General features: G+C 68.4%; 88 protein-coding genes, 1 tRNA gene and 3 pseudogenes. 33 read left to right on the top strand and 59 right to left on the bottom strand.

Features of this window, described 5'->3' with window-relative positions:
• Positions 1 to 231 precede the first annotated feature (231 nt).
• Positions 232 to 1107: a mycofactocin oligosaccharide methyltransferase MftM gene (mftM, locus tag GOAMI_RS14590; RefSeq protein ID WP_006437309.1), complete on the top strand. Its 876-nt coding sequence runs from the start codon at positions 232 to 234 to the stop codon at positions 1105 to 1107.
• Here the strand turns inward: mftM and GOAMI_RS14585 are convergent.
• The 8 genes and pseudogenes from GOAMI_RS14585 to murA all read right to left on the bottom strand — a co-directional run bounded on the left by GOAMI_RS14585 (position 1100) and on the right by murA (position 9808).
• On the bottom strand, positions 1100 to 1771 hold the full coding sequence (locus GOAMI_RS14585) for a MadR family response regulator transcription factor (RefSeq protein ID WP_006437308.1): 672 nt from the start codon (positions 1769 to 1771) through the stop codon (positions 1100 to 1102). The genes mftM and GOAMI_RS14585 overlap by 8 nt on opposite strands.
• On the bottom strand, positions 1768 to 3153 hold the full coding sequence (locus tag GOAMI_RS14580) for a MadS family sensor histidine kinase (protein WP_006437307.1): 1386 nt from the start codon (positions 3151 to 3153) through the stop codon (positions 1768 to 1770). The genes GOAMI_RS14585 and GOAMI_RS14580 overlap by 4 nt, the downstream gene beginning before the upstream one ends.
• A pseudogene (locus GOAMI_RS23925) lies at positions 3153 to 3728 on the bottom strand (dehydroquinate synthase/iron-containing alcohol dehydrogenase family protein); the annotation flags it as partial. The pseudogene GOAMI_RS23925 and the gene GOAMI_RS14580, both read right to left, overlap by 1 nt.
• 102 nt (positions 3729 to 3830) lie before the next feature.
• Positions 3831 to 4232: pseudogene (locus tag GOAMI_RS23920) on the bottom strand (iron-containing alcohol dehydrogenase); the annotation flags it as partial.
• 166 nt (positions 4233 to 4398) lie between these two features.
• Positions 4399 to 5939 (bottom strand): annotated as a pseudogene (gene madC / locus GOAMI_RS14570) (MadC family VWA domain-containing protein).
• On the bottom strand, positions 5936 to 7027 hold the full coding sequence (locus tag GOAMI_RS14565) for a MadB family AAA-type ATPase (RefSeq protein WP_006437304.1): 1092 nt from the start codon (positions 7025 to 7027) through the stop codon (positions 5936 to 5938). Before GOAMI_RS14565 ends, madC begins: the two are co-directional and overlap by 4 nt.
• Positions 7028 to 7127: 100 nt before the next feature.
• Complete coding sequence (mdo, locus tag GOAMI_RS14560) at positions 7128 to 8399, bottom strand: NDMA-dependent methanol dehydrogenase (RefSeq protein ID WP_006437303.1); 1272 nt, start codon at positions 8397 to 8399, stop codon at positions 7128 to 7130.
• A 152-nt stretch (positions 8400 to 8551) separates the two neighbouring features.
• Positions 8552 to 9808: a UDP-N-acetylglucosamine 1-carboxyvinyltransferase gene (murA, locus tag GOAMI_RS14555; protein WP_006437302.1), complete on the bottom strand. Its 1257-nt coding sequence runs from the start codon at positions 9806 to 9808 to the stop codon at positions 8552 to 8554.
• Positions 9809 to 9864: 56 nt separating this feature from the next.
• Between murA and GOAMI_RS14550 the strand changes: the two genes are divergently transcribed.
• Positions 9865 to 10479 (top strand): cob(I)yrinic acid a,c-diamide adenosyltransferase, encoded by a 615-nt coding sequence (locus GOAMI_RS14550; RefSeq protein WP_006437301.1) that lies wholly within the window; start codon positions 9865 to 9867, stop codon positions 10477 to 10479.
• Positions 10480 to 10516: 37 nt separating this feature from the next.
• On the opposite strand, the gene GOAMI_RS14545 is transcribed toward GOAMI_RS14550, so the two are convergent.
• The 16 genes from GOAMI_RS14545 to rpmE all read right to left on the bottom strand — a co-directional run bounded on the left by GOAMI_RS14545 (position 10517) and on the right by rpmE (position 24983).
• Positions 10517 to 10975 (bottom strand): DUF2550 domain-containing protein, encoded by a 459-nt coding sequence (locus GOAMI_RS14545; RefSeq protein ID WP_006437300.1) that lies wholly within the window; start codon positions 10973 to 10975, stop codon positions 10517 to 10519.
• Positions 10976 to 11182: 207 nt separating this feature from the next.
• Positions 11183 to 11563, bottom strand: coding sequence for a F0F1 ATP synthase subunit epsilon (locus GOAMI_RS14540; protein WP_006437299.1), 381 nt, complete (start codon positions 11561 to 11563; stop codon positions 11183 to 11185).
• Positions 11564 to 11572: 9 nt separating this feature from the next.
• Positions 11573 to 13021, bottom strand: coding sequence for a F0F1 ATP synthase subunit beta (gene atpD / locus GOAMI_RS14535; RefSeq protein ID WP_006437298.1), 1449 nt, complete (start codon positions 13019 to 13021; stop codon positions 11573 to 11575).
• A 68-nt stretch (positions 13022 to 13089) separates the two neighbouring features.
• Positions 13090 to 14013, bottom strand: coding sequence for a F0F1 ATP synthase subunit gamma (locus tag GOAMI_RS14530; RefSeq protein WP_006437297.1), 924 nt, complete (start codon positions 14011 to 14013; stop codon positions 13090 to 13092).
• A 45-nt stretch (positions 14014 to 14058) separates the two neighbouring features.
• Positions 14059 to 15687: a F0F1 ATP synthase subunit alpha gene (atpA, locus tag GOAMI_RS14525; RefSeq protein ID WP_006437296.1), complete on the bottom strand. Its 1629-nt coding sequence runs from the start codon at positions 15685 to 15687 to the stop codon at positions 14059 to 14061.
• A 70-nt stretch (positions 15688 to 15757) separates the two neighbouring features.
• Positions 15758 to 17107 (bottom strand): F0F1 ATP synthase subunit B/delta, encoded by a 1350-nt coding sequence (locus tag GOAMI_RS14520; protein ID WP_006437295.1) that lies wholly within the window; start codon positions 17105 to 17107, stop codon positions 15758 to 15760.
• Entirely contained in the window at positions 17108 to 17602 is a 495-nt protein-coding gene (locus tag GOAMI_RS14515; RefSeq protein ID WP_006437294.1) for a F0F1 ATP synthase subunit B, read from the bottom strand. It lies immediately after the preceding gene.
• Between the two features lie 46 nt (positions 17603 to 17648).
• Entirely contained in the window at positions 17649 to 17906 is a 258-nt protein-coding gene (locus GOAMI_RS14510) for a F0F1 ATP synthase subunit C (protein ID WP_006437293.1), read from the bottom strand.
• An 83-nt stretch (positions 17907 to 17989) separates the two neighbouring features.
• Complete coding sequence (gene atpB / locus GOAMI_RS14505) at positions 17990 to 18763, bottom strand: F0F1 ATP synthase subunit A (RefSeq protein WP_006437292.1); 774 nt, start codon at positions 18761 to 18763, stop codon at positions 17990 to 17992.
• Positions 18760 to 19173: a hypothetical protein gene (locus GOAMI_RS14500; RefSeq protein ID WP_006437291.1), complete on the bottom strand. Its 414-nt coding sequence runs from the start codon at positions 19171 to 19173 to the stop codon at positions 18760 to 18762. Before GOAMI_RS14500 ends, atpB begins: the two co-directional genes overlap by 4 nt.
• Before the next feature lie 318 nt (positions 19174 to 19491).
• Positions 19492 to 20691, bottom strand: coding sequence for an MraY family glycosyltransferase (locus tag GOAMI_RS14495; protein ID WP_006437290.1), 1200 nt, complete (start codon positions 20689 to 20691; stop codon positions 19492 to 19494).
• A gap of 57 nt (positions 20692 to 20748) precedes the next feature.
• Positions 20749 to 21972, bottom strand: coding sequence for a serine hydroxymethyltransferase (glyA, locus tag GOAMI_RS14490; RefSeq protein ID WP_006437289.1), 1224 nt, complete (start codon positions 21970 to 21972; stop codon positions 20749 to 20751).
• Between the two features lies 1 nt (position 21973).
• Positions 21974 to 22627 carry an L-threonylcarbamoyladenylate synthase gene (locus tag GOAMI_RS14485; RefSeq protein WP_006437288.1) on the bottom strand — a complete coding sequence of 218 codons (654 nt, stop codon included), beginning with the start codon at positions 22625 to 22627 and terminating at the stop codon, positions 21974 to 21976.
• 48 nt (positions 22628 to 22675) lie between these two features.
• Positions 22676 to 23554: a peptide chain release factor N(5)-glutamine methyltransferase gene (gene prmC / locus GOAMI_RS14480; protein ID WP_006437287.1), complete on the bottom strand. Its 879-nt coding sequence runs from the start codon at positions 23552 to 23554 to the stop codon at positions 22676 to 22678.
• Between the two features lie 5 nt (positions 23555 to 23559).
• Positions 23560 to 24636, bottom strand: a complete 1077-nt coding sequence (prfA, locus tag GOAMI_RS14475) for a peptide chain release factor 1 (protein WP_006437286.1) — start codon at positions 24634 to 24636, stop codon at positions 23560 to 23562.
• 134 nt (positions 24637 to 24770) lie between these two features.
• Positions 24771 to 24983 carry a 50S ribosomal protein L31 gene (gene rpmE, locus GOAMI_RS14470; RefSeq protein ID WP_006360515.1) on the bottom strand — a complete coding sequence of 71 codons (213 nt, stop codon included), beginning with the start codon at positions 24981 to 24983 and terminating at the stop codon, positions 24771 to 24773.
• A 272-nt stretch (positions 24984 to 25255) separates the two neighbouring features.
• Between rpmE and GOAMI_RS14465 the strand changes: the two genes are divergently transcribed.
• Both GOAMI_RS14465 and GOAMI_RS14460 read left to right on the top strand, forming a co-directional pair.
• The gene (locus GOAMI_RS14465) at positions 25256 to 26479 is read left to right on the top strand and encodes a sulfite reductase subunit alpha (protein WP_006437285.1); all 1224 of its coding nucleotides are present in this window, start codon (positions 25256 to 25258) and stop codon (positions 26477 to 26479) included.
• Positions 26480 to 26501: 22 nt separating this feature from the next.
• A complete protein-coding gene (locus GOAMI_RS14460) occupies positions 26502 to 27443 on the top strand; it encodes a ChuX/HutX family heme-like substrate-binding protein (RefSeq protein WP_006437284.1) in 942 nt (313 codons plus the stop codon).
• Positions 27444 to 27565: 122 nt separating this feature from the next.
• Here GOAMI_RS14460 and rho read toward each other — a convergent pair whose 3' ends face one another.
• The 6 genes from rho to argS all read right to left on the bottom strand — a co-directional run bounded on the left by rho (position 27566) and on the right by argS (position 36485).
• The gene (gene rho / locus GOAMI_RS14455) at positions 27566 to 29566 is read right to left on the bottom strand and encodes a transcription termination factor Rho (protein ID WP_006437283.1); all 2001 of its coding nucleotides are present in this window, start codon (positions 29564 to 29566) and stop codon (positions 27566 to 27568) included.
• A gap of 445 nt (positions 29567 to 30011) precedes the next feature.
• Positions 30012 to 31016, bottom strand: coding sequence for a homoserine kinase (gene thrB / locus GOAMI_RS14450; protein ID WP_006437282.1), 1005 nt, complete (start codon positions 31014 to 31016; stop codon positions 30012 to 30014).
• Complete coding sequence (gene thrC / locus GOAMI_RS14445; RefSeq protein WP_006437281.1) at positions 30997 to 32082, bottom strand: threonine synthase; 1086 nt, start codon at positions 32080 to 32082, stop codon at positions 30997 to 30999. Before thrC ends, thrB begins: the two co-directional genes overlap by 20 nt.
• Positions 32075 to 33418, bottom strand: coding sequence for a homoserine dehydrogenase (locus tag GOAMI_RS14440; protein ID WP_006437280.1), 1344 nt, complete (start codon positions 33416 to 33418; stop codon positions 32075 to 32077). Before GOAMI_RS14440 ends, thrC begins: the two co-directional genes overlap by 8 nt.
• A complete protein-coding gene (gene lysA, locus GOAMI_RS14435; RefSeq protein WP_006437279.1) occupies positions 33415 to 34836 on the bottom strand; it encodes a diaminopimelate decarboxylase in 1422 nt (473 codons plus the stop codon). Before lysA ends, GOAMI_RS14440 begins: the two co-directional genes overlap by 4 nt.
• Positions 34833 to 36485, bottom strand: a complete 1653-nt coding sequence (argS, locus tag GOAMI_RS14430) for an arginine--tRNA ligase (protein WP_006437278.1) — start codon at positions 36483 to 36485, stop codon at positions 34833 to 34835. The genes lysA and argS overlap by 4 nt, the downstream gene beginning before the upstream one ends.
• A 155-nt stretch (positions 36486 to 36640) precedes the next feature.
• Between argS and GOAMI_RS14425 the strand changes: the two genes are divergently transcribed.
• The 3 genes from GOAMI_RS14425 to GOAMI_RS14415 all read left to right on the top strand — a co-directional run bounded on the left by GOAMI_RS14425 (position 36641) and on the right by GOAMI_RS14415 (position 38829).
• Positions 36641 to 37465, top strand: coding sequence for a thioredoxin-like domain-containing protein (locus tag GOAMI_RS14425; protein ID WP_006437277.1), 825 nt, complete (start codon positions 36641 to 36643; stop codon positions 37463 to 37465).
• A 17-nt stretch (positions 37466 to 37482) separates the two neighbouring features.
• Positions 37483 to 38253: a DUF305 domain-containing protein gene (locus GOAMI_RS14420; protein ID WP_006437276.1), complete on the top strand. Its 771-nt coding sequence runs from the start codon at positions 37483 to 37485 to the stop codon at positions 38251 to 38253.
• A gap of 162 nt (positions 38254 to 38415) precedes the next feature.
• Positions 38416 to 38829: a methyltransferase domain-containing protein gene (locus tag GOAMI_RS14415; RefSeq protein ID WP_006437275.1), complete on the top strand. Its 414-nt coding sequence runs from the start codon at positions 38416 to 38418 to the stop codon at positions 38827 to 38829.
• A gap of 10 nt (positions 38830 to 38839) precedes the next feature.
• Here GOAMI_RS14415 and GOAMI_RS14410 read toward each other — a convergent pair.
• The 5 genes from GOAMI_RS14410 to GOAMI_RS14390 form a co-directional block, all read right to left on the bottom strand.
• Positions 38840 to 38912, bottom strand: a tRNA-Arg gene (locus tag GOAMI_RS14410).
• Positions 38913 to 38968: 56 nt separating this feature from the next.
• On the bottom strand, positions 38969 to 41944 hold the full coding sequence (locus GOAMI_RS14405) for an AAA family ATPase (protein ID WP_006437274.1): 2976 nt from the start codon (positions 41942 to 41944) through the stop codon (positions 38969 to 38971).
• A 13-nt stretch (positions 41945 to 41957) separates the two neighbouring features.
• The gene (locus tag GOAMI_RS14400) at positions 41958 to 43157 is read right to left on the bottom strand and encodes an exonuclease SbcCD subunit D (RefSeq protein WP_006437273.1); all 1200 of its coding nucleotides are present in this window, start codon (positions 43155 to 43157) and stop codon (positions 41958 to 41960) included.
• A gap of 47 nt (positions 43158 to 43204) precedes the next feature.
• Positions 43205 to 44752: a DHA2 family efflux MFS transporter permease subunit gene (locus tag GOAMI_RS14395; RefSeq protein ID WP_006437272.1), complete on the bottom strand. Its 1548-nt coding sequence runs from the start codon at positions 44750 to 44752 to the stop codon at positions 43205 to 43207.
• 2 nt (positions 44753 to 44754) lie between these two features.
• A complete protein-coding gene (locus tag GOAMI_RS14390; protein ID WP_006437271.1) occupies positions 44755 to 45438 on the bottom strand; it encodes a PadR family transcriptional regulator in 684 nt (227 codons plus the stop codon).
• A 118-nt stretch (positions 45439 to 45556) separates the two neighbouring features.
• Here GOAMI_RS14390 and GOAMI_RS14385 point away from each other — a divergent pair, with 118 nt between their 5' ends.
• The 4 genes from GOAMI_RS14385 (at position 45557) to GOAMI_RS14370 (ending at position 55262) form a co-directional block, all read left to right on the top strand.
• Positions 45557 to 46633, top strand: coding sequence for a glutathione S-transferase family protein (locus tag GOAMI_RS14385; protein ID WP_006437270.1), 1077 nt, complete (start codon positions 45557 to 45559; stop codon positions 46631 to 46633).
• Positions 46630 to 47355, top strand: coding sequence for a hypothetical protein (locus GOAMI_RS14380; protein ID WP_006437269.1), 726 nt, complete (start codon positions 46630 to 46632; stop codon positions 47353 to 47355). The genes GOAMI_RS14385 and GOAMI_RS14380 overlap by 4 nt, the downstream gene beginning before the upstream one ends.
• The gene (locus GOAMI_RS14375; RefSeq protein WP_006437268.1) at positions 47352 to 51305 is read left to right on the top strand and encodes an ABC transporter ATP-binding protein; all 3954 of its coding nucleotides are present in this window, start codon (positions 47352 to 47354) and stop codon (positions 51303 to 51305) included. The genes GOAMI_RS14380 and GOAMI_RS14375 overlap by 4 nt, the downstream gene beginning before the upstream one ends.
• Positions 51306 to 51443: 138 nt before the next feature.
• Positions 51444 to 55262 (top strand): multifunctional oxoglutarate decarboxylase/oxoglutarate dehydrogenase thiamine pyrophosphate-binding subunit/dihydrolipoyllysine-residue succinyltransferase subunit, encoded by a 3819-nt coding sequence (locus tag GOAMI_RS14370; RefSeq protein WP_006437267.1) that lies wholly within the window; start codon positions 51444 to 51446, stop codon positions 55260 to 55262.
• A gap of 80 nt (positions 55263 to 55342) precedes the next feature.
• Here the strand turns inward: GOAMI_RS14370 and GOAMI_RS23040 are convergent, their stop codons facing one another.
• A complete protein-coding gene (locus tag GOAMI_RS23040) occupies positions 55343 to 58078 on the bottom strand; it encodes a glycosyltransferase (RefSeq protein WP_006437266.1) in 2736 nt (911 codons plus the stop codon).
• A 308-nt stretch (positions 58079 to 58386) separates the two neighbouring features.
• On the opposite strand from GOAMI_RS23040, the gene GOAMI_RS14355 reads away from it, so the two are divergent.
• Entirely contained in the window at positions 58387 to 58866 is a 480-nt protein-coding gene (locus GOAMI_RS14355) for a DUF4383 domain-containing protein (RefSeq protein WP_006437265.1), read from the top strand.
• Between the two features lie 7 nt (positions 58867 to 58873).
• Here the strand turns inward: GOAMI_RS14355 and GOAMI_RS14350 are convergent, their stop codons facing one another.
• Complete coding sequence (locus tag GOAMI_RS14350; RefSeq protein WP_040004858.1) at positions 58874 to 59530, bottom strand: TetR/AcrR family transcriptional regulator; 657 nt, start codon at positions 59528 to 59530, stop codon at positions 58874 to 58876.
• Positions 59531 to 59605: 75 nt separating this feature from the next.
• On the opposite strand from GOAMI_RS14350, the gene GOAMI_RS14345 reads away from it, so the two are divergent.
• Together GOAMI_RS14345 and GOAMI_RS14340 are read left to right on the top strand one after the other, a co-directional pair.
• Entirely contained in the window at positions 59606 to 61162 is a 1557-nt protein-coding gene (locus GOAMI_RS14345) for a flavin-containing monooxygenase (RefSeq protein ID WP_006437263.1), read from the top strand.
• 46 nt (positions 61163 to 61208) lie between these two features.
• Complete coding sequence (locus tag GOAMI_RS14340) at positions 61209 to 62039, top strand: SDR family NAD(P)-dependent oxidoreductase (protein ID WP_006437262.1); 831 nt, start codon at positions 61209 to 61211, stop codon at positions 62037 to 62039.
• Between the two features lie 4 nt (positions 62040 to 62043).
• On the opposite strand, the gene GOAMI_RS14335 is transcribed toward GOAMI_RS14340, so the two are convergent.
• Positions 62044 to 63018 (bottom strand): type 2 periplasmic-binding domain-containing protein, encoded by a 975-nt coding sequence (locus GOAMI_RS14335; protein ID WP_006437261.1) that lies wholly within the window; start codon positions 63016 to 63018, stop codon positions 62044 to 62046.
• Between the two features lie 107 nt (positions 63019 to 63125).
• Between GOAMI_RS14335 and GOAMI_RS14330 the strand changes: the two genes are divergently transcribed.
• The 3 genes from GOAMI_RS14330 (at position 63126) to GOAMI_RS14320 (ending at position 66062) form a co-directional block, all read left to right on the top strand.
• Positions 63126 to 64214, top strand: a complete 1089-nt coding sequence (locus tag GOAMI_RS14330) for a magnesium and cobalt transport protein CorA (RefSeq protein WP_006437260.1) — start codon at positions 63126 to 63128, stop codon at positions 64212 to 64214.
• 39 nt (positions 64215 to 64253) lie between these two features.
• On the top strand, positions 64254 to 64898 hold the full coding sequence (locus GOAMI_RS14325; protein ID WP_006437259.1) for an HhH-GDP family DNA glycosylase: 645 nt from the start codon (positions 64254 to 64256) through the stop codon (positions 64896 to 64898).
• 117 nt (positions 64899 to 65015) lie between these two features.
• Positions 65016 to 66062, top strand: a complete 1047-nt coding sequence (locus GOAMI_RS14320; RefSeq protein WP_006437258.1) for an iron-containing redox enzyme family protein — start codon at positions 65016 to 65018, stop codon at positions 66060 to 66062.
• A 17-nt stretch (positions 66063 to 66079) separates the two neighbouring features.
• On the opposite strand, the gene GOAMI_RS14315 is transcribed toward GOAMI_RS14320, so the two are convergent.
• The 3 genes from GOAMI_RS14315 to GOAMI_RS14305 are packed head-to-tail and all read right to left on the bottom strand — an operon-like array spanning position 66080 to position 67650.
• A complete protein-coding gene (locus tag GOAMI_RS14315; RefSeq protein ID WP_210738349.1) occupies positions 66080 to 66328 on the bottom strand; it encodes a CDGSH iron-sulfur domain-containing protein in 249 nt (82 codons plus the stop codon).
• The gene (locus GOAMI_RS14310; protein WP_040004864.1) at positions 66325 to 67023 is read right to left on the bottom strand and encodes a HemK2/MTQ2 family protein methyltransferase; all 699 of its coding nucleotides are present in this window, start codon (positions 67021 to 67023) and stop codon (positions 66325 to 66327) included. The genes GOAMI_RS14315 and GOAMI_RS14310 overlap by 4 nt, the downstream gene beginning before the upstream one ends.
• Before the next feature lie 36 nt (positions 67024 to 67059).
• Entirely contained in the window at positions 67060 to 67650 is a 591-nt protein-coding gene (locus GOAMI_RS14305) for a suppressor of fused domain protein (RefSeq protein ID WP_006437255.1), read from the bottom strand.
• A 58-nt stretch (positions 67651 to 67708) separates the two neighbouring features.
• Between GOAMI_RS14305 and GOAMI_RS14300 the strand changes: the two genes are divergently transcribed.
• Positions 67709 to 68413, top strand: coding sequence for a metallophosphoesterase family protein (locus GOAMI_RS14300; RefSeq protein ID WP_006437254.1), 705 nt, complete (start codon positions 67709 to 67711; stop codon positions 68411 to 68413).
• Positions 68403 to 69260, top strand: coding sequence for a hypothetical protein (locus tag GOAMI_RS14295; RefSeq protein ID WP_006437253.1), 858 nt, complete (start codon positions 68403 to 68405; stop codon positions 69258 to 69260). The genes GOAMI_RS14300 and GOAMI_RS14295 overlap by 11 nt, the downstream gene beginning before the upstream one ends.
• Before the next feature lie 28 nt (positions 69261 to 69288).
• Here GOAMI_RS14295 and GOAMI_RS14290 read toward each other — a convergent pair whose 3' ends face one another.
• The 5 genes from GOAMI_RS14290 to GOAMI_RS14270 form a co-directional block, all read right to left on the bottom strand.
• Positions 69289 to 70470, bottom strand: a complete 1182-nt coding sequence (locus GOAMI_RS14290) for an ABC transporter ATP-binding protein (protein WP_006437252.1) — start codon at positions 70468 to 70470, stop codon at positions 69289 to 69291.
• A gap of 3 nt (positions 70471 to 70473) precedes the next feature.
• A complete protein-coding gene (locus GOAMI_RS14285) occupies positions 70474 to 71304 on the bottom strand; it encodes a carbohydrate ABC transporter permease (protein WP_006437251.1) in 831 nt (276 codons plus the stop codon).
• A 4-nt stretch (positions 71305 to 71308) separates the two neighbouring features.
• Positions 71309 to 72547, bottom strand: coding sequence for a sugar ABC transporter permease (locus GOAMI_RS14280; RefSeq protein WP_081598251.1), 1239 nt, complete (start codon positions 72545 to 72547; stop codon positions 71309 to 71311).
• The gene (locus GOAMI_RS14275; protein ID WP_006437249.1) at positions 72544 to 73995 is read right to left on the bottom strand and encodes an extracellular solute-binding protein; all 1452 of its coding nucleotides are present in this window, start codon (positions 73993 to 73995) and stop codon (positions 72544 to 72546) included. The genes GOAMI_RS14280 and GOAMI_RS14275 overlap by 4 nt, the downstream gene beginning before the upstream one ends.
• A 165-nt stretch (positions 73996 to 74160) precedes the next feature.
• Positions 74161 to 74649 (bottom strand): YflT domain-containing protein, encoded by a 489-nt coding sequence (locus tag GOAMI_RS14270; protein WP_006437248.1) that lies wholly within the window; start codon positions 74647 to 74649, stop codon positions 74161 to 74163.
• Between the two features lie 84 nt (positions 74650 to 74733).
• Between GOAMI_RS14270 and GOAMI_RS14265 the strand changes: the two genes are divergently transcribed.
• From GOAMI_RS14265 to GOAMI_RS14250, 4 genes are all read left to right on the top strand, one after another.
• Positions 74734 to 76047, top strand: coding sequence for a magnesium transporter MgtE N-terminal domain-containing protein (locus GOAMI_RS14265; protein WP_006437247.1), 1314 nt, complete (start codon positions 74734 to 74736; stop codon positions 76045 to 76047).
• Entirely contained in the window at positions 76044 to 76565 is a 522-nt protein-coding gene (locus tag GOAMI_RS14260; protein ID WP_006437246.1) for a DUF1003 domain-containing protein, read from the top strand. Before GOAMI_RS14265 ends, GOAMI_RS14260 begins: the two co-directional genes overlap by 4 nt.
• Before the next feature lie 367 nt (positions 76566 to 76932).
• Positions 76933 to 78042 (top strand): lytic transglycosylase domain-containing protein, encoded by a 1110-nt coding sequence (locus GOAMI_RS14255; protein ID WP_006437245.1) that lies wholly within the window; start codon positions 76933 to 76935, stop codon positions 78040 to 78042.
• 70 nt (positions 78043 to 78112) lie between these two features.
• Entirely contained in the window at positions 78113 to 79258 is a 1146-nt protein-coding gene (locus GOAMI_RS14250) for an Mrp/NBP35 family ATP-binding protein (protein ID WP_006437244.1), read from the top strand.
• A 10-nt stretch (positions 79259 to 79268) separates the two neighbouring features.
• Here GOAMI_RS14250 and tatB read toward each other — a convergent pair whose 3' ends face one another.
• The 4 genes from tatB to sigE form a co-directional block, all read right to left on the bottom strand.
• Positions 79269 to 79733 carry a Sec-independent protein translocase protein TatB gene (tatB, locus tag GOAMI_RS14245; protein ID WP_006437243.1) on the bottom strand — a complete coding sequence of 155 codons (465 nt, stop codon included), beginning with the start codon at positions 79731 to 79733 and terminating at the stop codon, positions 79269 to 79271.
• 16 nt (positions 79734 to 79749) lie between these two features.
• Positions 79750 to 81288 (bottom strand): S1C family serine protease, encoded by a 1539-nt coding sequence (locus GOAMI_RS14240; protein ID WP_040004856.1) that lies wholly within the window; start codon positions 81286 to 81288, stop codon positions 79750 to 79752.
• Positions 81285 to 81806, bottom strand: a complete 522-nt coding sequence (locus GOAMI_RS14235) for a hypothetical protein (RefSeq protein ID WP_006437241.1) — start codon at positions 81804 to 81806, stop codon at positions 81285 to 81287. Before GOAMI_RS14235 ends, GOAMI_RS14240 begins: the two co-directional genes overlap by 4 nt.
• 203 nt (positions 81807 to 82009) lie before the next feature.
• A complete protein-coding gene (gene sigE, locus GOAMI_RS14230; protein WP_006437240.1) occupies positions 82010 to 82630 on the bottom strand; it encodes an RNA polymerase sigma factor SigE in 621 nt (206 codons plus the stop codon).
• A 289-nt stretch (positions 82631 to 82919) separates the two neighbouring features.
• Here sigE and GOAMI_RS14225 point away from each other — a divergent pair, with 289 nt between their 5' ends.
• Positions 82920 to 83567 (top strand): O-methyltransferase, encoded by a 648-nt coding sequence (locus GOAMI_RS14225; RefSeq protein ID WP_006437239.1) that lies wholly within the window; start codon positions 82920 to 82922, stop codon positions 83565 to 83567.
• A 114-nt stretch (positions 83568 to 83681) separates the two neighbouring features.
• Here GOAMI_RS14225 and manB read toward each other — a convergent pair whose 3' ends face one another.
• From manB to rfbD, 3 genes are read right to left on the bottom strand one after another with little or no spacing between them, the layout of a single operon-like run.
• Entirely contained in the window at positions 83682 to 84815 is a 1134-nt protein-coding gene (gene manB, locus GOAMI_RS14220; RefSeq protein WP_006437238.1) for a mannose-1-phosphate guanylyltransferase, read from the bottom strand.
• Positions 84816 to 84859: 44 nt separating this feature from the next.
• Complete coding sequence (locus tag GOAMI_RS14215; protein ID WP_006437237.1) at positions 84860 to 85756, bottom strand: glycosyltransferase family 2 protein; 897 nt, start codon at positions 85754 to 85756, stop codon at positions 84860 to 84862.
• 4 nt (positions 85757 to 85760) lie between these two features.
• Positions 85761 to 86711: a dTDP-4-dehydrorhamnose reductase gene (gene rfbD, locus GOAMI_RS14210; protein ID WP_040004855.1), complete on the bottom strand. Its 951-nt coding sequence runs from the start codon at positions 86709 to 86711 to the stop codon at positions 85761 to 85763.
• 565 nt (positions 86712 to 87276) lie between these two features.
• Here rfbD and GOAMI_RS14205 point away from each other — a divergent pair.
• The 4 genes from GOAMI_RS14205 (at position 87277) to GOAMI_RS14190 (ending at position 91129) form a co-directional block, all read left to right on the top strand.
• On the top strand, positions 87277 to 89079 hold the full coding sequence (locus tag GOAMI_RS14205) for an LCP family protein (protein WP_255219196.1): 1803 nt from the start codon (positions 87277 to 87279) through the stop codon (positions 89077 to 89079).
• Positions 89067 to 89816, top strand: a complete 750-nt coding sequence (locus GOAMI_RS14200; RefSeq protein WP_006437234.1) for a TIGR03089 family protein — start codon at positions 89067 to 89069, stop codon at positions 89814 to 89816. The genes GOAMI_RS14205 and GOAMI_RS14200 overlap by 13 nt, the downstream gene beginning before the upstream one ends.
• 77 nt (positions 89817 to 89893) lie before the next feature.
• Positions 89894 to 90268 (top strand): nitroreductase family deazaflavin-dependent oxidoreductase, encoded by a 375-nt coding sequence (locus GOAMI_RS14195; RefSeq protein WP_040004854.1) that lies wholly within the window; start codon positions 89894 to 89896, stop codon positions 90266 to 90268.
• Positions 90269 to 90274: 6 nt separating this feature from the next.
• The gene (locus GOAMI_RS14190; protein WP_006437232.1) at positions 90275 to 91129 is read left to right on the top strand and encodes a dienelactone hydrolase family protein; all 855 of its coding nucleotides are present in this window, start codon (positions 90275 to 90277) and stop codon (positions 91127 to 91129) included.
• Here the strand turns inward: GOAMI_RS14190 and purE are convergent.
• Both purE and GOAMI_RS14180 read right to left on the bottom strand, forming a co-directional pair.
• On the bottom strand, positions 91126 to 91638 hold the full coding sequence (purE, locus tag GOAMI_RS14185; protein WP_006437231.1) for a 5-(carboxyamino)imidazole ribonucleotide mutase: 513 nt from the start codon (positions 91636 to 91638) through the stop codon (positions 91126 to 91128). The two genes, GOAMI_RS14190 and purE, sit on opposite strands and share 4 nt — an antisense overlap.
• Positions 91635 to 92894 carry a 5-(carboxyamino)imidazole ribonucleotide synthase gene (locus tag GOAMI_RS14180; protein ID WP_174324738.1) on the bottom strand — a complete coding sequence of 420 codons (1260 nt, stop codon included), beginning with the start codon at positions 92892 to 92894 and terminating at the stop codon, positions 91635 to 91637. The genes purE and GOAMI_RS14180 overlap by 4 nt, the downstream gene beginning before the upstream one ends.
• Positions 92895 to 93023: 129 nt before the next feature.
• Between GOAMI_RS14180 and GOAMI_RS14175 the strand changes: the two genes are divergently transcribed.
• Entirely contained in the window at positions 93024 to 93584 is a 561-nt protein-coding gene (locus tag GOAMI_RS14175; RefSeq protein ID WP_006437229.1) for a GtrA family protein, read from the top strand.
• Here GOAMI_RS14175 and GOAMI_RS14170 read toward each other — a convergent pair.
• The 3 genes from GOAMI_RS14170 to GOAMI_RS14160 are packed head-to-tail and all read right to left on the bottom strand — an operon-like array spanning position 93556 to position 96230.
• Positions 93556 to 94926 carry a sensor histidine kinase gene (locus tag GOAMI_RS14170; protein ID WP_006437228.1) on the bottom strand — a complete coding sequence of 457 codons (1371 nt, stop codon included), beginning with the start codon at positions 94924 to 94926 and terminating at the stop codon, positions 93556 to 93558. The genes GOAMI_RS14175 and GOAMI_RS14170 overlap by 29 nt on opposite strands.
• 39 nt (positions 94927 to 94965) lie before the next feature.
• Positions 94966 to 95646: a response regulator transcription factor gene (locus GOAMI_RS14165; protein WP_006437227.1), complete on the bottom strand. Its 681-nt coding sequence runs from the start codon at positions 95644 to 95646 to the stop codon at positions 94966 to 94968.
• Positions 95643 to 96230 carry a PH domain-containing protein gene (locus GOAMI_RS14160; protein ID WP_040004852.1) on the bottom strand — a complete coding sequence of 196 codons (588 nt, stop codon included), beginning with the start codon at positions 96228 to 96230 and terminating at the stop codon, positions 95643 to 95645. The genes GOAMI_RS14165 and GOAMI_RS14160 overlap by 4 nt, the downstream gene beginning before the upstream one ends.
• A gap of 100 nt (positions 96231 to 96330) precedes the next feature.
• Here GOAMI_RS14160 and GOAMI_RS14155 point away from each other — a divergent pair, with 100 nt between their 5' ends.
• Positions 96331 to 96954 (top strand): hypothetical protein, encoded by a 624-nt coding sequence (locus tag GOAMI_RS14155; RefSeq protein WP_006437225.1) that lies wholly within the window; start codon positions 96331 to 96333, stop codon positions 96952 to 96954.
• Between the two features lie 12 nt (positions 96955 to 96966).
• Here the strand turns inward: GOAMI_RS14155 and GOAMI_RS14150 are convergent, their stop codons facing one another.
• The gene (locus GOAMI_RS14150; RefSeq protein WP_040004861.1) at positions 96967 to 97758 is read right to left on the bottom strand and encodes a biotin--[acetyl-CoA-carboxylase] ligase; all 792 of its coding nucleotides are present in this window, start codon (positions 97756 to 97758) and stop codon (positions 96967 to 96969) included.
• A 120-nt stretch (positions 97759 to 97878) separates the two neighbouring features.
• Between GOAMI_RS14150 and GOAMI_RS14145 the strand changes: the two genes are divergently transcribed.
• From GOAMI_RS14145 to GOAMI_RS14135, 3 genes are read left to right on the top strand one after another with little or no spacing between them, the layout of a single operon-like run.
• On the top strand, positions 97879 to 99507 hold the full coding sequence (locus tag GOAMI_RS14145) for an acyl-CoA carboxylase subunit beta (protein WP_006437223.1): 1629 nt from the start codon (positions 97879 to 97881) through the stop codon (positions 99505 to 99507).
• A complete protein-coding gene (locus GOAMI_RS14140) occupies positions 99504 to 99755 on the top strand; it encodes an acyl-CoA carboxylase subunit epsilon (protein WP_006437222.1) in 252 nt (83 codons plus the stop codon). The genes GOAMI_RS14145 and GOAMI_RS14140 overlap by 4 nt, the downstream gene beginning before the upstream one ends.
• Positions 99756 to 99758: 3 nt before the next feature.
• A complete protein-coding gene (locus GOAMI_RS14135; protein WP_006437221.1) occupies positions 99759 to 100454 on the top strand; it encodes a Maf family protein in 696 nt (231 codons plus the stop codon).
• Positions 100455 to 100470 lie beyond the last annotated feature (16 nt).

Genomic DNA, 100470 nt, shown 5'->3' with positions numbered 1-100470 from the left:
TTGAAGAAAGTTACGCAACCGGATCGTCAGGGTCAAATCGCCTGGTCACGCTCCCCCGAGTCGGACATCGCCGCAGGTCACGGGTCGCCGGGAGACACCGAAACGCTCTGTCGCGCGCAGATTTTCGCCGGGCCGGCCACTGTGACGTGCGCCGCAAACCGTCCGTTCGGACAGGTGCTCACCCCCGCTCGGACAGTTATGCGCAGGTCAGGATGTTTCTACGGTCGATCCATGACGACCATCGATCAGTCGACGACCTTCCCGGCTGCGCTTCTCGACCCATCACCCGTACGCGGGCGTGTGCCTCGGGTACTCCGATCCGGGCTCGTCCCCAGGGGATTCGCCCGCTGCGGGCTCCTGTCGTGGCGCCGAGCGGCCGGCGTCCTCCAGATCGCTCATCCCTTCGACGAAGAGACGATCTCCGACTCGGTGGTCGTCGACGGGCTGGTCTCACTGGTGGAGACCGGCGTGTTGTCGGGTCAGGAGGACTTCGAATCCGCGGCGGTGGGCATCATCCGGACCTCCGCAGCCACCTCGGCGGACGCGTGGTCGGCGTTCTACGACAACTCGATCCGCGAACTTCGTTGCGGGGCTTCGGCCTTCGCTCCCGTGCACCGGCGCGCACGCTCACTCGCGACCGGTTCGTCGATCCTCGAGGTGGGCTCCTGCTTCGGATTCTTCGCGCTGGCCTGCGCGATGGACGGGTACGACGTGTCGGCCTGCGACATCTCACCGGGCGCGGTGTCGCTGCTCGCGTGCGCGTCGCGGCGACTCGGTGTACCGGTCGACGTCGTGGTCGGCGACGCGACCGCGCTCCCCTATGACGACGATTCCGTGGACACGGTCTCGCTCATCCACCTGCTCGAGCATCTCGACGCCCACGGTGTGGAGGCAGCGCTGTCCGAGGCGCTGCGGGTGGCGAGGCGCCGGGTGGTCGTCGCGGTGCCCTTCGAAGAGGAGCCCAGCCCCCACTTCGGTCACCGTCTCCGGCTGACCGAGAAGGAGCTGCACAGCTTGGCGAACAGCGTCGCCCACTCCGGGGCCGAGGTGTTCGTCGACCACGGCGGCTGGCTGGTACTCACCCCCTCGGACCCGCCGGTCAGATGAGCCCCCGCTTGCTCGCCGTGTAGACCGCATCGGTCCGCTTGGTGACCCCGAGCTTGCGGATGATGTTGCGGATGTGGAACTTAACGGTCGACTCGGAGATGTACAGCGTCTCCCCGATCCGCTTGTTGGACATGCCATCGGCGAGCAGTCGCAAGACCTCGCGTTCCCGGTCGCTGAGGGTTTCGGTGGTCTCGGCCTCCCCGGAGACGGTCCGCAACACCACCGCCGCGCTGCGCGGATCGAAGGCACTGCCGCCCGTCGAGACGGCCTGGATCGCGCGCACCAGTTCGGTGGTGTCGACATCCTTGACGACGTATCCCCGCGCGCCGGCGCGAACAGCCCGCACCACCAGGTCGTCGTCGAGGAATGTGGTGAGCACCAGCGCCGCGACCTCGGGGTGACGGTGTGCGATGTCCTTGATCAGGCGCAGTCCCTCGTATTCGGTACCCGCGGACAGTTTGAGATCCACGACCACCACATCCGGTCGGCACGCGTTGACCTCCGCGAGCGCGGCGTCGTGCGAGCCGGCTTCGCCGACCACCTCGACGACGTCCTCGCGTTCGAGGAGCGAGCGCATCCCCTCGCGGAGCAGGGCGTGGTCGTCGACCAGCAGTGTGCGGATGGGCCTGGCCTGCTTACCGGTGCTCGTCTTGTCGGTGCTCACGGCAACTCCCTGGTCGTGGTTCCGGGATCGGACGCGGACGGCGATCCCGCACCCGTCGGCAGGGTCGCGGTCACTCGGATGCCACCCGCCCGTGACCGGCGGATTCGGATCTCGCCGTCGAGCTCGGCGGCCCGCGAGGCCATGTTCGCCAGGCCGCGGTGGCGTCCGGCGGCGAGGTCGCCGAGCGAGGCGGTCCGCAGGACGCGCCGCAGATGTTCGGGGTCGCCGACCCCGTCGTCGTCGACCGACAGCGACACCTGCTCCGGCGCATAGGTGAGGGTCACCGTGACCTCGTCGGCCCGCGCATGGATCGCGGCGTTGAACAGTGCTTCCCCCGCGATCCGGAGCAGCGCGTGCTGGACGTCGCCGGTCAGGTCGCGGGCGCGTCCCCGGATGCGGACCGCGGTCGTCAGGTCGGGCGGCATGTGCAGGGAGCACAGTTCGGTCAAGACCTCCCGGACGCTCGGCGACGGGACGCTCGCGGCGTTGTTGAGCGTGTAGATGAACGTCCGCAGCTGCTCGACCGCTTCTTTCGTGAGACGGCCGGCCATCTGCAGCCGTTCGAGTGCCGCACCGTCGACGAGGTCGCGACACAGCTCGATCTGCACGCCCGCCGAGAGCACCGACTGGGTGACCGAATCGTGCAACTCGCGCGCGATCCGCGACCGTTCCTCGTTGAGGACGGTGGTGCGCATCGCGGCGGACAACTCACGCTGGGCGCGCTCGAGCTCATCGTTTCGTTCGGCCAATTCCGCTGCGTGCCGGTGCGTTTCGGAGAACAGCTCGGCGTTGAGCAGGGCGACGATCGCCTGGCTGGCCAGGATCCGCAGGACCACGACATCCGTCGGGTCGACGACGCGCTCGGATGGGGTCCACGCCGACAGGCCGCCGACGACGCTGCCGTCGAGTTCGACCGGGACATGGACGTGATCGGTGGACAGGATCGGGCGGTGCAACAGCGGCTCGTGGCCGCGCAGGATGTCGTTGAGCCGGTTCAGCACCTGGTCGGGCAGCCCGTCGGGCGGAGAGGCGGTCGACGACCCCTCGAAGGCGTACAACCTGCCACTGCCGGAGCTGATCAGGTGACGCGGGGCGGATCGTTCCAGGCGTCCGTCGGCGAGCCCGAACACCACCCACTCCGCACCCAGATGGTCACGCGCGGCCTCGACCACCGAGATGACCAGCGCCTCGGGCCCCTCGGCGGTGCGGACCAGCGCCCGCGAGATCCGTTCGAGAGCGCCGACCACCCGGCTCAGCCGGGCCTCGACCCCGCGGTACTGCGCGTAATGACTGCCCTTGACGCTGCGCAGACCGACGAGGCTGTCGAGATCGGACCGGTCGGGCTCCCGTTCGGGGTCGGGCCCCCGCGCGGCGCCGACCATCACAGTGCCGCCGCGTACAGGTCACGAATCCCCGCCGCCTGAGGACGGCGCGGATTCGTGGTCATGCACGAGTCCGCGAGAGCGTGCGTGGTGAGACGATCGAGATCGCCGACGCGAACGCCCAACGGCTCCAGGGACTCCGGCATCCCGACCCGTGCACCCAGGCCCGCCACGGCATCGGCCAGTCGGTCGGCGACCATGCGCGCATTCCCGTCGGTGGACAGGCCGATCGCCCCGGCGAGGTCGACGAATCCGTCGGCGCACACCTCCGCGTTGTAGCGGATGACATGCGGTAGCAGCACCGCGTTGATCGCACCGTGGGGGGCGTCGCAATGCCCGCCGACCGGGTGGCTCATCGCGTGGGTCGCGCCGAGGATCGCGTTGGTGAACGCCATCCCGGCCCGCAGCGACGCCAGCGACATCTCCTCCGCCGCGATCTTGTCGAGCGGGTCGTCGACCAGTCGCTCGAGATGCGTCCAGACACCGCTGATCGATTCCAGTGCAAGCGAATCCGTCATCCGGCCGTGCGCGAGCGAGACGTAGGCCTCGACGCAGTGCGTTAGCACGTCCATCCCGACCTGTGCGGTGACCTCGGCCGGCACCGTGGTGAGCAGTTCCGGATCGCTCACCGACAGGTCCGGCACCAGCGACCGGCCGATGATGGTGACCTTGGTGCGGCGCTGGCCGTCGTTGATGATGCAGAACTGCGAGACGTCGGCACCGCTCCCGGCGGTGGTCGGCACGGCGACGAGCGGCGGCAACGGCCGGCGGGCACGATCGATTCCCTCGTATTCCAGGATGTGACCGCCGTTGGCGGCGAGCACCGCGACCCCCTTGGCCGCGTCGATGACCGATCCCCCGCCGAGCGCCACGAGCCCGTCCGCATCGTGCGCCTTGTAGGCCAGGAACGCCGCGGTGACCTCGCCGGCACGAGGGTTGGGTGACACGTCCACGAACGAGGTGGCGTCCAGCCCCGCCGCGGCCAGCCCCGACATCAGCTGCGAGTACCAGCGGGTGCCCTCGAGACCGCGATCGCTCACCACCAGCGGGCGGCGCATCCCGAGGCCCGACGTGGCGAGCGGCACCTCGCCGAATGCGCCCGGGCCGAGCACGATCTCGGGGGCGTGGAACTTGGCGACATGACCGGGGCTGCGTCGGCGCGTGCCACCTTGCATCCGTTGTCCTCCGATCACCGCGGGCCGCTGATGTCGTCGTGCGCCACCGGCATTTTCGACGCTACCCACCTCACCTGAGCGCTGCACCCAGTTCATCACAGCGGGCAAGCATCTCGGCCCCGTCCCGGACGCTGACGACACCGCTGCAGTGTTCGGCGTAGTCGGCCATCGCACAGCTCGTCTGCGACCAGTAGCGCGACGGTTCGGGGGTCACCCAGGCGAGGCGGTGTGCGCGCCGGCCGATCTCGGCGACCAGGTCGGTGCGGGCGTCGAATCCGTTGCTGCGCGCGTCGCCGACGACGAGCACCGAGGTACGCGGAGTGACGAGGTCGCCGAAATCGCCGAGCAGTCCGGCGAACATCCGTCCGTAGTCGCTCGTCGCGGCCAGGTCGAGGCCGTCGGCGGCGAGCACAGCGGCCAGCGCGGCGTCGGCGGACGCCGCCCGGAGCGCGGCGGTGACGCGCACCGGCCGGTCGACGAAGGCGACGACCTCGCACCGTCGCCGAAACGGTGCAGCGTCTGCGCGAGCCGCAGGATGAACCCGGTGACCGGCCGGACCGACAACGAGACGTCGACCAGGACCAGCAACCGGACGGGGCCGGGCCGCGGACGTCGACGCCACAGTTCGGCCGGCACCCCGTCGGTGGCCACCGCTGCGCGCATCGTGGCGCGGATGTCGAGGGTCCCGCGATCTCCGCGGCCGATCACCCGTCGCGGTGCTCCGCGCATGCGCTGGACGAGCCGGTGGCAGGCACGGTCGATGTCGGCCTGTTCGGTCCGCACCGGGGCCGATCGACCGGGTGCGTCGTCCTCGGTGAGCCCGGCCGCCTCGAGGCGCGCGGTGAACGCGTCGACGAACGCGGCCAGGGCATGTTCGAGCTCGATGCGACGCGCGTCGTCGAGGTCGGCGTTCCCCTCCGATCCGTACGCTCCCCAGGGGTCGTAGGCGTCGAGAGCCGCCAGGATCGCGGCGGCGCCGGTCACCCCCAGGGGTGTGCTCGCCACCCGGGCGGCGGCGCCGGTCAGCTCGCCGACCGACGCCGAATCGGCGGAGTCGATCTCGACCGTGTACGTCACTCCCCCGCTGACCGATCCGCTGTCCGGGTCGACGCCGAGCTGTTCGGCGCCGGCCGACACGGTGAAGTCGTTCTCCTCGCGATGGGCGCTCTCCCCGTGGCGCTCGCCGGCATCGGGGTCGGGTGCCATCAGATCGCCGATCTCGTCGGTGTGCTCGTCGGCGCCGATTCGGCGGGCCGCCCCGTCGAACTCGTCGTCCCAGACGACGTCGTCGGGCAGGTCCGCGGCGGCACCCCGCGGGCGGGGCAGGTCCTCCTCGCGATCGGGCCCCGTGTCGGCACCCAGGAAGAAGACGTCGAAGGCGTGCTCGAAACCTGCTGTCTCGTAACCGTATTTGACGGAGACACTGCGCAGCGCGGGCCGCAGCACCGCGAGGTCGGCGGTCCCGACGATCGCCAGCGTCCGCCGGATCTCGATCACCTCCGCGGGTGACGCGGCGATCCCGGCACGGCGCAGGACCTGCCCGAACAGAACCGCGACCAGGTCGAGGATCTCGTCGCGGGCGGCCCCCGTCGGCGGCGTGCGCACGGTCATCGGCCCGCGCGTACCCCGGCACTGCGGGCCCGCCCGGCCCCGAACGCCCGGGCCGTGACCGACCCTGACGGCGTCGACCCGTCGACACCGACCTCCGCGGCGGTGGTGTCTGCGGTGGGGCTCGACAGCGCACGACGGGCGAGGTCGAGGTCGGTGCCGAACTTGACCAGCAGGGAGAGCAACGCGGCGTCGGCCGTACCGGATCCGGTAGGGGCGGTCTGTGCCGGTTCGGTGGTCCTGAGATACGACGCCGCGCGGGCAGCGTCGATGACCTCCGCGATCGAGGGACTCTTGCGCAGCGGCAGATCGCGGAGTCGCCGGGCGAGGTCGACGACCTCGCCGATGACCTCGTCCTCGATGTCGGGAGCCCGCACCGCGACGATGGCGCGCTCGGTGTCCGGGTCGGGGTAGTCGACCTGGAAGTGCAGGCACCTGCGCTTGAGGGCCGGCGAGAGCTCACGGGTGTCGTTGGAGGTCAGGATCACCCACGGCGACGACCGTGCGGTGAACGTCCCGAGTTCGGGTACCGACACCTGGCGTTCGGCGAGCACCTCGAGCATGACCGCCTCCATCGCCTCGTCCGTACGGTCGATCTCGTCGACGAGGAGCACGGTGGGGGTGGTCGAGGTGATCGCGGCCAGCAGCGGCCGGGCCACCAGGAAGTCCTCGGTGTACACGCCCACCTCGGTACGCGCCAGGGCCGCCGATGCCGCCGAAAGACTTGTCTCCGATGCCAATTCGACACTGATGCGGTCTCGCAGCATCTGCACGTGGAGCAGTTGGCGGGCGTAGTCCCACTCGTAGAGGGCTCGCGAGTCGTCGAGCCCCTCGTAACACTGCAGGCGGATGAGCTCACGCCCCGACGCCGCGGCCAGCGCCTTGGCCAGTTCGGTCTTGCCGACACCGGCCGGCCCCTCGAGAAGCAGCGGCCGGTCCAGGAGCGTGGCGAGGTGCACGACGACCGCCAGTTCCGGTCCGATGAGATATCCCTGCTCCCCGAGCGCAGCGGTCAGTTCCTCTGCGGAGGCGAAGCGGGCGGTCTCGTCGGCATCCGTGAGACGGGCGAGGGCGGTGGAGGTGTGCGTCATCGGATCGTCAGACCTTCCGTCGACGGGGCGGTGGGCTGGGACGGAACCCGCGCGCCCGGGAGGGGGTTCCCTTCCCGGGCACGGGGTTCCGGCCGGGTGATCAGTAGCTGCCGGTGAAGGCGTGCGTCACCATGGGGATCAGCGATTCCACGGTGCTCTCCCGGGGGTTGCCCGGGGTGCACCAGTCGCCCATCATGTGCTCGGCGATGGCGCGGATCTGCTTCTCGGACGTGTCGATGCTCTCGCCGCGCCCCTCGTACTTACCGGTGTTCATCCGGTTCTTCTCGTAGCTGTTGGTCGACAGCTGTCCGAAGTTGTCCGGGATGCCGAGGTCCTTCGAGAGGCGGATGGCCTCCTCGACCGCGGCGTCGGCGGCCTGGACGGTGGTCATCTTGGAGGTGTCGACGCCGAGCAGGGCGGCGATCTCCGCGTAGCGCTCGAAGCGGGACGGCAGGTTGTACTCCCACACGCGCGGCAGCGCGATGGCGTTGTTGAGTCCGTGATGGCTGTCGTAGAAGGCGCTCACCGCATGGGACAGGCTGTGCACCAGCCCGAGACCACCCGAGTTGAATGCCTGCGCGGAGATGTACTGGGCATGCATCATGCCGGTACGGGCCGCGAGGTTACGCGGATCGTAGACCGCGGTCCGGAGATGATCGCGGATGAGCTCGATCGAGTACTTGGCGTTGCCGAGCGACGGGGCGAAGTCCAGGCGCGAGACGTACGGCTCGCTGGCGTGGGCGAGCACGTCGAAGCCGCAGAAGGCGGTGAAGTGCTCGGGGCACGAGTAGTAGAGCAGCGGATCGTCCATCGCGAGGTCCACGAGACAGGTGTCGTCGAACGCCACCCACTTGTGCGGGTTGTTCATGTCCGAGGTGTCGGTGATGACGTAGGCCCAGGAGGTCTCCGAGCCGGTGCCCGCGGTGGTGGAGACCGCGATGTGCTTCGGGTTCTCCTTGTTGGTGGCCTTGGAGAAGCCCTCGAACTCGTTGATGTTGCGGCCGTCGTGGGCGATCACCATCCGGGCGCCCTTGGCGGCGTCGTGGCTCGACCCGCCGCCCACCGAGATGATGCCGTCGCACTTCTCCGACTGGTACAGCGCCGCGGCGTCCATGACGTTGTAGTCCTTGGGATTGGACTCCACCTGGTCGTAGAGCACCACGTCGACGCCCTGGTACTCGATCTTGCCGATCAGTTCCTCGATGATGCCCGAACCGCGGAGGCCGGTGGTCATCAGCAGGGCACGCGTGATGCCCAGTTCCTTGGCCTCGACACCGAGCATGTCGTGCGCACCGACGCCCAGCTTCGCCTTCGGGAACGGGTGGAACTCCTTGATCGGGAAATCCCAGATCTGGTTCAGCTCAATGGCCATGGGGGTGAACTCCTTGTGACGGTTGGGTCTGTCACAACGAGAATGTCGCTCAGATCACAACGCCCACAAGGGGTCCTGACCCTCGGCGGGCAGGTTCGGTCCATCGGGACGGGGGTACCACCTGTCCGATCGGACAGGTGGGGGCCGACACATCAGTCGGTGACGCGCTCGATCTCGCCGCCGAGGCTGCGAAGGATCTCGACGAAATGTGGGTAGCCGCGGTCGATGTGTTCGACGTCGTGCACCTCGGTGACGCCGTCGGCGACGAGGCCCGCGAGCACGAGGCCGGCGCCGGCACGGATGTCCGAACACCAGACGGGTGCACTCGAGAGTCGCTCGATACCGCGGATGACGGCGTGGTGGCCGTCGGTGCGGGCGTCCGCGCCCAGGCGCACCATCTCCTCGACGAAGCGGAACCGGGCCTCGAAGACGTTCTCGGTGATGACGGACATGCCCTCGGAGATGGCGGCGAGTCCGATCGCCATCGGCTGCAGATCAGTCGGGAAACCGGGGAACGGCAGCGTCGAGACGTTCACCGCGACCGGCCGGCTGTCGTGGCGCACCCGGAAGCCGTCGCTGAAGGTGTCCACGCGGGCACCGGTGTCGACCAGCTTGTTGAGGACCAGCTGCAGGTGTTCGGGCTGCACACCGCGAACCGTGACGTCACCGCGCGTCATCGCGGCAGCGATACCCCAGGTCGCACCGACGATGCGGTCCCCCACCACCCGATGGGTCGTCGGATGCAGCCGGTCGACGCCGTTCACCGTCAGCGTCGACGTGCCGGCGCCCTCGATCTGGGCACCCATCTGCTGCAGCATCACGCAGAGGTCGACGATCTCCGGTTCGCGCGCCGCGTTGTCGATCGTCGTCTGGCCCTCGGCCAGGACGGCAGCCATCAGGATGTTCTCGGTGGCCCCGACGGAGGGGAACTCGAGCGCGATGGGAGCACCGACGAGGGCGTCGGCTTCGGCCACCACGCAGCCGTGCTCGATCGAGCTCGTCGCTCCGAGAGCACGCAGGCCCGCCTGATGCATGTCCAGGGGTCGCGAACCGATCGCGTCACCACCCGGCAACGCCACCACCGCTCGATGACACCGGGCCATCAGCGGTCCGAGAACACACACCGAGGCGCGGAACTGACGGACGGCGGCGAAGTCCGCATGGAACTTCGGTTCGGCGGGGGCCGTGATCGTCACGGTGTCGCCGTCCATCTCCACGACGGCACCCAGACCACGTACGACATCGGCCATCAGCGGGACGTCTGCGATCTCCGGCGCGTTGGTCAGCACCGTCGTGCCCTCGGCCAGCAACGCTGCCGCCATCAGCTTCAGCACGCTGTTCTTGGCGCCACCGACAGACACCTCACCGGACAAACGTGCCCCGCCCGACACCAGAAACCGATCGCTCACGCCTGCCACCTTATCCGCCGCCGCCCGGCGCTCATCGCAGGCAGTACATTCAACGCATGGCCGTTCATCTGACGAGGATCTACACCCGTACCGGCGACGACGGTTCGACCGGTCTGAGTGACTTCTCGCGCGTCCCCAAGACCGATCCGCGCGTGGTCGCCTACGCCGACTGCGACGAGGCCAACGCCGCGATCGGCATGGCACTGGCCCTCGGCGGCGACGTACCCGAGGACATCGCCGCCGTGCTGGCCACGGTGCAGAACGACCTGTTCGACGCCGGTGCCGACCTGTCCACCCCGATCGTCGACGACCCCGAATACCCGCCGCTGCGCATCGCCCAGGAGTACATCGACGCCCTCGAGGGCTGGTGTGACGGCTTCGGCGCCGACCTACCGCCCCTGGACTCGTTCATCCTGCCCGGCGGCACACCGCTGGCCGCCCTGCTTCACCAGGCGCGCACGGTGACCCGTCGCGCGGAGCGTTCGGCGTGGGCCGCGGTGACCGCCCACCCCGACGACACGAGCGTCCTGCCGGCGAGATACCTCAACCGGCTGTCCGACCTGCTGTTCATCCTGTCGCGGGTGGCCAATCGGGCACCCGACGGCACACTCGGCGACGTGAAGTGGGTTCCGGGCGGCAACCGAGCACGACCAGCCACTCCGGAGAACTGAGAGCCCGGAACGGGAAATCCCGCTCCGAACGGCGGGATCAGGCGCTCTTGCGCCGTTCTGAACGCGCGGACTGCCGAGACTCCAGCCACGACTGGAACGCGGTGACCGCTCCCGGGCCCATCGCGAGCTCGTAGCCGTCCTTGCCCTTACCGCTGATCGGGTTCTTGCCGGAGGGCTTCACCTGCAGAATCAGCATGCCCTCGAGGATCTCGGTCTCCGTCCCCTCCGGGCGGCGTCGGCCGGTGATCTCGATGCCCTGCCGGACAAGGGTGACGTTCGGTCCGGGACGCAGGGACGCCAGGCGGTAGTAGCGCAGCGAGTCGTCGCTGTAATGCGCTGTGCCGTGACGCCAGCCGTGGTCGACCTCCGCCGGAATGGTGCGCAGCAGGATGGGGGTGCCCGCGCGCCGGAGTTGTGCCAGGCGGACCGCGAGCAACACGCACACGATGACCGCGACAGCCAGCAGCACACTGAGCAAGACTACCGGCAGCGACATCACCTACTCCTTCGTGCAGTCTCCGCGTATGTCCGGACGACCGTCGGACTTCCAACGAGGAGAACCGACGGCGTGGCACGACTTTGCGGGACAGGGGCTGTGGAACACAGCATGCCAGATCGCCCACACCGGACGCGAAACGACCTCGGCCGGCCACCGGATGGAACTCCGATGACCGGCCGAGGTGACCGCCGCGAATGCGGGGTGTTACTTCGAAAGCTGCTGTGCCGCAGTCAGACGCGCGTGAGCATGGTGGTACTCCGGCGAATCCGGTTCAGCCCGCTCGAGCGCGGTCTTCTCCGCATTGATGTCGACGTCGTCGGCCCAGTCGGCCGACTCCGCCAGCACCGTGACGGCCTCGCCGGTGACGGACAGGAATCCGCCCTCGACTGCGGCCGCGCGGCGATTGCCGTTCTCTTCGACGATCACCACGTAACCACCCGGGACCAGCTGGCCCAGCAGCGGCTCGTGGTTGGCCAGGACTCCCAGCTCGCCGACGGTCGTCTGCGCGATCAGGAACGTGGCCTCGCCCGAGTACAGGCTCGAATCCGCGGAGACAACCTCCACGTGGAAGGACTTCTCAGCCATGGATTACCGCTACTTTCCGGCGATCTTGGCGGCGGCGGCCTCCACGTCGTCGAGTCCACCGCAGCTGTTGAACGCCTGCTCGGGCAGGTGGTCGAACTCGCCCTTGGCGACACGGTCGAATGCCTCGATGGTGTCCGCGAGCGGGACGACCGAGCCCTTCTGACCGGTGAACTTCTCGGCGACGAGGAAGTTCTGGCCGAGGAACTTCTGGATACGGCGAGCACGCTGCACCGTGACCTTGTCCTCTTCGGAGAGCTCGTCCATACCGAGGATGGCGATGATGTCCTGCAGCTCCTTGTACTTCTGCAGGATTCGCTTGACCTCGTTGGCGACACGGAAGTGCTCGTCGCCCACGATCGAGGCCTCGAGGATGCGCGAGGTCGACGTCAGCGGGTCCACGGCAGGGTAGATACCCAGCTGCGAGATCGGACGCGAGAGCTCGGTGGTCGCATCGAGGTGCGCGAAGGTGGTCGCCGGCGCCGGGTCGGTGTAGTCGTCGGCGGGGACGTAGATCGCCTGCAGCGAGGTGATCGAGCGGCCCTTGGTCGAGGTGATGCGCTCCTGGAGCTCGCCCATCTCGTCGGCCAGGGTCGGCTGGTAACCCACCGCGGACGGCATACGGCCGAGGAGGGTCGAGACCTCCGAGCCCGCCTGCGTGAAGCGGAAGATGTTGTCGATGAACAGCAGCACGTCCTGGTGCTTCACATCGCGGAAGTACTCCGCCATGGTCAGCGCCGACAGAGCCACGCGCATACGCGTGCCCGGCGGCTCGTCCATCTGGCCGAACACCAAGGCGGTGTCCTGGAGAACGCCCATCTCCTCCATCTCGAGGTGGAGGTCGGTGCCCTCACGGGTGCGCTCACCGACGCCGGCGAACACCGAGGTGCCGGAGAACTCACGCGCGATACGCGTGATCATCTCCTGGATGAGGACGGTCTTGCCGACGCCCGCACCACCGAACAGACCGATCTTGCCGCCCTTCACGTACGGGGTCAGCAGGTCGATGACCTTGATGCCGGTCTCGAGGATCTCGGTCTTGCCCTCGAGCTCGTCGAAGGCCGGCGGCTTGCGGTGGATGCTCCACTGCTCGCCGTCGCGACCCAGGCCGGGGCTGTCGAGGCAGTCGCCGAGGGCGTTGAAGACGTGGCCCTTCACGACGTCGCCGACCGGCACGACGATCGACTTGCCGGTGTCGGAGACGGACGCGCCGCGGACCAGACCGTCGGTGGGCTGCATCGAGATGGTGCGCACCAGGTTGTCACCGAGGTGCTGAGCGACCTCGAGGGTCAGGGTCTTGGCGACCGAGGAGAGAGTGACCTCGGCGTGCAGGGCGTTGAACAGTTCGGGGATCGAGCCCCGCGGGAACTCCACGTCGACCACGGGGCCGATGATGCGGACAACCCGCCCATCGGCGGAACCCGCCGACTGCGCGGAGGGGGTTTCTACTGCTGCGGTCATGGTGCTTGGGTCACTTCCTCTTGATCGAAGTATTGGGTCTCGTCGTCGTGCTTGGTCGGCGCATCCGGCTAGTTCGCCAGGGCGCTCGAACCGCCGACGATCTCGCTGATTTCCTGGGTGATCTGAGCCTGGCGGAGCTGGTTGGCCTCACGCGACAGCGTCTTGGCCAATTCCTCGGCGTTGTCGGTGGCCGCCTTCATGGCGGTACGGCGAGCCGCAGACTCCGACGCGGCCGAATCCAGCAGCGCCGCGTAGACCCGCGTGGTCACATACTTCGGCAGCAGAGCGTCGAGAAGGGTCTCGGCGCCCGGCTCGAAGGTGTAGTTGCGCGACGGCTTGTCGTCGGAGGAATCGGTGTCCTCCGAGACGACCAGAGGCGCCACGCGACGAACCTCCGGCACCTGCGACAGCATCGACTGGAACCGGGTGTACACCAGGTGCAGTTCGTCGACACCCTCGAGGCTGCCGTCCCCACCGGGACGCTCGACCTCGACACCCGAACCCGCCACGAACAGGTCCACGAGGAACCCGGTCGCGGTGGAGGCGTCGGAGTACTTCGGCGACTCGGAGAAGCCGGTCCAGGAATCCTCGACGGTGAGGCCGCGGAAGTTGAAGAATCCGACGCCCTTTCGGCCCATCACGAACAGGACGGCTTCTTTGCCCTCGTCGCGCAGCAGCGAGATGAGTTCCCGCGTCGCCTTGAGGACGTTCGCGTTGTAACCACCGCACATGCCGCGGTCGCTGGTGACCACCAGGATCGCCGCACGCTTGGGGTTCTCACGCTCGGTCAGCAGCGGGTTGTCCAGTGTCCCCGCGTGACTCGCCAACTCGGAGAGGACCGTGGTCATCTCTTCCGAGTACGGCTTGGCCGCGGCGACACGACCCTGGGCCTTGGTGATGCGCGAGGTCGCGATCAGTTCCTGAGCCTTGGTGATCTTCTTGGTCGACTGGACCGACCGGATGCGTGAGCGCAGCTCACGAATGCTGGCCACTAGCCCTCACCCCTTCCTTAGCGCAATGTCCGTTGACGTCTGAGATCACTTGCGGATCTTGATCTCTTCGTTCTCGACGTCCTCGGCATCCATTGCCTCGGCCTCGGCCTCGTTGACCACGCGCTTGCCGTCGTGGGTGAGGTAGCTGTTCTTGAACTTGTTGGTCTCGGCGACGAGGGACTCCGCCTGGTCGTCGGACAGCACCTTGCCGCCGGCGATCGAGTCGTAGACACCCTTGGCTGCGTGATGCAGGTGGCTGAGCAGCTGCGTCTCGAAGTTGCGGACGTCGTCGACCGGGACCGAGTCGTAGTGACCCTCACCGCAGAGGTAGATCGAGACGATCTCGTCCTCGACGGAGAAGGGGCTGTACTGGTCCTGCTTGAGCATCTCGACCCAGCGGGCGCCGCGCTCGAGCTGAGCCTTGGACGCATCGTCGAGGTCGGACGCGAAGGCCGAGAAGGCTTCCAGCTCACGGAACTGTGCGAGCTCCAGACGCAGCGAACCCGAGACCTTCTTCAGGCCCTTGGTCTGAGCGGCACCACCGACGCGCGACACCGAGGTACCGACGTTGATGGCGGGACGGACACCCTTGTTGAAGAGGTCCGACTCGAGGAAGACCTGACCGTCGGTGATCGAGATGACGTTGGTCGGGATGAACGCCGAGACGTCGTTGGCCTTGGTCTCGATGATCGGCAGACCGGTCATCGAACCGCCGCCCATCTCCTCGGAGAGCTTGGCGCAACGCTCCAGCAGGCGCGAGTGCAAGTAGAAGACGTCACCGGGGTATGCCTCACGACCCGGCGGACGACGCAGCAGCAGCGAGATGGCGCGGTAGGCCTCGGCCTGCTTGGTCAGGTCGTCGAACACGATGAGGACGTGCTTGCCCTGGTACATCCAGTGCTGGCCGATGGCCGAACCGGTGTACGGAGCCAGCCACTTGAAGCCGGCCGAGTCAGAGGCAGGAGCCGCGACGATGGTGGTGTACTCCATCGCGCCGGCCTCTTCGAGAGCGGTCTTGACGCCGGCGATGGTCGAGCCCTTCTGACCGATCGCGACGTAGATGCAGCGAACCTGCTTGCTCGGGTCGCCGGTCTCCCAGTTGGCCTTCTGGTTCAGGATGGCGTCGATGCAGACCGCGGTCTTACCGGTCTTGCGGTCGCCGATGACCAGCTGGCGCTGTCCGCGGCCGATGGCGGTCATCGCGTCGATGGCCTTGATACCGGTGGCGAGGGACTCCTCGACCGGCTGGCGCTCGAGCACCGAGGCGGCCTGGAGCTCGAGGACGCGCTGCTCCTCGGCCTCGATGTCACCGAGACCGTCGATCGGCGCACCCAGCGGGTCGACGACGCGGCCCAGGAACTTGTCGCCGACGGGGACCGAGAGCACGTCGCCGGTACGACTGACCTGCTGGCCCTCTTCCAGCGACTCGTAGTCACCGAGGATGACGGCGCCGATCTCGTCCTCGTCGAGGTTCAGGGCCACGCCGAGCACGCCGCCCTCGAACTGCAGCAGCTCGTTGGCCATCGCGCCGGGCAGTCCGCTGACGTGCGCGATACCGTCCGATGTGTCGGTGACGATGCCCACCTCCTCGCGGGAGGCATCGGCATCGAACGATGAGACATACTGCTCGATCGCTCCCTTAATCTCGTCTGGTGAGATCGTCAACTCCGCCATTGGTACTCGTCTTTCTTGCTCAGTCCGGCTGGTGTTTGGGGGGTATTCGCTGGATGTGGTCGGTCAGGGTCTAGCTGGGCAGGCTCTCGGCCGCCTTCGCCAGGCGTGTGGCCACATCGGCCTCGATCACCTCGTCGCCGACGGAGATCCGGAGGCCGCCGAGGATGTCGGGATCGATCTCGGTCTGCACCGAGATGGTGCGTCCGTAGATGGTGCCGAGCACGGAGGCCAGACGCGTGGTCTGGGACTCCGACACCGGGGCTGCCGAGACCACGTGGGCCACGGACTCGCCACGGCGTGCCGCCGCCAGCTCGGCGAGCTGATCGAAAGCCACATCGGCCGGCTGGCCCTGTAGCAGTTCGACGGAGTGGGCCAGCAGGATCCAGGACAGTTTCCCGACCTTCTCCCCCACCAGCGAGCGCAGCAGCTCCGCGCGCTTTCCACCATCATGGCTGTGGTCGGAGAGCAGCGAGGCCAACTGCGGGTTCTGGTCGATCAGTCGGGCAACGGAGAACAGTTCGTTCTCGGTCTGCTCGATGACGCCATCACGCTCGGAGGCGGCCAGCACGATCAGTGCGTTCTGACGACGCAGAGCGGCGGAGAAGTCGGCCGACGATGACCAGCGCTGCTTCACCGCGGCGCTCAGGACCTCGACCACGATCGGCGAGACCTTGCCGCCGAAGAGGTTCTCGACGAGCTTGACCTGGCCGGTGGTGTTGTCCTCGTCCTCGGTGAGTCGCTTGCGCAGCACCGGGTTGGTGTCGAGCAGGCGGATGACCTCGGTCAGCTCGTCGCTGGCCTTCACCAGGGCGTCGCTGTCGAGCGACGACGCCGAGGAGTCGAACGCCGACGAGACGGCGAGAGCGGCCTCGCGGCTCGTGGCGCGCATCGAGTGCAGGCCGATCAGGTCCACGCTGCGGGTGACCAGGTCCGAGGGCCCGCCGGCCGACATGGACTCCAGTTCCTCGATGACCCGGTCGATGCTTTCCGACTGTGCCTTCGAGTCCGCGAGGTGGGACCGGACGAGCTTGGACGCCCCGTCGATCGCGGTCAGACCGAGATCGTTGCGCAGCGACCGAACAAGCGAAGCCCGGTTGAGCTCGGTCTGCGAACGACCGTGCTCGGTGATCCGCTTCACCTCGGATTCGATCTGGGCGACGAGATCCTGCTTGATGTTCTCGGCGTCCCGGACCGCGCCCTTGTGCAGCTCCTCGGCCTCGGCCTTGGCCTCTGCCAGGGCTCGCTCATGAGCGGCCTGTGCATCGGCGACCCGGGCCTTGGCTGCCTCGCTCTCGGTGACCTGCTCAGCGATGGCTTCCTTCTGCGCGGTCACCGCCTTCGAGAGCACGGGTCGCACGAACTTCCAGAAGAGGAAGACGATGATCGCGAGCCCGATCAGGTTTCCAATGACGATGTCCACTTACTTCACCGTTCCTGTCGACTCGTACGCCGCCGACTCCGAGGACGGCGACACATTGGTACCGAGCACACGGCTCGCGAGCACGGCCGACAACGAGTCGACGTCGCGACGAGCGGTCTCCGCGGCCCGCTCGCCTTCCGCCTTCAACTGCTCGGCGGTCTTGGCGATCGCAGCGTCGGCTTCTGCCGTGGCACGCTTCTTTGCCTCGGACAACTGCTCGTTGCCCTCGGCGCGTGCCTGATCCCGGATACCGGTGGCGTCCGCCCGGGCCTCCTTGAGAGCGGCCCGGTATCCGGTGTCGGCATCCTCGTAGCTCGCCGCAGCGGCCCGGTTGTCCTCGGCGGTCTTCGCGACCAGGGCCTCACGGTCCTCGAGCACCTTGAGGATCGGCGGCACGACCATCGTCCGGATCACGAGGAAGACGATGACGAAGATGGCCAGGCACACGAAGAACGTGCCATTGGGGATGAGGAAGTTTCCTGCGGCGAGATTCATTGTGCGGATGTTCCCTTGATCCTTGGGACCCGGTCAGCGACCGGGATTAAGACTGGCCGGTGATCGGGGTGGCGAAGACGAAGAGCGCCATGAACGCCAGGTTGATGAAGTACGCAGCCTCGACCAGACCCACAGTGATGAAGAACGGGGTGAACAGGCGGCCCTGTGCCTCGGGCTGACGTGCGATGCCCGCGATCAACTGAGCGCCGGCGAGGCCGTCACCGATACCGGCACCGATCGCGCCGCCACCCATGATGAGGCCGCCACCGATCAACGCACCCAGACCAATCAGATTGGGATCCATTGAGAACTTTCCTTTCGGGTGAAACTGACACTGCACGTGTCAGGTCTTTGCTCCCGGCGCGGCAGACACCGGCCGGGTTCGTACTAGTGGTGGTCTTCGTCCAGCTCCATGGCCTGACTGAAGTACAGGACCGTCAGCAGCGAGAAGATGAACGCCTGGATCAGACCGACGAACAGGTCGAAGGACTTCCAGAGTGCATTCGGCGCCCACATGATGTAGGCGGGCATCAGCGCGATGAGCGCAACCATGATGCCGCCGGCGAACATGTTGCCGAAAAGACGGAGGGAGAGCGAGACGGGCTTGGCGATCTCCTCGATGATGTTCACCGGGGCGATGGCGACCGAGTGTCCCTTCACCAGCTTCACCGGGTGACCGATGAGACCGCGTCGCTTGACGCCTGCCGCGTGGTACCAGACGAAGACGAAGAGTGCGAGCGCGTAGACGAAGTTCGCATCGCTGGCCGGCGGCTTGAGCCATTCACTGGTGCCGTGCTCGGTCCCGTACTGCGACGGGATGATCGACAGCCAGTTGGCGACCAGGATGTAGGTGAACAGCGTGACGGCCAGCGGCAGAACGAAGCCCGCGATCTTCATGCCGATCGCGCTCTCGATCTGGTTGCGCATCTGGACGGTGATGACCTCGAAGTACAGCTGAACAGAGTTCGGCTTGCTCGAGGTCATCTTGAAGCGCACGAAGAAGGCGAGGGCGATGACGATGACCGCCGCAACGGCACTGCCGATGACCGTGTCGAGGTTGACGGTCATCCCGAGCCACTCGACCTCGATGTGGTGGCCGACCTCGATCGCCGACTCTGACGACTCCTCTGCCGACTCGGCCAGGTAAGACAAGACGGTCATAGCTGCTTACGAAGTCCTTTCATCACCGGAATCACCGTGTTCAGCACCAGGATGACCTGGCCGATGGCGAGTCCGAACATCGCGCCCAGCCCGTCGGGCCGGACCAGGAAGGCCGCCACCAATGCGAGGAGCGTGATAGCCCCGAGGCGGTATGCCGAATTGAGAGCGAGCAGTTTCTTACGGGGGTTCTCTGCGGTCGCCACGTTGTCGACCGCGCGGATGACCAGCTTGGTGTTGACGAACATCAGCACGACACCGGCGAGGAAGAACACGGCGAACCAGGGGTGGCCCAGAACGACGGCGAGCACACCCACCACGACGGTCGCAACCGCCGCGATGATCCCGGGCCGGACGAGACCGGTCGGGGCAGCGGGATAGTACGACGTCGAGTCGGGGACGGTGGTGCTCATTCGCCTCTCCTCAACTAGGGGATCCTGTAACCCGCAGGCACAGGGCAACGCGCGTGCGATCAGCTGGTATGGCCGAACGTAAGCTCGCGGTTTTCTGTGACACTACCAACACCGGATGACGCGCAGCCCAGGGGGTGTGCACCTCGCCGGGGAGGTGGAGCGCCGACGGCGTCACGGCGTTCGCCCTCCGGAGTTCCGAAGTGCCACCGCCAGACCGACGTCGACCTACTACACGAGATAGTACACGAGTTTTACTGTCCCCTTACCAAGGGGCGGTCAGTGCTGGATGCGCCTCGCGCACAGCAGCATACGCACACGTCAGCGGAAGGCCTTCGTCGCGGTGCGCAGCTCCGCGAACCGGCGATGCAGACGAGGCGCCATGGTGACCAGCAGCGCCACCACCAGACCCGCCCCGAACATCGGCGCGACCACCGAGAGCGGGAACAGCGTGCTCGCCGCGGCGGAGAACGCCAGGACGCCCACCCAGAGATAGATGATCAGCGCGACGCGCCGCTGGGAGTGTCCGAGCTCGAGCAGCCGGTGGTGCAGGTGCATCTTGTCGGGGGTGTAGAAACCGACGCCCGCCCGCGTCCGGCGGATCACCGCGAGGAGCATGTCGAGCATCGGGATGAAGACCACGGCGGCCACCAGGATCAGCGGTGACAGCAGGGTGAAGATGTCCGCCGGTCCGTAGGCGTTCACCGCGATGCGACCCGACGCGCTCGTCGACGCGGCGGCCAGCATCAGCCCGATCAGCATCGCGCCCGAGTCGCCCATGAAGATGCGGGCGGGCGAGAAGTTGTGCGGCAGGAATCCGAGGCAGGCGCCGGCGAGGGCGACGGCGATGAGCGCCGGCGGATAGTAGCTGACGTCACCGCCCTGGTCGCGGAGCAGACCGAGGGAGAACATGCAGATCGCTGACGCGGCGATGAGTCCCAGCCCGGCAGCCAGACCATCCAGGCCGTCGACGAAGTTGATCGCGTTGATCGTCGCCACCGTGACGGCCACCGTGAGCAGGCCTGCCTGCAGTGGATCCAGCACGAGGGTCCCGATGTCGGCGAACGGCACGGGCACCTGGATCCAGGAGATGCCGAGGAGCACCAGGACCCCGGCGGCGGTCAGCTGTCCGACGAACTTCGTCAGGGCATCCAGACCCCACCGGTCGTCGACGACACCGACGAGGACGATCACGGTCCCCGCGGTGATGACCGCGGTCAGGTCCGTGGTGTAGGCGAAGCCCCGATTGAGTGCGGGCAGGTTGGCGGCGAGCGCGATACCGGCCACCACCCCGCCGAACATGCCGAGGCCTCCGAGCCGCGGGGTCGGGATGACATGGACGTCGCGCACACGCGGCACGGCGACCGCACCGGCCTTGATCGCGAACACGCGCACTGCCGAGGTCAGCAGATACGTCATCGCGGCGGCGGTGAGACCGACGAGCAGCAACTCGCGCAGCGGGACACCGGCCCCTCCCCCGTCGGTCGCGGCCGCGAGCACCACCGGGGCGGCCTCGATCATCGGCTCACCACCCGGTCTGTGGAGGTCGCTCGGGACGTCTCGGACACCCGGACAACGCTACCCGCATGCCAGGTCGCTGATCTCACGGTGGATCCGATCGTGCGTCGAGAGGTCCTCGGTCGACAGCGCTGCCAGCATCGCGTCGGCGACGGCCGGGATCATGTCCGCCGTCAGGCCCCGGGAGGTGGCCGCGGGGGTCCCGATCCGGATGCCCGATCCCTCTGAGACGGAACGTTCGTCGAACGGCAGGACCGCTTTGTCGACCACGATCCCGGACCTGTTGAGCCGATCCTGCGCCGCGGACCCCGAGATACCGAGCGCGGACACGTCGACCACCGCGAGATGGGTGTCGGTGCCCCCGGAGACGACGCGCAGCCCTCGTTCCGTCAGGGCGTCGGCGAGCCTGCGCGCATTGTCGGCGGTCGCCCGCACGTAGGACGCGAAGTCCGCGGTGCCCGCGTCGTGGAAGGTGACCGCCTTGGCGGCGATCGCGTGCATGGACGGACCGCCCTGGACGAACGGGTGAACGGCCTTGAGCAGCGCGTCGGAGTGCTCGGCGCGGCCCAGGATGACCCCGCCGCGCGGTCCGCGGAACACCTTGTTGGTGGAGAAGGTGACGACGTCGGCGTACGGAACCGGCGACGGGAGCAGACCGGCGGCCACGTGACCGGCGAGATGCGCCGCGTCGACCAGCAGGATGCACTCGGCCTCGTCGGCGATCGCCCGCAGGAGCGGATAGTCGAAGGACCGCGAATACGACGTGGCGCCCGCGACGAGGATCCGCGGCCGGTGCACCAGGGCGAGTTCCCTGACCTGGTCGTAGTCGATGTACTCGTCCTCGCGGCGGACCTCGTAGTGCAGGGGCGAGAACCATCGTCCGGAGAAGTTGGCGCGCGAACCGTGGGTCTGATGACCGCCGTGCTCGAGGCGCAGGGCGAGCACCGGATCGCCGGGCTGGGCGAACGCGGCGTAGACGGCGAGATTCGTCGCACTCCCCGACAGCGGCTGGACATCGACGTGACCGGCCCCGAAGAGGTCCCGCGCCCGGCCGATCGCGAGTTCCTCGAGTTCGTCGGCGACCTCGCATCCGCCGTGATAGCGCGAGCCGGGCCGTCCCTCGGCGTACTTCGCGTCGAAGGCCGAGGCCATCGCGGCACGTACGCCCGGCGTGGGCTCGGTCTCGCTCGCGAGCAACTGCAGCCACGAGCGCCGGCGCGTCGACTCCCGGTCGATCAGCGCGTCGACCCGCGGGTCACCCGTCGAACCGGTGCCCGGCGGCATCTCACCCACGCAGCGAGGCGGGATCGACGTCGAGGACCTCGGCCACGGCCTCGGCCGTGATGGCACCTTCGCGCAGGATGCGCGGCTGTGCACCCGAGACGTCGACGATCGTCGACGCCTGTGCGACCGGCGCGGGTCCGCCGTCGAGGTAGACCGAGATCTCGTCGCCGAGTTGTTCACGGGCCTCGTCGACGGTGGTGGCGGGCGGACGGCCCGACACGTTCGCGCTCGAGACCGCCATCGGCCCGACCTCGCGCAACAGCTCGATCGCGACCGGATGCAGCGGCATGCGCAGCATCACTGTGCCATCGGTGTCACCGAGATCCCAGGCCAGCGAAGGAGCTTGTCGGACAACGAGACTCAGACCGCCCGGCCAGAACGCCTCGATCAGGTCGCGGGCGGCCTGCGGGACGGACAGCACGAGCCCGTCGATCGAGTGCCAGGAACCCACGAGGACCGGCACGGGCATGTCCCGGCCACGGTGTTTGGCCGCGAGCAGCGAGCCGACGGCGTCGGAATCGAAGGCGTCGCAACCGACTCCGTACAGGGTGTCGGTGGGGACCACCACCAGGCGTCCCGCCTTCGCCGCTCCGACGGCCGCGCGAATGCCCGCCGAACGGCTCTGCGGATCGTTGCAGTCGAAAACAATGCTCACGCGACCATCCTGTCATGCCGCCGGTCGGGATCCCCCGCGAGACGCGCCTCAGGCGATCCGGCGCGCGGTCACGAAGCGAGGACGGCCCGCCAGATCGGTGTGGGCGGTCACCTCGTCGAATGCGCCATGGGCGCGCAGACAGTCGACGACGGCGTCGGAGGTCGTGTCGTCGTGTTCGATCCCGACGACACCACCCGCGGTGAGCATGGTCGCGATGACCGGCACCATCGGGATGATCACGCTCATGCCGTCGTCGCCGGCGAAGACGGCGCGCTCCGGATCATGGTCCACCTCGGGACCGACCGCCGACCGCCGCGGCACGTAGGGCGGATTGGTCACGACGACCGAGACACTCCCCGCCGGTATGACCCGGCCGATCTGCGCAGCGTCGGTGACGTCGGCGGCGAACACGTCGATCCGCTCCCGGACCGCCTCCGGCGTATCGGACACGTTGCGCCGCAGCCACTTCAGGGCGTCATCAGATATCTCGACGGCCGCCACACGCGCGGACCCGACCATTGTCGCCAGGGCGATGGCCAGGGCACCGCTACCGCTGCACAGATCGACGATCCGCAGCGGAGCCGCCATTGTCGCGGCGGCCGACACCGCCCATTCGAGCAGGAACTCGGTCTCCGGCCGCGGGATGAACACACCCGGCCCGACGGCGAGCTCGATCGGACCGAAGGCCGCGGTACCGACGATGTGCTGCAACGGTATTCGATGCGCCCGCTGATCGATTGCCGCCCGGAACTCGCGCACGTGCGCGTCGTCGATCGTGTCGATGACGATCAGCCGCCCGGGGTCACACGCGAGGACGTGCGCCATCAGCCATTCGGCGTCCCGCCGCGCCGAGTCGATCCCGGCGGCCGCCAGTTGTGCGATGGCGCCGCGGATTTCGTCGGCCACCCGGACCGGCGCGTCCGACATCGGGGTTATTCGGCTTCCATGCGGGCCTGGCGCTCGGCGGTGACGAGCGCGTCGAGCAGGTTGTCCATGTCCCCGGCGAGTACGGCATCGAGATTGTTCGCCTTGTATCCGATGCGGTGATCGGTGATGCGGTTCTCGGGAAAGTTGTAGGTACGGATGCGCTCGGAACGGTCGACGGTGCGGATCTGCGCGGCGCGACCCTCGGCGGCCGCGGCCTCGGCCTCCTCCTCCGCCGCCGACTGGAGACGGGCGGCGAGGACCTGCATCGCGCGGGCCTTGTTCTGGAGCTGCGACCGCTCGTTCTGACAGGTCACGACGATACCGGTGGGCAGGTGGGTGATACGCACCGCCGAGTCGGTGGTGTTGACGCCCTGACCGCCCTTGCCCGACGATCGGTAGACGTCGATGCGCAGGTCGGATTCGTCGATCGCGACCTCGGCCACCTCTTCGGGCTCGGGATAGATGAGCACCCCCGCCGCCGAGGTGTGGATACGTCCCTGGGACTCGGTCACGGGCACTCGCTGCACGCGGTGCACGCCGCCCTCGAACTTGAGGCGCGACCACACGCCGTCCCGGACCGTCTCCTTGGACTTGATCGACAGGGTCGCCTCTTTGTAGCCGCCCAGGTCGGATTCGGTGACGCCGAGGATCTGCACCTTCCAGCCGTGCCGCTCGCAGTACTTGAGGTACATGCGTGCGAGGTCGGAGGCGAACAGCGCCGATTCCTCGCCGCCGGCGCCGGACTTGATCTCGAGCACCACGTCGTCGCTGTCGTGCGGATCCCGGGGGGCGAGGAGATCGGTGAGCGTCGCGTCGAGCTCCTCGACGGTCGCCTCGAGGGCGGGGAGCTCGGCGGCGAACGACGCATCATCCGCGGCGAGTTCACGCGCCGCCTCGAGGTCCTCGCGGGCCGCCTTGAGCTTGTTGTAGGTCGCCATCACCGGGGCGAGCTCGGCGAATCGCTTCCCGACACGGCGAGCGGCGGCCGGGTCGTCGTGAAGCGAGGGGTCGGACAGCTGACGCTCGAGACCGGAGTGCTCGGCCAGGATGTCATCGATGGCCGACGGACTCTGCGTACTCACTGCGAACCTCACTTGTAGAGACGGAACTCACCGCCGAAGAGTGCTTCGGCACGAGACCTGGAAATCGGGCGATGACGACCAAACACAAACGACGCCCGTCCCGACTCGGCGTCGGGCGGGCGTCGCAGCGTGGTCTACTTGGCGCGCTTGCCGTAGCGCTTCTCGAACCGGGCGACACGGCCGCCGGTGTCGAGGATCTTCTGCTTGCCCGTGTAGAACGGGTGGCACTGCGAGCAGACTTCGACATTGATACGACCGTTGGCAGCGGTGCTGCGGGTCTCGAACGTGTTGCCGCAGCCGCAGACGACGGTGGTCGCCGCGTACTCGGGGTGGATTCCCTGCTTCATGTCTGGTGCGTCCCTTTCTGTGGTCGCCGGGTCACCGTCGCCTCTCGACGGTGTGAACCGGAACCGGACTCGACCGCTCAGTATGCCATGTGCGCGGTTCACGACGGAAATCGTGGACGCGGCGGCCGCAGGTTGGTCAACGGCATGGCCACCGGATTGATTCCCGGGCGAACATCACACCCCGAGGGGGTCGTAAGGGTGCCCTAAAGATAGTACGGTGGCCGACGGCCAACCCGCCGCGCCCCACCGTCTGCGACCACGAAGGATCCTCGATGTACGACGCCGCTCCGGCCGGTACCGGCACGCCACTGCGCACCACCCCGGATGAGTCGTCGACGTCGCGGACCGCGCCCGCACGGCGCAAGCCGGTCCGGTCGCCGTGGAACCGCCGGAACCCGTACCCCGCGACGATCCTGACCAACACCGTGCTGTCGGGTCCGGGATCGGCCAAGGAGGTGCGGCACCTCGAGATCTCCCTGGGCGACAGCGGGATCACCTACGAACCGGGCGACGGCATCGGCATCACCCCGGTCAACGACCCCGCCCTGGTGGATCTCCTCCTCGAGCGCCTGGGCGCGGCCGGCGACGAGATCATCGCCGACCGCAAGGGCACCTACAGCCTGCGTGAGTCCCTCGCCACGCGCTACGAGATCGGCTGCCCGTCGAAGTATCTCGCCAAGGCGGTGGCCGAACGTACGGGCCATGAGCAGCTGACCCGTCTGATCGAGGCCGGTGACGCACAGGCGCTCGACACGTGGCTCCGCGGCCGCGACGTCCTCGACCTGCTGAACATCGATCCCACCCTGACGTTCGCACCCGAGGAACTCCTCGAGGAGCTCAGCCCCCTCGCCCACCGCGAGTACTCGATCTCCTCCAGCCCGACGGTCCATGCGGGAACCGTGCACATCACGATGGCGACCGTGCGTTACGTCGCCGATGATCGCGAGCGCGGCGGTGTCTGCTCGACGCACCTCGCCGACCGCTGTGCACCCGGCGACACGGTGAACGTCTTCATCACCCCCAACAAGACCTTCCGGCTCCCCGACGACGAGGCGCCGGCCATCATGATCGGCCCGGGGACCGGCATCGCGCCGTTCCGCGGCTTCCTCCACCACCGTGCGGCCACCGGTTCGACCGGATCGAACTGGCTCTTCTTCGGTGACCAGCACCGCGACACCGACTACCTCTACGCCGACGAGATCGATCGGTTCGTCACCGACGGCCTGCTGGACCGCCTGGACCTGGCCTTCTCCCGGGACCAGGACCACAAGGTCTACGTGCAGGACCGGATGCGCGAGAACGGTGCGGATCTGTTCGCCTGGCTCGAGAAGGGCGCCCACGTGTACGTGTGCGGTGATGCCGCCACGATGGCCGGCGACGTCGACGCCGCCCTGCACGAGATCGTCGCCCAGCACGGCGGTGTCGACTCCGACGGCGCTCGTGACTACGTCGACGCGCTCCGCGCCGCGGGCCGCTACGCTCGCGACGTCTACTGAGCCGACGCGAGATCGACGCACCGTGCCCGACCCCACCGATCCGACACGACCGAGCGACCTCGAAACCCTGCTCGGCACACCTGGTTTCGGCGCCTCCTCGATCAGTTCAGACATCGACGGCATCGCCGCCCGACTCCCCTCGCTCGCCGAGGTCGTCGGTGTCACGGTCGCCGGACCGGTGATCATGAACGCGATCGGGGTGCACGGGGTCCCGACGTCGCCGGGCGGGCCGCTCCACGTCGGCGACGAGCAGATCTCCTTGCGGCTCAACCCCTCCCGGTTGTCCTCGACCCTTCGGACCGACCCGTCTGCGCTTGTGCCGCCCACGCTGCGACTGTTCGACTTGCTCGGCAACACCGCGCACGCGACGTACCTGACCGAGAACTCCGACCGCCTCGCCTTCGAGTCATTGTCCCTGGCCACGTCGGTATCGGCCGGCCACCGCCCGGACCCCGCTGCCGCGCCGGCGTTCGTGGGCCCGGAGTACATCCCGGACGCCCTGCCCGACCGCCACGACGACCAGATCGGGCTCTTCGACTCGATTCTGCTCGACGGCGGCACCTCCCGGCTTCGGTCGCTGACGCAGGGACATGGCGCACGTGGCATCCGTGTCGACACCCGCCGCGTCATCGGCGCGCTCGAACACGCCGCCCTGCTCGGGATGACGGTCACCGTCGCGGCCGCGGCTCCGGGATGCATGCAGATGCGCCAGGACCGGCTCGACGGCGCTCGCGAACACCGCGGGCAGATGGTGCTCGCGTCCGGCAGGTCTCGGGTGATGGTCGACTTCAACCACGTCGAGCAGTGCTGGGTCACCTGGTCGCAGGGCGCCTGCGGCCCGACCGCGGCCGTCGAGATCTACGACCGGCGCTCACGCTGCTGCCTGGTCGTCACGCACACGGGAGCCGTTCCCCGCGCAGCGTCGGAATCGTGGGATCACCTGACCGGCGATCTGGCCTCCTGACCCTTCGATACGCTCGCAAGCTCGCTACTCAGGGAGCAAGCACACACAAACCAGACGGGCCCCGTCCCGCGTGATGCGAGACGGGGCCCGTCGGTCGGTTGCTGTTCGCCGACTGCGCGTCGTCAGTCGTCGTTGCCGCCGGCTCCCGGCGCGGTCTTCTGGACCGACATCAGGAACTCGATGTTCGTCTTGGTCTTCTTGAGCTGACTGATCAGAAGGTCGATCGCCTGCTGCGAATCGAGCCCGGACAGCAGACGACGCAGCTTGTGCACGATCGCGAACTCATCCGGCGAGAGCAGGAGTTCGTCCTTGCGGGTACCCGACGGATTGACGTCGACCGCGGGGAACACACGACGCTCGGAGATCTTGCGATCGAGCTTGAGCTCGGCATTGCCGGTGCCCTTGAACTCCTCGAAGATGACCGTGTCACCGGTCGAACCGGTCTCGACCATCGCGGTGGCGATGATGGTCAGCGACCCGCCGTTCTCGATGTTGCGCGCCGCACCGAGGAACCGCTTCGGGGGATACAGGGCGGTCGAATCGACACCACCGGAGAGGATTCGGCCCGACGCCGGCGACGCGTTGTTGTACGCGCGACCCAAACGGGTGATCGAGTCCAGAAGAACCACAACGTCTTTGCCGCTCTCGACGAGACGCTTGGCGCGCTCGATGGCGAGCTCGGCGACCGAGGTGTGGTCTGACGGCGGACGATCGAAGGTCGAGGCGATGACCTCACCCTTGACCGAGCGCTGCATGTCGGTGACCTCTTCGGGACGCTCGTCGACGAGGACCACCATGAGGTGACATTCCGGATTGTTCACCGTGATCGCGTTGGCGATGTCCTGGAGGATCGTCGTCTTACCGGCCTTCGGCGGCGAGACGATCAGTGCGCGCTGTCCCTTGCCGATCGGCATGATCAGGTCGATCACACGCGTCGACAGCCGATCCGGCGTGGTCTCCAGACGCAGCCGCTGATTCGGGTACAGCGGGGTCAGCTTGTTGAACTCCGGACGCTTCTTCGCGGCCTCCACGTCACCGCCGTTGACGGTGTCGAGGCGCACCAGCGGGTTGAACTTCTGGCGCTGGTTCTGCTGGTCACCCTCCCGCGGCACCTTGACCGCACCGGTGATGGCGTCGCCGCGTCGAAGTCCGTTCTTGCGCACCAGATTCATCGACACATAGACGTCGTTGGAGCCGGCGAGGTAACCCGAGGTCCGGACGAACGCGTAGTTGTCGAGCACGTCGAGGATGCCGGCGACGGGCTGCAACACGTCGTCTTCGGAGACCTGCGGCTCGTTCTGGGTGTCGCGGTCGCGCCCACGACGACGCTCGCGGAAACGACGTCCGCGGCGGCGACCACCGCCTTCGCCGTCGTCATCGCGATCGTCGCGGTTCGGACCGCCGCCGCGGTTCTGGCCGCCCTCGCGGTTCTGGCCGCCCTCGCGGTTCTGGTTGTCGCGGTTCTGACCACTCTCGCGGCTCTGGCCGCCCTCGCGGTTCTGGTTGTCCCGGTTCTGGTTGTCCCGGTTCTGGTTCCGGTTGCGGCGGTTGCGCTGCTCACTGCCTTCGGAGTCGCCGACCTTGGCTGATTCACCCGTGGCGTCGGCCTTCTGCTCGCCGCCCTTGGGCTGGTCGGCGTTCTGCTCACCCGCCTCCGGAGCCGTGGTCTTCTTGCCCGCGGAGCGGGGTGCCCGACCGGAATCGCCGTCACCGGCGGACTCGACGATCGACAGCTGCCCGTCCTCGGACGAGGCCTTGGCGCTGCGGCGCCTGGTCTCGGTGGCCTTGGTTTCCGCCTTGGCGTCGGCTGCCTTGACGTCGGCCGCCTTGGCGTCGACGTTCTTGACTTCGGGGCTCTTGGCCTCGGCCTTGGCGTCCGCACTCTTGCCGGCGGCACCGGACTGGCGCTCCTTGATGGCGGCGATCAAGTCGCCCTTGCGCATGCCGGACGTGCCCTTGATGCCGAGTTCACCGGCTACGGTCCGCAGTTCGCTGAGCACCATGCCGGACAGGCCGGTACGGGCTGCGCGAGCGCGTGTCTTGGCCGGTTGCCCCGAGTCAGGGCCGGCCGAACCCGCGGATTCCTGCTCGGCAGGTGCGGTGATCAGGTCCGTATCTGTCACGGAAGTCCTTTCGTTCCTCCCGCAGACGGAAGCTGCGTGAGGTCTACGTTTCCCTGCTGTGTACGCGAGGGAGTCCGTCCGCGTTGGACGGTGGGGGTGAACGGTCAGAGAGATGTTCGGTCCCGCTGCGAGCGTGCTCGGGAGCCACCCGCGCTTCGGCACCGTCGACAGAGACCCACGACCCCGGCCGGATACGATCGGTGTCACCGATCGGTGATGGATGAGAAGCACGGCAGGACAAGCCCGCGCGGCTAGACCAGAATATGTTAACCCCGTTCGCATGATAGGGGCAACACGCCGAAAGCGCCAAATGAGGCTCCGAATCGGAGGCTGTGGTCCTCGGCGAGACACCGCTGAACACCTCGTTCCCAACGCGCGTTGCCCGTCAGGTATTCCCCCCGGTCCCCGGAACGAAACGCTTCGGCGTGTGACGAGCGCTGCGACCTCAGCCCGCGCTGATGTCCACGCCGCCGGCGATGGCCACCGAGTGGGTGGTGAAGCCGAGTCCCTGGGCGAGTACCCGGATGTCGGCCGGGATCGGCGCGGTACCCAGCACCAGGACCGTGGGACCGGCGCCGGAGACCGTCGCGGCGTGGCCGCGTGCACGCAGTTCGGCGACGAGGTCGCTGGTCGGGACCATCGCCGACGCACGATAGGGCTGGTGCAACCGGTCCGCGGAGGCGGCCATGAGATTGCGCGGGTCCGAGGCCAGGGCCACGACGGCGAGCGCGGCGCGGCTCAGGTTGAAGACCGCGTCGGCGCGCGGCACCGCGTCCGGCAGAAGTCCACGGGTGAATGACGTCGACGACTCGGTGTCGGGGACGAAGACGGTCGCGCACACATCGGGATGCACCGACAGCCGGTGGGCGTGATACGAGTTCACCTCGTCGGCGGTGTCCGTCCAGGTGACGACGGCCGAACCGAGGACGCTCGCGGCGGCGTTGTCGGGGTGTCCCTCGAACTCACTGGACAACTGAACCAGTTCGTCGGTGGACAGGCCCACGCCGAATCCTGCGGCAGAGATCAGGCCGGACGCGGCGGCGAGGCCGGAGACCGCGGCCGCGGCCGAGGAACCGAGGCCCCGCGAATGCGGGATCTGGTTGATGCAGCGCAACTTCAGGCCCGGGGCGGACACTCCGGCGTGCGCGAGACCGTGATTGAGGGCACGCACCACGAGATGGGACTCGTCGCGGGGAACGTCGGCGGAGCCCTCCCCCTCGACGTCGAGAACGACCCCGGCCTCGACGGTTTCCACGATCACTTCGTCGTAGATGCCCAAAGCGATGCCCAGACAGTCGAATCCCGGTCCGAGGTTGGCACTCGACGCCGGCACCCGGACGCGCGTCGAGAGACCCACGGGTAGCTGTCGCGTCGCCACCCCGGGATCGGTCATCTCGCCGTTCTGCGTCATCTCCTCGACTCCGGCGGTCTCAGCCGACACCGAGGGCATTCGCCACTGCCACCGGATCGACCGGGATCGCCTCGACCTCGGGGATACCGGCCAGAGCCGTGTCCGGGTCCTTGAGACCGTTGCCGGTCACGGTGCACACCACGGTCGAGCCGGCCTCGATCCAGCCGTCGGCGCTTGCTGCGAGAAGCCCGGCCACGCTCGCTGCGGACGCCGGCTCCACGAAGACGCCTTCCTTGCCCGCGATCAGGCGGTAGGCCTCGAGCAGCTTCTCGTCGGTGGCCGCGCGGAACTGCCCGTTCGACTCCTCCTTGGCCGCGACGGCCTGGTTCCAGCTCGCGGGCGACCCGATGCGGATCGCGGTCGCGATGGTCTCCGGCTCCTTGACGGGAGCGCCGTTCACCAGCGGAGCCGCCCCGGCGGCCTGCACACCGAGCATGCGGGGCAGCGAGGACGACACGCCGTCGGCGTGGTACTCGGTGTAGCCCTTCCAGTAGGCCGTGATGTTGCCGGCGTTGCCGACCGGCAACGCGTGTACGTCGGGTGCGCGACCGAGGACGTCGACGATCTCGAAGGCGGCCGTCTTCTGCCCCTCGATGCGGGCCGGGTTGACCGAGTTCACGAGCTCGATCTCGTCGAACTCCGCGGTGGCCTTGCGCGCGAGCTCGAGGCAGTCGTCGAAGTTGCCCTGCACCTGGATGATCTTGGCGCCGTGCATGACCGCCTGCGCGAGCTTGCCCATCGCGATCTTGCCCTGCGGGATCAGGACGGCGCAGGTGATCCCGGCGCGGGTCGCATAGGCTGCCGCCGAGGCGGAGGTGTTGCCCGTCGAGGCGCACAGCACCGCGGTCTTGCCGTTGTTGACCGCGTTGCTCACGGCCATCGTCATGCCGCGGTCCTTGAACGAACCGGTCGGGTTGAGACCCTCGACCTTGAGGTAGACCTCACAACCGGTCAGCGACGACAGGTGCGGGGCGCTGATCAGCGGGGTGCCACCCTCGAGCAGGGTGACGACCTTCCAGTCGTCGGCGACGGGCAGCCGCGAACGGTATGCCTCGATCAGGCCGGGCCACGCGCGGTGCACGGGCGCAGAAGTCGCTTCAGTCATCGGTACCTTCCAATCGCAACACACTCGACACCTTGATGACGGCGTCCATGTCTTTTAGCGCCGCAACGCAATCCGACTGCGCGCGGTCGGGGGCCCGATGGGTCACCACGATCAGGCGGGCGTCGTCGCCTGCGCCTTCCTGGCGCACGGCGGCAATGCTGACCGACCGCTTCGTGAACTCACCGGCGACCTGGGCGAGCACGCCCGGACGGTCGGACACGCGCATCGAGATGTAGTAGCGGGTGAACACGTCGTCGATCGGTGCGATCGGCAACGAAGCGTAGGTCGATTCGAGTGGGCCACGACCGCCGTGGACGCGGTTGCGCGCCGCCATCACCATGTCACCGAGCACGGCCGACGCGGTGGGCGAACCACCGGCGCCCTGCCCGTAGAACATCAGCCGGCCGGCGTTCTCCGCCTCGACCACGACCGCGTTGAAGGCCCCGTTGACGGTGGCCAGCGGGTGGGTCAGCGGGATCAGCGCCGGGTACACACGCGCCGAGATCCGCTGCGAGCCATCGACGTCGCGTACGCGCTCGCAGATCGAGAGCAGCTTGATCGTGCAGTCGAACTTCTTGGCGGCGAGCAGGTCGGCCGCGGTGACCGAGGAGATGCCCTGACGGTGCACGTCGGCAGCGGTGACCCGGGTGTGGAAGGCGATCGACGCGAGGATCGCGGCCTTGGCCGCCGCGTCGTAACCCTCGACGTCGGCCGTCGGATCGGCCTCGGCGTATCCGAGACGACCCGCCTCGGCGAGCGCATCGGCGTAGTCGGCGCCGGTCTCGTCCATCGCCGAGAGGATGAAGTTGGTGGTGCCGTTGACGATCCCGGCGACGCGCTCCACCGTGTCGCCGGCCAGCGACTGCATGAGCGGGCGGACGACCGGGATGGCACCGGCGACCGCTGCCTCGAAGTACAGGTCGACCTTCGCCTCGGCGGCCGCGGTCGCGAGCTCGCCGGTGTACTCGGCGAGCAACGCCTTGTTGGCGGTCACGACCGACTTGCCGCTCTCGAGCGCGGAACGGATCAGCTCGCGGGCCGGGTCGATGCCACCCATGAGTTCGACGACGATGTCGACGTCGTCGCGCGCGACGAGCGCCGCGGGATCGTCGGTCAGCAACTCCTGCCCGATCTTGCGCGGCCGGTTGAGATCTCGCACCGCGACGCCGCGGATCTCCACGGGCGCGCCCACGCGCGATCGCAGGTCGTCGGCGTTCTCGGTGATGATCCGCACCACCTCTGCACCGACGTTGCCCATTCCGAGTACCGCCACCCCGATGGGTCGCACGGCATTCACCTCGCTTGTGTCGCTTGCGTTCTGGACGGATCCGGTCACGAGCCCACCTCCAGGCTGAGGAAGTCTTCGATGGTCTCGCGCCGCAGCATCAGGCGGGCCTTCCCATCGGACACGGCCACGACCGGCGGCCGCATGGTCATGTTGTAGCGGCTCGACATCGAGTAACAGTAGGCACCGGTGGCGGCGACCGCGATGAGGTCACCGGGGCCCAGGTCCTCCGGCAGCCAGCAATCCTTGATCACGATATCGCCACTCTCACAGTGCTTTCCGACGACGCGACAGACCACCGCGCGTGCGTCGGAGACCCGCGAGACCAGGCGGACGTCGTATTCGGCGTCGTAGAGCACCGTACGGATGTTGTCGCTCATGCCGCCGTCGACGGAGATGTAGCGGCGCACCGCGCCGCCGCCGATCTCCACATCCTTGACCGTGCCCACCCGATACAGCGTGATGGTGCCCGGCCCGGCGATCGCCCGGCCGGGTTCGACGGCGATGACCGGCATCGGCAGGCCCACGGCGGCGGACTCGCGGCGGACGATGTCGGCAAGGGTCTCCGCAACCTTCTGCACCGGCAGCGGACGCTCTTCCTCGAGGTACGAGATACCTAATCCCCCACCGAGATCCACGATCGAGATCTGCGAGGTCTTCTCGACGCCGAACTCGTCGACGACATCGTGCAGCAGCCCGAGGACGCGATGGGCGGCCAGCTCGAAGCCGTCCATGTCGAAGATCTGCGAGCCGATGTGGCTGTGCAGACCGACGAGGCGCAGGTTGTCGGCGGTGAAGACCCGTCGGATCGCCTCCATGGCGACGCCGCCGGCGAGGGAGAAGCCGAACTTCTGGTCCTCGTGGGCGGTCGAGATGAACTCGTGGGTGTGCGCCTCGACACCGACGGTGACGCGGACGAGCACGTCGGTGACGGCGCCCCGCTCACCGGAGATGGCGTCGAGCCGGTCGATCTCGATCATCGAGTCGAGCACCACGTGGCCGACACCGGCGTCGACCGCAGCGGCCAGCTCCTCAGGGCTCTTGTTGTTGCCGTGCAACGCGATTCGTTCGGCCGGGAAACCAGCGCGCAGGGCGATGGCGAGCTCGCCGCCGGTGCACACGTCCAGCGACAGTCCCTCGTCGGCGACCCAGCGGGCCACCTCGCTGCTCAGGAAGGCCTTCGACGCGTAGTGCACCCGGCCGTAGGGGCCGAACGCCGCCATCATGTCGCGGCACCGGGACCGGAAGTCCGCCTCGTCGACGATGAACGCCGGCGTCCCGAACTCGGCGGCCAGCTCGCTCACCGGCACGCCGGCGATGCGCAGCTCACCCGAGTCGTCGCGGGCGGCGTTGCGAGGCCACACCTGGGGCGGGATGGCGGCGAGGACGGCCGGATCGTTCGGCCGCTGCGCGAGATGCGGCGCGGCCAGCAGTTCGGCGTGCCGGGGTCCGGCCGGGTGCGCGCTCACATCTGCTCCGGAGCGCTGACGCCGACGAGCCCGAGACCGTTGGCCAGGACCTGACGGGTGGCCTCACACAGGGCGAGCCGGGCGCGGTGGATGTCGGCCACCTTTTCGTCGCCCTGGGGCAGGACGCGACACTTGGCGTAGAAGCGGTGGTAGGTGCCGGCGAGGACCTCGAGGTAGCGGCACACGCGGTGCGGTTCGCGCAGGGAGGCCGCGGTGGCGACCACTTCGTCGAAATCGCCGATGGTGCGGATCAATTCACCCTCGGCCGGGTCGTCGAGCAGGTCGAGGTGATCGAGCGCGGACACCACGCCGAGGTCGGCGGCGTTGCGCGCCAGCGCCGACATCCGGGCGTGCGCGTACTGCACGTAGTACACCGGGTTGTCGTTGGACTGCTTGGTCAGCAGGTCGAGGTCGATGTCGATGTTGACGTCGACCGACGAGCGGATCAGCGAATACCGCGCACCGTCGACCCCGACGGCGTCGACGAGGTCGTCGAGCGTGATGACCGTGCCCGCGCGCTTGGACATGCGCACCGGCTTGCCGTCCTTGACGAGATTGACCATCTGGCCGATGAGCACCTCGACGGTGGCCGGGTCGTCGCCGAGCGCGGCCGCAGCTGCTTTGAGGCGGCTGATGTAGCCGTGGTGGTCGGCGCCGAGCATGTAGATGCACAGGTTGAAGCCGCGATTGCGCTTGTCGCGGTAGTAGGCGATGTCGCCGGCGATGTAGGCGGCGTTGCCGTCGCTCTTGATGACGACACGGTCCTTGTCGTCACCGAAGTCGGTGGACTTCAGCCACCAGGCGCCGTCGCTCTCGTACAGGTTGCCGTTGCCCTTGAGCTCCTCGATGCACTCGTCGACGAGGCCCGTTGCGAACATCTTGTCCTCGTGCGTGTAGACGTCGAAGTCCGTGCCGAAGTCGTGCAGGCTCTGCTTGATGTGGTCGAACATCAGGTCCACGCCGACGGCGCGGAAGGTCTCGACCCGGTCGGCCTCGGGCTTGGACAGCACGTCGGGCACCTTCTCGGTGACCTTGGCCGCGATGTCGGCGATGTAGTCGCCGGCGTAGCCGTCCTCCGGGGTCGGTTCGCCCAGCGCCGCGGCCTCGAGCGAACGCGCGAAGCGATCGATCTGGGCGCCGTGGTCGTTGAAGTAGTACTCGCGCGTCACGTCGGCGCCCCGAGCCGCCAGGACACGACCGAGTGCGTCACCGACGGCGGCCCAGCGGGTGCCGCCCAGGTGGATCGGTCCGGTCGGGTTCGCCGAGACGAACTCCAGGTTGATGATCGAGCCGGCCAGCTCCTTGCCGCGGCCGTAGCTCTCGCCCCGCTCCATCACGGTCGCGACGACGGTGTTCTGGGCGGCTGCACCGAGCCAGATGTTGACGAAGCCGGGACCCGCGACGTCGGTCTTGGCGATGCCCTCGGCGTCGGCGAAGGCGTCGGCGAGCCATCCGGCCAGCTCACGGGGCGCCACACCGAGTCGCTTCCCGAGCTGCAGGGCGACGTTGGTGGAGTAATCGCCGTGGTCAGCGTGACGGGGGCGCTCGACGACGATCAAGTCGGGCACCAGGTTCTCGTCCAGTCCGCGGTCACGGACCACGGTCAGGGTCACGGCGCGCAGCAGCGCGGCCAGGTCGGCGGGAGTCACGGGACACCATCCTATTGGCCGAGGGCCGCTCATCGATAATCGCACCCTCCCGGGGCCGGTGCCATCCATCAGTAGACTCGTGTGCGCCGAGCGCGCGCCGGGGGGTACGACCGCCCGCGCGCATGGCGACCCCCGTCGTACGAGGAAAGAAGTCAATGGCGCGCAAACCAGGGGCGAACGTCCCCAAGGCTCGTAAGAAGTCCGGGTCCGTACCCACGGCGACCGGCCGGCAGGTCGACTGGATGCTGATCGGCGCGGTCGTCGTGGTCATCGGTCTCCTCGCGGGGCTCGCGATCTACCTCGTGCCGAAGTTCAACGAGAAGCGCGCCAACGAGAAGGACGACGTCGCGGTCGAGTCGGTCTCCGAGTTCGTCCCCTCGCCGCAGACTCCGGATCCATCGGACGGCATCCAAGGTGTGACGAAGATCTACTACGAGGCCGGCAAGCACGTGAACGCGTCCCAGCGCGTCGCCTACGACCAGTCGCCGCCCTTCGGCGGGCCGCATGACGAGATCTGGGCGACCTGTACCGGCGTCGTCTACCCGAACCCGCTGCGCTCGGAGAACGCCGTCCACGCGCTCGAGCACGGCGCCGTCTGGATCACCTACAACCCCGACACGGCCTCGCCGGAGGACGTCGACTACCTCAAGCGGCTCGTGCGCGGTGAGCAGTACCTGTTCCTGTCGCCCTTCCCCGGGCAGGACAAGCCGGTCTCGGTACAGAGCTGGGGGCATCAGCTGAAGCTGGACTCGGCGAGCGACCCGCGGCTCGATCAGTTCATCACCGCCCTGCGCCGCAACATGATGCCCGGCGTCTACCAGGAGAACCCGCAGACCGCGGCGTACCCGGAGACGCAAGCCACCTGCACCGCCATCCCGGGCTTCGATCCGTCGAATCCCCCGCCGGCCGACGAGGGCGCACCCGGCGCCGGCGCCGTGCCCATGGACGGCGGCGGCACCAACCCGACGCCCGCAGGCTGATCGGACGGGGAACGAACATGAACGAGACACCTGAGGGCACCGAGCCGACCACCGGCAGCACCCCGTCACGTCGACGTCCGGCCATCCTCGCGCTCGCCGCGGTCGCGGTGCTGCTCGTGGGCGTCGGCCTCGGGCTGCTGATCCAGGCGAGCCTGGCCGACGACTCCTCCGGCGAGGACTCCCCCGCGGCGAACTCGGCCGCGGTCGGATTCGCCCAGGACATGACGCGTCACCACGAGCAGGGCGTCGAGATGGCCGCGATCGAACTCGAGCACGGCACCGATCCCCAGGTGCGGAGCATGGCCTTCGACATCCTCACCGCCCAGAGCAACGAGATCGGGCAGATGCAGTCCTGGCTGACCCGCTGGGGACAACCCGTCACCAACCCCGGCGAGGCGATGGGCTGGATGGGCCACGGATCGTCGACGGAGACGTCCGGTGACGATCACGGCGACATGGACCATGGCGACATGGATCAAGGCGGTCACGGGTCCACCCCGGCCGCCGGTGCCGAGCTACCGGCGATGCCGGGCATGGCGACGTCGGCGGAGATGGAGCGGTTCCGCGCGATGCGCGGTCCGGAGGTCGACACGACCTTCCTGCAGCTGATGCTCCGCCACCACGAGGGCGGGCTCCACATGATGGAGTACGCCGCGAACCCGGCCAACGTCTCACAGCCCTACGTCCGCGACCTCGCGTCGGCGATGGAACGCACCCAGGACAAGGAGATCGGGATCATCGAGGCCATGCTGGCCGAGCGCAACGCGCAGCCGCTGCCGATGAACTGAGCCGCACCTCCCGCACACCCGCAGGATCGCCACTTCCGCCCGGGATCGCCGGTCGCAGTCGGCGATTCGGTGTCGGAGGTGGCGATTCTGGTTCGACGGAATACCTCGACAGGGCAAGATCGGTAGGGCACCGACCACGGCCGGGCGTGAATACTCGGGTCCATGATGTCCGCGCGACTGTCCGACGCCGTCGATGCGCTGCCGCTACGGCCCGGTCTGCACGTCCTGGAAATCGGTTGCGGCCCCGGCGCGGCGAGTCGTGAGGTGGCGCGACGTGTCGGCCCGAGCGGTGTCGTGCTCGGCATCGATCGCTCTCCCCGCGCCATCGCCGCTGCCCGACGGGCGGCGGTCGGGTTCGATCCCGATCGACTGGATTTCGAGTGCACGTCCATCGAGGACTTCGTGCTCGGCGGACGGCCGCTCTTCCACATGGCGTTCGCACTCCGCGTCGGAGCTCTGGACGGTCGTCATCCGGAGGTGTACGACGCGGCCATCGCGGCCGTGACCGCCGCGTTGCACCCCGGCGGAACCCTGTACGTCGACGGCGGTGATCCGCTGCGTCGAATCGTGTGGTGAAAGTGAACTGTGCCCCCGGCAGGATTCGAACCTGCGGCCTTCTGCTCCGGAGGCAGACGCTCTATCCCCTGAGCTACGGGGGCTCAACGGGCGGAACCCAGACTAGCGCACTGTCACCGGCACATCACAATCGGGCTGCTCACGACACGCCGAGTGGACTCTGCACCCGTAGCGTCGAGCCGTGTTCGCCCCGCAGGACGTGCAGCTGGGCCGGGATTCGGGCTCGCAACTCGTCGACGTGGCTGACGACGCCGACGACGCGGCCGCCGGAGCGGAGGTCGTCGAGGACGCCCATGACGAGGTCGAGGGCCTCCGGGTCGAGGGTGCCGAAACCCTCGTCGATGAAGATCGTGTCGAGGACCCGGCCCCCGGATTCGGCGGACACGACGTCGGCGAGGCCCAGCGCGAGGGCCAGCGACGCGAAGAAGGTCTCCCCACCCGACAGCGTGGTGGTGGCGCGCAGCACGCCGGTGTACTCGTCGCGTACCTCGATCCCCAGACCGCCGCGCCGGCCACGTACGCCGGCGGCGTCGGAGTGGACGAATTCGTATCGCCCTGAGGACATCTCGCGCAGGCGGCCCGATGCCGCGACCAGCACCTCGTCGAGCCGCGCGGCCAGCACATAGGACCGCAGCGACATACGACGAGAGTTCTGTCCGCGTCCGCTCACGAGCTCGGCGAGACCCTGCAACTCGTCATGCCGCGCCTTCAGCGGCGCCAGCGCATCGAGAGCCGCCCAGAATCCCGCCACGTACTCTTCGAGGTCGGTACGGCGTTGTGCCGCCACCGCATTCACGCGGGCGGCATCGTCACGACGGGCCCGTGCGGTCACCAGATCCGCGGTGAGACGGGCGACGTCGACCTCCGGTGCCTCCAGCGCTGCGCATACGTCGGGATCGGCGAGGGTCTCCTCGGTGCCGGCGCGTATCGCCGCCGCCTCTTCGAGCAGCTTCTCCCAGTGACGGATCTGCGTGTGCGACGCGGCGGCAGCCCGCACCTCGTCCGCGCCGACGAATCCGGCGTCCGCACAGGCGACGGCGAGCCGCTCGGCGATCTCGGTGCGACGGCCACGGGCCCGGTCGAGTTCGCGTCGGGCCTCCCGCAGAGTCCTTGTGCGGCGACAGAGTTCGGCGAGCTCGCGACGGCGCTGGGCGATCCCCATCCGCCCGCCGGTCGCCTCCTGGACCTCGGCGTCGAGGGCCTTCAGGTTCTCGTGCAGAGCCGTCAGGCGTTCACGACGCCCCGCTTGAGCGGTCTCGTGGTCGGCCAGAGTCCGGCGCCGGTCGGCGATCTCGGCGTCGATCCGTTCGACGGCGTCCTGCAGAGCGGGCGTGCGCGCGGCCGCTCGCTCTGCGGACGCGAGGTCGGCGACCAGTCGGGCATGACCGGCCTCGGTCGCGGCGCGATCGGCGCCGGCGATGACGGCGTCGAGATTGGCCTGCCGTTCCCGCAGCGCGGCGACGGCGGACTGCGCGATGGCCTTGATCGCACTCGCACGTTCCTCGGCGGCCGCAGCCTCCTTCTCCTCGGCCTCACCCACGGAGGCGTCGGCGTCGCCGGCAGCCGGCGCGGGATGTCCCACCGAGCCGCAGACGACACACGGCTCCCCGTCCACGAGGGCGCCGGCCAGTTCGACGGCCATCCCGGTGAGGCGTCGCTCGCGGATGTCGAGCTGGTGTTCTCTTGCGGCAGAATGCTTCTCCCGCGCGTCGAGGAGGTCCTGCTCGGCGTCGGCCAGCTGCGCGAGCACCTCGTCGCGATCGGTGAAGGCCTGGAGGACCCGGCGGGCGTGGTCGCGTTCGGCACGCAGCTTCGGCGCCTGGACACGCAACTCGTCGGCGGCCCGAAGCGCGGCGACCGCCTCGTCGCGGCGTGCCGGCGCGGACTCGAATCGTGTACGTGTCTCCGCGGCCTGCTGTTCCGCGGCCGCGATCGTCTTCTCGAGTCCGTCGAGGTCGGCGACGAGCCGGGGACGCTCCGCGACGCGCTTCGCGAGTGGTTCCCAGCGGCCCGATTCCTCGGTCCAGCGGTCCACGGCCGCGACGAGCGCCGAATCGTCACAGTCGGTTTCGCACAGGCCCCGGCCCTCGGCGAGTTCGGCGAGGGCGGCGCGTGCGCCATCGGCCGCGGCGGACGCGTCGGCGACCTCGGTGTCGGAGCGCTCGTGGTCGTCGGCGAGCGGCGCGATGGGTGCGGCGCGCAGGGCGAGCCGACGCGACTGCTCGGCGGTCGCCAGCGTCGTCTCTCCGTCGGCGAGCCGGGCGAGTCGTTCACGCGCCTGCAGCCCACGACGACGCAACTCGTCGACGCGCCGGCCGTGCTCGTGGGCGGCTTCCGCCTGCTCGACCGCCGCCTGTGCGGCGGTCGATTCCGCCAGTGCCTGTTCCGCGGCCTGCCGGGCCGAGTCGAGACACCCCTGGGCCCAGTCGAAGTCGGGTTCCGCGGGCGCCTGGGTGCCGCTGATCGCGACGATCTGCCCGGCGATGCGGTCGAGGGTGCCGGCGTGCTCGGCCAGTGTGGCCGCGCTCTCACGGGCCCGATCGCGGAGCCACTCCTCGAGGTCGCCGAAGCGCTCGGTGTCGAAGAGCCGCTCCAGCAATTCTTCTCGTTCGTCGGAGTGTGCCCGCAGGAATCGCGCGAAGTCGCCCTGGGGCAGCAGGACCACCTGGAAGAACTGCTCGGCGCTCATGCCGAGCAGCCGGACGACCGCTTCCCCGATCTCGGGGATGCGCGTCAGGTCCGGACCCGAACCGTCGACCCAGACCAGCGATGCGCAGGCATTGATCTTCCGCATTCCGTCGCCGCGCTTCTTGGGGCGTTCGTGTTCGGGCGACCTCGTGATACGCAACCGGCGCGATCCGATGGTGGCCTCGAGTTCGACCTCCGGAACCGTCTCGGGCGCAGCATGATCCGAGTGCAGGCGACGATTGGTGTCGCGTGCGCCGGGGACCCGGCCGAACAACGCGAACGCCACCGCGTCGAGGACGGTGGTCTTGCCCGCGCCCGTCTGTCCGTGCAGGAGGAACAGGCCGTCGGCACCGAGCTCGTCGAAGTCGACGGTGACCTCATCCGCGAACGGGCCGAAGGCGCGAATCCGAATCCGGTGCAGTCTCATGCGGTTTCCGTGCTCATGCGGTCTCGGCGACGAATGCGTCGAGGGCGAACAGCGCCAACTCGCCGTCGGCGCCGGCGTCCGCCTCGGGTTCGCCGACGACAGCGCGCAGCGCGCGTTCGATGAGTACCCGCTCCCCCTTGGTCGGGCTGTCGCGGACGTCCTCCACGAAGGAGTTGATGATCTCGGCATCGCTCCGGCCGCGGACCCGCGAGCGATAGTCGACCCCGGAGCCGGTGTGCGGACGATCCCACTGCACGTGCACCGCGAACGGGAATCGCTCCCGCAGGCGGCGCATCGCGTCGAGCGGACGCACCGTATCGGTCAGCGTCGCCTCGACGTAGTGGCCCTCGGCCGTGGCGTACTCCTCGGCGGCCAGCAACTCGTCGAGAGTTCCACGCAGTGAACTCAATTCGCGCACGACGGGTAGTTCGTTACGGCGGATCTCGGTGACGCCGTCGGCGTCGAGGTCGATGACCCACACGGCTTTCCGGTGCGTGCGCTCCCCGAACGAGTACGGCAGCAGCGAGCCGCTGTAGCGCACCGTGTCGGTGACGCGCTGCGGAGAGTGCAGGTGACCGAGGGCGACATAGTCGACACCGGAGAAGGTCTCGGCGGGAACGGTTTCCACTCCGCCGACACTGATCGAACGCTCCGATCCGGAGGCCGCCGCACCGCTGACGAAGGCATGGGCGACGACGACCGATCGCGACTGTCGGGTAGCCAGGTCGGCCCGGATACGGCTCATTGCGGCGTCGAGGACCGCGGTGTGGCCGCACACCTCCTCGACGCCGAGGTGGCGTCGGGCGGTGTCGGGTTCGAGGTATGGGATGCCGTACACCGCGACCTCGCCGTACTCGTCGGACAGCACGATCGGGCAGGCGATCGCGTCGATGGAGGTCCGCAGGTGCAGACCACCGGCGGCGGCGAACGACGATCCCGCCCCGAGGCGTGTGGCCGAGTCGTGGTTACCCGGCGTCACGACGATCTGGGCACCGGCGGCGGCGATCTCGGCCAGTCCGTCGTCGTAGATCCGCACCGCGTCGGCCGAAGGCACCGAGCGGTCGTACACGTCACCGGCGACGATGACGACGTCGGCCGATTCGGCGGCCACCAGCGCGGCAAGGTGGCTCAGCGCGCGACGCTGGTCCGCCAGCAGGTCGACACCGTGGAACGTCCGGCCCAGGTGCCAGTCGGAGGTGTGCACGATCCGCATGATGACAAACCATACGGTCGGGCCCCGACAGATCGTGGGACGCGCGCTCAGGCCCCGGTCACGGGGACGGTGTGAGTCGCACTACCCGTCGCGGCATCCGCCGGGACGGCGGGCGCGCGCGAGGGCATCTGATGCGCCGGCCGTACGAAGAAGAAGGTCGCCACGACACCGACCAGCAACGCGGCGGCCGGCAGGTAGAGCGACTGTCCCATCGCGGTGGCGAAGCCCTCACGGAGGAACTCCGGCAGCTGGTTCGCGCCGGTGCTGTCCTGCGCCGCAGCGGCGTCGATCCCGGGCAACTCGGCCGCGAGGCGGGACTGCAGAAGAGCCCCGATCATCGCCGAACCCAGCACCGAGCCGATCACGCGCAGAGTGTTGTAGACACCCGCACCCGCACCCGCCTGATGCCACGGCAGATTGCGCGTGGCGGTGGCCGCCAGCGGTGCCCAGATCCCGGCGGACGCGATACCCATCAGACACAGCGGCAGGATGATCATCCAGACCGGCGTCTCCGGGCGCACGACCACGCCCAGCCAGCCGATCGCGATCGCGTTGAGCAGCAACGCGATGGAGACGATGGCGCGTGGGTGCACACGGTCGACGATGCGCCCGACGATCGGCGCGAGGACACCGGTCAGGATCGCCATCGGGACCAGCACGACCGCCGATCGGGTGGGTGTCATACCGCCCACGAGCTGCAGGAAGAAGGTCAGCGGGATCATCATGGCCGACACCGCGAAACCCATCGAGGAGATACCGACGGTGGCCAGCGAGAAATTGCGGTCGCGGAACAGCGAGAGCGGGACCAGCGGCTCGGTGCGGATGCGCGACTGCCACCAGACGAAGACCGCCAGGAACACCAGACCGCCGACGATCAGCGCCCAGATCCACGCCGCCCAGTCGAAGCTCTCGCCCTCCTGGATGCCGAACACGAGCGCGGACAGACCGATCGCCGACAGGACCACGCCGACCCAGTCGAACTGGTGGTCCTTTGTCTCGACCTTCGGAACGAGGGTCGCGGCGAGCACAAGACCTGCGATGCCGACCGGCAGGTTGATGAAGAAGATCCATTCCCAGCCGAGAGCGTCGGTGAGAATGCCGCCGAGCAGCGGGCCCACCAGAGTGGCCACACCGGCGACCGTGCCCCAGATGCCCATGGCCGCACCGCGTTTCTCCGGCGGGAAGATACGCGTGATCAGCGACATCGTCTGCGGGGTGATGAGCGCGGCGCCGATGCCCTGCAGGCCGCGTGCGGCGATGAGCTCTTCGATCGACGACGACAGGCCGCACCACACGCTCGCGAGGGTGAAGACGATCAGGCCGAGCTGATACATCGTCTTCGGGCCGTACTTGTCCCCGAGACGGCCGGTGATGAGCAGCGGCACCGCATACGTCAGGAGATAGGCACTGGTGACCCAGACGACGCCGTTGACGTCGGTGTCGAGATCGGCCTGGATACGCGGCTGGGCGACCGCCACGATCGTCATGTCGACGAGGATCATGAAGAAGCCCACGCATAGTGCCATCAGCGCAGCCCAGGGCCTCGTCGTCACCTCGGAGCCGGTGGCCCCGGTGGCGGGGGTGGAACGGGTCATCTCTACTCGACCTTCTGTGTCAGGCGTTCGGTGTCGGGGGAGGAATCCGGCACTGTGCAGGGATTCGGAGCCGGGGAGGAATTCGGCCCGGTGGGAACCCGATACGGCGAATCCGGGTCGTCGAGCCATGCGATGCGGTGCGTCCGGAGCCGGTCGACGAGGTCGTCGAGCCATGCGATCTGGGCGGTGAGTGTCGCGATCCGGCAACCCTCGTCCAGGAAGAACATCTCCGGTTTGCCGCGGGACCGGATCTCCGCAACGGCGACCTCGACGTCGGCGAGGTCGGCCCGCATCGTCGCGACCCTCCGTTCCAGGAGTTCGACGACCCGGTTCCGGGGTAGACCGTGTGCCTCGGACAGCGCGAGGTACAGCTCGGGGTACTCCTCGGGTCTCGTCTCGAGGATGCGTTCGAGGTTCTCGGTGAGTGCTCTCCGGCCCTGTTCGGTGATCGCGTACACGGTTCGCTCGGGACGGTTGCCCTCGCGGCGGATCTCGTGGACCTCGATCAGTTCGTTCGTCGCGAGCCGGTCCACCGCGTGGTACAGCGTGCCGGCCCGGAACTTCGCCAGCCGGTCCTCGCGGCGCGCGACAGTCGTCTGCACCATCTCGTAGGGGTGCATCGGACGTTCGAGGAGCAGCCCGAGCACCAGGATCGCCACCGGTCCGAGCGGGGTGGAACACGCCATGCGCGACCTCCTGGTCGACGACCCGAGGTCGTGTGATCGGCGTCGAATATTCCAGTCGGAATATACGCACATGTCCGGACCCTGCCAACTGTCACCGGCCATCACTACTGTGGTGAGCATGACTCGTGCGCCCGAGGATTCCACCGCCAGCGACCACACCGGGACAAGCGATTCCGGCGAACAGGGCAGTTATGTGATGTCCGGCCAGGAATTCGTGCGGGACACCGAATACATCGAAACCCGCATCACCGCCGACGGTCGCGACGGCTACCCCGTCGAGGCAGGTCGCTATCGTCTCGTCGCCGCGCGTGCCTGCCCGTGGGCCAACCGGACGCTGATCGTCCGCCGGCTCCTCGGGCTCGAAGACGCCATCTCTCTCGGACTCTGCGGGCCCACCCACGACAAGAACTCGTGGACCTTCGATCTCGATCCGGGCGGCCTCGACCCCGTCCTGCAGATCCCGCGACTCAAGGACGCCTACGAGAAACGGTTCCCCGGCTATCCCAAAGGGATCACCGTGCCCGCGATCGTCGACGTCCCCACCGGCGAGGTCGTGACCAACGATTTCCCCCAGATCACCATCGACTTCTCGCTGGAGTGGACGGCGTTCCACCGCGACGGCGCACCCGAGCTCTACCCCGAGCACCTGCGCGACGAGATCGACGAGGTGAGTCGAGGCGTCTACACCGAGGTCAACAACGGCGTCTACCGATGCGGGTTCGCCGGCAGTCAGGAGTCCTACGACGCCGCCTACGATCGCCTGTTCACCAAGCTCGACGAGCTCTCCGAGCGGCTGTCGACGCAGCGATACCTGGTCGGCGACACCATCACCGAGGCCGACGTCCGCCTGTTCACCACCCTGGCCCGCTTCGACCCCGTCTACCACGGCCACTTCAAGTGCAATCGCAGCAAGCTCAGCGAGATGCCGGTGCTGTGGGCGTACGCGCGTGACCTGTTCCAGACCCCGGGCTTCGGCGACACCACCGATTTCACCCAGATCAAGCAGCACTACTACGTCGTGCACACCGACGTGAACCCCACCCAGATCGTGCCGAAGGGCCCCGACCTGCGGGGATGGCTCACCCCACACCATCGTGAGGAACTCGGCGGACGCCCCTTCGGCGACGGCACACCACCTGGCCCCCCACGACCCGCCGAGGTCGTCCCCGAAGAGAATTGGGTACCGAAGTCATGACCGACACCACTCGCAAGCAGTCCGGCAAAGCCGTCGAGGTCACCGGCGGAATCCTCGACCGCGCGCAGCGGCTCCAAGGCCCCGCGGTGAAGAAGTACGTCGCCTCATTGCGCCGCAAGTACCCCGACGACTCCCCCGCGCAGATCATCGAGCGGCTCGAGAAGCGCTACCTGAACGCCGTCACCGGCTCGGGTGGGGCCGTCGGCGCGGCCGCGGCCGTGCCCGGTGTCGGAACCATGACAGCCTTCGGCGCGATGACCGGCGACACCGCCTTCTTCCTCGAGGCCTCGGCGTTGCTCGCCCTGTCCGTCGCCGAGGTTCACGGCATCGGCGTCCACGAGACCGAACGACGCAAGGCACTGGTCCTGGCGGTCGCACTCGGCGAGGAGGGCGTGCTCGCGCTCGGCCGGGTCGTCGGTACGCGCGGCGGCCCCCTTCGCCGACTCGGCGGTGCGGCCCTACCGTCGGGCGCCATCACCAGATTGAACAAGACCCTCGTCAACAAACTCGTGCGCAAGTACGCGATCCGGCGCGCACCGTTGATCTTCGGCAAGCTGATGCCGGCCGGCATCGGTGCGGTGATCGGTGGTGCGGGAAGCCGCGCACTCGGTCGCAAGATCGTGCACAACGCGCGTGAGGCGTTCGGTCCCGCGCCTGTCTTCTGGGTACTCGACGCCGAGGTGGTGGGCGAGACGAGCCCGTTGCCGCCCGGCTCGCGGTGATCCCGGGACCCTTCGCGCCTCCCGCCACCGGGAGCACCCCGACCACCTCACCGGGCTGGATCCGGAAGCTGGTCGGAGAGACGTGGCGTTACCGTCGCATCGTCGTCGTGACACTGACCGTCACGATGATCGCGGTGGCCGTCGACGTCGTGATGCCCCTGCTGGCCAAAGGGGCGGTCGACCGGGCCACCGGCGTGATCGACGACGATCTCGCCCTGTCCACCATCATCACCGGGCTGGTCGTCCTGGCTCTCGTGCGCTACGTCTGCCATTTCGGGCGGCGCGTGTTCGCGGGCAGACTCGCGATCAACGTGCAGAACAACCTGCGCCGACGCCTGCTCGACACCCTGCTCCATCTCGACGGCCGCAGTCAGCACCAGATCCGGACGGGGCAGATCGTCTCCCGTTCCATCTCCGACATCCAGGTGGTCCAGGGACTGCTCGCGATGGCTCCGCTGTCGATGGGCGCCGCGGTCCAGATGGTCGTGGCCCTCGGGATCATGGCCTATCTATCGCCGATGCTCACCGCCGTCGCGCTGGTGATCGCGCCACTCATCGCCCTCGAGGTCTTCCGTACCCGCCGAAAGCTGTTCGCCGCGACGTGGTCCGCCCAGCAATCCGCGGCCGACGTCGCCCAGCACGTGGAAGAGACGGTCACCGGCGTACGCGTCGTCAAGGGCTTCGGCCAGGAGGACCGCGCCGTCGACGGACTGGTGACGCGCTGCCGCACGCTGTTCGCCCGGCGTCTGCGCGCGGCGCGGATCAACGCCCGGTTCGGCCCGACCCTGGGCGCCATCCCGCAGCTGGGAATGGTCGGGGTGATCGTCGTCGGCGGCTACCTGACGATGACGGACGCGATCACCGCCGGCACCTTCCTCGCCTTCACCACCTACGTCACCGCGATGACGGGCATCGCCCGCCTCCTCACCAACCTCATCGTCAACGCCCAGCTGGCCCGCGCCGCGGTCGAACGCGTCTACGACGTCATCGATCACCCGCGCGACCCCGGCGAAACCGCCACCGGCACGCTGCCCGACGGGCCGCTGGGTGTCGAACTGGACGATGTCTCCTTCGCCCATCACACCCATGAGGCGGATGACCCGCCCGCCGTGCTCACCGGCATCGACCTGCGGATCGAACCGGGTGAATGCGTGGCGATCGTAGGCCCGCCCGGCTCCGGGAAGTCCACCATCGCCGATCTGGTCAGCCGCTTCGAGCGGCCCGATGCGGGCACCATCTCCCTCATCGGCTCCGACGGGCCGCACCCGGTGGACTCGCTGGCGCCCGGCGCGCTGCACGGCGCCGTGGCCGTCGTCTTCGACGAGCCCTTCCTGTTCTCCGACACGATCACCGCGAACATCGCGATGGGTCCCGCCGCCACCGTCGATCCCGACACTCTCGCCGACCGGGTCGCGGCAGCCGCCGCGGCGGCCGATGCGGCGGAGTTCATCGAGGCACTGCCCGACGGCTATGAGACCGTCGTCGGCGAGCGCGGCCTGACCCTCTCGGGCGGTCAGCGCCAGCGGGTCGCACTGGCGCGCGCCCTCTTCGCCGATCCGCGCGTCCTGGTGCTCGACGACGCGACGTCGGCGGTCGACGCGACCACCGAGGCCCGGATCCTCGGCCGCCTACGCGATGAGAACCGCACCATGCTGGTCCTGGCCCATCGGCGGTCGACGCTCGTGCTCGCCGATCGGGTGGCCGTGCTCGACGACGGCCGGATCACCGCGATCGGCACACTGGCCGAACTCGAGGCCGGGTCGGCGAGGTTCCGTGAGCTGATGACCGACGCCGTGGGCGACCTCGATGGCGCATCGGCACCCACCCCGCCCCACGTCCCTGACGACAATATCGAGAACCTTTGGCCCACAACTGATCTCCCGGACGGACAGCCACCTGCCCGGCCCGGCACAGCGGTCGGCGCCGGACCACGGGCCGGGCGTCGCGGCGGGGGTGTCGCCGGCGCCCTGGGTTCGATGCCCGCGACGCCCGAGCTCCAGGCGAGGGTCGACGCACTGCCGCCGGCCCTCGAGGACCCCGAGGTGGACGTCGCCGACGTCCGGCGCGAAAACCCGCACTTCACGCTCCGCGGACTGCTGAGACCGGTCCGATGGCTACTCGCCTTCGCGTTGGCGGCCATCGCCGTCGACACCCTCGTCGGCCTGGCGTTCCCCAGCATCGCCCGCGCCGTCATCGACGCGGCCGGAGACCACGACCAGCGCACTCTGTGGTGGGCGGCGATCGGCGGTGTGGTGCTCGTCGGCGTCGGGTGGGTCGCCGCGTCGTTGTTGACGCTGACCTCCACACGCGCAGGCGAACGTGTGCTGTTCGGGCTGCGCATCCGCAGCTACGCCCACATCCAGCGGCTCGGGCTGGACTATTACGAACGCGAACTGTCGGGTCGCATCATGACGCGGATGACGACCGACATCGACGCGTTGTCGACTTTCCTGCAGACCGGGCTCACCTCGGCGATCGTCGCACTCCTGACCCTGGTCGGGGTCACGATCGCGTTGCTGGTCACCGGCCCGTCGCTCGCACTGCTGGTCCTTCCGGTCTTCCCGCTCCTCGTCGCCGCCACGATCGTCTTCCGCCGGGTCGCGAGCGCCGCCTACACGCGGTCCCGCGAACTGATCAGCACCGTGAACGCCGACTTCCAGGAGAACATCGCCGGGATCAAGACCACTCAGAGCTACCTCCGCACCGCGGGTGCACAGGAACGATTCGCGCAGCGGTCGGCGGCGTGGGTCGAGGCGCGGATGGTGTCGCAGCGAGCGATCGCGTCGTACTTCCCGCTCATCATGCTGATGTCGGACATCGCCACCGCGATCGCGCTCGGCGTCGGCGCCGGCCAGGTGGCGGGCGGGTCGCTGTCCGCGGGCACCCTGGTCGCCTTCGTCCTCTATCTCACGATGCTGTTCGGTCCCGTCCAGCAGCTCTCGCAGGTCTTCGACGGTTACCAGCAGGCGGCGGTCGGCCTGCGCCGGATCGGCGACCTGCTGCGGACCCCGAGTTCGCTGCGGGTCAACCCGGACGCCGCGGCACCGCCGGCGACCGGCTTCGACGGCGAGGTCGAGTTCGACCGGGTCGGCTTCCGCTATCAGGGTGCGGAGTCCGACGCGCTGCACGACGTCGACCTGCACATCCCGGCCGGAACCTCGCTCGCACTCGTCGGCCGGACCGGCGCGGGCAAGTCGACGATCGTCAAACTGCTCGCCCGCTTCTACGACCCGACGACCGGACGCGTCCTCGTGGACGGCACCGACATCGGCGACCTCGTCCTCTCCGGATATCGTCGCCGCCTGGGTCTGGTCCCGCAGGAACCTCACCTGTTCACCGGGACCGTCGCGGACAACATCGCCTACGGGCGGCCGGACGCCGACCGGGCGACGATCGTCGAGGCCGCTGCCGCGGTGGGTGCTCTTCCGATGATCGCGGCTCTGCCCGGGCGCATGAATCACCCCATCGGCGAACGCGGTCAGGGTCTCAGCTCCGGCCAGCGTCAGCTGATCGCGCTGGCCCGGGCCGAACTCGTCGACCCCGATCTGCTCCTGCTCGACGAGGCCACCGCCACGCTCGACCAGGCGACCGAGGCGCAGGTCCTGAGGGCCGGCCGCGAGATGACGCGGCGCCGGACCTCGGTGATCGTCGCCCACCGCCTGGCCACCGCTGCCCGTGCCGACCTCATCGCGGTGGTCGACGGCGGCCGGATCGTCGAACTCGGAACACATGACGAACTACTGGCGTTGGACACTCTGTATCGCGGCTTCTGGGAAGCCGGTGCCGACCCCGACGAGGCCGCGGTGACGAAGCCTGACGTGACGGTGCACGCCGTGAGGACGAATGCGGTGGGCGCCGACCTCACGGGCTCGGGACAGGACGCGCAACGAGGCGCATCGCACACCGACAACCGAACCATCCGCGCCGGATCACCCGAGATGACGATCTGACTCTGTAGTAGCAGGTCGGTGGGTGTGACGCAGTCGACGACGCGTAGCATCGGCACTTGGTTCACCGATAGTCTCCACAAGGGACGACAGCGTGGCAGAGAACCCGGCACCTTAAGGGAATTGAGGCGAGATACCGCTGTGAGCAGCAGTTCGATTTCTGACTTCGGACAGAACACCTGGCTGGTCGAGGAAATGTACCAGCAGTTCAAAGAGGACCCGAGCTCGGTGGACCCGAGTTGGCACGAGCTCTTGAAGAGTTACAAGCCCGGAGACAACGGTGGCCCCGTGTCCACCGAACCGGCCTCCACCCCGTCCGCCAACGGCAGCGCCTCCGGCTCCGGCCGTGGCAGCGCCCCGGCGACACCCGCCGGCGAGACCGCACCGCGTAAGCAGGTCACCCTCGACCAGACACCGACGCGGACCGCCGCAGCTCGCAAGCCCTCCCCTGCCAAGGAGTCGACCGCGACGAAGGCCGCATCCGGCCACAGCCTCGCGAGCCGCGACGGCTCCGCCCGTTCCCAGCCGAAGTCTGCTGCCAAGGCCGGCGCCGCCAAGTCCGCCCCGTCGGACGCCAAGGACAACGCGGACGCCAACAAGGTCCTGCGCGGTCCCGCCGCCGCCATCGCGAAGAACATGGCCCTGTCGTTGGAGATCCCGACGGCCACCAGTGTTCGCGCAGTTCCCGCCAAGGCGATGATCGACAACCGCATCGTCGTCAACAACCACCTCGCCCGTACCCGCGGCGGCAAGATCAGCTTCACCCACATCTTGGGTTACGCGATCGTCCAGGCCATCAAGGCCTTCCCGAACATGAACCGGCACTACGCGGAGATCGACGGCAAACCCAACGTCGTCACCCCCGCGCACACCAACCTCGGTCTGGCCATCGATCTGGTCGGCAAGGATGGCAACCGCACACTCGTCGTCGCCGCGATCAAAGAGTGCGAGACGATGGGTTTCGCCGAGTTCTACACCGCATACCAGGACATCGTCCGACGCGCGCGTGACGGCAAGCTCGGCGCCGACGACTTCTCCGGCGTCACCATCTCGCTGACCAACCCCGGCACCATCGGCACCGTGCACTCCGTGCCCCGCCTGATGAAGGGGCAGGGCGCGATCATCGGCGCCGGTGCGATGGAGTACCCGGCCGAGTTCCAGGGTGCCAGCGACGAGCAGATCGCCGAACTCGGCGTCGGCAAGTTGATGACGCTGACCTCGACCTACGATCACCGCATCATCCAGGGCGCGGAGTCGGGCGACTTCCTGCGCACCATCCACCAGCTGCTGATCGACGACGCGTTCTACGACGAGATCTTCACCGCGTTCCATGTGCCCTACGAGCCGGTCCGCTGGCGTCGGGACATCCCGGCCGGTCTGGTCGACAAGAGCACCCGCGTGCTCGAACTCATCGCGGCCTATCGCAGCCGCGGTCACCTGATGGCCGACATCGATCCGCTGATGATGGACAGTGATGCGCGCAGCAGCCATCCGGATCTGGACATCGCGACCTACGGCCTGACCCTCTGGGATCTCGACCGCTCCTTCAAGGTCGGCGGTTTCCACGGCCAGGAGAAGATGAAGCTGCGCGATGTGCTGTCCATCCTGCGCGACGCGTATTGCCGGCACGTCGGTGTGGAGTACACCCACATCCTGGAACCGGAACAGCAGAAGTGGCTGCAGGAACGTGTGGAGGTCAAGCACGTCAAGCCCCCGGTCGGCGAGCAGAAGTACATCCTGAGCAAGCTGAACGCGGCGGAGGCCTTCGAGACCTTCCTGCAGACCAAGTACGTCGGTCAGAAGCGCTTCTCGCTCGAGGGTGCCGAGTCGGTCATCCCGATGATGGACGCGGTCATCGACCAGAGCGCCGAGCACAGCCTCACCGAGGTCGTCATCGGCATGCCGCACCGCGGCCGCCTGAACGTGCTCGCCAACATCGTCGGCAAGCCGTACTCGAAGATCTTCAGCGAGTTCGAGGGCAACCTGAACCCGTCGCAGGCCCACGGTTCGGGTGACGTGAAGTACCACCTCGGAGCCGAGGGCAAGTACTACCAGATGTTCGGCGACAACGAGATCAACGTGTCGCTGACCGCCAACCCCAGCCATCTCGAGGCCGTCGACCCGGTCCTCGAAGGTCTGGTGCGCGCCAAGCAGGATCTCCTCGACGAGGACGACCGCTTCCCGATCCTGCCGCTCATGCTGCACGGTGACGCGGCGTTCGCCGGACAGGGTGTGGTCGCCGAGACGCTGAACATGGCGATGCTGCCCGGTTACCGGACCGGCGGCACCGTACACATCGTGGTCAACAACCAGGTCGGTTTCACCACCGCACCGGAGCACTCGCGTTCCACCGAGTACTGCACCGACGTCGCGAAGATGATCGGTGCGCCGATCTTCCACGTGAACGGCGACGACCCCGAGGCATCCGTGTGGGTCGCCAAGCTCGCCGTCGACTACCGCCAGGCGTTCAACAAGGACGTCGTCATCGACCTGGTGTGCTTCCGCCGCCGCGGCCACAACGAGGGCGACGACCCCTCGATGACGCAGCCGGCGATGTACGAGGTCATCGACACCAAGCGCGGCGTCCGCAAGAGCTACACCGAGGCCCTGATCGGTCGTGGTGACATCTCGACCAAGGAGGCCGAGGACGCTCTGCGCGACTACCAGGGACAGCTCGAGAGAGTCTTCAACGAGGTCAAGGAGCTCGAGAAGTACCACGCCGAGCCCTCGCCGTCGATCCAGTCCGACCAGACCCTGCCGACCAAGCTGGTGACCGCGGTCGACAAGGAGGTCCTGCAGACGATCGGCGACGCCTTCGTCAACGTCCCGGAGGGATTCAATCCGCATCCGCGCGTCAAGCCGGTTCTGGAGCGTCGCGCCGAGGCCGCCCGTAACGGCAACATCGACTGGGCGTTCGCCGAACTCCTCGCCTTCGGTTCGCTGGTGATGGAGGGTCGCACCGTCCGTCTGTCCGGTCAGGATTCGCGCCGCGGCACGTTCACCCAGCGTCACTCGGTGCTCATCGACCGTCAGAACGGTTCGGAGTACACCCCGCTGAACCACCTGCAGCCCGCCGACGAAGAGAACAACGGCGGCCGGTTCATGGTCTACGACTCGCCGCTGTCGGAGTTCGGGGTCGTCGGCTTCGAGTACGGCTACTCCGTGGGCAACCCGGACGCACTCGTGCTGTGGGAGGCGCAGTTCGGCGACTTCGTCAACGGCGCCCAGTCGATCATCGACGAGTTCATCTCCTCCGGTGAGGCCAAGTGGGGTCAGCTCTCCGATGTCGTGCTGCTCCTGCCGCACGGTCACGAGGGTCAGGGTCCCGACCACACCTCCGGCCGCATCGAGCGTTTCCTGCAGCTGTGCGCCGAGGGCTCGATGACGGTGGCACTGCCGTCGACCCCGGCGAGTTACTTCCATCTGCTGCGCCGTCACGTGCTCGACGGCATCAGCCGTCCGCTCATCGTCTTCACCCCGAAGTCGATGCTGCGCAACAAGGCCGCCGTCAGCCCGGTGTCGGACTTCACCGACGACAAGTTCCGGTCGGTCATCGACGATCCGAAGTTCGCCAAGGGCGACGCCGACCGCAACAAGGTCAAGCGCGTCCTGCTGGTGAGCGGCAAGCTCTACTACGAGCTCGCCGCCCGCCGCGACAAGGAGGATCGCGACGACATCGCGATCGTGCGTATCGAGCAGCTCTACCCGGTGCCGCACCGGCGCCTGCGCAACACACTGGAGCAGTACGGCAACGCCAGCGAGTTCCGCTGGGTCCAGGAGGAGCCGGCCAACCAGGGTCCGTGGCCGTTCCTCGGCCTGTGGCTGCCCGAGGTCCTCCCGGACGTCCTCGGTGGCCTGCGCCGCGTGTCGCGTCGCCCGATGTCGGCCCCGTCCTCGGGTTCGAGCAAGGTGCACGCGGTCGAGCAGCAGGAGATCCTCGACGAGGCGTTCGGCGAGTAGGTCCACGACCGACGAGATCCTCGACAACGCAGCGCGGCCCCTGCCGGAATCATCCGGCAGGGGCCGCGCTGCGTTCAGACTCACCAGATATGGTGCGGGATGTCCCAGGAATCGAGTTCGCGGTCGAGCAGGTCGCGCAGCGTCCCGTCGTCCGGGAAGTGGGACTCGTCGCAGCCGAGGACGGAGAAGGTGACCTGCTCCGGGCTCCGGAGCAGCCACGACTGGACACCGTCGCCGAACCTCAGTTCCGTGGTCGGGTCGACTCCCTGCGCCATCCCGCGGAGTGCGATGCGACGCACAGGCCGGCCACCGATCTCCATCGCCTCGGCCGGGACATCGCCGAGGTTGGAGACCATCGCGTCGGGTGTCCGGCCGGCTGCGCCGGCACCGGCCACCTTCAACAGCAGAGAGGTCGGCAGGAACCAGATCAGCGGGTTCAGGTGGATGTGCGGCGCGCGCCTGCCTTCGGACAGTCGCACAAAAGCTGCCTTGCAGGCGCCGCGAATGCCGCCGAGGTCTCCGCCTGCAACCGGCTCATCGGCCAGATACACCGAGACCCCGGCGATCGCGTTGCGTCGCTCATCGTCGCCCTCACGCTGGTCGACCGGCACCCCCACCTTGATCGGCACTCCGCGGGGCGCGAAACCGCTGGACCTCAGCAGCCCGCTGACCGCGGCGATGAACATCGTGTTCGACGTCCCGCCGTGTTCGGCCGCGACCCGCTCCCACACGTCCGTCGGGACGGTCGCGGTCGCATAAGTGAACCGGGCGTTGGGTGATCGCTCGAACAACGGCGGCCGGTCCGGCCGCGGATCCGGTTCGACGTCGACGCTCCTTCGCTGTTCGACGACCGCTCGTACGAGACCTCGCGCGACTTCACCGACTTGCACGCAGGCGTCCGCCACATCGGCGAGTCGCCGGCGGCTGCGCGAGGCGGCGGTGGCGGCATCCGGGACGTTGCCGGGGCGCGGTGTGACACCGCCCGTCGCCGGGTCGAGCGGAGCGCCGGAAGCAGCCGCCGCCTCGGCTGCCGCGGCGAGCATTCCCCGACCGTCGGTGGCCACGTGGAGCGCGCACAGGGACACCACCGTGCCGCCCGACTCGGTGCGCGCCGCACGAAGCCGCCAGCATCGACCGTTCTCGACATCGAGTGGAACCGTGGCCATCTCGTCGGCAGCCCAGGTGTCGATGTCGGACTCCGCGATCGGCAAGGCGTCGATCGCCGGCGGCGGCGCGTCCGGTGCCCGTTCCCATCGCGGCCGGGCTCCGTACACATCGGTCGTCTTCAGAATCCGGTGCAGTGGTCCCCGGGAGAGGGCGGTGTTCATGGCGGTCAGCGCCTCCGGTGAGATCTCGTCGTCGAGGACCCAGACGATCTGCAGCACCACTGACCATCCCAGTGCCGGCGTCATGATCCAGTAGAGCGCATCGTCGGTCGCGAGACGTTCGAGTCGCGTGACCGACGATCCCGCACTCGCGCCACCGGCACCGCGCGCAGCCGCGTCACCGACCCGGCGTTCGATCTCGTCGACCGCGTACGTCACGGTGTCGCCGGCGCGGGTGAGTTTCTCGCTGACCCGTCGCGCCCGCTCGGCTACCCCCGGGTCGAGCAGCGAGGTGATCGCCTCCTCGATGCGGTCGGGGTCGAGGACGCCGTCGCTCGTCATCGGCATGGAGGCCCCGATGCCGAGCCGTTCGAGCTCTTCTCCCCAGAACGGTTGGTCGACCATGTACCAGCAGATCAACGACGGCGTGGCCGACCGGAGCGCGACCGCGGTCGTGCCTGCGCCGCCGTGGTGGACGACGACCGCGCACCGTGGGAACACGGTGGCGTGATCGACGTGGCTTTCGATGCGCACGTCGTCGGACTCGGCTGCCGCGCGTATCTCGGCGCTCAGGTCGGTCCAGCCCGCACAGATCAGCAGCCGGCGCCCGAGACGACGAGCGACCGTGAGAAAGGCGTCGAGGGTGGCCTTCTCCCCTCGCATCGGCATGCTGCCGAAGCCGACGTACAGCGGGTCATCACCTGCGTCCAGCCACGTCATCAGGTCGTCGCCGGGCTCCGGTTCGTCGGGCTGGGGGTCGAGGAATGGGCGGAGATCAGCCGGCAACTCGATGAATCCGACTGCCGGACGCCGGCGGATCCGGCTGTCGCCGTCCCACGTCGGGTCGTCGCGGATCGCGAACATCGGATCGTAGGCCTGTAGTTCGACCCCGGGTATGTCCTTCATCCGTGTGGCGAACTGCCGCGACACCTTGGGCAGACCCAGCTGGGCGCGCAGTCGGTTCTCCCGGCGTCGGCCGAGCAGCGAGGTGACCGCATCGAACAACAACCAGTTGGCGAGGACCGCGGCGCTGTTGCGGGCCGGCAGGCGCCCGATGAACGGAGCCACCCGACGGTTTCGTCGGACGGGCGCGTGGTGGATCGACACCAGCGGGACACCGGCAGCTTCGGCGTAGGCGAGCGCCTGGACCTCGGTGTTGTACCCGGTGACGATCACATCGGCACCGTCGACCACCGTCGCCATGTCATCGACGAGCTGATCCCAGCCGAAGACGTGCGCGGCACCGAGGTCGCGCATGCGACGGATGGGTTTCCCTTCCGTCTCCCGGCGGATGCGCCGCACTTTCTCCATATGGGCGCGCGAATCGACCCCGAGGGGCCGGACGTCGAGCGATTGCCGCATGACGTCGTTGATCGTATTCGGCGGCAACCCGATGCGGACGTCGTGTCCTCGTTCGACGAGCGCATGTGCCAGGACCAGTCCGGGTTGTGCGTCACCCCGGGTCCCGATGATGACTATGGCGACTTTCATCCTGGCACCCCGCGTCGAACCTCGGCGTTCTCCGGCATTGGCATATAGCAAGACCTTTCGTCCCGACCGTGTCAGGTGGTGGACAGCAACGTCACAGCAGCTCATCGTCGTGGATGGGCCACCTCCCGACATCGGGGGTCGGCAGGCGACCGTTCACAACGGTGAACAATCCCGGGACCGACAGTATCCGGGCGTGTGCACAACCGCAGGTTTGGAACCGATCGTGAGGGTTATTACCGGCTACACAGATCAGAGCGTGGTCGAGACCGTGCCGCGGCATCCGCAGAAATCCTCGGAGGTCGATTCTCATGTCATCCACGAATGCCCGGGTCACTCGTTCACCCATCCGGACCGCGGCGCTCGTCGTCGGCGCGGTCTTCCTGCTCGTCGGAATCCTGGGCTTCATCCCGGGTATCACCACGGACTACGACACGCTGACGTTCGCGGGTCATCATTCCGAGGCCGCTCTGCTCGGCATCTTCCAGGTGTCGATCCTGCACAACATCGTCCACCTGTTGTTCGGCGTGGCGGGGATACTCCTGGCCCGCACGGTGGCCACCGCGTTCCTCTATCTGGTTGCCGGCGGTGCCATCTACCTCGTGCTCTGGGTCTACGGTCTGGTCATCGACCAGGACAGCGGCGCCAACTTCGTCCCGGTGAACACCGCCGACAACTGGCTGCACTTCGTTCTCGGGGTCGGGATGATCGCGGTCGGCCTCCTCCTACGCAACCGCGATGTGCGGCCCGCGACGGGAACCGTCAACCCGGCCGGCGGCCCGGCCGCCTGACACGTTGCTACCCGGTGGCCCCGGTGGCTTGTTCGCCCGCAGCGGCGAGCGCCGGCAGCGCCGCGGTGATCAGGCCGAGGAGCTGCTCACGGGTGACCGTGGGCGAGGTCAGCCAGCGGATCGTCGTCTCCTCGACGAAGGCGACCCAGCCGTGGACGCTCAGCACCACCGTCGGGGTGACCTCCACACCGAAAGCCGGCGCGTGATCGAGAACGCGGCCGACCATGACCTCCCGGGTGCGGTCGAAGACGTCGCGCATCGCGGGGTCCGAGCTCGACGCCCCGCGGATGAGAGCTGTGTACGCCGAACGGTTCTCGCTGACGAAGTCCACGAAGGCCGCCATGGATGCGGTCAGGATGGCGATCGGGTCGCCGAGGGATTCGTCCGGTTCGGTGCAGGCCAGCATCCGGTCGGCCTGCGCCTGGGCGATCGCGACGTGATAGTCCTGCTTGGACGCGAAATAGTGGAACAGCAGCGCCCGCGACACCCCGGCCGCGTCGGCGATGGCGTCGATGGTGATCTCGTCGAGGGGTCGATCCCGGACCATCTCCAGACCGAACTCGAGGAGCTGATCGCGACGGGCCTCGGGACTCATCCGGGTGCGCTTGGACGCGGTCGGCTTGTCCTCGATCACCGGCGTGGCAGCCGTTCCTCTACTGGTCACCCGGTCAGACTACCCCTATTGAGGCTTGTTCAATAACTATTGACACGTGTTCAGTATCACCCCTATGGTGGCACCATGACAACGAACGATGTAGAGATCGCCATCATCGGGGCCGGCTTCTCGGGGCTGGGTGCCGCCATCCGGATGAGGCAGCACGGATTCGACGACTTCGTGCTCCTCGATCGAGGCCGCGACTTCGGCGGCACCTGGCGCGACAACACCTACCCCGGCGCCGCTTGCGACGTGCCGTCGCAGCTGTACTCCTACTCGTTCGCGAAGAACCCGACCTGGTCGCGGTCGTACTCGCACCAGCCGGAGATCCATGCGTACATCAACGATGTCGCGGCTCGTCACGACATCGCGGCCCGGTCACGCTTCGGCACCGAGGTCACCAACGCCGCGTGGAACGAGGACGAGGGACGCTGGATCATCGACACCGAGCGCGACGGCACCACCGAACAGGTCCGCGCCCGCGTCCTCATCGGCGGCGTCGGACCGCTCTGCGAGCCGAACCTCCCCGACATCGAGGGCATCGAATCCTTCGAGGGCAAGATCGTCCACTCGGCCCGCTGGGACAACGACCACGACTTCACCGGACAGCGCGTCGCGGTCATCGGCACCGGCGCCTCGGCCATCCAGCTGGTCCCGGAGCTGGCCAAGGTGACCTCGCGCCTCGACGTCTACCAGCGCACCGCACCGTGGATCGTCCCCCGTACCGAACGCGCGTACACCAAGCTCGAGCACTGGGCGTACAAGAACGTCCCGGGCTACCAGTCGGCCGTCCGCGGCGGGATCTATGCCGCCAACGAGGTCATCGCCTTCGGCCTGACCTACTCCCCCACCGCGCTCAAGCCCGTCGAACTGCTCTGCCGCGCCAACATCGCGCGGGGCATCGGTCGCGACGCCGAGCTGCGCCGTAAGGCCACCCCCACCTTCCAGGTGGGATGCAAGCGCATCCTGCGGTCCAACGACTGGTATCCCGCCCTCGCCCGCCCCAACGTCGACCTCATCACCGACGGGATCGAGCGCATCACCCCCACCGGGGTCGTCGCCAAGGACGGGACGACCCGCGAGGTCGACGTCATCGTCGTCGCCACCGGATTCCACGTCACCGACTCCCCCGTCTTCGACAAGATCGTCGGCAAGGACCAGCGCAGCCTGGCCGACGTCTGGGCCGAGATCGGCATGCAGGGCTACAAGGGCTCGTTCGTCCACGGTTTCCCGAACATGATGCTGATGGTCGGGCCGTCGACCGGCCTCGGCCACACCTCGATGGTGTACATGATCGAGTCGCAGCTGAATTACCTCGTCGACTACCTCAAAACCGTTCGGTCGCAGGGGATCACCCGCACCGAGGTGAAGCTGTCCGCACAGCAGGAGTTCAACGCGGGCATCCAGCACAAGCTGCGCAACAGCGTGTGGGTCAACGGCGGCTGCGCCTCCTGGTACAAGGACGCCAACGGCAACATCACCACGCTGTGGCCCGGATTCACCTTCGCCTTCCGCAACACGACCCGCCGGTTCGACATCGCCGCATACGATGTCACCCGCGGCGCACGACGCCCGGCGACCTCCACCCCGGACCACGGCGACGAGTCGAAGACCGACCAGCCGGCGGCCGTCAACGCCTGAGCGTTCGACCCCCCGCCACTTCGACACCATCTCGAGGAGACAACTCATGAAGGACTTTCGCGACAAGGTCGTGGTCATCACCGGCGCCGGTTCGGGCATGGGCCGCGACATCGCGGTCAAACTCGCCCGGCAGGGTGCACGCCTCGCCATCTCCGACGTCACGCCCGACGGCCTGGCCGAAACCGAGCGTCTCGTGAAAGCGGCCGGAGCAGAAGTGCATTCGCAGCTGCTCAACGTCGCCGAGCGGGAGGCCGTGCTGACCTACGCCGACACCGTCAAGGACCGTTTCGGCGTGGTCAACGTGGTCTTCAACAACGCCGGCATCGCACATCACGGCGAGATCGAACGCACCGAGTTCAAGGACATCGAGCGCGTCATGGATGTCGACTACTGGGGAGTCGTCAACGGCACCAAGGCGTTCCTGCCGTACCTCATCGCCTCCGGCGACGGCCACATCGTCAACACCTCGTCGCTGTTCGGCCTCCTCGCCGAACCCGGTCAGGCCGCGTACAACTCGGCGAAGTTCGCCGTCCGCGGCTTCACCGAGGCCCTGCGCCAGGAGATGATCATCGCCAAGCACCCGGTCCAGGTGAGCTGTGTGCACCCGGGCGGAATCAAGACCGCGATCGCCCGCAACGCCACCGTCTCCGGCGACCACGACCAGAAGGCGACCGCCGCCTTCTTCGACCGTTACCTCGCGCGCATGTCGAGTGCGGACGCCGCCGACGTGATCATCGAGGGCGTGCGGAAGAACAAGGCGCGCATCCTCGTCGGAGCCGATGCGAAGATCCTCGATCTCGCGGTGCGCATCGTCGCATCGAAGTACCAGTGGGTCTCGGCGAAGGTCACCGGCTGGGCGCTCTCGAAGGCGGACTGAGCAGCTACAGGCCGTGTTCGGCCAGCCACTCGAGCGCGACGTCCCGCGGATCGCTGCCGGTCTCGACCTCGCCCGACATCGTGGCGAGGTCGGCGGTGGTGATCTCGCCGGCGACCTTGTTCATGGTCTTGACCTGATCGCGGTTGAGTGCGGCCGACCGGAACACGGGCACGAGCACCTCGGCGCGCGGTCCGGTCTGTTCGGCGGCGGGCTCGCGCTCGGTACTCGCCTCGCCCCCGTCCGGCGCGTTGTCGGGGGTGTCGCCGCCGCCTTCCGAGTTGCGTAGTGCCTGGACGTCGGACGATGCGCCCTCGGCGTCCTCCCCGGCGATGTCGAGAGGCGTGAGGAGACCGACCGCGTTGCCGTCGGCTGCGCGCCGCAGGACCTGATCGGTGGTGTCGACCGTTTCCACGGGTCCGAGTCGGCACCCGGCCGAGGTGAACGCGTTGAGCGTCGCCGGATCGGGGTCGGAGGTGGCGACGACCGGGAGTCCGGCCGGTAGCAGTGCGCAGTCGTCGAGGCCGGTGGCGCCCACGCTGCCGGCGAGGGCCGTCGACACGAAGATCTGCGGTGCGCCGGAGACCGGCGTCTCGTCGCCCACCGAAACACCTTGCGGCAGTGATCGGTTCAGCTCCACGTAGACGTCCTCGGCGCCGACCGCGGTCGACGACGGGGCGAGCATCGTCAGCAGGTCCCCGGTGAAGGCCGGGAAGAGGTCCAGGTCGGCGCGATCCATCTCGTCGAGCAGCGTCGCGTCGTCACCGCGAAGCCGGTCGGCGGACACGACGGAACCCGCGTTGCGCAGTGCACCCGCGTACACCTCGGCCATCACCCGCATGGCCGCGTCGTCCGACGAGCCGATCACGATGCCCCGCGGTGGCGACGCGGCTTCGTCCCCGCACCCGGCGAGGACGACGGCCAGTGCCACGATCAGCCCGGTGACCACCACGAGACGCTTGCGGACGAGACGTTTACGCACGGTGCCACCGTATCTGCTGTGCGCCTCCCGGTTCAGACGCCCTCGGCGGCACGGCCGAGATCCCATAGGCGGGAACGAGGCAATCCCCGCGCGTACCATCGGCAGACGTGGCGACGATCCCCAAATCCGGTCCGCGTGGCCTCCCGCCGCGTCGGGACGCACACGCCTCGCCGAGGAAGATCCCGGTACCCGCGGCACGCGCGGTCGTCGACTGCGCGGTCTATGTCGACGGCCACCGCCGGCCGGGTCGCATCGGTTACCGCGACGCACTGGCTCAGGTTCGTGAATCGGGTGAGGGCTTCGTGTGGGTCGGGTTGCATTCCCCCGACGACTCCCAGATGGCCGATGTGGGCACGACCTTCGGTCTGCACGAGCTCGTCGTCGAGGACGCCGTGCACGCGCACCAGCGGCCGAAACTCGAGGTCTACGACGACACGCAGTTCCTGGTGCTGCGGACCGTGCAGTACGTCGAACACGAGTCGATGGCGAAGGCCAGCGAGGTCGTGGAGACCGGCGAGATCATGGTCTTCGCCGGACCCGACTTCGTCCTCACGGTGCGGCACGGCGAGCACACCGAACTGTCGGGGATGCGGCGGAATCTCGAGAGCCGCCCCGAACGGCTCGCGCTCGGCCCGACCGCCGTGCTGCACGCCGTGGCCGACAAGGTCGTCGATAGCTATCTCGCCGTGACCGAACGCATGGACGTCGACATCGTGGCGATCGAGGAGTCGGTGTTCAGCCGGCAGAATCGCTGGCTCGACATCGACCCGGTCTATCTGCTGCGGCGCGAGGTCCTCGAACTCCGACGCGCCGTCACCCCGCTGTCCGAACCATTGCGGATGTTGACCGCCGGCGGAAACCCGCTGGTGCCCAAGGAGGTTCGCCGGCACCTCCGCGACGTCGACGACCATCTCACCACCGTCATCGACCGGGTGCTTGAATACGACGATCTGCTGAACTCCCTGCTGCAGGCCGGCGCCGCGAAGGTGGGCATCCAGCAGACCACCGACATGCGCAAGATCTCCGCTTGGGTTGCGATCGCCGCGGTTCCGACGATGGTCGCCGGGATCTACGGCATGAACTTCGACCACATGCCCGAACTGCATCAGCCGTGGGGTTATCCGCTTGTCCTCGGCGTGTTGGTGGCGGTGTGCGGTTTGCTGTTCGTGGTCTTCCGGCGCAGCCACTGGCTATGAGGTGATTGCCCGATCGCCACCTCGGGTAGTCGCAAGACCATGAGCGATACCGACACCGACGACACCGTGCAGGCCCTGCTCGAGCGAGCCGGCCGCACCTACGCCGACGACGCGGGGATCACGCTGAAGGACACCCCGTCGCCACTGTTCGAGCTGCTCGTCCTGTCCCTCCTGCTGAGCACGCGGATCTCCGCCGAGATCGCGGTCGCCGCAGCTCGCGAACTGTTCTCGTCCGGGTACCGGACCCCGGAGAAGATGGCCCGGGCGTCGTGGCAGAGCCTCGTCGACGCCCTGGGCCGGGGACACTACAAGCGCTACGACGAGAGCACCGCCACCCGGCTCGGGGAGGCCGGCCGGAAGGTGCTCGACGACTATCACGGCGATCTCCGCGAACTCGCCGAGAAGGCCGACTCCGACCCGGACAAGGCCGCGAAACTGCTGCAGGAGTTCACCGGCATAGGTCCGGTCGGCGCCGAGATCTTCCTGCGCGAAGTGCAGTCCGTGTGGGGCTGGGTCGCACCGCGTTTCGACCGACGGGCCCTCGACGCCGCCAAGGACCTCGGTCTTCCCGGCGACCCCGGGCGGCTCGCCGACCTCGCCGGCGGCAGGCCCGAGGTCCTCGCCGCCGCCCTGGTGCGCGCTTCACTCGACGACGCCCTGCTCAGCGCGGTCAGATCCGGGTAGCGGCGGCCTATTCTGGGATGACGGTCACCGGCATGGCAGGTTTGGGCCAGGCCGCCCCCGGATACCCGGGGAACGATCCGCGTCCGCGCCCGGCGTCGCGGACCAGAGGAGTGAGGAGTGCTGGTGTCAGCTCAGGCGATCGCTGCGGATCCGACCACGGTCGGGGTCTTTCGCATCCCGACGCTGCCACAGGCACGCGGTCCCCTGTCCCAGGCGGTGATCGACCTGCTGCGCAGCGATCCCGATACGACACCGACCGTCGACGTCACCGCAGCACTGCACGACCCGGACCCCTACGGCGACGACCTGCAGCTCGCGCTCTACCTCTGCTATGAGATGCACTACGTCGGATTCGCCGACGCCGATGTCACGTGGGAGTGGCAGCCGGCGCTGCTGTCGTTGCGCGCCGAACTCGAACGACGATTCCTCGACGCACTCCACCGCGATGTCCCGGCCGCGGCCGAGGGTGAGACCGCGCAGGCCGAGATGGATGAACTCTGCATCGAGAATCCCGACGGCGACGGCGCGTCGTACCACCTCCGCGACAACGGCACCTGGGAGCAATATCGCCAACTGTTCGCGTTGCGGTCGCTGTATCACCTGAAAGAGGCCGACCCGCACGCCTGGGCGATCCCGCGCCTGCGCGGACATGCCAAGGCCGCTTTCGTGGCAGTCGAATTCGACGAGTTCGGCGGCGGTCGCGGCAACGCGGTCCATCAGGAACTCTTCGCCGACCTGCTCCGTGCGGCCGATCTGTCCGCCGACTATCTCGGCTATCTCGACACCGTCCCCGGCGTCGCGCTGACACCGGTGAACCTCATGTCGCTGTTCGGTCTGCACCGCCGGTACCGCGGCGCCGCGGTCGGCCACCTCGCGGCCACCGAGATCACCTCACCGCCCGGGTCTCAGCGGCTCCTGGCCGGGCTCGAGCGTCTCGATGCCCCCGAGGCGTGCCGACACTTCTACCGCGAACACGTCGAGGCCGACGCGGTTCATGAGCAGATCCTGCGCACCGACGTCGTCGGCGACCTGGTCCGTTCTGATCCCGGCGCCGAGGCCGATGTGATCTTCGGTATCCGCGCCTTCCTGTTCGTGGAGGATGCGCTCGACGCGCATGTCATGGGCGCGTGGGAACGCGGCGAGAGCGCCTTCCCCGGGATCTGAGGGGTTCGGCGTCGGAGCTAGTCGGCCGAGCGCCGGCGGCGCTTGCGGTGGCTGGTGTCGCACAGCGGGTAGTTCTTGCTACGACCGCACGCGCAGATGGCGACCATGAAGCGGTCCGACTGCACATGGCAACCGTCTGGGAGTTCGATGTCGACCGGGCCCTCCACGAGCACCGGTCCGCCACGTACCACCCGCACCGCGGTGCGGCGCTTGTCCGTCGCATCGTCTCCGCTGCTGGTCACTGTGACATCTCCTCCGACCGTCATGACGGTGCGACGGCCGCGATCCCGACCAGCCGCTCGACGCGACACCCTCGATCGAGCAGTCCGCGTTCCTCGAGCCACTCGGCGCGGGCGGTCATGACCGGACCGAACGGGATGAACCTCTCGGCGACGACCTCGGCGGTCAATCCCCCGGCACGCAGAGTGCGCAGCGACGCTTCCTCATCGGCGAACTCGGAGTGCACCAGGAGGAACGCCCCTCCGGGACGAACCAGCGTCGGGACATGTGCGCACAGCAGATCCAGCACGGCCCGACCGTCGAGGCCCGCGTCCCAGGCATGCGAGGGGCCGGCCGGGTGATACCGGGGGTCGGAGACCGGTGGCGTCGGGACGTAGGGGGGATTGCAGGTCACGACATCGTAGTGCCCCACGTGGCGGGTCAGGTCGCCGTGTTCGACGGTGATGGACACCCCCGCCGATCTCGCGGACCGACGCGCATACGCGACCGCGTCGGCGGAAGCGTCGACGGCGGTGACCTCGGCGGCGCCCCGACGAGCGGCTGCGATGGCGATCGCACCGCTGCCGGTACACAGGTCGAGGACGCGTTTGCCGTCCACACCCAGGGAGTGCACCAGGTCGATGAGCAGTTCGGTGTCCTGCTGGGGCAGATAGACCTCGCCGACCGCGGAGTCGGCGACCGTGGCTCGCGGCGATGCGGGCGATGCGGATGTCAGCGTCACCAGTGCATCGTTCCCGCCGGCGAGCCGCACGAAACCTCAGCCGGGTGTGGCCGAGGCGCGATTCGGTTCGGCGACATCGATGCCGGCCTCCTGCCAGGCGTCGCGCAAAGCGTCAGCCCCCTTCAGTCGCACCCAGGCCGCCTCGTTCGCCGTGATCGGCACCGCCCGCAACAGACGGACGGGATCCATGGGGGCGGGCAACTCGACCTCGCCGAGTTCGTCGTCGGACAGCAACACCGCGGTGCAGGTCGCGCCGTCCCAGAGCGGTTCGCCCAGGTCGACGAGGGCGTCGGCGTCGAGGATCAGCCCCTCGACGGCGGGTGCGGCCGCCAGCGTCGCCAAGCGCCTGTGCAGACCGGGGAGCGGCGAACCCGCCCGCATGCGTACCACCAGTTCGGCCCGCGGCCCCCGCACCGGGTCGGCGTGGAGGTCGGTCGGATCGGTCATCGGGTGGCGTGCACACCCCGACGTGACGTACACCAGCTCACCGGGGGCGGAGTCGCCGAGCACGAACCGCAGGACGTCGATCGGCTCCACACCGAGGAACGTCACCGACGCTCGTTGTGGTTCGGCGCCCAGCCGTTCCCTGAGATGTCGCCCGACGAGTTCGGTCACCGCTTCAGTCACGTCCGTCAGGCTACCGAGAAGACTGTGACCGATTTGAGCCCTCGTCTAGCCTGGAGCAATGGTCCGGGTTCTGGCGGTCGCCGACGAGGTGGTGGACTCTCTCACCTTCGGCATCGGGATCGAGGGGCGTCCCGACCTCATCCTCGGCGCGGGCGACCTCCCGTTCGACTATCTCGAGATCCTCGCCTCGCTGTGCGACGCACCCTGTGTCTACGTCCCCGGCAACCACGACCGTGAACTCCGCGGCTACCACCGCGGACGCACCGGGTGGACCCGTGCGGGTCTCCCCACCGTGGATCCCGGTCCGCGCGGCGGGATCAACGCCGACGGTCGGACGGTGACGGTCGCCGGACTGCGGATCAGCGGTCTCGGCGGAAGCCGGCGATACAACGGCGGCTCAAACCAGTACACCGACACCCAGCAACGACTCCGGTCAATGCGTCTGCGCTGCGGAAACGTTCTGTCGAAGCCCGTCGGTCCGGGTCGGGGCGGCACCGACATCCTGCTCACCCACAGCCCGGCGCGCGGGGTCGGCGACGGCGACGACACCCCGCATCAGGGTTTCGACTGTTTCCACCCGCTCGTGCATGCGTTGCGCCCGACGCTGCTGGTGCACGGGCACGTCCATCCCTACGGCAACAGGCCGCGCGATCTGCCGATCGGCGAGACGACGACGTCGATGAACGTCGTGGGCTTCTGCCAGTTCGACATCGATCCGGCGAGCCGGAACGTCGAGATCGTGAGACGCAGACATGGCGCGTGACACCGGATTCCCCGACGCCGACGCCGGCAACGACTTCGCCCGGCTGCGCCGCCAGGCCGAACGTGCCCGTCTCGCACAGTGGTTCATGCGTCAGCCGGCGGACGTCAACACCATCCTGCCGTTCGACGAGGTCGTCGCGGCGCTCGGGGCCACGGGCAAGACCGTACTCGGACTCCAGGTCGTCGAGGTGTCCTCGATCGTCGGAAGCGTCGACCGCACCAAGGATTTCGACCGCTACTTCCGCCCCACCTCGTCGCGGCTGCGGGAACGGTGGCAGCGGATCGCCGCCGCGCAACGCCGCGGCGAGTCGGTGCCGCCGGTTCAGCTCTACCGGGTCGGTTCGATGCACTTCGTCATCGACGGCCATCACCGTGTGTCGATCGCCATCGCCCGCAACCTGACCACCGTCGACGCCTATGTGACCGAGATCCACACACGAATCTCACCGGAGGGCATCAACGCACCGTCGGACCTGATCCTCAAGGATCACCGCCGGCTGTTCCTGTCGCGGGTGCCGCTCGAGGGTGCGCAGGCCGAGGCCATCACCCTGACCGACCCGTTCGACTACGCCGAACTCGCGGAGAGCGTGGAGGCGTGGGGTTTTCGGCTCTCTCAGGAGATCGGTGAGTTCCTGAGTCGCACCGAGGTCGCCCGGCGCTGGTTCGGCGAGGAGTTCCTGCCCGTCGTCCGCATGGCCCGCCGGGCCGGCCTCCGCGACGACCTGACCAGCGACGCCGAACTGTACATGTGGGTGGCCTGCGAACGTTATCGGCTGGTGCGCAGGCACATCTGGGACGAGAAGGTGTTCGACGAACTGCGCGACCACTCCCACCAGAGACGGCGGTAGTGGTCGCGCAACGAGTCGAGGACCGGGTTCAGTGGCGGCGCAGCGACTCTCCCGAGCTCTGATCGAACACCGCCACCTTCGAGGCGTCGTAGAACAGCTCGGCGGTCGAACCACGGCGGACCTTCGAATCCGGCGACAGGCGGGCGATGAGCTGACTGCCCCCGAGGTCGGCGCCGGAGTCGGCGGACAGCTCGGCGAGCGCGTCGCTCGACGCCCGGGTCGATCCGTCGCCGATGCCGAAGTAGGCGTAGATGTCCGAGCCCATCGATTCCAGGACTTCGATGTTCGCGGTGAACGTCGCACCATGCCGACGCGTGGTGTCGTCGACCAGTGACGCGTCCTCGAGGTGCTCGGGGCGGATGCCGATGAGAACCTCACCGCTGCTTCCGACGTCACCTGCACGCGACACCACGGCGCGGTGATCGTCGAGGGCGATCGTGCCGATCGCGGTCTCGATGCCGTCCGTGCCGAGGCGGCCGGACAGGAAGTTCATGGCCGGCGAACCGATGAACCCGGCGACGAACACGTTGGTCGGGTTGTTGTAGAGCTCCTGGGGCGTACCGATCTGCTGGACGTGCCCGCCGCGCAGGACGACCACACGATCGCCGAGGGTCATGGCCTCGGTCTGGTCGTGCGTCACGTACACGGTGGTGGTTCCCAGGCGCTGCTGCAGCTGGGCGATCTCCGTCCGCATCTGCACGCGCAGCTTGGCGTCGAGGTTCGACAGCGGCTCGTCCATGAGGAATGCCTTGGGCGAGCGCACGATCGCGCGGCCCATCGCGACGCGCTGGCGCTGGCCGCCGGACAGGTTGGCCGGCTTGCGGTCGAGGTACTGACCGAGATCGAGGATGCGCGCGGCCTCGTCGACCTTGGCGGCGATCTGATCCTTCGGCAGTTTCTGCAGGGTCAGCGGGAAGGCGATGTTGTCGCGCACCGACATGTGCGGGTAGAGCGCGTAGCTCTGGAACACCATCGCGATGTCGCGGTCCTTGGGTGCGCGCTCGTTGACGCGCTCCCCGCCGATCCGCAGCTCACCCGAGGTGATGTCCTCGAGGCCCGCGATCATGTTCAGCGTCGTCGACTTTCCGCAGCCCGACGGGCCGACGAGGATCACGAACTCGCCGTCGGCGATCTCGATGTCGACCCCGTCGACCGCGGTGGAGCCGTCCGGGTACTTCTTGGTGACCTTGTCCAGAACGATGTCTGCCATGGGTTATCCCTTCACGGCGCCGGAAGTCAGACCGGCCACGATTCGACGTTGGAAGAACAGCACGAAGATGATGATGGGGATGGTGATGACGACCGCGGCGGCCGAGATCGAACCGGTCGGCTCCTCGAACTGAGAGCTGCCGGTGAAGTTCGCGATGGCCACCGGTGCGGTGATCGCCCGTTCGGTCGAGGTCAGCGACAGGGCGAGAAGCAGGTCGTTCCAGGCGAAGATGAACACCAGGATCGCCGCGGTCACCACACCCGGCGCGGCCAGCGGCGCGATCACCTTGCGGAAGGCCTGCCACGGGGTGGCGCCGTCCATCTTGGCCGCTTTCTCGAGTTCCCAGGGGATCTCGCGGAAGAAGGCCGACAGTGTGTAGATCGCCAGCGGCAACGCGAAGGTGATGTACGGCAGGATCAGGCCCGGCCAGGTGTCGAACAGACCCAGACGCCGCTCGATGTTGAACAGCGGTGTCACCAGCGAGATCTGCGGGAACATCGCGATCAGCAGCGCGGCCCCGATGAGGACCTTCTTGCCGGGGAACTCCAGTCGCGCCACGGCGTAGGCGGCCATCGTGCCCAGGATCACCGCGATCAGCGTGGTGATCAGACCGACGCCGATCGAGTTGATCAGCGCCGAGGTGAAGGCACTGGTCTCGAAGATCGACTTGTAGTTGTCGAGGGTGAACTCGGCCGGGATGAACTTCCCGTCGGTCACGCTCGACGCCGGCTTGAACGACAGGCTGATGATCCACAGCAGCGGGATGAGTGCGTACAGGATCACCAGGATGTTGGCGATCGTCCACCACGCCTTGGACTTTCCGCTCGAATTCACCGGATTACCTCCCCTCGTCGTCGGAACCCGGTGCGGCGGTGCCGAACCCCTTGATGAACACGAACGCGATGATCGCCACGCAGATGAAGATCAGGATCGAGATCGCCGATCCGACGCCCAGGTTGAACGCGCCGAACAGGTTGTCATAGCCCAGCATCGACACCGAGTAGGTGTTGTTGGACCCGCTGGTGAGAACGTAGATGTTGTCGAACACGCGGAACGCGTCGAGGGTGCGGAACAGCAGCGCGACGAGGATGGCCGGCTTCATCAGCGGAAGGATGATGCGCCACAGTCGCGTCCACGCACCGGCACCGTCGACCTGGGCGGCCTTCAGCAGGTCGTCGGGCACCAGCGCCAGGCCCGCCAGCAACAGCAGCGCCATGAACGGGGTGGTCTTCCAGACCTCGGCGAGGACGATGATCGCCAGCGACGGCCACTGTTCGGTGAGCGGCGCACTGCCGTCGGGCAGCAGGTTCGCCAGATAGCCGGTGCCGGGCGTCCACGCGTAGTACCACGAGAACGCCGCGGCCACGGTCACGATGCCGTACGGGATCAGGACGACGGTGCGGATCGTGCCGCGTCCGAAGATGGTGCGGTGCATGACCAGTGCGATGGCCATGCCGAGGACGAGCTCGATGAGCACCGACACGACCGTGATACCCACCGTGACGCCGAAGGCCGTCCACCAGTAGTTGTCGGTCAGCACCGTCGCGTAGTTCGAGAACCACACGAACTCCCGCTCTCCGGGCGCGGACAGGCTCATCTTGTTCAGCGAGAGCCAGACCGCGTAGATGATCGGATATCCGGTCACCAGCAGCATCATCAGCGCGGCGGGCGCGATGAGCCAGAAGGCCAGCCGCCGCTCGGCCGTCTTGCCCTCACTGCGCTTGCGGGGCTTCGGTGCGGCTTCTTCGCGGGGTCGTTCGGCCACCGCGGTGGCGGCTGCCGATGACCGTGCCACGCCGACGGATCCGGGATTCGACCCGACCGGGTTCGCGGGCGCCGAACCGACCCGGGCCGAACCGGGTGGAACCTCGTGGCGTCCTCCCGGTGGCGCCTTCCACAACTCGTCGGAGTGCACGGGCGGGCTGTCCCCCACGATGGGGATCGGGCCGGTCTGGGCGGGCGCATCGTCGGGCAGCGCATGGCGGCCGGGGCGGAACGCGGACTCGTCGGCGGAGTCGTCCTCGTTCGGTGCGCGCCCGCCCGGAGTGTTCCCGCCGGGTGTGTTGTGATCGGTCACGGAACCAACCCTTCCCCGTCGATTGCCTTCTGGACGGCCTCGGCGAGTTCGTCCACCAGTGTTTCCGGATCCCACGCCCCGACCGGACTCAGCTTCGCCTGCAGCAGCGTCGAGATCGCCTGGTAGTCAGGAGACTTCGGACGAATCGCAGCATGGTCGGGTTCGAGCTGACGCTTGATCTCCCGCGCCATCGGATAGGCGAGGCGGAAATCTGCGTCGTCGTAGATGGATTCGATCACCGGGGGCGGACCCGCGTTGAGCGAGAAGTCCTTCTGCGACGCCTCGCTCGTGATGCACTCGGCCGCCCGGAAGGCCAGGTCCGGCTGCTCGGAGGTGCTGGCGACGGCGATGTTGATCCCACCGAGGGTCGTCTTGGTGGGCAGGCCCTCGAAGCCCGGGTACGGGGCGAAGTCGAAGACCTTCTGCATCTCCCGGTTGAGCGGGAGCACATCCCGGTCGGACGGCGGATTCTCGCTGTCGGCGTACAGGTCGGCGTACTTCGTCAGGTCCAGGAACGGGACGGATCCCGCGACGGCGTTCTCGCGCATGCCGGGGAACACGAAGGGCCAGTTGACCTCATAGAGCGCCTCACCGCTCTCCATGCCCAGGCGGGCGGCACCCTCGTCGGAGTTGGTCAGCGACGGGTCGGCGCCCGGTGCGGTGGCCACCGCCTTGAGTGTCCGGAGGGCGCGGACCGTGGCCGCGCGATGCTCCGGAGTGTCGTTGAGCGTGACCTTGTCGGGGTTCTCGGGGTCGACGACCTGGCCGCCGGCACTGACGAGTACCGAGTTGAACCAGACCATCAGGCCCTCATATTGCCTGCCCTGCACCATGATGTAGGTCGGTCCGCCGTTGCGGCCGCTGACCAGTGCATCCTCGAGCATCCCGTCCCACGTCGAGGCGGGACGACGGCGGTCGACCTTGTCCTTCAGCACATCCTTGCGGTACCAGAGCAACTGGGTGTTGGTGGAGAACGGGATGGCGTAGAGGCGTTCGCGCTCATCCTCATCCGTCTTCCACACCGCGGTGTCGAGCGGACCGCCGAGGGTCCGCGCGGACACCTCCGCGGCCATCGCGTCGGGCACCGGGACCATCCAGCCCGCGTCGGCGAACTCAGCGGTCCACACCACGTCCATGCCCATGAGGTCGAGCCCGGAATCGTTGCCGGCCAGGCGGCGCGCCAACTGCAGCCGCTGATCGTCGGCACCCTTCGGCAGGGGCGTCGTGACGACCTTGTACTCACCGTTGGATTCGGCGGAACACTTGTCGCCGATCGCGGCGAAGGTGTCGGCACCGTCGGCGGGTGGATAGAAATTCAGTACGCCCGCTTCATATCCCGAGCCGCACGCCGACAGCACGGGGAGCGCCGCGGCCGCGGCGACCGCCGCCGCGAGGACCTTTCGCCTTACGCGACTTGTGGTTCGATACCTGCTGACCCTGCTCCGCACGCAGCCTCCTCGATGTCGTACGCGGCGGAGTACCCGAGGTGCTCCGCCGTGAGCGTCCGAGGTGCAACGCTATACGTCACGATTCGTGACATGCAACACATTCGGCATGGGCGTGCCACTCCGTCGCCGATTGTGATCGCCCCGTGTCCGCCGACGGTCGAGACCTCACATCGTCAGGCGCGCGAGCATGTCGCGGGCTTTCTCTGCGCTTTTGGGATCGCAGAGGACGTCGTAACGGCCGGCGACGAGCTGCATGGTCGACGCGAAGTCGCGCTGGCCGCGTGTCGCAGCATACGGAATCGTCGCCGAGATCACACCGAAGACCATGCCGCCGACGAGACCGACCAGGATCGGCCCCAGGGGCGAACCGGTGAAGACGAGTGAGACCAGGATGCCGAAGAAGAGGCCGAGCCAGGCCCCCGAGACCAGACCTCCGCCGATCACCTTGCCCCACGTCAGGCGTCCGATGACACGTTCGACCTGCATGAGGTCGACGCCCACAATCGTGACGTCCTCGACGGAGAAGTTCTCGTCGGACAGATAGTCCACCGCCCGCTGCGCCTCGGCGTAGGTGCTGTAGGAGCCGATCGGCCACCCCTTGGGCGGCGTCGGCAGGCCCGGCGTCTCCCGACCCGGGCGCATGGGATTCGTCATTTCGGGACCTCCCTGTGAAGTCGAGTCTGCTGTTCCGCGCTCGCCGACGGCGTTGGCCGAACCGATGGCACTACCCTTACTCCCATGTCGTCGGTGAGCAAGGTGTTCGTGGCCAGATTAGTCGGGTTGGCCGTCCTTGGTCCCGATGGTGAATCCATCGGGAGGGTCCGCGACGTGGTGATCTCGATCCGATTGTCGGGTCAACAACCACGCGCACTCGGCCTCGCGGTCGAATTGACCACCCGCCGAAGGATTTTCGTTCCCATGCTGCGCGTCACCGGCATCGAACCGCAGGCGGTGACCCTCAACACCGGCACGGTGAGCCTGCGGAAACTGCATCTTCGCCCCGGCGAGGCCCTGGCGATCGGCCAGATCCTCGACACCCGGGTCCGGGTCACCGACCCGGACCTGCCCGAACTCGCCGACGCCGACGTGACGGTGGTCGATCTCGGCATCGAACGCACCCGCACCCGGGACTGGGTCGTCTCGCGGGTCGCCATCCGCGCGGGCCGACGCGGTCTGCGCCGGCGTCACGAGACCCACGTCGTGGAATGGTCCAGCGTCCAGGGCATCACCCAGTCCGCCCTCGACCTGCCCGGCCAGGGCGTCGCCCAGGCGCTGATGCAGTTCGAGGGGATGCGCCCGGCCGACGTGGCGAACGCGCTCCGGGAGCTGCCGGCCAAACGACGTGGTGAGATCGCCTCGGCGCTCGAGGACGAGCGGCTCGCCGACGTGCTCCAGGAGCTGCCACCCGACGATCAGACGGCGATGCTCACCGCCCTGGGTCGCGATCGGGCCGTCACCATTCTCGAGGAGATGGATCCCGACGACGCGGCCGACCTCCTCGGCGAGCTCCCCGCCACCGAGGCCGAGGCGCTGCTCGAGGAGATGGACCCGGAGGAATCCGAACCGGTCCGTCGACTGCTGCTGCACTCCCCCGACACCGCCGGTGGTGTGATGACCTCCGAGCCGATCATCGTCACCGCGTCGACGACGATCGCCGAGGCACTCGCACGCGTCCGCAACCCCGATCTCACCCCCGCTTCGGCGAGCATCGTGTTCGTCGTCCGTCCCCCGACCGCGACGCCGACGGGCAAGTATCTCGGCTGTGTGCACCTGCAGGCCCTGCTGCGCGAGCCGCCGGCCCACCTGGTCGGCGGAATCCTCGACACCGACCTCGCGCAATTGCACCCGGAAGACTCACTGGAGACGATGACGCGCTATTTCGCGACCTACAACCTCGTCTGCGGCCCGGTGGTCGACGAGGCCGGCCACCTGCTCGGCGCCGTCAGCGTCGACGACCTCCTCGACGAGATCCTGCCGCGCGACTGGCGTGAGACCGAACCCGAGGACGTCGACAAGCCGACCGGCGTCGGCGCGCAGGTGAGGATCCGATGAGCGAGCGGGGCGGTCGCAAACTCGACATCCCCAGCACCCGGCGCACCATCTCGTTCAATCTCGATTCCGACATCGTCGGGATGTACAGCGAACGTGTCGCCCGGTTCCTGGGCACGGGCCGGTACCTGCTGATCCAGACCGTCATCGTGGTGGTGTGGATCGCGCTGAACCTGGTCGCGGTGACGATCCGGTGGGACCCGTATCCGTTCATCCTGCTCAACCTCGCGTTCTCCACGCAGGCGGCCTACGCCGCGCCGCTGATCCTGCTGGCCCAGAATCGTCAGGAGAACCGGGACCGCGTGGCGCTCGAGGAGGATCGGATGCGGTCGGCGCAGACCAAGGCCGACACCGAGTTCCTCGCGCGTGAGCTGGCCGCCGTCCGCCTGGCCGTCGGCGACACGGTGACGCGCGACTACCTGCGCAAAGAACTCGACGAGCTACTCGACGAGCTGACCGAACGGTTCGGTGCACGCGACCAAGCCTCGGACGACGCGGACGGCGTCGAGAAGTCCCGCTGAGCGGACCACGTCTCCAGGAGGTGCCGGCACCGCCCGACACCACTCCGTGACGTCACTCCAGTAACTTCTCTCCCATGGGTTTGCCGCCGTAACTTCTCGCGTCGCAGCGACGAAGTGAGTGACGACGAGTAAATGCGGAGTTCGCCATTGGGTCATCAGACCCAATATGTATGGTGGGTCACAGTTCGGCCGGATCCCGGTGTCGGTCACGACGCCAGACCCGGCCGGACACATCCGCTCTCGGCTCCAGGCCGTGCGGCCGGAGCGGGCAATCACTGCGTCCTCGGGGGGCAGACGTGTGGTGTTGTGACAACGGAGTAGATGTGATCGAGAAATCGGTGCGGGCGGACCGCCGGGGCGGTGGCCGATGAGCCCGCTGAACCTGGTGCGCCGCCGTCGTGGGCCGCAGCGTCCCCTGCACTTCCCGCGGCGAGCCGCGACGATCGTCGTCGGTGGCGCACTCGTCGGCACGATGGTGCTGGGCACGGCGTCATCGAGCGCGCACGGCGTGCTCGCCGCAGCGACCCCCGAACCCGAGGCCCCGGTCGTCGTCGCAGATGTCGTGCCGGGTTCGCCCGTGACGCTCCTCGGTTTCGCACCGCCGCCGGAGAAGCCAGCCGCCGCGCTTCCCGCGCCGCAGTTCCGACTCGCGAACGATCTCCCCTCCGGTCCTCTCGGCATCCCCGGCGTGGTCCTGCAGGCCTACAAGCTCGCCGCGAACCGGGTCGGCGCCGAGAGTCCACAGTGCAAGCTGCCCTGGTTCCTGCTCGCCGGCATCGGCCGCATCGAGTCCAATCATGCGAGCAACGGTTCGGTCGACCAGTACGGCACCACCATCAACCCGATCGCCGGGCCCGTGCTCGACGGTTCCCTGGCTGGCAACGCGGTCATCAAGGACACCGACGGTGGACGCATCGACGGCGACCCCGGGCACGACCGGGCCATGGGACCGATGCAGTTCATCCCCAGCACCTGGGCGTCCTGGGGCTCCGATGCCAACGGCGACGGCAAGTCCGACCCCAACAACATCTTCGACGCCACCTACTCTGCGGGACGCTACCTGTGCGCCGGGGTCAGCGACATCATGAGCGAGGGCACCCGCGTCGCGGCGGTGCTCCGGTACAACCGCTCGATGGAGTACGTCGCGAACGTACTCGGCTGGGCCGGCGCCTACGCCACCGGCGTCATGCCGACCAACCCGATCCCGGAGGCGAAACGCAAGGCGTCGAGTTCGTCGAGCAAGAGCAAGTCGAGTTCCTCCTCGTCCTCCACGCCGCCGTCGGGTCCGTCGTCCTCGTCGCCGTCGGTACGCAGGCCCGCACCGCCGCCGCAGAACTGTTTCATCGTGTGCCTGCCGACGATCACCCTGCCCGGACAGGTGCCCCCGCCGCCGCCCAAGAAGCAGGCTCCGGTGACCAAGAAGGCCCCGCCGGAGAACCGGTCGGGACCGGCGACGACACCGGTGCCCGTTCGCTGATCCGGCACCGCACGACCGCCTGCCGGGACCACCACCGTGGTCCGTCGGCGGCGCCGGTAGGCTGGACCAGATGACAACAGGAGTCGCGCCCACGGAATCGGCAGTTCGCGCCGCCCTGGGCAAGGTCAAGGATCCGGAGATCGGCAAGCCCATCACCGACATCGGGATGGTCAAGTCGGTCACCGTCAACGACGATGCCAGCGTCGACGTCGCGGTGTATCTGACGACGTCGGGGTGTCCCCTGCGCACCGAGATCGTCCAGCGGGTGGAGACCGCCGTCGCCGATGTCGCCGGAGTCGGTGCGGTGCGCGTCGAACTCGACGTGATGGACGACGAGCAGCGCACCGAGTTGCGCAAGAAGCTGCGCGGGGACAAGGCCGAGCCGGTCATCCCCTTCGCCCAGCCCGGGTCCCTGACCCGCGTCTACGCCGTCGCATCCGGTAAGGGTGGCGTCGGAAAGTCCAGCGTCACGGTCAACCTCGCGGCCGCACTGGCCGAGCGCGGACTCAGCGTGGGTGTCCTCGACGCCGACATCTACGGCCATTCCGTCCCCCGGATGCTCGGCAGTGACGCCAAGCCCACCCAGGTGGAGCGGATGATCATGCCGCCGATCAGCCACAACGTGCGATTCATCTCGATCGGCCAGTTCACCGAAGGCAACACCCCGGTCACCTGGCGCGGACCCATGCTGCACCGCGCGTTGCAGCAGTTCCTCGCCGACGTCTACTGGGGCGACCTCGACGTCCTGCTCCTCGACCTGCCCCCGGGCACCGGCGATGTCGCGATCTCCATCGCGCAGCTGATCCCGGGTGCGGAGATCCTCGTGGTCACCACACCGCAGCAGGCCGCCGCCGAGGTCGCCGAGCGCGCCGGTGCGATCGCGCTCCAGACCCGCCAGAAGATCCTGGGCGTCGTGGAGAACATGTCCTGGCTCGAGCTCCCCGACGGCACCCGCATGGAGCCGTTCGGCTCGGGTGGTGGCGAGCAGGTCGCCGAACGCCTCACCCGTGCGGTGGGCGCACCCGTGGAGCTCTTGGGTCAGGTCCCGTTGGAGACCGCACTGCGCGAGGGCGGCGACGCGGGTGTTCCGGTGGTCTTGTCGGCCCCCGACTCCCCCGCCGGCTCAGCGCTGCGGTCGATCGCCGCGAAGCTCGCCGTCCGCAAGCGCGGACTGGCCGGGATGAGCCTCGGGCTCGACACCGTCCGCCACTCCTGAGGAGTTCCGATCAGGTCGCGTCCCAGTCGGTGACGGCGGGACGGCCACCTGTACGACGCTCTGCCGGTGCACTGTCGGGCGACGGCTGTGCCGGGGTGTCGGTGTTCTTGTCGAGCGACATCGGCGCCGACACCGGCTTGATCGGTGGCGCCGGGGTGGTGCTGCGATCGACGGTGGTGGCGTCCTCCCCCAGGCGGAACAGCGAGTCGTCGCCGTCGAGAAGATGCTTGGTGACGATCGAACGCGGCGTCATCCCCCGCAGCTCGTTCAGGTCCGCGAGAGGTTTGCGCAGATCCTCGAACTCCGGACCGAGTTCGTCCTTGAGCTGGTTGGTCGCACCGGTCGCATAGTCGCGGACCTTGCGGAGCGACTGCATCGACCAGGACACCGCGCCCGGGAGTCGTTCGGGCCCGAGGATGACCAGGGCGGCCACGACCAGGATCGCGATCTCGCCCCATCCGATACTGCTGAACATCTGCCTCGTCCCGGTGTCAGTCGCTCGCCGGCGTGATGGTGCCGTTGAACGTACGCCCGTCCCGCCAGTACTGGAACGGGATCTCTTCACCGATCTTCGCGGTCCGGACCGCGACATTCAACTCGTCGGCGCTCTCGATGGGCCGGTTGTTCAACGAGGTGATGACGTCGTTCTCGCGAACCCCGGCGCGTTCGGCCGGTCCGCCGGACACCACATTGCGCACCTGGGCGCCCAGGACGCGCTCGTTGCGGACCGAGCTCGCGTTGATGCCGATCTGCGGGTGGTTGACCTTGCCGTCGCGGATGAGGGCTTCGGCGATGGGCTTGGCCTCGTCGATCGGGATGGCGAATCCGAGCCCGATCGAGCCGCCGCCGGCACCGAGCCGTCCCGCGGTGTTGATGCCGACGACCTTGGCGTCGCCGTTCACCAGCGGACCGCCGGAGTTGCCGGGGTTGATCGCCGCGTCCGTCTGGATCGCGTCGATGACCGCGTCGGTGTCGGATTCGGCGTCGGGCGTGAGCGCCACCGCGCGGTTCGTGGCACTGACGATGCCGCTCGTCACCGTCCGGTTGAGCCCGAGCGGCGATCCGAAGGCGACGACCTCCTCGCCGATCTGCAGGTCCGCGGAACTACCGAGGACCGACACGGTGGGATTCCTCACGTTCTCGACCTTGAGCACCGCGAGGTCGGTCTTGGGGTCACGTCCGACGATGCGTGCCGGGACACGCTGACGGTCGAAGAAGACGACCTCGAGCTTGGCGCTCTTGTCGTTCGCGGCCATCGAGATCACGTGGTTGTTGGTGAGGATGTACCCCGCCTTGTCGATGACGAAGCCCGAACCGGTCGAATAGGCCCCCGACGCCCGGACGTCGATGGCGACCACGGATTTCTCGACGGAACGCGCCACCTCGGCGATCGGCGAACGCGGCTCCGAACCGTTTCCGGGGTCGTCGGTGGACAGCTCCACGGAATCGGTGGTCAGCGGCGCCGCGACCTCGGCGGTCCACCGCCCCATCAGACCGCCGACGACGGCGATGAGCAGCGCGATGATCGCGAGCGCCGCGAGCGCGCTCCAGCTGATGCGGTTGCCCAGCAACACATCCCGGACGCCGAGTTTCGGGCCGGGGTCGGTGGCCGGCGTCGAGGCGCTGGTCGGCAGGGCGGGATCGACGAGCCGCGCGGGGCTCTCCGGATCACGCCAGGGGTCGTTGCGCGGCGGCTCGTCCTCGGTCTGGCCGTAGGTGGCGAGCGGATCGCGCTGGAGGGTCTCGTCAGAGCCGGGCGGACGCCCGAATGCCTCGGCGAGGACGGGGTCCGGGTCGGCGACGTGCGGTTGCGGCGCGGAATGGCTGCCGGCATCGGCGGCGAACGAACCGCGCACTCCCGAGGGCCGGCCGAAGACCTGCGCCGTTGCCGGCGATACGGGGGCGTGCCGCGGCCGCCCGGGCGTCAGCCGTTGCGAGTGTGGGGGTTCTTCGCGACGCGCGAACTCCGCGTCACCGCCGGGAGTCGAGGTGTCCTCGCCCTGGGGTCCGGTTCCGTCGGTCACGTTCACCTACCCCGACGGCGGAAGTTACGGCCGCGGCCGGTGTCGCGCATGAGCGGGTTCACGGGCGGGCGCATCGCCTCGCGGGCGCCTGGGATGCCGTCGGTCGGGGTGTCCGAGCCGAGGTCGATCTCGCGGGTCGGGATCTGAGAGAGCGCTCCGAGCAGCGAGGCGGGCACCGACACCTGGCCGGACTCGCGCAGGCGGGTACGGGCCAGGGACTGGGCGTCGACCGCCGCCACACACTCCGGGCAGAGCGCCAGATGGTGGGTGGCGCGAGCATGCGCCGACATACCGAGCTCACCGTCGACGAAAGCGGCGACCGCCTCGGGGGCGAGATGTTCGGTCGGGGCGAAACGGCGTCCACCGGCGGTGCCCGGCGCGCGATAGCCGCGGTTGGGCAGGAAGGACGACGGGGCCGGAGTCCACGAGTCGGCACCCCAGGAGGATCGCCGGCGACGAAGATTGGGGGTCGGGGGCTCGACACCGCCGCCCGGGGTCGGACGCCCGCGATCGCCGTCCATCATCGTCGGTCACCCCTCTCCACGACGTGTCCGCCGTACTCCGTTGTCATCACCTCTGCCGAGTCTGCTCGCCACGGTACTCACCGTCGGCGGGCTGTGCCGCCGCACGGGGTGTGACCGGGGCCGCACGCAACGTCTCAGCTTATCCGAGTCAGACAACGACGCTCATCGACTCGTGGTTCCCGAGCCTGACGAGCCGGGGATCGTCAGCTGTGCGCGCCGATCGCGACCGAACGGCTGCTGGTGTGCCCCTGGGCGGCCAGCGCGTCGCGGATGCTCTGGCGGCCACGGTGGATGCGACTGCGGACGGTGCCGAGCTTGACACCCAGGGTCGCGGCGATCTCCTCGTAGGACAGCCCCTCGATGTCACACAGGACGACGGCGGCGCGGAAGTCGGGCGCCAGCGAGTCGAGGGCGCGCTGCAGATCCGGGTCGAGGTTGGTGGCGTCGAAGATCTGCTGGGGGTCGGGGGTGTCGGCCGGCACGCGGTCGTACTCCTCGGGCAATGCCTCCATGCGGATCTTGCTGCGGCGGCGGACCATGTCGAGGAACAGGTTGGTGGTGATGCGGTGCAACCAGCCCTCGAAGGTGCCGGGGCGGTAGTTCGACAGCGATCGGAACACCCGGATGAAGGTCTCCTGCGTGAGATCCTCGGCGTCGTGCTGATTCCCCGACAGGCGGTAGGCCAGGCGGTAGACGCGGTCGGCGTGCTCGCGCACCAGTTCATCCCATGACGGCATCAGCAGTTCGTCGCCGGTGGCGTCGAAACCTGCGGTGCCCGCCGGAACGGCGGGCACTTCGTCGGTGGAATCGCGGGAATCGGTCATGGTGGGTGGTCGGTTCCTCTCTCGTGAACACAGCCCGGTGACCCAGAGCACTCACCGTGTCGAACAACGTCGCACCGGTCCGGTATTCCCAACGCGCCGGGGCTTCACACCGACTCGCCGGGCAGTACCGTCAACCGGACGCACTCACCCTCTCGTATCGGAGTGTGGTCGCCGTATGAGTCCCCTGAGTGTTCCCTGAGGATGTGACGGGCTCCGACCGCGGCCCGGGATTCGCCCAGGTCGGCGTGCCATGTCCGCGTTGACCGGGCCTGCGGTCTAACCTCGACGCGTGACCGAGTCAACCCCGTCCGCCGGCCCCGATCTGATCGCCTACGCCGAGTCGGCGATCGTCGAGGACGACGCCGTCATCGCCGCCCGTGCCCGCGCAGAGGAACTGGGTGCCACGCCCGTGAGCCCAGCGGTCGGTGCGCTGCTCGCACTCCTGGCCCGCACCGCCGACGCCAAGGCCGTGGCCGAGATCGGCACCGGCACCGGCGTGAGCGGTCTGTGGTTGCTCAACGGCATGGCCGCCGACGGGGTCCTGACCACCATCGACCCCGAACCCGAGCACCATCGTGCGGCGCGGGCGTCGTTCGCCGGGGCCGACATCTCCCCCGGCCGCACGCGCCTGATCAACGGCACACCCACCGACGTGCTGCCGCGTCTCTCGGACACGTCCTACGACCTGGTCTTCATCGACGGTCCCTTGCTGGACCTGCCGCGGTTCGTGACCGAGGCCGTCCGCATGCTGCGCGACGGCGGTGTCGTCGTGGTGCACAACGCGACGGCCGACGGCACCGTGGGCGATCCGTCCCGCACCGACCCGCCGACCGCGGCCGCGCGCGAGGCGGCCCTGCTGATCGCCGACGACGAGCGCCTCCTGCCGGTCGTGATCCCGCTCGGGCCCGGTGTGCTCGCGGCGGTCAAGACCCGCTGACCACAACGCAAACCCACCCATTTTCGGCAGATCCGCCCCCTGAGGGGGTGCTGGGTTTGCCGAAAAAGGGTGGGTTTGCGGGGTCTCACACGCGCGCCGAGTTCGCGAGGCGCCTCACACGTCAGTCGAGAAGCGGATTCCGTTGTCGGGGATCTCGATTCCCGGCCACACGCGTGCGCCGCGCAGGAGTTCGCAGCGCGCACCGATGTCCGCGCCGTCGCCGATGACGGTGTCGCGGATCAGTGCCCGCGGACCGATTCGTGCGCCGAAACCGATGATCGAGCGCTCGACGACCGCACCGGCCTCGATGACCGCGCCGTCGAAGACCACCGCACCGTCGAGGCGGGCGCGGGGCCCGACCTCCGCGCCTCGGCCGACGACGGTGCCGCCGATCAGCAGGGCACCCGGGCCGACGCCGGCACCCTCGTGGACCAGCGACTCGCCGTGGCGATCACCGAGCGCCGGTGACGGTGCGATGCCGCGCACCAGGTCGGCCGAGCCGCGGACGAAGTCCTCCGGGGTGCCCATGTCGCGCCAGTAGGCGTGGTCGACGTGGGCGTGGACGTGCTTGCCCTCGGTGAGCAGGCGCGGGAAGACCTCGCGCTCCACCGAGACGGGCACGCCATACGGGATCGACTCGATGATCTTGCGGTTGAAAACGTATGTGCCGGCATTGATCTGATCTGTCGGCGGGTCCTGGGTCTTCTCCAGGAAGGCGGTGACGCGGCCGTCGCCGTCGGTCGGCACGCAGCCGAACGCGCGCGGATCGCTCACCCGGACGAGGTGGATGGTCACGTCGGCGTCGGCCGCGCGATGGCTGTCGATGACGTCGCGCACATCGGTGCCGCCGAGCACGTCGCCGTTGAACACGACGATGGTGTCGGCGGTCAGCTCGTCGAGGACGTTGCGGATGCCGCCGCCGGTGCCGAGCGGCTCGTCCTCGGTGACGTAGCGCAGACGCAGGCCCAGTTTGGAGCCGTCGCCGTAGTACTCGCTGAACACCTCGGCCTTGAACGAGGTACTGAGGACGACGTCGCGGATCCCGGCCGCGTGGATGCGCGACAGCAGGTGCGTGAGGAAGGGCAGGCCCGCGGTGGGCAGCATCGGCTTGGGCGCCGAGAGCGTGAGCGGACGGAGCCGGGTGCCCTTGCCGCCGACGAGGACGACCGCCTCGACGCCCTCGGCAACAGGCGCCGATCCGCCGACGGACGCGCGCCCCACCGACTCGCGCACGGTGTACTGATCCACTTGATCGGTCCCTTCTTCGTGATGTCCGGTATTCACTTCAGCACTCATCCGTTGTCTTCGCTCGTCGAGGTGTTCTCCGTCGACGTGGTCCGGCGGGCCGCTCGGACCGCAAGACGCGACCGCGCGGCCAGGCCGACGCGCAGCGCGAGCCGCAGCGGTGCACGCCACACACCGGGGTTGCGGTCGGCCTGGAACCGATAGGCACTCTCGTGGTGTGCGGGCAGCATCTTCTCGGGGTTCCGACCGGCGCTGTGCCCCTTGGTGTGCACGATCTCGGCCGAGGGGACATAGACGTTCTGCCAGCCGGCCTTGCCCAGGCGGTCGCCCAGGTCGACGTCCTCCATGTACATGAAATAGCGGGGGTCGAAGCCGCCGACGGCGTCGAAGGCCTCCCGTCGAACCAGCAGGCACGACCCCGAGAGCCAGCCGACGGCCCGTTCCGACGGCGCCTCGTCGTCGGCGCGATAGGCCGCGGTCCACGGATTCTTTTTCCACACCGTGCCGAGGATGGCGTGACCGGTGCCGGAGACGAGGTCGGGAACGCGTCGCGCCGACGGGTAGATGGTGCCGTCGGGTTCCCGGATGAGCGGTCCCAGCGATCCCGCACGCGGCCAGCGCCGCGCAGCGTCGAGGAGTTCGTCGATCGAGCCCGGCTTCCACTCGACGTCCGGGTTGGCGATGAGCACGAACTCGATGTCGGGATCGATCTCGGCGACCCCGCGGTTCATCGCGCGGCCGTAGCCGAGGTTGCCGCCGGTGCGGACCAGTTTCACCGACTCGTAGTCCTTCTCGGCCTGTTCGGGTGCACCGTCGTCGGAGCCGTTGTCTGCGATGACGACCTGCGGCATCACATCGGTCACGGCGTCGAGACTGCGAAGGAATGTCGCGAGGTGATCACCGGAGAAGTAGGTCACCGTGACGACGGCTAGCTGAGCGGGCACCGGCTCAGGGTAACGAACCGCCCGGCTCGACGATCGACGCGTGCAGCGCGGCGCGCCAGTCCCGTAGCGGCGTCAGCCCCGCCGCGGCCCAGGAGCGTCCGGAGAGCACCGAATACGCCGGACGCGGTGCCGGGCGCCGGAACTCCGCCGTGGTGGTGGGCAGCACGCGTGAACGTTCGGCGCCGACCTCCTCGAAGACGGCCGCCGCCACCTCGAACCACGTCGCGCGGCCCGCGTTGGTGGCGTGCAGGACGGTTCCGGTGACCTCGGGGCGGGGCCCGGCGGCCACCAGCTCCCACAGCCCGTCGGCGAGGTCGATGCAGTAGGTGGGCGAACCGAGCTGGTCGTCGACGACCGACACGGTGTCGCGTGTCTGCTCGAGACGACGCATCGTCCCGACGAAGTCGCGGCTCTCGGGTCCGCCGGTGTAGACCCACGCGGTGCGCACGACGGTGGCACGCGGGTCCGCGTCGAGTGCGGCGCGTTCACCGGCGAGTTTGGTTGCCCCGTAGACGGTTGCCGGTTCGCCGCTCACGTCATCGGGTTCGTAGCCGTCGGGACGGTCGCCCGCTGAGCCCGGGCCGTCGAGCGGGGTACCGGGAAAGACGTAGTCGGTGGAGACATGGATCAACCACGCCCCCGCGGCGGCGGTCTGGGCGGCGAGCAGTGCCGGACCGGTGACGTTGACCCGGCGCGCACCCTCCGGATCAGACTCGGCACCGTCGACGTCGGTGTAGGCGGCACAGTTGACCACGACGTCGCCGGCGCCGAGGTCGCCCAGCGCGGCCGCGACCGATGTCTCGTCGGTGATGTCGATGTCGGCGGAGGTCAGCGGACGCCACACCACGGAGTCGGGTGCCTGGGCAGTCCTCTCCTGGAGTGCGGTGCCGAGCTGCCCGCCGGCGCCGACGATGTACACGGTGGGGGTGCTGGGCGTGACACGCATGGCCACCATCGTGCCGCAGACCCCGGCGTGCCACGACTCGGCCGTCCATCAACACGTGACGACCGCTACTCGACTTCTCGGCGTTGCGTTCTCGAATTCCCGAATCACTTCAGTAGCCTGGCGACAGCAACATCAGCTTTCACTCCTGCACCGACAATCCCATGGCGCGGACCGACCGGACGCCACCGTCGAGCAGCACGACGACCACGAAAGGGACCGCGGACCAGTGGATTCACCATCCGACGGCGCACGTGGGCGGCCGCGCCCCAGGCGTGCGGTACCGCCGGAGCCGGGCAGCCGGCGCACTCCGGATGCCGATCACAGCCGACGGCCGGTGCGCGGCGAACGCACTGGTGAACCGGGGTGGCCGCCTCAGGGCGCCCGCCCGCGTCCCGCCGACCCCGAGCCCGGCGCTCCCCGACGCCGGGTGGTGCGTGGTGCTCCCACGACGCAGTCGCGAGCCGAGTCCGCACAACACGCACGGCGCCAGCCGCCGCCCGAACGGATCCCCGCCCGGGATGCCGAAGGCAGGCCTCGTCGACGCCCCGCGGAGCCGCGCGACCCCCGCAGGCGTGTGCCCCCGCAGGAACCGGCGTCTCCCCGCCGGCCGCGGCGTGGCGACGAGCCTCTCGGCCGACGCTCGTCCGGCGAGATCCACACGCGGTCGGCACCCGCCGAACGTAAGCGTTCCGCGTCACCGGATTCCGCCCGCAAGCGCGTCCCTCGACCCGACGCCGAGAAGGCTCCCGCGAAGAAGGCCGCACCGAAGAAGGCCGCACCGAGGAGAACCCCACCGAAGAAGGCCGCACCCGGGAAGCACGCTTCGGCAGGAACAGCCCGAAGTGCTGCCGCGGTGACCGAAAAGCTCTCGGCCACTGCAGAGTCCACCACACCGACCGCTCCGCCGACCGCTCCGCCCGGCACCGTCACTCGCCCTCACGCCGGATGGGCGTCGGGCGCCGGATGGGGTCGCGCGTTGATCGCGATCGCATCGGTCGCCGTGCTGCTGTGCACCGGTTACGCATGGAACACGATGTCCGACCTGGAGACTCGCATCACGCAGCTCGGCGGACTCGGTCTGGGTGGTGCGAAGGACGGCGCCGTCGACATCCTGTTGGTGGGCACCGACTCCCGTACCGACGCGAAGGGCAACCCGCTCTCGCCGGAGGAGGTCAAGCTCCTGCGTTCGGGCGAGGAGGTCGCCACCAACACCGACACCATCCTGCTGGTGCGCATCCCCGAGGACGGTTCGTCGGCCACCGCGATCTCGATCCCACGTGACTCGTACGTCGACGTACCGGGTATCGGCATGAGCAAGATCAACGCGGCCTACGGCACCACCCGCGAAGGCGTGCGCGCCCGCGCCGTGGAAGCCGGGCAGTCGCCCGAGAAGGCGGAGAAGGAAGGCACGCTGGCCGGCCGGAAGGCGTTGGTGGACACCGTCGCCAACCTCACCGGCGTCCAGGTCGACCACTATGCGGAGGTCGGCCTGCTCGGCTTCGTCCTGCTGACCAATGCGGTCGGCGGCATCGACGTCTGCCTCAACGCCCCGGTCCGGGATCCGTTCAGCGGCGCGCGTTTCCGCAAGGGTGTCCAGACCCTCGACGGGCCCAGGGCACTGAGCTTCGTGCGCCAGCGTCACGGACTCCCGCGCGGCGACCTCGACCGCATCACACGTCAGCAGGCGTTCATGGCGTCACTGACCCAGAAGGTGTTGTCCGCAGGCACTCTCACCGATCCGGGAAAGCTCTCGGAGATGCAGAACGCGGTGGCGCGGTCGATCGTCATCGACGACGGTTGGAACATCATCAACTTCGCGGAGCAACTCAAGGACCTCAGCGGCGGCCGCGTGAAGTTCTCCACCATCCCGATCGTCACCGAACAGGGTTGGAGCGAGGACGGTCTGCAGAGCGTCGTCCAGGTGGATCCGCAGGCGGTGAAGACGTACACCAGCGACCTCCTCACCCCGAAGCAGGCCGGGGCCGACGCCCAGCGCGGCGATTTCAAGGTCGACGTCGTCAACGCGGGCACCATCGACGGACTGGGTTCGAACGTGGCGAACATCCTGACCAACAAGGGCTATCAGTCCGGTGAGACCTCCAGCGGCAAGGCCGACACCAAGGACTCGGTGATCTACGCGAAGGAGAATGGCGACGCCGCGCGGCTGCTCGCCAAGGACCTCGGCGGCGTGAAGGTCGTCGAGGACCCGAACCTCGCGGACGACCAGCTCAAGGTGGTCCTCACCAACACCTACGCCGGACCGGGCGGGCTCGGCGACACCGGCGACCAGACCGACAACACCCCGGCCAGTGAGCGTGTCGGCAACAAGCGCCCGCCGATCACCGCCGCGAACAAGGGGCCGATGTGCGTGAACTGAGCAGTCCGAACACCGTCGCCGACGCGATCTTCGGTGCGGTGGCCGATCATTCGCGTCCACGGCTGACGTACTACGACGAGGCGACCGGCGAGCGCACCGATCTGTCGGCGGCCACCCTCGGCAACTGGGCGGCCAAGACCGCCAACTATCTCGTCGACGAGATCGGGGTGGGCGCCGGGGATGTCGTGGTGGTGGACCTCCCCGAGCACTGGCAGACCGCCGGGATCGTGATCGGCGCACTGTGGGCCGGCGCCGACGTCCACCTCGCGGACGCCGATGCCGCGGAGGCAGCTTCGGAGCCACGGGTGGTCTTCACCTCGCGCGACCGGCTCGACGACCATCCCGACGCCGACGAGGTCGTGGTGGCCTCACTCGATCCGTTCGCCCTGCCACTGCGTGATCTCCCGCCCGGGGTCGGCGACTACGGGAGCGTCGTGCGGGTGCACGGCGACCAGTTCGTCTCGCGGTCCCCGGCCGTCGAGGCCCTCGACGGCATGCCGACGGCCGAGGTGGTCACCGAGGCCCGGACCGTCGCCGAACGCGACGGCATCGCCGCCGGCACCCGCGTGGTGTCGACGCGTCCCTGGCACACCGCGCCCAGCGTGCTCGCACACCTGCTCGCACCTCTAGTTGCCGGTGGCAGTCTGGTGCACGTCGCGAACGCCTCCGCCGAGCGGGTAACCGCGATCGCGGATGTCGAGAAGGCCGGAGTCGTGCTCGGAACACCCTCCGAATAGCCGCAATTGCCGCACGGCCAGGGAATCGCAGTGCACAAGACCCTGCGGGATCGCAGTTGATGCGGCACAGTGGGGACATGCGACTGCCCAACGCACTGGCCCGTTTCAACAAGATCGTCACCAATCCGATCCAGCGGCAGTGGGCACCCCACCTGCCGCCCTTCGCGATGGTCGAGCACGTCGGCCGCAAGTCCGGAAAGACCAACTCGAATCCGGTGCTGGCCTGGGTCGATCGTGACAAACTCACGATCATCCTCACCTACGGCCGGCACACCGACTGGGTGCGCAACGTCCAGGCGGCCGGTTCCTTCGCCATCATCCGCAAGGACGAGCGTTATCAGGTCACCGGTCCGCGCATCGTCCCGTCGGACTCCCCCGACATCGCCTCCGGCGCGAAGATCCCCGCCCGGCTCTTCGAGTCGGCTCTCCTCGGCACCCTGCACAAGGCCTAAACCCCGGTGGCCGACGACCCGCTCGACGATTTCACCGCCGAGGACGTGACCCTGCGCGGCGACACCCGCCGCGTCTACCGCAAGGGCACGGGTCCCGCGGTCATCGTGATCGCCGAGATGCCGGGGATCAGTCCGAAGGTCGCCGACGTCGCGCGGCGCATCGCCGATCTGGGGGCCACCGCCGTCATGCCGTCGCTGTTCGGCGTCGACGGGCGCGATCCTCGGCCGGACAACCTCGGCCGGGTCGGCTCGATGCGGTCGATGCTGGGTACCATCGCCAAGACCTGCATCACCCGCGAATTCACCATTCTCGCAACGGGAAAGACCTCACCGGTCACGGCGTGGCTGCGCGAGCTCGCCGCCCGCGAGCACGACCGCTGCGGCGGTCCCGGGGTGGGTGCGGTCGGAATGTGTTTCACCGGCGGCTTCGCGCTCGCGATGGCCACCGACGAACGCATGCTGGCCCCGGTGCTCTCGCAGCCGTCGCTGCCGTTCGCGGTCCTCCCCGGACGCGCACGCGCGATCGACGTCGGCGACGCCGATCTCGCGAAAGTGCAGGCACGATGCGCCCGCGGGCTGGAGGTGATGGGTCTGCGTTTCGCCGGTGATCAGCTCTCGCCACGTTCGCGATTCGCCTATCTCCAGGAAGTTCTCGGCGACTCGTTCATCGGGATCGAACTCCCCGACGACGCCGCGAACCCGGATTCGATGTTCCCCCGGCCGCATTCGGTGCTGACCGAGGACCTCTACGACGAACCCGGACAACCCACGAGAGAAGCCTTCGACCGGGTGCTGGACTTCTTCACCGACAAACTCGGCTTGTCGCCCGCCACCCCGGGATCGCCTGCGGCAGAGGGCTAGTCGCCGAGCAGTTCCTGCTGGAGCGCGGCATCCTTGTCGAGGACCATCTGCTCGAGGCCCTTCTGGAACGACACCATCCGTTCCTGCAGGACGGGGTCGGAGGAAGCGAGGATGCGCACGGCGAGCAGTCCGGCGTTGCGGGCGCCGCCGACCGACACCGTCGCGACGGGCACACCGGCGGGCATCTGCACGATGGACAGCAACGAGTCGAGGCCGTCGAGGTGTCGCAGCGGCACCGGCACACCGATCACCGGCAACGGCGTCGCCGAGGCGACCATGCCCGGAAGGTGCGCTGCCCCACCGGCTCCCGCGATGATGACCTCGATGCCGTTGGCGGCGGCACCGGCCGCGTAGTCGAGCATCCGCTGCGGTGTGCGGTGTGCCGAGACGACACCCACCTGGAATGGCACGTCGAACTCGGCGAGTGCCTCCGCGGCCGCCTTCATCGTCGGCCAGTCGGAGTCGCTGCCCATGATCAGGCCGACACGAGGGCCCCTGTTCTCGGTCATGAATGCACATCCCATCCGTCGGTCCACGTCGCGTGCGACATCCACTGCGCGGCACGCTCGGCGCGCTCGCGCACCGATTCCATCGATTCACCCGGGCGGCCGACGATGTTCACGTGGCCGATCTTTCGGTCGCGCCGCTCACCCTTGCCGTAGAGGTGCACCTTGGCCTCGGGCATCCGCGCCATCAGGTGGTGCAGGCGCTCGTCCATGGACATCTCCGGTGCGCTCGGCGCGCCCAGGATGTTGGCCATCACGGTCAGCGGCGCGGTCGGCGCGGTGTTGCCCAGCGGGTAGTCGAGAACGGCGCGCAGATGCTGCTCGAACTGCGAGGTGACCGCGCCGTCCATCGTCCAGTGCCCGCTGTTGTGCGGACGCATCGCGAGTTCGTTGACGACGAGTTCGCCGTCGACGGTCTCGAAGAGTTCCATCGCCATCACACCGACCACGCCGAGTTCGCCGGCGAGACGCAACGCCATCTGCTGCGCCTGCTTCGCGACGTCGTCGGAGAGACCCGGTGCGGGCGCGAGCACGACGGCGCACTGGCCGTGACGCTGGATGGTCTCCACCACCGGCCACGCCGCACCCTGCCCGAACGGGGACCGGGCGATCATGGCCGACAGTTCGCGCCGCATCGGCACCTTCTGTTCGGCCAGCAGCGCCGGCGCGTCGGACGGGTACTCGTCGAAGACCGCGAGGGCCTCGTCGGCGCCGTCGACGAGCCAGACCCCGCGACCGTCGTATCCGCCTCGGACCGCCTTGATGACGATCTCCCAGTCGTTGGCCGCGCCGAACTCGGCGAGACGCGCGCGGGCGGCCGTCCGGTCGCCGGCGAGATCGGCGAACTCCGGGACCGGCAGACCCAGCTCGGCCAGGCGAACCCGCATCGCCAGCTTGTCCTGGGCGAAGTGCAGCGCCTTCGACGGCGGGAGGACCGCCACTCCTTCGGCTTCGAGTGCCCGGAGGTGTTGCAGCGGCACACCTTCGTGGTCGAAGGTCAGTGCGGCGGCACCGGCGGCGGCGCGGCGCAGGTCGTCGAGTTCGTCGTGTGAGCCGAGGACGATGTCGGCACTCACCTGCGCGGCCGGGTCCGAATCCGACGCGGCCAGCACGCGCAGACACTGTCCGAGTGTGATCGCGGCCTGATGCGTCATCCGCGCGAGCTGTCCGCCGCCGATCATCGTGACCTTCGGCATACCCGACGCCGCGCCGGCGCTACGCGCCGCCTCCGGGGTGGGTGGCGCGGAATTCGAGGTCATCGGCCCGTTCACTGGCGCTCCATCCGCCTCGCGTGGATTCACGCGAACCATCGTGGCACGTCCGCTCTGTCATCCGCACAACCGCCCGGAGAACTTCCCCGGCGCTGTTGTTTCGTACACTCGGATCTTGTGCCATTGATCGACGAGCTGATCGCTCGCCTCCCAGCGCCGGTCCGACGGCTCGTGATGCGGCACCACGAACTCATCAAGTTCGCCATGGTCGGCGGCACCACCTTCATCTTCGATCTCGCGATCTTCTACAGCCTCAGCCTCACAATCCTCGAGCCGAAGCCGGTGATCGCCAAGATCATCGCCGGGGTGCTGGCGACGATCCTCAGCTACATCCTCAACCGCGAGTGGGCCTTCAAGAACCGCGGCGGCCGTGAACGCCACCACGAGGCACTGCTGTTCTTCATGATCAGCGGGATCGGCGTCATCCTGCAGGCCGCACCGCTGTTCATCGGCAACAACGTCTTCGACATGCGGTCCAACCTGAGTGTGTCCGAGGTCGTCGTCGTCGACTTCGTCCTCGGCTACATCATCGGCAACCTGATGCAGATGGCCTTCCGCTTCTGGGCGCTGCGCAGATTCGCGTTCCCCGAGGAACTCCTCCGCGGTGGCGACGCCGGGTCCACCGACCTGCATCCCTCGCTCGCCGAGCTCAACGATGAGGAACTCGGTCACGCCTGACGTCGGTGTCCGTGCCGCCGGGACCCTGGTCGTCCTGCTCGTTCGGTTCCTCGCCGTATCCGCTCGCATATCGGGCCGGGACGACGATGGCGAACACCGGGGGCCGTCGGACCGTGAGTTCCAGGCGCCCGCCGTCGGCCTCGATCAGCGCCCGTGCCAGCGACAGTCCGACGCCGCTGCGACCGGCACCGGGCCGCTTCCCGGCCGAGAAACCGCGGCGGAAGATGTGCGCGGAGATCTCGTCGGCGACGCCGTCGCCCTCGTCGGCGACCGTGATGCGGACCAGTTCGCCGGCCTGCAGTGTGCTCACCTCGATCCGGCACGTCCCGCGACCGTGCTGTAGCGCGTTGTCGACCAGCACGCTGACCGCCTCCCGCAGGCGTCCGGACTGCGAGGTGAGCGCCTGCGGTGCACCCGCGACCACCGCGGTCAGCTGTCGACCCTGCGCCTCGAAGGCGTGGCGGAAGTCCTCGACGAGTGTGGCGAGCATGTCGCCGACGTCGATGAAATGTGGTTCTGGTTCGTCGGCACGCGAGGCCTCCACCAGTTCGTCGAGATCGGTCGCCAGTCGCTCCACCTGGTCGAGTGCCGCCTCGGCTTCGCTGACGACCGCCGGATCGTCGTGCAGCGCCAGCTCGTCGAGCCGCAACTGGATGGCGGTCAGCCGGCTGCGGAGCTGATGCGACGCATCGCCGGCGATCTCGCGTTCGCGTTCGAGCCTCAGGGCCTGCGCGGTGTTGGCGTCGGCGAGCGCCCGCGACACCCGGTCGAGTTCGGCGATGCCGTACATCTTCCATTCGGTACGGAAGTCGGCACGGCCGAGAGTCGCCGCGCGGTCGGCCAGATCGGTCAGGGGGTCGACGATCCGGCCCGCCGACACCGCCGCCACCACCGAGCCGCCGATCACCGAAGCCACGACCACGAGCAGGACGACGCCGGCCGCGGTCATCTGGTCGTCCCGGACCTCGTTGCGCGGGATGGACAGGGTCAGTGTGCCGGCGGTGCCCAGGCCGATGGATTCCGAGAGTCGGGGCCCATCGATGTCGGCTCCGACGACCATCCGCCGATCGACTCCCCCGAGATCCGGATAGGTAATGGTCAGCTGGCCGTCGGGTGGCAGCAGCAGCTCGAAGGACTGCCGGTTGACCGCCTCGGACGGGATGCGACCGTCGGCTCCCTCCTGCCGGATGAGCTGGTCGGCGATGATCTTGAGCCGGTTGTCGAGAGCCTGATGCGCGTTGTCGGCCACCCACCACCAGGCCACGACGCTCAACGGGATGCCCAGCAGCGCACCCACCGCGATCAGGACGGCAGTCATCGTGGTGAGCAGGCGCCGGCGCATGGAAGCCGGTCGCATCGATGCCGGTCGCATGGGCACTTCCTAGGGGTCGAACCGGAAACCGACGCCGCGCACCGTCACGATGTGCCGCGGGCGGTTGTGGCGGTCGTCGCCGATCTTCCGGCGAAGCCACGAGATGTGCATGTCGAGGGTCTTCGACGACCGCAGATCTGCCGACCCCCAGACCTCGGTGAGGATCTCCTCGCGGGTCACGACCTCCCCCGCACGCTCCATGAGGAATCGCAGGAGGTCGAACTCGCGGTTGGCCAGGGTGAGGTCCTGTCCGTCCACCAGTACTCGCCGTGCCCGCGCGTCGAGTCGGATCGCGCCGCCCTCGAGTACGGGCTCGCCGTCGTCGGGCTGACGCCGGCGGAGCAATGCCCGCACGCGGGCGAGGAGCTCGGCGAGGCGGAACGGTTTGCCCACGTAGTCGTCTGCACCGGCGTCCAGGCCGACCACGAAGTCGACCTCGTCGGTGCGTGCGGTGAGCATGAGGACCGCGAGCGCGGGACGCTGGGCGCGCACCCGCCGGCACACCTCGAGGCCGTCGAGGACCGGGAGTCCGAGGTCGAGGATGAGCAGCTCGTAGCGGCTGTCGAGGGCCTTCTCGAGCGCGTCGGCACCGGTGCTCACGACATCGCACCCGTATCCCTCGCGGGAGAGGGCCCGCGCGAGCGGTTCGGCGATCGCGGTGTCGTCCTCGGCGAGCAGCACGTTGGTCAACGTTCCCGCGCCCCTCTGCTCTCGGGACGGTCGGCGGGGCCGTCCGGGACGCCGTGGTCGTCTTCCGCGTCGTCGCCGTACATCTCGAGCACTTCGTGGTAGAGCAGCGAATGGACCTTCTCCACCTGCGGGATGTCGTCGAAGGACAGCGGTTCGTCGGAGGCCGACTCGATGACCAGCGTGCCGGTCCGGAGCATCCGGTCGATGACGCCGTGCCGGAACTCGACGGTGTTGATCCGCCGGATCGGGATGTCGATACCCGACCGGGTGAGGATTCCGTTGCGGAACATCACCCGGCGGTCGGTCAGGACGAAGTGCGTCGTCTTCCAGGACAGCAACGGCCGGACGAAATACCAGACGAGGCCGAGTGCCCACACCACGCCGACGACGATCAGCAGCACCGTCCGCGGGGTCGAGCCCAGCGACGATCCGGCGATCACGCCCGCGAGGACACCCGCGGCCGCGGTGATGATCCCGAACAACAGGAACGGACCGAGCAGACACTTCCAATGAGGGTGCCGGTGGAGAACGACACGTTCACCGGGCGCCAGGTTCTCCCGCGGGTAAGCCATGCGGCTCAGCATAATCGGGACGGCCCTGCCCGGGGCCACGCTGAGTAGACTGCGAGACACCAGTACCGATCGACTGCCGGGCACGTTGGGGCGGTCGGCGAGGAGAATTGTCATGACCTACCAGGACCCGCGGGGCCCGCACCGCGATCCCGACCCACGGACCGCCCGCTACGAGTCCGGGTACAACCCCGACTCGCGGGCCTACAGCCGGCAGGATCCGTATGCCGAGCCGTACCGGGATCCGTACCCGGCCGACGGCCCCGCCGCACCGGGCGGGTACGCCGAGCAGCCGCTGCCGGACCGGGCGCCGCGACGCGCACCCGACGTCAACCCGGTCACCTTCGCCGGTGGCGTGGTGATGACCGGTGTGGTCACCGGCCTCGCTGCGTGGCTGGTCGCCTGGATCATCGCGGCGTTCGTCGAGAAGGTGAACGAGTCCGGCAAGCTCGGTGTCTGGAACCCGGTGGCGGCCAGCGAGATCTGGTTCGGTGTCGTGGGATTCCTGTGCGCGCTCGCCGCCGGCGCGCTCTGGTATGTGCTGCAGCTCATCACGCCGGCGCCCAACCAGTTCTATCGGTGGATCGTCGGGCTGCTCCTGATCGCCGCGGTGCTGATCCCGATCCTCACCTACCAGCAGACCTCGGTCGGCATCGAGACCGCGATCCTGCATTTCGTCATCGGTCTGCCGCCGTTGACGATCATCCCGGCGATGGGCATCAAGAGCCTGCAGCGCTGACCCGCACGTCTTCTAGACCGGCCGCAGGTGCGTGACGTCCCCGGCGGCCGCGATCACCTGACGACCGTCGGCGTCGACGACGATCCGCCCGGACGCGTCGACGCCGGTTGCGGTCCCGACGACCTCCTCGTCGCCGGGCAGCACCAGGCGTACGCGGCGCCCGATGGTGTCACTGTCCTCCCGGTAGCGCGCCGCGAGTCCGTCGACGTCGTTCGGCCACCGGTCGAGCAGATCCGACAGTGCCCGCAGGTATGACGCCGCCAGCTCGGTGAGCGGGACGTCCTCACCGGTCGCCAGCTGCAGCGAGGTGGCGGTCGGGACCGGGAGCTGGTCCTCGGACATCGTCGTGTTGAGGCCGGTGCCGATCACGGCCACCCCGCCGTCCCCGTGCCGGGTGTGGGGTGAACGCGTGTACTCCGAGAGGATTCCGGCGGCCTTGCGCCCGTCGATCAGCACGTCGTTGGGCCACTTGAGACCCGGCCGCACGCCGATCGCCTCACCGATTCCCTGCACCGCGGCGAGCCCGGCCAGCAACGACAACCAGCCGAGGTGTTCGGTGTGCTCGCCGACGTCGACCGCCGCTGACATCGCCAGCTGCGTCCCGCGCGGCGCGGTCCAGGTCCTCGCGTGCCGACCCCGACCTGCGGTCTGGTCGGTGGTCAGGCGCACCGTGCCGTCGACCGGTTCGGTCGCCGCGCGGGTCACCAGATCGGCGTTGGTCGACCCGGTGGAATCGACCACCTCGATCCGGTGCCAGCGCGTGTCGGCGAGTCGGGTCCGGAGCAGGTCGGCGTCGAGGGACATGGACATGTCTGAAGAACCTAACAAATGAACAACCACCGACCGATCGCTCGGGAACCTGAGGGATATCTCACGTTGATCCGGTTGACGTGGCTCACACCCGGGTAGTTAGCATCGACAGTCATGACCACAGCTTCACGCGACGATGCCGCCGCTCCCGACATCCACACGACCGCGGGGAAGCTCGCCGATCTGCGCAATCGTCTCGAAGAGGCGAAGCACCCCGTGGGCGAGGCCGCCGTCGAGAAGACCCATGCAAAGGGCAAACTGACCGCCCGTGAGCGGATCACCCATCTGCTCGACGAGGGCTCGTTCGTCGAACTCGACGCGCTGGCGAAGCATCGCAGCACGAACTTCGGCCTCGCCGAGCGTCGACCGGTCGGAGACGGTGTGGTCACCGGCTACGGCACGATCGACGGCCGCGAGGTCTGCATCTTCTCGCAGGACTCCACCGTCTTCGGCGGCAGCCTCGGTGAGGTCTATGGCGAGAAGATCGTCAAGGTCATGGATCTGGCCATCAAGACCGGCCGCCCGCTGATCGGCATCAACGACGGCGCCGGCGCGCGTATCCAGGAGGGCGTGGTCTCGCTCGGCCTGTACGGCGAGATCTTCCACCGCAACGTCCGCGCCTCGGGTGTCATCCCCCAGATCTCGCTGATCATGGGTGCAGCCGCCGGCGGCCACGTGTACTCCCCGGCCCTGACCGACTTCGTGGTCATGGTCGACCAGACCAGCCAGATGTTCATCACCGGCCCGGACGTCATCAAGACCGTCACCGGTGAAGAGGTCACCCAGGAGGAACTCGGCGGCGCGAGTACCCACATGGCGAAGTCGGGCACCGCGCACTACGTCGCCTCCGACGAAGAGGACGCGCTCGAGTACGTCAAGGAACTCCTGAGCTACCTGCCGAGCAACAACCGTGCCGATGCCCCGCGTCTGCCGGTCGCGCAGCCGGCCGCCGGCTCCATCGAGGACACCCTGACCGACGAGGACCTCGAGCTCGACACGCTCATCCCGGATTCGCCGAACCAGCCGTACGACATGCACGAGGTCATCCGTCGCATCCTCGACGACGACGAGTTCCTCGAGATCCAGGCCGACTACGCGAAGAACATCGTCGTCGGTTACGGCCGCGTCGACGGTCGCAGTGTCGGCATCGTCGCCAACCAGCCCACCCAGTTCGCCGGCTGCCTCGACATCGACGCCTCGGAGAAGGCCGCACGTTTCGTGCGCACCTGCGACGCCTTCAACATCCCGATCGTCACCCTGGTCGACGTCCCCGGCTTCCTGCCCGGTACCGACCAGGAGTACCGCGGCATCATCCGCCGCGGCGCCAAGCTGCTCTACGCCTACGGCGAGGCGACGGTCGGCAAGATCACCGTCATCACCCGTAAGGCCTACGGCGGCGCATACGACGTCATGGGCTCCAAGCACATGGGTGCCGACGTGAACCTCGCATGGCCCACGGCGCAGATCGCTGTCATGGGTGCCTCCGGCGCCGTCGGATTCGTCTACCGCAATCAGCTCAAAGAGGCCGCTGCGAAGGGCGAGGACGTCGACGCACTGCGCCTCGAGCTGCAGCAGGAGTACGAGGACACCCTCGTCAACCCGTACGTCGCCGCCGCCCGCGGTTACGTCGACGCGGTCATCCCGCCGAGCCACACCCGCGGACAGATCGCGACCGCACTCAAGCTGCTCGAGCGCAAGATGGTCAACCTGCCGCCGAAGAAGCACGGGAACATCCCCCTGTGAGTGAGAGCCCAGCGAGCGAGGCATCCGTGAACGAGAGCACCGAGAAGGCAGCCGAGAAGCCGTTCCTGACCGTCGTCAACGGCAACCCGACCGATGAGGACCTCGCCGTGCTGGTGAGCGTCCTGGCCGGCGCGGGTGCCGGCGGTGGTGAGCCGGAGCCGGAGATCCGCAACGACTGGGGTCGCCCGGTCGATCGACTCCGTCCCCAGTGGGGCGCACCGTCGAGCTTCACCAATCTGCGCTACTGACCAGTGCCTGATTCCCAGATCGGGTCGAACACGCACGAGACCGGGCCGGCCACCGCCGGCCCGGTCTTCGTGCTCGGGTCCGCCTCCCCGGCCCGCCTGCGGGTCCTGCGCGCCGCCGGTGTCGAACCGGTGGTGCGCGTTTCCGACGTGGACGAGGACGCGCTGCTCGAACAGTTGCCGCCGGCCACTCCCGCCGACGCCGTCGTCGCCGAGTTGGCACGGGCGAAGGCCGAGGCCGTCGCCGCGCTGCCGGAGATCGCCGGTGCGGCCGAGAACGGCGAGACGGTCGTGGTGATCGGCTGTGACTCGATGCTGCATCTCGACGACCGCCTGCTCGGCAAGCCGCACACGCCCGAACGTGCACTCGCGCAGTGGGCCGAGATGCGCGGCCGCAACGCCGACCTGCTCACCGGCCACCACCTGATCCGGCTCGATCCCGATGGCGGCTCGACCAGCGCGACCGGGACCAGTTCCACGACAATCCATTTCACCGATGCCGACGACGACGTGGTCGCTCGCTATGTGGACAGCGGCGAACCGCTACAGGTCGCGGGTGCGTTCACCCTCGACGGACTCGGCGGCTGGCTGGTCGAACGCATCGAGGGCGATCCGTCGTCGGTCATCGGGATCGGTCTGCCGCTCGTCCAACGGCTCCTGACCGAGGTCGGGTTGTCGGTCACCGACTTCTGGCGGCACTGAGCCCCACCCCGCTCCC

The organism is Gordonia amicalis NBRC 100051 = JCM 11271 (assembly GCF_000332995.1).
Classification (GTDB): domain Bacteria; phylum Actinomycetota; class Actinomycetes; order Mycobacteriales; family Mycobacteriaceae; genus Gordonia; species Gordonia amicalis.
Note: the sequence above shows the minus strand (reverse complement) of the source record. Positions and strands in the feature narration are given on the sequence as shown.

Bases quoted from the DNA above. Each gene is read 5' to 3' on its own strand.
- glyA (WP_006437289.1), bottom strand. From the start codon at position 21,972: ATGCCGCCGGGCACCGGTTCGACGGGTGACCCGCGGGTCGACGCGCTG.
- GOAMI_RS14345 (WP_006437263.1), top strand. From the start codon at position 59,606: ATGACAACGAACGATGTAGAGATCGCCATCATCGGGGCCGGCTTCTCG.
- GOAMI_RS14255 (WP_006437245.1), top strand. From the start codon at position 76,933: ATGAGCCCGCTGAACCTGGTGCGCCGCCGTCGTGGGCCGCAGCGTCCC.
- GOAMI_RS14170 (WP_006437228.1), bottom strand. From the start codon at position 94,926: ATGCGCCGGCGCCTGCTCACCACGATGACTGCCGTCCTGATCGCGGTG.
- GOAMI_RS14495 (WP_006437290.1), bottom strand. From the start codon at position 20,691: ATGATCGAGGCCGCCCCGGTGGTGCTCGCGGCCGCGACCGACGGGGGA.
- mdo (WP_006437303.1), bottom strand. From the start codon at position 8,399: ATGGCCATTGAGCTGAACCAGATCTGGGATTTCCCGATCAAGGAGTTC.
- GOAMI_RS14235 (WP_006437241.1), bottom strand. From the start codon at position 81,806: ATGATGGACGGCGATCGCGGGCGTCCGACCCCGGGCGGCGGTGTCGAG.
- GOAMI_RS14145 (WP_006437223.1), top strand. From the start codon at position 97,879: ATGACCACAGCTTCACGCGACGATGCCGCCGCTCCCGACATCCACACG.
- GOAMI_RS14425 (WP_006437277.1), top strand. From the start codon at position 36,641: ATGGCGCGCAAACCAGGGGCGAACGTCCCCAAGGCTCGTAAGAAGTCC.
- GOAMI_RS14380 (WP_006437269.1), top strand. From the start codon at position 46,630: ATGACCGACACCACTCGCAAGCAGTCCGGCAAAGCCGTCGAGGTCACC.
- GOAMI_RS14565 (WP_006437304.1), bottom strand. From the start codon at position 7,027: ATGACGCACACCTCCACCGCCCTCGCCCGTCTCACGGATGCCGACGAG.
- purE (WP_006437231.1), bottom strand. From the start codon at position 91,638: ATGACCGAGAACAGGGGCCCTCGTGTCGGCCTGATCATGGGCAGCGAC.
- GOAMI_RS14540 (WP_006437299.1), bottom strand. From the start codon at position 11,563: ATGGCTGAGAAGTCCTTCCACGTGGAGGTTGTCTCCGCGGATTCGAGC.
- thrB (WP_006437282.1), bottom strand. From the start codon at position 31,016: ATGCCCTCGGTGTCGGCTGAGACCGCCGGAGTCGAGGAGATGACGCAG.
- GOAMI_RS14300 (WP_006437254.1), top strand. From the start codon at position 67,709: ATGGTCCGGGTTCTGGCGGTCGCCGACGAGGTGGTGGACTCTCTCACC.
- GOAMI_RS14580 (WP_006437307.1), bottom strand. From the start codon at position 3,153: ATGGTCGGCGCCGCGCGGGGGCCCGACCCCGAACGGGAGCCCGACCGG.
- tatB (WP_006437243.1), bottom strand. From the start codon at position 79,733: ATGTTCAGCAGTATCGGATGGGGCGAGATCGCGATCCTGGTCGTGGCC.
- mftM (WP_006437309.1), top strand. From the start codon at position 232: ATGACGACCATCGATCAGTCGACGACCTTCCCGGCTGCGCTTCTCGAC.
- GOAMI_RS14545 (WP_006437300.1), bottom strand. From the start codon at position 10,975: ATGTCGCTGCCGGTAGTCTTGCTCAGTGTGCTGCTGGCTGTCGCGGTC.
- sigE (WP_006437240.1), bottom strand. From the start codon at position 82,630: ATGACCGATTCCCGCGATTCCACCGACGAAGTGCCCGCCGTTCCGGCG.
- GOAMI_RS14325 (WP_006437259.1), top strand. From the start codon at position 64,254: ATGAGCGATACCGACACCGACGACACCGTGCAGGCCCTGCTCGAGCGA.
- GOAMI_RS14550 (WP_006437301.1), top strand. From the start codon at position 9,865: ATGGCCGTTCATCTGACGAGGATCTACACCCGTACCGGCGACGACGGT.
- thrC (WP_006437281.1), bottom strand. From the start codon at position 32,082: ATGACTGAAGCGACTTCTGCGCCCGTGCACCGCGCGTGGCCCGGCCTG.
- GOAMI_RS14295 (WP_006437253.1), top strand. From the start codon at position 68,403: ATGGCGCGTGACACCGGATTCCCCGACGCCGACGCCGGCAACGACTTC.
- GOAMI_RS14160 (WP_040004852.1), bottom strand. From the start codon at position 96,230: ATGCTGAGCCGCATGGCTTACCCGCGGGAGAACCTGGCGCCCGGTGAA.
- GOAMI_RS14465 (WP_006437285.1), top strand. From the start codon at position 25,256: ATGTACGACGCCGCTCCGGCCGGTACCGGCACGCCACTGCGCACCACC.
- GOAMI_RS14260 (WP_006437246.1), top strand. From the start codon at position 76,044: ATGAGCGAGCGGGGCGGTCGCAAACTCGACATCCCCAGCACCCGGCGC.
- rpmE (WP_006360515.1), bottom strand. From the start codon at position 24,983: ATGAAGCAGGGAATCCACCCCGAGTACGCGGCGACCACCGTCGTCTGC.
- GOAMI_RS14195 (WP_040004854.1), top strand. From the start codon at position 89,894: ATGCGACTGCCCAACGCACTGGCCCGTTTCAACAAGATCGTCACCAAT.
- GOAMI_RS14510 (WP_006437293.1), bottom strand. From the start codon at position 17,906: ATGGATCCCAATCTGATTGGTCTGGGTGCGTTGATCGGTGGCGGCCTC.
- GOAMI_RS14420 (WP_006437276.1), top strand. From the start codon at position 37,483: ATGAACGAGACACCTGAGGGCACCGAGCCGACCACCGGCAGCACCCCG.
- GOAMI_RS14155 (WP_006437225.1), top strand. From the start codon at position 96,331: ATGACCTACCAGGACCCGCGGGGCCCGCACCGCGATCCCGACCCACGG.
- atpB (WP_006437292.1), bottom strand. From the start codon at position 18,763: ATGACCGTCTTGTCTTACCTGGCCGAGTCGGCAGAGGAGTCGTCAGAG.
- GOAMI_RS14315 (WP_210738349.1), bottom strand. From the start codon at position 66,328: ATGACGGTCGGAGGAGATGTCACAGTGACCAGCAGCGGAGACGATGCG.
- GOAMI_RS23040 (WP_006437266.1), bottom strand. From the start codon at position 58,078: ATGAAAGTCGCCATAGTCATCATCGGGACCCGGGGTGACGCACAACCC.
- GOAMI_RS14415 (WP_006437275.1), top strand. From the start codon at position 38,416: ATGATGTCCGCGCGACTGTCCGACGCCGTCGATGCGCTGCCGCTACGG.
- GOAMI_RS14515 (WP_006437294.1), bottom strand. From the start codon at position 17,602: ATGAATCTCGCCGCAGGAAACTTCCTCATCCCCAATGGCACGTTCTTC.
- prmC (WP_006437287.1), bottom strand. From the start codon at position 23,554: ATGTCGGACGCGCCGGTCCGGGTGGCCGACGAAATCCGCGGCGCCATC.
- GOAMI_RS14500 (WP_006437291.1), bottom strand. From the start codon at position 19,173: ATGAGCACCACCGTCCCCGACTCGACGTCGTACTATCCCGCTGCCCCG.
- GOAMI_RS14400 (WP_006437273.1), bottom strand. From the start codon at position 43,157: ATGCGGATCGTGCACACCTCCGACTGGCACCTGGGCCGGACGTTCCAC.
- GOAMI_RS14250 (WP_006437244.1), top strand. From the start codon at position 78,113: ATGACAACAGGAGTCGCGCCCACGGAATCGGCAGTTCGCGCCGCCCTG.
- GOAMI_RS14340 (WP_006437262.1), top strand. From the start codon at position 61,209: ATGAAGGACTTTCGCGACAAGGTCGTGGTCATCACCGGCGCCGGTTCG.
- GOAMI_RS14265 (WP_006437247.1), top strand. From the start codon at position 74,734: ATGTCGTCGGTGAGCAAGGTGTTCGTGGCCAGATTAGTCGGGTTGGCC.
- GOAMI_RS14270 (WP_006437248.1), bottom strand. From the start codon at position 74,649: ATGACGAATCCCATGCGCCCGGGTCGGGAGACGCCGGGCCTGCCGACG.
- GOAMI_RS14390 (WP_006437271.1), bottom strand. From the start codon at position 45,438: ATGGCGTGTTCCACCCCGCTCGGACCGGTGGCGATCCTGGTGCTCGGG.
- GOAMI_RS14405 (WP_006437274.1), bottom strand. From the start codon at position 41,944: ATGAGACTGCACCGGATTCGGATTCGCGCCTTCGGCCCGTTCGCGGAT.
- GOAMI_RS14385 (WP_006437270.1), top strand. From the start codon at position 45,557: ATGACTCGTGCGCCCGAGGATTCCACCGCCAGCGACCACACCGGGACA.
- GOAMI_RS14150 (WP_040004861.1), bottom strand. From the start codon at position 97,758: ATGTCCCTCGACGCCGACCTGCTCCGGACCCGACTCGCCGACACGCGC.
- GOAMI_RS14290 (WP_006437252.1), bottom strand. From the start codon at position 70,470: ATGGCAGACATCGTTCTGGACAAGGTCACCAAGAAGTACCCGGACGGC.
- GOAMI_RS14180 (WP_174324738.1), bottom strand. From the start codon at position 92,894: ATGACCTCGAATTCCGCGCCACCCACCCCGGAGGCGGCGCGTAGCGCC.
- GOAMI_RS14355 (WP_006437265.1), top strand. From the start codon at position 58,387: ATGTCATCCACGAATGCCCGGGTCACTCGTTCACCCATCCGGACCGCG.
- rfbD (WP_040004855.1), bottom strand. From the start codon at position 86,711: ATGGTGGCCATGCGTGTCACGCCCAGCACCCCCACCGTGTACATCGTC.
- atpA (WP_006437296.1), bottom strand. From the start codon at position 15,687: ATGGCGGAGTTGACGATCTCACCAGACGAGATTAAGGGAGCGATCGAG.
- atpD (WP_006437298.1), bottom strand. From the start codon at position 13,021: ATGACCGCAGCAGTAGAAACCCCCTCCGCGCAGTCGGCGGGTTCCGCC.
- GOAMI_RS14395 (WP_006437272.1), bottom strand. From the start codon at position 44,752: ATGACCCGTTCCACCCCCGCCACCGGGGCCACCGGCTCCGAGGTGACG.